We start from the raw sequence: 112,792 nt of genomic DNA on the forward strand, positions 1-112,792 counted from the left end.
CGGACCAGGGCCATGGCGGCCTGCTCGAACAGCAGGGTGAAGTCGCTCCCGGGACGCGCCCAGGGCACCTCGACACGTTTGATGCCATGTTCGGGACACTTGGCGCGGGGCACCCGAGCATTCAGGTAACAGTGATGCTGAAAGAAGTTCAGATGGCGCCAGGTCCTGGTGGTGAAGTCATGCGCAGGACAGGCCTTGCCGCACTCAGGGCAGGGGTAAAGACTACCTCGCTCGGCTTCGACATGGAGGTCCAGACGGTGAGGTGACACGGCAGTATCCAGGTGCTGATCCTTGAGAGTCCAAGGTGCTTCAAGGCCCAGGCCAAGGGTCAGAATCTGCGTACTGTTCATGTCCTGCCTCCTGTCCATGTGGAGGTCATATCCTGGCCCAGTTCAAGGGACGAATTCCACACCCAACGACGAAGAGCCATTCATCAAAGGAAGCTCTGCTTCTATCCTGCTATGACGACAGGTGGCATTCTCTGGCTCTAGGGGCTATTGACGTTTCACATGGGTAGCCAGAGGAACCCACATGCCATGGCCACCATGCTCTCGTAATTCCTCTTGAGCTTGTCATAGCGGAACGCCACTGCGCGGTAGTGTTTCAGCCGCGCAAAGGCGTTCTCGACCAGATGCCGATAGCGATACAACCCTTTATTCAGGTCGGCATTGCCCTTGATCGAGTTACGTTTCCTCGGGATCACCGGCCGGGCTCCCTGATCCTCGATCTGCTCACGGATGCGTTCGCTGTCATAGCCCTTGTCAGCCACAATTGCCTCGCCAGAGGGCAACTGGGCTATCAGGCAGGGGGCTTCGGTACTGTCATTGACGTTGCCTCCCGTCAGCCTGAAGGCGACAGGTAAGCCATGGGCATCAACGGCCAGATGAATCTTGCTCGTGTGGCCCGCGCGGCTTCTGCCAATGGCTTCAGGCTGACTGCTGGCAGCGCCGGCACTGTGCTGGTGAGCCTTGACGTAGGTCCCATCGATAAACATCCACTCGAAATCGGGCTCCTCGACCAGGGCGTTGAATAGCCTGAGCAGTTTGCCTGCCGCCGACCAGGCATTGAAGCGCTTGTAGACCGAGTTCCAATGTCCAAAGGTGCGAGGCAGGTCCCGCCATGGGCAGCCCACACGCATCCGATAAAGGATGCCCTCCACCGTCATTCGTAGATCGGGCTTGCGGTAGATGGCCTGCTGAACCAGAATTTTCTCCAGCTTCGACCAGAGCTCGTCACTGAGCATCAATCGGGGCATTGCAGACTCGCAGAGTGTCGGTGTGGGAACCTCAATTCTGCGGGTCTGCTCTTATTCAGCAACGCCTCTCTCGTGAAACGTCAACAGCCCCTAGGCGACGCTGATCAGCTCGTACTTCTTCAGCAGCTGATCGCGGGTCTCGCTGCGCGTCGGGTCAAGCGGGATGCAGTCTACCGGGCATACCTGCTGGCACTGGGGCTCGTCGAAGTGACCGACGCATTCGGTGCACAGGTTGGGGTCGATGACATAGATCTCTTCGCCGGCCGAGATGGCGTCGTTGGGGCACTCGGGTTCGCAGACGTCGCAGTTGATGCATTCGTCGGTGATCATCAGGGCCATGGTTCATGTCCTCGCTGGGTAAAGAGGGATCCTCACTGGCCTGGATTTTGCGCGCTAAAGCTCCGTCCGACGGAGCCCGGGTCGCAATGGAAGTGTTCGCGCAGCGCAGCGGCGACGCGGGGATGCACGAGTCCGCTGATGTCGCCTCCCAGGCGTGCGATCTCTCGCACTATGGTGGCAGAAATGTAGGAATTTTCGACCGCCGGGGTCAGAAACAGGCTTTCGACATGGGGCGCCTGGGCGCGGTTCATGTTGGCCAGTTGCAATTCGTACTCGAAGTCGGAGACGGCGCGTAGCCCGCGCAGCACGATGCGCGCCCCCTGCTGGTCGAGCAGTTCGGTGAGCAGGCCGCTGAAGCCGACGACATTCACGTTGTCGAGTTCGTCGACCACGTCGCGGGCCAGCGCCACGCGGGTGTCGAGATCCAGCGCCGGGCGCTTGCCGGGGCTCGCCGCCACGGCGATTACCACCTTGTCGAAGATCCGCGCGGCGCGCTCGATCAGATCGAAGTGACCGTTGGTGATGGGGTCGAAGGTGCCGGGGTAGATAACGATGTTCATGGGCGGTCCTGTTCGAAGCGGGCGCGAAGTCACTCGTCGTCGAGGCGCCCGTAGGGGTTGTCCACGGTCAGCGAGACCGGCCGGGCATAGCCCGGAATACGGATGCCGTCGGCCTCGACCGTGAGCTCGGGGCCCTCCAGCACGCCCTCGCCGAAACGATAGATGACCGAGAACTCGCCGGTATCGGCACGCCGGTCGTAGGCTGCGCTGGCGGCGAGAACCGCTTCGCGGCGCTGCTTCCAGGCGTCGACCGCGGCCTGGCCGTGACGCTGCGCCAGCAGCCGCTCGGTGACCGCCGGCGACAGTACCAGGCCGGTGGCGTTGTTGCCGCCGAAGCCCTTGGCATTGATGAAGGCGGCATCGGCCTGGAAGGCCAGCGGCTCGCGGAACAGCCGCAACCGCTCGGCGTGCACGTCGTCGGCGATCGCCTCGAGGGTGGGAATGCCCGGTACCAGGCCATGAGCGAAGCTGCCCAGCGCACTGGTCAGCTGATCGCCCGCGGCGCTGCCCTGGGAGTGACCGACGAACGCCTTGAGCCCGGCCACCGGCCACTCCTCGATGCCGTTGGCGCGGGCCACGGCGTCGAGCACGTGGGATTCGGTGGTGCGATTCTTGGGCGTGCTGGTGGCGTGGGCGTGGACGAAGCTTCTTTCGCGTACCGCGCGTTCGCCGAGGATCTCGCGAGCCAGGCTCACCGCCTTGCCCAGGGTGATGTAATTGCCGATGCCCGGCGCCGAGATCGAGCGCTTCCAGCCGTCGGCGTTGACGAACACCCCCGGCGCCGAGCCGAGGATCTGGGCGCCGGTCTCGAGCGCCAGGCGGTCGTCCATCAGCAGCACGAACTGGCTGGCCTCGGCGATGGTGAAACCGCAGTTGCGGGCGAACGGCCGGCAGGCGCGCTGATAGTCGCTGTCGGTGAGCAGGCTCAGCGCATCGAGCGCCTTGAGGCTGTCGTCGTCGGCCAGCGCGCCCATGCTGCGAAAGCCCTCGACGATCTCGGGGGTGATCGGCGCATCGCTGGTGCCGACCATCACCACCCGGCGCGCACCGCTGCGGATGTCCTCGATGCCCAGTCGCAGGTTGTACAGGAAGCTCGCGCAGGCGCCCTGAATCGCCCCGGTGGCGCCGACGCTGCCCAGTACGTAGGCATTGAGAAAATCCGCCGGCATCTGGCCGTAACCCAGCGGCATCTGCTTGGAGGTGGCACGGTTGCCGGAGACGAAGCTCTTGAGCAGCCCGCCCCAGCCGGGTTCGTCGAGCTGGCCGATGGAATTGCCGGCGTAGACGGCGACCTGGTCGGGGTCGAGGCGATCGTGCAGCGCCTGCCAGTCCAGGCCGCTCTGGCCCAGGCAATCGCTGGCGCCGAACACCGCCATCGACAGCCCGCGCGGGTGATGCACGCTGCGATACAGCCGGCCGGGCTCGAAACCGTATGGCAGCCGGCCGGCGGCGCGCACCTGCGCCTGGCGGCGCTCCGGCAGCAGCACGTCGAGCACCCCGGCCGGGACGCTGACCTCGACCTGGCGACCGTCGATGTCGCGGACCTGCCAGGTCTCGGGCAACGGGTCGGGCAACTGACGGCGACGCACCTGGAAGGTCAGCGGTCGCTCTAAGTGCATCTGCGTCGGGCGATTGGCGGGGATGCCGTCGGCGTTGAAGGCGGCGTCCTCGTTGCGGCGGATCAGGGTATGATCGAGTACCCGCTGGCGCACCTGGCTGACCAGCTCGCCGGCGGCGATCGACTCACCGTGGATGTCCTGCCAGCCGCCGTCCGGCTGACGGCTGATCAGCTGCATCATGGCGGCCAGGCCGATCAGCGTACGTTCCTGCTCCTCGACGGGCAGGGCATCGAGCACCGTGCGCCGAAACGCCTGGTGTCCGGAGGTCCTGCCGGCGGCATTGACACCGCCCATGCCGACAATCACCGGTAACTGTGACAAGCCGCGTCCCTCGTTGTGCTGTGAGTCTACGAGTCCTGTTGCTGTCTGGCCTCGCGCAGCGCAGGAGCGATGGCGGGCCGGCAGAACGGCGGGGCATCTGGGTGCCCTGATGTTCGAGTCTGGGGCGCGATGATAGCACCTGCCTCGCAGCCCCGTCATGCTGGCCGGGCCAAGTGATGGGACACTTCGCGGGTCGATGCCGCGCCCGCGATCAAACGCATGTTTGAAAACAGCTGCATTCCGGCTTACGCTAAAACGGCTGTTTGAGTCAGACGAGTTGAAGTGGGTATTGGCGCGCCCGAGGGTGCGCCGTTTTTTGCTAGACTAGCCGCTCTTCGATTCGTTCCGCCGAGCGCGCCAATCCTGACATGCATGCTTCTTCCCGTTCCGTTACCAGCAACCAGTCCGCTCCCCACGACGACCTGGCGCGGCGCGTCACGCGTGCGCTGAACCACCCGCTGCGCAAGCCGGTCGCCGAGCACACCCGCCGGGCCTTTGCCGAGGCCCGGCGCTGGCTGGCGGACCAGTCGCGCCCGCTGGTGCTCGACGCCGGTTGCGGAGTGGGGCTGTCGACCCGCCAGCTGGCCGCTCGCCACCCCGAACATGCGGTGATCGGTATCGACCGCAGCGCCGACCGGCTGGGGCGCGATCACGGCCCGCTGCCCGCCAACGCGTTGCTGGTACGCGCCGATCTGGTGGATTTCTGGCGCCTGGCGCTGGCTGCCGACTGGCAGCCGACACACCACTATTTGCTGTATCCCAATCCCTATCCCAAGGCGTCGCACCTCAAGCTGCGCTGGCACGGCCATCCGGTGTTTCCGGCGCTGCTCGCGCTGGGCGGGCGGCTCGAGGTGCGCTCCAACTGGCGGCTGTATCTCGACGAGTTCGCCCTGGCTACGCATCAGGCCAGCGGTCAGCGGCCCACGGTCGTCGAGCACGATTCGCAGGGCGCCTTCCTGACCCCCTTCGAGCGCAAGTACGTCGCCAGCGGTCAGACGGTGTGGCGGCTCACCGTCACGTTGCCCCATGCTCCCGCGCTGATGCCCGCCGTCGCGGAGGACTAGCGGCACAGTCGCGCGCTGAGTTCGCGCTCCAGCCAGCGGGCGATCGGCCCCTGCCCGGCGGCGCGGCGGCGCACCAGTTCCACGCCGACGCTGGCCGGCTCGGGCAGCTCGCTGATCATTAAGCGGCTGACCAGCGAGCGGTACATCGGATAGGTGGCGATGTGTTCGGGCACCAGCGCCCAGCCGATGCCCTGGCTGACCAGCTCGGCGATCGCGTAGTAGCTGTTGAGCTGCCAGACCCGTGGCGACAGCCGCGCTGGATGCTGGCCGCCCAGCGGAGTGCCGCCCAGCGGCGAGGCGACCACCAGTTGGCGATGGCGGCTGAGCGTCGACAGGCGCACCTCGCGCTCGCCGGCCAGCGGGTGATCGGCGGCGACGATCGCGGTCTGCGAGAGGCGCGCGATCTGGCGCACGCTGAGCGCTTCGGGCAGCGTCGGCTGGCTGAACAGCACGCCCAGGTCGGCGGTGCCGTCGGCAACCCAACTGGGGATGTCGTCCTGCGCGCCGTTGAGCAGCGACAGCTCCAGCGCCGGCCAGCGCTCGGCGAGCACCGTCAGCGTATCCATCAACGGCGGATAGGGCAGCGCCTCGTCGACGGCCAGGGTCAGCCGCGATTCCTCGCCGCTCGCCAGGGCATTGGCGCGGGCCGCGAGCTGGTCGCACTGGCGCAGGATCTCGCGCGCTTCGAGCACCACCGCCTCGCCCTCGGCAGTGAGCACCGGCGTGCGGCGTCGCCGGTCGAACAGCGTCAGGCCAAGATCGAGTTCGAGATGAGCGATCGCCGTGCTGACCGCCGACTGGGCCTTGCCCAGGCGGCGTGCGGCGGCCGAGAACGAGCCTGAGTCGGCCGCCGCCAGCAGGCAGCCGAGCTGGTCGAGATTCCATTGCATGATCTATCTGTTTTCCTGATAGGTATTAACTCGAATCCATCAAGATACTACCTAGAATGCGGGTCGACCATGACATGTTCGAGAGGATGGCGATGCGTAGCTGGAGAGAGCGCGTGTTGCATACCACGCTGTTCGAGGCCGGCGGGCTGGTGCTGGTCACGCCGCTGGCGAGCTGGCTGACCGGTCACGGGATCGGCCGGCTGGGCCTGCTGACCGTGTCTCTGGCGACCTTCGCCATGCTCTGGAATCTGCTCTGGAACCGGCTGTTCGATCGTTGGGTGCCGACCCGTCGGCGCAACCTGGTCCAGCGCGTCGCCCAGGCGCTGGGCTTCGAACTTGGCCTGCTGGTAATGACCCTGCCCGTGGTCGCCTGGTGGCTGGGCATCGGCCTGATCGAGGCGTTCTGGCTCGATCTTGGGTTCATGCTGTTCTTCCTGGGCTACGCATTGATCTTCAACAGCGCCTTCGATGGCATCGTGCAGCGCCGCTTGGCAAGGAGGAACAACTGATGGCCTACGTGTATCTGTGTCTGGCGATCGTCGCCGAAGTGCTGGGTACCAGCGCGCTCAAGGCCTCGCAGGAGTTCTCCCGGCTGTGGCCGAGCGTCGGGGTGGTGATCGGCTACGGGCTGGCGTTCTACTGGCTGACGCTGGTGCTGCGTACCTTGCCGGTGGGCATCGCCTACGCCGTGTGGGCGGGGCTGGGCATCGTGCTGGTGACGCTGATCGGCGTGGTATGGTTCGGCGAGAAGCTCGACTGGCCGGCGGTGGCGGGCCTGGCGATGATCATCGCCGGCGTGACGGTGATCCAGCTGTTCTCGAGCGTCTCGGCACACTGATCCATGCCTGACACTCTTCGGCTAGCCTCGGCGGCCTGCTAGGCTAGGGCGCTTTCGCCAACCGAGGGTCTCCCATGCTTCGCCCGCTCGCCGCCGTGCTGCTGTCGCTGACCTTGCTGGGTACCGCCTCGCCCGGCCTGGCCGCCGGCTTCGATTATGTCGCCCGACTCGCCGATAGCGGCTTTCGCATCAGCGCCAAGGCGCAACTGCTTGACAGCGGCGCGGTGCTCGGCGAAATCGACCCGCAGCGTCAGCTTTCGCCGGCCTCGGTGTCCAAGCTGTACATCGCTGCCGCCGCGCTGGATCGCTGGGGGCCGCAGTACCGCTTCACCACGCGGCTGGTATCGACCGGCGAGCTCGATGCACAAGGCGTCCTGAAGGGCGATCTGGTCTTCGAGGGCGGCGGCGACCCGGCGCTGACCTCAGAAGATCTGTGGCGGCTGATTCAGCGCCTGCGCCTGCAGGGCGTGAGCGCGGTCGACGGCCAGCTGGTGATCAGCCAGTGGCGCTTCGGTCCGGTGAAATGCCGGAGCACCGATCGCTGCCAGACCCGGACGCGCACCGATAACGCCTACAGCGCGCTGCTGTCCTCGGCGGCGGTGAATTACGCCAACTGGTGTCTCGATGTGCTGCCCGGTGGCCGTCCGGGCGATGAAGCACGCATCCTGAGCTGCGATACCGTCGAGCCCACCACCCGCATCGACAATAACGTCGCCACCGTGGCCCGCGGTGGCGACACCCGGCTGGCCGCCGAGCGAATTACCGACGCGCGTGGCGACGTGCTGGCGATCCGCGGGCAGATCGCCCTGAAAAGCTACCCGCGGGCGGTCTATCTCGCCAGTTCCGACCCCGCCCGGCAGACCGCCCAGACGCTGCTGGCGATGCTCGAGCGGGCCGGCGTAACGGTCAGCGGCGGCAGTGCGACCAGTCACACCCGGCCGCCCGACAATGCTCGGCAGCTGGCCGCGGTGGACGGCAAGCCACTGCAGGAGCTGCTGACGCGCACGCTCAATTATTCCAACAACTTCATGGCCGATACCCTGAGCCTGGACCTGGCCGATACCGCGCGGGCGAGCCTGGCCGAGGGTGGCGAGGCGATCGAGTCGTTTGTCGACGGCGTGCCCGGTCATGGGCCGATAAACCTGCTCAGCGGCAGCGGCCTGACCACCGAGAATCGCACCTCGGCCCAGGGCGTCAATGCCCTGCTCGAGGCGATGTATCAGCGCCCGGCGCTGTTCCCGACCTTCGTCGCCGGGCTACAGCTGCCGGAAAACGGCCCGATGCGCTTCATTCGCCGCGGCGATCCGCTGTTCCAGAGCCGGGTGATGCTCAAAACCGGGACGCTCAATCAGCCCTACTCGGTACGCTCGATCGGTGGGTACTTTCGCACTCTGGAGGGACGCTGGGGATCGTTCAGCGTACTGGTCAACGGCACCGCGCAGACGCCGTACCTGTCCTGGTCGCAGGTCCTCGATCCGCTCTCCAAGGACCTGGCGGCGATGATCCGCGCCTACTGAGCGTGCGCATGCGGCGATGTCAGCCGGCGAGTGACGTAGAATGAGGGCATGCTGTACTACCGCGCCGTCACCACGACCAAGGAAGCCCCATGACGCAGATGCACTGGGAGCGACTGCTCGATCCGCAGCGTCTCAACGACAAGCCGCGCGCCGCGCGCGGCGAGATCGGCCGCAGCCCGTTCCACAAGGATCACGATCGGATCGTCTTCGCCGGCTCGTTCCGGCGCCTCGGGCGCAAGACCCAGGTGCATCCGTTGACCGACAACGATCATATCCACACCCGCCTGACCCATTCGCTGGAGGTCGGCTGCGTGGGCCGCAGCCTGGGCATGATCGTCGGCGAGAAACTCTCCCACCGGCTGCCGGAGTGGATCACCCCGGCCGACCTGGGAGTGATCGTCCAGGCCGCCTGCCTGGGGCACGACATCGGCAACCCGCCGTTCGGTCATGCCGGCGAGTACGCCATCCGCGACTGGTTCAAGCGCGCCGGGAGCGACGGCAGCGGCCTGCTCGAGGGGCTATCGGAGACCCAGCGCGAAGACCTTTTGACCTACGAGGGCAACGCCCAGGGCTTTCGCATCGTCACCCAGGTCGAATACAACCAGTTCCGCGGCGGCATGCGCCTGACCGCGGCGACGCTGGGCACCATGCTCAAGTATCCCTGGACGGTCGAGCACGGCGGCCGCGCCGGCAAGTTCGGCGCCTATCAGTCGGAAAAGGCCCAGCTCGCCGAGGTGGCCGAGTGCCTGGGACTCAAGCAGCGCGATGACTGGGCCTGGTGCCGGCATCCCTTGGCCTACCTGGTCGAAGCCGCCGACGACATCTGCTATGCGCTGCTCGATCTCGAGGATGGCCTGGAGATGGGCATCCTGCGCTTCGACGAAGTCGCCGGCGTGCTGACCCAGATTGCCGGTGGCGAGCCGGCCGAGTATCCCGCGATGCGTGCCGCCGGCGTCTCCCAGCGGCGTTGCATCGCCGCGCTGCGCGGCGCGGCGATGGAGCGCGCGGTCAACGATGTCGGCGAGGTGTTCGTGCAGCACGAGGCCGCACTGCTCAGCGGCGCGCTGCAGGACGACCTGCTCGAACTCTGCCATCCGGATCTGGGCTGGGGGGTCACCTCGGCCAAGCAGCTGGCCCGGGAGCGGATCTTTCAGAACGAGCGCAAGGCCAAGCTCGAGATCGGCGCCTACACCACGCTGGGCATTCTGCTCGAGGCGTTCATCGGCGCCGCCCACGAACTTCATCATCATGGCAGCTCGACCTTCAAGCATCAGCGCGTGCTGGCCTTGATCGGCGAGAACACGCCCAGGCCCAGCTGGACGCTCTATGACAGCTATCGTCGGATGCTCGATTTCATCGGCGGCATGACCGACCACTACGCCGTGGATCTGGCCCAGGAGATGGGCGGACGTCTGAAGGGTGACTGATTCTCCAGGAGCCTGCCGGATTTGGCGCTGACCTGCTGCGACAAAGCCATTGAATTATTTGCTAAGTGCCAAGGGCGCCCCACACCAATCGGAATACGAATTTGGAAACATGAACCGACTCATCTCTTTCGTCGAATCCAATCTTGTATGGTTTGTCATTGCCGTAGCCGGGTTGGGATTGACAGTTCCGGAAACCGGGAAATTCCTTGAACCTTCCATCGGGCCATTACTTGCGTTGCTGATGCTTATTATCAGCCTGACCTTCGACGCGCATGACGTGCGAATAGTCCTTCGTAAACCGTCACGACAGTTTTTGGCACTGGGCCTGGTCTATGGACCTATGTCGATTGCCGGATGGCTGACGGGCCGCCTGTTCTTTGGAAGCGGTCCGTTGGCCGCAGGCCAAACCTTGCTTGGCACACTGCCAACGGATGTCTCCTCTCCTCTTCTGGTGCTGATGGCGCGGGGCAATGTTGCCCTGGCCGCCGTTTTCAACGCAGTCAACACGGCGTTGTCTCCGTTCATCGTTCCTTTCCTGTTTCTATGGCTGACAGGCATACAATTGGAAGTTCCCCTTGGCTCGATTATCCTTGAACTGGTGTTGATCGTTCTCGTTCCTACCGTCCTGGGTGTGAGCTTGCGTACAGGGTTCCCATGTTTCTTTGCTCGGCATGATTCGGCTTATGCGGGGCTTGGATCAATTATATATCTACTGATACTGCTCGCTGTGGTAGGCCCGAACGCAAAAACCATCATTGGTTATGGTTGGTACGCTCTTGTGATTGCCGGGGCGGCCTTGTGCCTCAACCTGACCGGTTACTTGGTAGGGATGGTCTCGCGACTGCTAACCACTGATCGCAAAGAGGTGATCACCTATCTCTTTACCGTGAGTAAAAAGGAGTTCAGCATTGCTGCCGCTTTTGTGGCTGCATCCGGCCTGCCATCGGAAATAGCGATTCCAGCGGCTTTTTTTGCAGTGATTCAGATGATCACCTCACCCATTGCGGCCAAGATTCTTGCACGAGGCTAGACATGATGTTTTGACCTGCCCGTCCTCAACGATCGTGGGTTAGTGTTGGGGACGGACATCCATCAACAGCAGAGCCACATTGAGGAGGGTCTCGTGCTCCAGGTGCTGACTCATCGTATCTACCGCCATCTGTTTCTGGCTCAGGTTACCGCCCTCGTCGGCACTGGCCTGACGACCGTCGCCCTGGCGCTGCTTGCCCACGACCTGGCAGGCGGGCAGGCAGGGATCGTGCTGGGTACGGCCCTGGCGATCAAGATGGTGGCCTATGTGGGGATCGCGCCAGTGGCCGGGGCTTACGCCTCGCGTCTGCCTCGTCGCGTCCTGCTGGTCGCTCTGGATCTGCTACGCGCGTCTGTGGTTTTCGCGCTGCCCTTCGTCACCGAAGTGTGGCAGATCTATGTGCTGATTTTTCTGCTCAATGCCGCCTCGGCGGGGTTTACGCCAGCCTTTCAGGCGACGATTCCAGACATCCTTGAGGACGAGGGGCAGTACACCCGGGCGTTGTCGTTGTCGCGTCTCGCCTATGATCTCGAGAATCTGCTCAGTCCCATGGCCGCCGCGGCGTTGCTGGTGGTGATGAGTTTCGATGTGCTGTTCCTGCTCAATGGCCTGGCCTTCCTGGTCTCGGCCGGCCTGGTCGTCTCGGTAGTGCTACCTTCATCTCAGACCGTGGACGAGGCGACGAGTGTCTGGCGCCGGATCTCCCACGGCATGGGTATCTATCTGAAAACACCGCGGCTGCGTGGGCTGCTAGCCCTGAACATGGTGGTCTCGGCCGCCGGGTCAATGCAGATCGTCAACACCGTGGTCTACGTCCGCTCTGCCCTGGGCATGGGCGAGCAGGCCGTAGCCATGGCCTTCGCGGCGGTCGGAGGCGGCTCGATGCTGGTGGCCCTGCTGCTGCCGAAAATCATGGACCATGCGCGCGAACGCCTGCTCATGCTTGCGGGCGGCGTCCTGATGACGCTAAGCCTCTTTATGGGGCTGCTGGCCCCGGGGTTCGTGGGGCTGCTGGGGCTGTGGTTCTTGCTGGGCGTCGGCGCCTCGCTGGTCATGACGCCCACCGGGCGCTTACTCAAACAATCGTGCCAGCCTGAGGACCGTCCGGCGCTATTTGCCGCCCAGTTCTCGCTATCGCACGGCTGTTGGCTGCTGGCCTATCCGCTGGCCGGCTGGTTCGGGGCGCAGGCGGGGCTGATCGAGACCTTCGCCCTGCTGGGGACGATCGCGCTGGTATCGACGGTGCTGGCGTCCCGCGTCTGGCCGTCACGGGATCCGGTGGCTCTCGAGCATGATCACGCGCCTGTCGAGCACACCCACCGGCATTACCATGACGAGCACCACCAGCATGAACATGAGGGCTGGGAGGGGCCGGAACCCCACCGTCACCCCCATCTTCACCCGCAAGGTCGGCATCGTCATGTCTTCGTAATCGATCGTCATCATCTGGCGTGGCCTAGATAATGAGCGATAGCGCGTTTCGGAACCGTATACACGGCGGCCATGAGAAAACGCCGCATGACCGCAATGCCAGATAACATCTATACCTACCTACCTACCTACCTACCTACCTACCTACCTACCTACCTGACTGTCAGATGCTTGGATACCAATCCAGCGATGGAGAAGCGCACTTGCAGTTCGCCGCGCCTGAACCTGGATGCAGTTGGTCCTCGAGGTCGAGGCCTCTATTTTTCCACCGCCATGGATCTGGTCGCGACGGTCAATGCCAGCGCCCTGCAGTTGGTTTGTGGTGGGCGCGTCGGATCAACGCCCGGGCCACGTCGCCGTGCACAGCATCGCCGAACGCGCCGAGCCGCGCCTCGGCGAGCAGTTGTGCCAGCCCCTCGCCACTGACTACCAGCACATCGTTCGGGGCCTGATCGCTGTCGATCTGCCAGCCGGGCAGCACCAGCACCCCGCGCACCGGCACGTTCAAGCCGCACTCTCGAGCCAGCCAATGGCGCATCCAGCCGGCGGCTTGGCGGGTCTTGCGCAGCGGTTCGCGCTCGCTCCAGCCAGGAAAGCGCAGGCGCTGGCCTTCCACAGCCACCTGGTCCTGGGGGCGGCCGGCGGCGTCCAGCGGATGCGTCCTCGCGCGGGTCTCGACCACGAACACGCCGTAGGGCGTCAGCGCCACATGGTCGATGGTGAAGGTGTCGCTGGGGATGTCGTGGAAGACGAAAAACGGATGGCTCTCGGGGCGGATCAACCGCTCTAACTCCTGACCCACCGCCAGCTCACAGGCCAGCCCCAGCTTAAGCCGGCGAATGCGCTGGAAGTCGCGCATCAGCAAGAAGCAGAACAGTAGCACCAACGCTGAGCAGAGCAGCCCGTAGAGCGCCCATTCGAACCAGATCTGCTTGTCGGCGAAGAGCATGCGGCCCATGCCGTAGGTCAACGGGGCGAGGATCACGATCGGCCCCAGTGCGCCGTTCAAGAACAGGCTGGTGAAGGCGCGATCGAGGCGATCGCGCAGCGCCTGGCCCGGTTCGCGCAGTGGATGGGCGTCGAACGGCGAGTGGACACGAGCGTCGTGCAGGTTGCGCAGCGCCATCACGATACCCGCAGTGGCGCCGAGCGGCGTCAGGAAAATCAGTGGTAACAGGTATTCCAGCCAGGCCATCTCATGTTCATCCTTGCCGCGAGGGTGTGCACGAAGCGCTCATTCTAGCCAAGCGGCCCGTCGCTCACCATGCGCCAACCGGCGCGATTCAAGCCGAACGGGTGATCGGCGTGTAGGCGACCACCCGGTTGCGACCCTGGGTCTTGGCGCTGTAGAGCGCCTGGTCGGCGTGGCACAGCCAGTCATGGTAGTCGTTCATGGCGTCGGTCGCTTCGGCCAGTCCGATACTCAGCGTGCAGGGCAGCAGAGTCTCGCCCTGGACCTCGCGACGCGCAAAGCGTTCGCGCAGCGCGTCGAGCTGCGCCAGGGCCTGGTCGATGGGCGTGTCGGGGAGCAGCACGCCGAACTCTTCGCCGCCGTAACGGCCGACCAGCGCCTGGTCGCCCAGTGTCTCGCGCAGGAAGGCCGCGGCGCGTCGCAGGGTCTGGTCGCCCATGGCATGGCCGAAGGTGTCGTTGATCTGCTTGAAATGGTCGAGGGCGATGAGCGCCAGGGTGATCGGGGGACATTCTGCGGTGAAGTGGCGCTCGGCCAGGACTTCCCAGTGGCGGCGATTATACAGCCCGGTGAGGCCGTCGGTTCGGCTGAACCGGGTCAGCAGGCGTTTCTGCTCGACCAGCGCCTTGGCCTGGCGGTAGACGATCTGGCCGATCGTCAGCGGGTAGATAATCAGCAGCGGCAGACTGGCGAACAACGAAAGCGGCGAAGGCACCAGCGTGAAGGCCGGCACGTCGAGCGCCAGCCAGCCGACGGTCGCACCGGCCCCCAGCGCGATCAGCCCGCGCGCGAGCATGCGCAGCCCGCCGACGGCGATATTGTTGAAGCACAACAGCGTGGCGAAAACCGCGCCGGGGAGTACGCTGAAGCCCATCGCCGCGATCCAGACGCCGCCGAGCAGGGTGTCCAGTAGCAGCAGGCGACGTTCGTGGGTGTGCGGTTCGCGGCTGCGTGCGGTCCACCAGCGAGCGATGTGCGGCCAGGCCAGGCCGTTGATCGCCAGCAGCGTCCACAGCGGCCAGCCGGCGGCGGTTTCGTAAAGTGTTGCGGCGACACACAGCGACCCCAGCCCCAGGCCGATGATGCGAGGCAGGTAGGCGCGCCGGGAGAGGGCGAGGCGCGGATCGCGGCGGAGTGTGGCGGCGGCGGCAGACATGCGGCGTTACGGTCCTGATGCTGGCCACCCGGGCCGGGTGTGTGAGACGTTTTACCTTGGCGCAAAACCCGACTGGCGACTAGTGGAAAGTTTCATGACGACGATCAACGATATTCGCCCGACGCCCGGGCCCGGGCCCGCATCGGGTGGGCCGGGCAGCGCCGCGGCGCAGGCCGCGTTCCAGGCCTTGCAGGCGTTCGCCGAGCGCTATCCGCGGCTGATGGTACTGACCGGCGCCGGGGTGAGTACCGACTGCGGCATTCCCGATTACCGCGATGCGATGGGCGCCTGGAAGCGTTCGCCGCCGGTCCGGCACCAGGCGTTCATGGCCAGCGCGGCGACCCGTCAGCGCTACTGGGCGCGCAGCCTGATCGGCTTTCGCGCCATCGAGGTCGCTCGCCCGGGCCCGGCGCATCGCGCTCTGGCGCGGCTCGAGGCGCTCGGCCACGTCACCGCGCTGGTCACCCAGAATGTCGATGGGCTGCACCAGCGCGCCGGCTCGCGGCGGGTCATCGACCTGCACGGGCGCGCCGAGATCGTGCGCTGCATGGGCTGCGGCGCCAGCCGCATGCGTCATGCGCTGCATCGCGAGCTGGCCGAGCGTAATCCCGACTGGCTCAAGCTCGACGCAGCGGCCGGCCCGGATGGCGACGCCGATCTCGACGGCCTGGACTTCTCGCGCTTTGAAATCCTCGACTGCACGCGCTGCGGCGAAGGCATCTGGAAGCCTGACGTGGTGTTCTTCGGCGACAACGTGCCGCGCACCCGGGTCGATGCCGCCTTCGCGGCGCTGGCCGAGGCCGATGCGCTGCTGGTCGCCGGTTCGTCGCTGATGGTCTACTCGGGGTTTCGCTTCGCTCGCCAGGCGGCACGCGACGGCAAGCCGATCGCCTGCATCAATCGTGGCCACACCCGTGGCGACCTGCTCTACTCCCTCAAGCTTGACGCGGCGACGGGCGAGACGCTGACGGCACTGGCCGAGGCGCTCGGCTGAGACGACGTCGCGATGCTAAAACGTCTTCCTGTACACGCTGTGATCGGCTATTCGACCGATGCAAGAAAGCCCAGCATCGCCCAGCCCGAGCTTTGCGTGGACGCACGCGCATTTCAGCGTGTCGGCGGCGCCATGAACTCCGGGCCCACCGGGTCGCTGACGTGTTTGGCGAGGAGCCGATCGATCTCGGCCAGGTCGTCGGCGTTGAGCTTCCAGCCGTCGATGGCATCGAGCGGCTCCATCTGGTCGGGACGTCGGCCACCCCACAGCGCGATGCCGTTGGCATGGCCGTCGAGCAGCCAGCGCACGGCAAGTTCCAGCACGTGCTTGCCGTGGCGCTCCCGGGCGAAACGCTCGAGGGCATCCACCGCGGCCAGGTACTGAGCGTATCGCGGCTCCTGGAACTTGGGGTCGTTATTGCGCAGGTCGTCGCCGTTGAACTGAGTGTCGCGGCGCATCTTGCCGCTGAGCAGGCCGCGGCACAGCGCACCGTAGGTCAGCATGGTCAGCCCCTCGCGCTCGGCGTAAGGGATTATGTCGTGTTCGGCGTCGCGCTCGAACAGATTGAGCGGCGGCTGCACGCTGTGCAGCGGGGCGACTCCGCTGAAGGCCCGGCACTGCTCGACGGTGAAGTTGCTGACACCGATGGCGCGGATCTTGCCGTCTCGGTAGAGCCGCTGCATGGCGCTGGCGGTTTCCTCCATCGGCACCTGGGGGTCGGGCCAGTGGATCTGGTACAGATCGATCGTCTCGGTGCCCAGCCGACGCAGCGAATCCTCGACTTCCCGCTCGAGGCGCGGCGCGGTGGCGTTGCGCACCAGTCCCTCGATGCCTTCGCCCCATTCGAGGCCGGCCTTGCTGGCGATCACCAGCTCGTCGCGCTGGCCATATTCGGCGAGTGCCTTGCCGACGACTTCCTCGGAGTGACCGTAGCCGTAGGCCGGGGCGGTGTCGATCAGATTGATGCCGCGATCCAGCGCGGCGTGAATGGTACGGATCGCCTGGGCGTCGTCACTGCCGCCCCACATCTTGCCGCCGATCGCCCAGGTGCCCAGGCCGATGCGCGAGGCGGACAGGCCGGTATCGCCGATCTTGAGGGTTTCCATGGGAACGCTCCCTGTTGTGGTGAGTGGATGGCCCTTAGGCTGGCCGGTTAGCGTCGGCTTGGCAAGTCGCCGGCGCGTGTCGGATTCAGGGCCGGCTGGCGGCGACCGGTTCGACGGGCACCTCGACCGGGCCAGTCGCGGCGTTGCCGGTGAGAACCGCGACCGGTTCGGGCGAGGCGTAGAGCAGCCGGCCGTCGGCGCGGATCTCGGCGCGCAGCCGGTAATCGCCACCGGCGCCGACGGCGTTGGCGTCATAGCGCAGTATCACGGGAATCGGCCCGCGGCCCAGGCGCGTGTAATTGCCAGTGGCGATCACTCCGCCGCTCGCCGAGCCTTCACGCAGGGTGACGCTGAGCTCGGCGTTGCGCGGCAGTTCGAGCGGGGCATCGGCGACGACGCGCGCCTCGAGATTGGCGAGGCGCGGGGTCAGCGCACAGCCGCCGAGAGCGAGCAGGACAAGCAGCGCCAAGGCCAGTCGCAGTGGTCGTGGCAGGCCGGGGTGGCGGGTCATAACGGCTCCTGATGCAGTGGGGAATGACATGAAGGGGCGCCGGCAGCGCTAACCCGCGCTCAGCCGCCGGCCAACTTGACCGTGTAGCCCCGGGATTCGAGCTCGGCCTTGAGTAGCTGGCGATGATCGCCCTGAATCTCGATGACGCCCGCCTTGATTGCGCCGCCGGTGCCGCAGCGCTTCTTGAGCGTCTTGGCCAGCGCCTTGAGCTCGTCATGGGCGAGCGGCACGCCGTGTACCGTGGTCACGCCCTTGCCCTTGCGGCCGCTGGTCTCGCGGCGGATGCGCACCACCCCGTCGAGGGCGGCGATGCGTTCGGCCTCGGCCTCGTCGGCGCACTGGCAGTCGGCAAGCGGTTGGCGGCAGGCGGGGCAGGTCTCGCCATGTTCGGTCGAATAGACGAGCCCTCGCAGCTGATCCTGAAGGGAGGCCATCAAGCGGCTCCTGTCGAATGGCACATGGAGACGATGATAGCGCAGCACGCCGCCGGCGACGATGGCCGGCGCGGAGCGTTCGCTGCCGCCTTCGAACGGCGTCAGCGGGCGGCGGCGACCGGCATGACGCGGCTGACGGTCTCGGCGAGGCGGGCGAGGATGACGGGCAGTTGGCCCATGTCGGTCATCGAGATCGCCCCTTGGGGGGTTCGTTCCTCCTCGGCGAAGCGATTGATGTGCACCACGCGCATGCCGGCGGCGAGCCCGGCGGCGACCCCTACCGCGGCGTCATCGATCACCACGCACTGCTCGGGCATGAAGCCCATGCTGCGGGCGGCGTGCAGGAACAATCCCGGGTCGGGCTTCCAGCATTGCAGCGTGTAGCCGCTATACAGGCGCTCGTCGAAATAGCGGCGCAGGCCGGTGCTGTCCAGTGCGTTGCGGATCTTGTGCTCGGGGCCGTTCGAGGCCACGCAGCGGGGAAGGTCGGACAGCGCATCGAGGGTTTCGCGAACGCGCGGGATGGGTTGAAGCTCGCGGACCATGCGCAGGGCCATGGTCTTGCGCATCTCGGCCTCGGCGGCGCTGCGCACCGTGGCGTCGAGCGCGCCATGGCGGCGCTCCAGCTCGGCGACGATGGTCATGAAGCGCACACCGCGGAACTCCTCCATGTATTGTCGTGCGGCAAAGGGCAGGCCGACGCGATTCAGCGTATCGGCCATCACTTCCGCCAGTAGCGGTTCGCTGTCTACCAGGGTGCCATCGCAATCGAAAAGCAGACAGAGGGAGTGGGGCATGGGTCGTGTCTCTTGCGGCTAGCCTCGCTGTAGCGGGCTCATACTCTTGGTTATCGGCAAGGCCGGCACACGGTTGAGGGTGAATGGCCTTCGTTTCAAGAACACTGTTTCCGAACAGTGTAGTGCAATATAACAAAACATGACAAAGCCATTTTCGACTGAGATGGGCCAGGCGGGGCAGCCCGGACGGCGCCGGCCGCAATCAGCCCTGGCGCCGCTCCCAGGCGGCTTCGTTGACCAGGCTGATCGGTCGCTCGCCATTGAGCGCGAGGGTGATGTTGTCGACTGCGCGTTGAGCCATGGCGGTGCGTGTCTCATGGGTCGCCGAGCCGATGTGCGGCAGCGCCACGACGTTGGCCATGTGCGGCAGCGGCGAATCGCCGGGCAGCGGTTCGCGCTCGAAGACGTCGAGCCCGGCGGCGCGGATCTCGCCGGTCTCGAGCGCGGCGATCAGCGCCGCCTCGTCGACCACCTTGCCGCGGGCGATGTTGATGAAGATCGCGCTCGAGCGCATGCGCGCGAACTGTTCGGCGCCGAACAGGTGAGTGGTCTCGGCGGTCAGCGGCACGCTGACGCAGACGAAATCGGCGCTCTCGAGCAACTCATCGAACTCACAGCGCCGGGCGCCGAGCTCGGCTTCCAACGCGGGCTTGGGCGAGGCATGGGTGTAGAGCACGTTCATGCCGAAGCCCAGCGCACCGCGCCGCGCCACGGCGGCGCCGATGCGCCCCAGACCGACCATGCCCAGCGTCTTGCCGTGCACGTCGGTGCCGTAGAGCGATGCGCCGATGCTTTCCTGCCAGTCGCCGCGCTTGATGAAGTCGGCCAGCTCGACGACCCGCCGCGCGGTGGCCATGATCAGCGAAAAGCCGGTGTCGGCGGTGGTTTCGGTGAGCACGTCCGGTGTATTGCAGAGCAGGATGTCGCGGCGGGTCAGTTCGTCGACCGGATAGTTGTCGTAACCCACCGAGATGCTGGCGATCGCCTCGAGGTGCGGGGCGCCATCGAGCAGCTCGGGGGTGATCCCGAGGCTGGCGCCGACCAGCCCGTGGGCTTCGCCGAGGGCCTCGCGAAACGCCGGGTCGTCCGCCGACTCGAGATCGGGGAAATAGTCGACGTGAAAGCGTTCGCTGAGCTGTTCGAGGTGCCGATCGGTGAGCCGCCGGAAGGCGACGATACGCTTTTTCATGGGTGACTCCGGATATCGCTTGTCGTGGTGGGCGGTGAGCGTCGTTCAGTTCAGGTCGGGCAGTTCGCTTTCCAGCGCTTGTAAGCGCTCGCGGTGAGGCAGGCCCTCCATGTCGCCGAGTACTTGCACCGCCTCGGCGCCGATCAGGTTGCCGCGGCGCAGCGCGGCGCGCGGCGACAGGCCGTCGAGCAGCGCGCTGACCACGCCCACCGCGAAGCCGTCGCCGGCGCCGACGGTATCGATGACCCTGGCCACCTTGAAGCCTTCCACGGTGAAGCTTTCCGCGTGGCTGCGATAGTAGCTGCCCTCGGGGCCGAGCTTGATGATCACGGCCTTGGCGCCCCGCTCGAGATAGAAGCCGGCGATGTCGTGGGCGGATTCCAGGCCGGTCAGCCGGCGGCCCTCGGCAAGCCCGGGCAGCACCCAGTCGGCGCTCGCGGCCAGCGCATTGAGGGTATCGCGCATCTGTTCTTCGCTGGACCACAGGCTGGGCCGCAAGTTGGGATCGAAGGAGATGCTGGCGCCGGCCTTGCGGGCCTGTTCGAACATGTGTTCGGCCAGCGCCCGTGCCGAGCTCGACAGCGCCGGAGGAATGCCGGTGGCGTGCAGGTGGCGAACCGCCGCGAAGTCCACCGCGTCGGCGTCGGCGGGGCTCAGGTGGCTGGCGGCGCTGCCGCGGCGCACGTATTCGACGTGGGGGTCGGAGCCGTCCTCGCTGCGGGCCTTGAAGACCAGGCCGGTGGAATGCTCGGGATCGCGGCGCAGATGGCGGCAATCGAGCCCTTCGTGTTCCAGCGTGCGCCGGATGTAATGACCGAAGCTGTCGTCGCCCACCCGGCTCAGCCAGCCGACGTGGAAGCCCAGCCGGGCCAGGCCGATGGCGACGTTGGTGTCGGCGCCGGCGATGCCGCGGGCGAAGTGCTCCACGTCGGCCAGTTCGCCGGGAGTCTCGGCGACGAACAGCGTCATCGCCTCGCCGAAGGTGAGGATCTCGGGGTTGTCTGCGTGGCTCATGGCGTACTCCTGCGGTTGATGGCACTGTTCGAAGCCGGGCTAGGCGGGCCAGCTCGTCGTGGCTCACGCTGGCAAGATCGTCGCCTTCCACGGGTTATTCGGTGGCGCGAGGCACGTCTGCGGGAAGGCCGCCATTAGCGCGCCATTCGTGGCAGTCCACGGCATTGGTCACGGCGGCACGGGGGCAGCCATTATGCCAGGCGCTGTCCTTGCAGTGCACATGGCGCAGCGTCAGGCGCTCGCGCTGGGTTAGACATTCGTCGCGCTCCGGAGCCCGCCCGATCGGCAGGAGGCGCGTCATACGGCGGTTTGCGGCATGCAGCTGGGGAGGGCGCCGCCGGCGTCGGTTTGACGCCTTTGCGAATAATTGCTTAGTTTCTCAGGGTATGCCTGTTCCGATTGTGGCCGGTGTGTAACACGTCGCGTCGGCCGGTCAGGCCGAAGGCTTGCGCCGTTATCCCTCGTGAACGGCACCTCTCCCCGCTGTCAGCCATCAAGGACCAGTCATGAACGCAATCTGGATCGCCGTTTTCGGCGTCGTGTGTTTCGTGATGGGCTTTCGGTTCTATTCGAAGTTCATCGCCGAACGCATCTATCGCCTGGACCCCGACTTTCAGACGCCCGCGCATACCTATCGCGACGGCGTCGACTACGTGCCCACCAACAAGTGGATCCTGTGGGGCCACCACTTCACCTCGGTCGCCGGTGCCGCGCCCATCGTCGGCCCCGCCATCGCCATCTACTGGGGCTGGCTGCCGGCGATCCTCTGGGTCGTGCTGGGTACGCTCTTCGCCGCCGGCGTGCATGACTTCGGCGCCATCGTGCTGTCGAATCGCCACAAGGGGCACTCCATCGGAACGCTGGCCAACCGGCTCATCGGGCAACGCGCCAAGCTGCTGTTCTTGTTCATTATTATGGTCCTGGTGCTGATGATCAACGCGGTCTTCGCGTGGGTCATCGCCAAGCTGTTCATTGTCTTCCCGTCGAGCGTGCTCTCGGTGTTCATCCAGATCCCGCTGGCGGTGTGGATCGGCTATCGCGTCTACCGACATTCGGGGTCGATGCTGCTGCCGTCGGTGGTGGCGCTGGTGGTCATGTACGGCACGGCGCTGCTGGCCAGCGTGATCCCTGCCCTGCAGATCGATCTGGTGAGCTGGTTCGGCGGGGCGGACGCCCCGGTCGTCGGCGGCTTCGACGGCACCTCGATGGCCTTTCTGGTGTGGATCATGGTGCTGATGATCTATGTCTACGTCGCTTCCACCCTGCCGGTCTGGAAGCTGCTGCAGCCGCGTGATTACATCAACTCCCACCAGCTCGTCGTCGGCCTGGCGCTGCTCTACCTGGGCCTGCTGTTCGGGGCCCCGGCGATGACCGCGCCGGCAGTCAACGGCGAGGCCGACATCAGCTGGTATCCGCTGCTGTTCATCACCATCGCCTGCGGGGCGATATCCGGCTTCCACGGCCTCGTCGGTTCGGGGACCACCTCCAAGCAGCTCGACAAGGAGACCGACGCCCGGCTGATCGGTTACGGCGGCGCGCTCGGCGAGGGCATGCTGGCCATGGTGGCGATCATTGCCGTGGGCACGCTGTTCGCCAGCAGCGCCGACTTCACTGCCACCTATTCCAGCTTCACGGCGGCCGGCTCCAGCGGCCTGGGCTCGTTCGTCAAAGGTGCCGGCCAGCTGGCGGCCAACCTGGGCATTCCACCGCAGATGGGCTCGACGCTGGTAGCGGTGATCGTGGTCAGCTTCGCGGCTACCACCCTGGACACCTCGGTGCGCCTGATGCGCTACATCATCGCCGAGCTGAGTACCGAGTATGGTATGCCGGTGCTGGCCCACAAGCACGTGGCAACCACCATCGCCGTGGTGTCCAGCGCGGCCCTGGTGATCTTGCCGGAAGGTCCCAACGGCTTCGGCTCCGGCGGCTATCTGTTGTGGCCGCTGTTCGGTACCAGCAACCAGCTGCTGGCAGGCATCACGCTGATGCTGGTGTCAGTATGGCTCAAGCGCCAGGGGCGGCCGGTGATCTTTACCCTGGTGCCGATGTTGTTCCTGCTGGTCATGACCCTGTGGGCCATGGGGCAGCAGGTGATCTTCACCTGGTCCGGCTTGGGGGACGCCCCGCGCAACCTGCTGCTGTTCAGCTTCGGCAGCCTGATCCTGGTCTTTGCGCTATGGATCCTGCTGGAGGCCTCACGCAGCTTTCGTCAGGGGGCCGGGGTGCGCCTGGATGCGTTGAGCGATGAGCCGCGCTGATCGTGACGACAACGCGCCCGCCGGCTGGCGGGCGCGGATTGGCCGGGTCATCCAGGGCTACGATGCGGTGCTGAGTCTGCCGCATCGCCAGGAGATCGCTCGCGAGCTGCAGGATGAAGAGGACCTGTTCATGTTGCTGTGCTTCTGCGACATGATGGGCATCCCCAACCCCGTCAGCGACATGACCCTCGAACTCTATCCCTACATGCTCGAGCGTTTCCACGAGTGGCACCGGCGCCAGGGCATTCCGCGCTCGCCGCTGGACAGCTTCCGCTGCTGCTAGCCGTTCTGTCATCCGACGAGGAGTCCGACATGGCCAGGAGCCTGTTCTTTGGCGGCAAGGGCGGCGTCGGCAAGACCAGCTGCGCCACCGCCTATGCGCTCAACTGCGCGGCGGCGGGACAGAAGACCCTGCTGGTGTCCACCGATCCCGCCCACAACCTGGCCGACCTGTTCGGCCGAGCGCCGGGAGCTACGCCGACACGCATGCGCCCCGATCTCGACGTGGTCGAGCTCGATCCCGATCGCGAGACGCAGCGCTATCTCGATCAGGTCAAGGACACGATCCGGCCGCTGGTCAGTGGCGAGCGCAGCACCACGGTATTCCGCCAGCTGGAGCTGGCGCGTCACGCGCCGGGTACCGAGGAGGCAGCGCTGTTCGACGCCCTGGTCGGGCTGCTGCTCGAGACCGGCCGCGACTACGATCGGCTGATCTTCGACACCGCCCCCGGCGGTCACACCGTGCGCCTGCTGGCACTGCCCGAGATCATGGGCGCCTGGGTCGACGGCCTGATGCAGCGGCGTCGCAAGGTACGCAGCGACTACAAGGCATGGCTGGGCGACGGCGAGGTGGTCGACGACCCCATCCAGGAGGCGCTGATGCGCCGCCGCGGCCGCCTGGCCGCCGCCCGCGAGCACTTGACCTGCGCCGCGTATTCGGCGGTGGTGCTGGTCGCCAACCCCGAACGCCTGCCGACCCTGGAGACGGCCCGCACCCGCGAGCTGCTCGAGTCCCACGGTCTGCACGTCGGGGCGTTGGTGATCAACAAGTGCCTGCCGGAAGACGTCGACAGCACCTGGCTGATCAACTGGCGCGACGAGCAGCGCCCATGGCGCGAGCAGCTCGCTGCCACCTTCGCCGACCGGCCGGTGCGCGAGATCGGCCATCAGCCGCACGCCCCGGCGTCCAGCGATGACCTGCAGCCCTTGAGCGATGCCCTGCAGGGGCTGACTCCCTGGCAAGACCACGACTGAGCGAATGATTGCCCGATTGCACCGAGGCCTCGCCATTTGGCGGGGCCTCGGTATTTCCGGAGAAGTTGCCGTCACGGCGCATCGGGGCTTCCGTCTATGAGTCGGCGACGAACACTGTACGCACGTTGAGGAATTCGCCGAAGCCGTATTCGCTCTGCTCGCGCCCGTAGCCGCTGCCCTTGACGCCGCCGAACGGCAATTCGGCGAATGGCGTGGTCGGGCGGTTGACGAAGCTCATGCCCACGTCCAGACGCCGCGCGACCTGCTCGGCGCGCTTGACGTCCTGGCCGACCACGGTGCCGCCCAGCCCGTAGGGACTGTTGTTGGCCAGCTCGATGGCGTGTTCGGTGTCGTCGGCGATGACCACCGAGGCCACCGGGCCGAACAGTTCCTCGTCGAAGGCCGGGTTGCCGGGCGCGACGTTGGTCAGCACGGTGGGGGCGTACCAGGCGCCGGGCTTGTCGAGGATCTCGCCGCCGGTCTCGAGCTGCGCGCCCTTCTGCACGGCCCGCTTGACCTGATCGTGCAGGTCGTCGCGCAGGTCCTTGCGCGACATCGGGCCGATGTTGGTGCTTTCGTCCATCGGGTCGCCGATGCGCAGCTTCTGCACCTGATCGACGAGGCGCTCGGTGAAGCGCTCGACCAGCGGTTCGACCACGATCAGCCGCTTGGAGGCCGCGCAACTCTGGCCGGTGTTGTCGAAACGCCCGTCGATGGCGATCTCGACCGCCTTGTCGATATCGGCGTCGTCGAGCACGATCAGCGGATCGATACCGCCGAGCTCCAGGACGCTGGGCTTGGCCAGCTCCCCGGCGGTGGCAGCTACCGACTTGCCGGCTTCCTCGCTGCCGGTCAGCGTCACCCCGCAGACGATCGGGTCGCGCATGATCTCGGCGATCTCGCTCGAGGACACCGGCAGCCAGGTAAAGGTACCCTCCTCGAAGCCGGCGTCATGGAACAGCTGGGTGATCAGTTTGGCGCTGCCCGGCACGTTGGACGCGTGCTTGAGCAGGCAGGCGTTGCCGCCGGCCAGGTTGGGCGCGGCAAAGCGCACGACTTGATAGAGCGGGTAGTTCCACGGCATCACGCCGAGCACCGCGCCCATCGGGTCGCGGACCACCTCGGCCTTCTGGGCGCCGGCCACCTGCTTGGGCTTGGGCGCCATGTAATCTTCGGCATTGTCGGCGTAGAAGCGCACGATGGCCGCCGAGATCCGGGTCTCGGCGATCACGTCGCCGAATTTCTTGCCCATCTCGTGGCAGATCACTTCGGCGATGTCGGCCTGGCGCTTGTCGATCAGGTCGGCCACGGCATGCAGCTTCCTGGCTCGCGCGGCGACCGGCAGCTTGCGCAGCTCGGCGAAGCCGTGGCGGGCAGCGTCCAGCTTGGCCCTGATCTCCGGCTCGCTGAGCATCTCGTGCTCGCCGATCACCTTGTCATTGGCGGGGTTCACGGCAGTCAGCGTCTTGCGGCTCATCGTCTCCTCCTTGGCGTTGACGGCTGGGGCATGCGTCCTTTCCTTCATTCGCAAGCTCACAGTGTAGACAGTGATGCCAAGGGCTTGCCCCTTCAAGGGCGCGATGAAGCTCCATTTCGATTATCGTATGCCGCTGCACAAGGAGCCCGCTCGATGGCCGCCCGCTTCGATTTCGTTCACAGTAACGGGCTGCGGCCCGACGACGAAGGCCGGATAGAGGAGGAGTTCGTGAAGCTGTTAGCTGATCCAAAACGCATGCGGTGGCTCGCCTGCTCGGCGCTGGTGCTGATCATGGCCCTCGCCTCGGGGTTGGTATCGGCCAACCCCGAGGCGGATTGCGATCGTCGCATCAGGCCGGGCGAGGATCTGCAGAATGCCCTCGACGGCTTGCCACGCAACGACCAGCAACAGACGGTGTGCCTGGATGCGGGCATTTATCGCCTCAATGAGATGGTGGTAATAGAGCGCGACAACCTGACGCTACGCGGCCAGGCGAGCGGGGGGCAGAAGGCCACGGTGCTGCAGATGCAGGAAGGCCTTTCCAGCCCGGTGCTGGTGCTGGGGGACGCCTATAATCGCGAGCCGCAGAGCCCCATCCGCCAGGTCACGGTGGAAAACCTGGCGCTTCGCGGCGACGCGAGTACGCAGCGCGAGTTCAAGCCGGCGCTCCCTTACCTGAGCAACAGCGGCCTGGTCGTCAGGCGCGGTGAAGGCATCGTGCTGCGCAACCTGGATATTCGCCAATGTCGAAGCGCCTGTCTGCTGACCGAGTATCACAGCCGGGACGTGCTGATCGAGAACAACACCATGAGCCAGGCCAAGTGGGATGGCTTGTCGCTCAACCGGGCCGGACCGACACGCGTCGTCGGCAACGTCATCGAGGACAACGTGGCGGCGGGCATCACCGTCGAGTACCTGCAGGGCAGCGAGATCGTCGACAACGTCATCGCCGGTAACGGCTCGCATGGCCTGTACCTGGCCGATGCTGAAAACAATCGTTTCAGCAACAACCTGATCAAGAATAATCAGCTGGCTGGGGTCTTTCTGACCTGCTCGATCCGTGACCGTGATCCAGTGTTGTGCTGGGAAGACAGCTTTAGCCGCAATAATGTGTTCAGCAACAATCGCTTCGAGAACAATCGCTACGGCTTCCGCATCGCGGTGGACAAGGCCGCCAACTGCCAGGAGCGCGGCGGACCGCCGACCAACGTCTCGCGGGGTGATGTCTTTGTCGACAGTCCCAACAAGGAGCCCGCCTGGGAAGAATACGGCCGTTGCATCGCCTATGACGGCAGCCGGACCCTGGAGCCATCGAGTCCGCAGAGTTCGGACTAAGCGTCAGCCATTCAATCGCGCGGGGTTGGGTCTAAAGCGCCGCCAGGCGGCGCGAATTGGCCGTGCTGCGGCGATGGTAGGGTTCCAGGGTGCGTTGGCCGGTTTCCCACCAGGGCGCATAGCTGCCAGTGTACAGCCCGAGCAACGATTGCTGCAGTTGTGCGGCGACCTCGATGCCGGCATCGAGCTTCTCGGTGACCATGCGCTGGTTCTCGTCAAGCATGGCCGGGCTGGTGGGCGCTCGCGTGCACCAGAGATTGTTGCGCAAGGCGATCGTCGACAGCGACGAGGCCCAGAGTTCGTAGGTCATCAGGCTGACCGACCAGATGCCGCTGAGGGCCGTCGGCGAGAAAGGCATCAGCGGATCGAGAGCACAGGTTTGACGCATGGGCGAACACCGTGGTGGGCTTGGCTAATGGATTTATCGGCAACAGGGCCGAAAGTCTTCAGTGCATGCTACAGGGATACCGGCTGTCATGCTGTGTTGCAATATCGGCATTCGCAACCGTCTAAGCTACGCTGAGTGCGTAATGCTTCGCCGTCCCCGACGGCACGACGATTCAGGGAAGAACCAGAAGGAGACGCCAATGAAAGATGAAACGCTTTGGTCGCTGCTCAGCACCGGTGCGGCCATCGCCGCTGGCGTGGCGGCCAGGAACGGCGCGCGCAAGTCCTATGAACGCAAGATCGGCAAGCCACCGCTCGACCCCTACGAGCGTGATGTGAAGTGGCGCCATGCGCTGCTGTGGGGCGCAGGCACCGGCATGATCGTCGGCGTGTCGCGAATCATTGGTCGACGAGCCGGCAGCGAGGCGGTGCGGCGCGTCCAGCGTCGCCGCCAGCGCCGCCAGCGGCTGCTCGATTACGGCCCCCGCCCGCTGGGGTAGCATCGGCCTCGTATTCATCCGGCGCCAGCGGGGTGAGCACTGCGGGCACCCCGGGTAGCGTGATCAGCGTACCCAGCGCCATCGCCAGCCCGCCCAGCAGACCGAAGGTCGCCGCATCGCCGGTTTCGCCCAGTGGCAGCGCATCGAGCAGCCAATGTGCGATACGCGCGCCGAGTCCGCTCTCATGCGCCAGCGCGCCGAGGCTGGCGATCATCGAGGCCAGGCTGGCCGGGGTGCGGCGCAGCCCGGGCAGGTAGACGGCAAACGACAGGCCGACGCCGAGCACCCCGAGCAGCAGGAAGCCGACGAGATCGGTGGAGTGCAGCGCGGCAATTACCTGGTCATGGTCCACGAGCAGCGCAAGCACCACCACGAACGTGCTGAAGGCGATGGCCAGCGTGGCGGGTACGGCGCCACGAGCGGCGGCATTCTGAAAGGACAGGATGAACAGCGCATACGACAGCGCCGAGGCGATCCCCGCCGCCACGCCGATCGCCGTTATGCCCGATGCGCCACCATTGAGAAGGCCGGTGAGCAGGGCGACGCCCCACAGGGCGGCGGCCGCGATGATCCACGGTATGCCCGTCACGGACTCCTCCTTGAGTCGTGCCCCGCGAGGGACAAGGTCACTGAGCCTGGCATTATGGTCGAGCCTGGCCGGCAGGACCAAGCGCGTGGCGGATGGCTGCACGTGGCCGCGTGGCTGGGGTAGGCTGTGCTGCCATTTCGACCGAGCGGTAATGGCATTTCGCCCGGTAGCGCTCAGTTCACGCGGGGCGTCAGTTCGCCGGTCGCGTAGCGCTGGGCCATCGCCTCCAGGCCGAGCGGCTTGATGCGGCTGGCGTTGCCGGCGCTGCCGAAAGCCTCGAAACGCGCGATGCACAGCTCGCGCATGGCGCTGACGGTTTCCTTGAGAAACTGGCGCGGGTCGAACTCGGCCGGGTTATGGGCCAGAAAGCGCCGCACCGCGCCGGTCGAGGCCAGGCGCAGATCGGTGTCGATATTGACCTTGCGCACGCCGTGCCGGATGCCTTCGACGATCTCCTCGACCGGCACGCCGTAGGTCTCGGGGATCCTGCCGCCGTACTCGTTGATGATCTCCAGCCACTCCTGGGGTACCGACGAGGAGCCGTGCATCACCAGGTGGGTGTTGGGAATGCGCTCGTGGATGTGGCGGATGCGCGCGATGGACAGCGTGTCGCCGGTCGGCGGGCGGCTGAACTTGTAGGCGCCGTGGCTGGTGCCGATGGCGATCGCCAGGGCATCGACATGGGTCGCGGCGACGAAGGCGGCGGCCTCCTCGGGGTCGGTGAGCAGCTGCTCGTGGGACAGCGTGCCCGCGGCGCCGATGCCGTCCTCCTCGCCGGCCTGGCCGGTTTCCAGCGAGCCCAGGCAGCCCAGTTCGCCCTCGACGGAAACCCCGCAGGCGTGCGCCATCTCGACGCTGCGCCGGGTGACCTCGACGTTGTAGGCGTAGTTGGCCGGGGTCTTGCCGTCGGCCTCGAGCGAGCCGTCCATCATCACCGACGAGAAGCCCAGCTGGATCGAACGCTGGCAGACCGCGGGGCTGGTGCCATGGTCCTGATGCATGACCACCGGAATGTGCGGGAACTCCTCGATCGCGGCCAGGATCAGGTGGCGCAGGAAGGGTGCGCCGGCGTATTGGCGGGCGCCGGCGGAGGCCTGGACGATCACCGGCGAATCGGTGGCATCGGCAGCTTCCATGATGGCGCGCATCTGTTCCAGATTGTTGGCGTTGAACGCGGGAACGCCGTAGCCATGGTCGGCGGCGTGGTCGAGGAGTTGGCGCAGGCTGATCAGGGCCATGGGTGTGCGTTTTCCTGATGGTCGTAAGTGAGGCGTTTAATAAGTGGGGCGGCTAAAGCGCCGCCCCGGGTTGGTGGTGCTGGTTTTTAGCTTACCTGGCGGCGGCTTGCCTGGCCCCGTCCTGCAGGGCGATCACCGCCGGCAGTTGCTTGCCCTCGACGTACTCGAGGAAGGCGCCGCCGCCGGTGGAGATATACGAGACTTTATCCTCGATGGCGTACTTGTCGATCGCCGCGAGGGTGTCGCCGCCACCGGCGATCGAGAAGCCGTTGCTCGCGGCGATCGCCTTGGACAACGCCTCGGTGCCCTTGCCGAACTGATCGATCTCGAACACCCCGACCGGGCCGTTCCAGAGGATGGTGCCGGCGTCCTTGAGCAGCGCGGCGAAGCGCGACGCGGTCTCGGGGCCGATGTCGAGGATCATCTCGTCGTCGCCGACCTGATCGACCGGACGCACCACCGCCTCGGCCGATTCGGAGAACTCGGTGGCCACCACCACGTCCGTAGGCAGCGGGATCTCGACCTTGGCCATCAACGCCTTGGCCTGGTCGACCAGGTCGGCCTCGTGCAGCGACTTGCCGACGTTGTGGCCCGCCGCGGCGATGAAGGTGTTGGCGATACCGCCACCGACGATCAATTGATCGCACTTCTCGGACAGTGCCGTGAGCACCTCGAGCTTGGTCGAGACCTTGGAGCCGCCGACGATTGCCACCATCGGCCGCGCCGGTTTGGCCAAGGCCTTTTCCAGCGCCTCGAGTTCCTTGGCAAGCAGCGGCCCGGCGCAGGCGTCGGCGGCGAAGCGCGCCACGCCGTGGGTCGAGGCCTGGGCGCGGTGGGCGGTGCCGAAGGCATCCATGACGTAGATGTCGCAGAGCGTGGCGTAGGCCCGGGCCAGCGCCTCGTCGTCGCTTTTCTCGCCGCGGTTGTAGCGCACGTTCTCGAGCAGCACGACCTCGCCGTCGGCGACTTCGACCGGTGTATCGAGGTAGTCGTCGACCAGCCGTACCGGCTGGCCGAGCAGCGTGCCGAGATGAGTGGCCACCGGGGCCAGCGAGAATTCGTCGGCGGGCTCGCCTTCGCTGGGACGGCCCAGGTGGCTCATCAGCAGCACCTTGGCGCCGGCGTCGCGCGCCGCCTCGATGGTCGGCAAGCAGGCGCGGATGCGGGCGTCGGAGGTGACGCGGCCCTGCTTGACCGGGACGTTGAGATCTTCGCGAATCAGCACGCGCTTTCCGGCGAGTGCCAGGTCGGTCATCTTGCGCACGTTCATGGACGGATGCTCCTGATGGTGGCTGAACCCGTTGGCTGAACCCGGATAGCCTTGTCGGGGCGGGCGGTGTCACTCGGCACGCGCATCGAGTTCGGCCAGTCGCGCGGCGACGTCGAGCATGCGGTTGGCGAAGCCCCACTCGTTGTCGAACCAGCTGAGCAGCTTGACCAGGTGGCCGCCGGCGACCCGGGTCTGAGTGGCGTCCACGATACCCGAGCGCGGGTCGTGGTTGAAGTCGACCGAGGCCAGGGGCTCTTCCGTGTAGCCGAGCCGCCCGGCCAGGCGCGCGCGGCTGGCCTCGGCGAGCAGCGCGTTGACGGTGGCCGCATCGCACGCCTGGCGCACCGAGATCGCCATGTCCATCGCCGAGACGTTGATCGTCGGCACCCGCACGTGCAGGCACTCGAAGCGGCCGGCGAGCGTCGGCATCAGCCGCTCGATGCCGCGCGCCAGGCCGGTATCGACGGGGATGATCGACTGCATCGCCGAGCGCGTCAGGCGCAGGTCGGACTTGTGATAGGCGTCGATTACCGGCTGGTCGTTCATCGCCGAGTGGATGGTGGTGGTCACGCCGTGCTCGATGCCCAGCGCTTCGTCGAGCACGGTGAGGATCGGAATCAGGCAGTTGGTGGTGCACGAGGCCGCCGAGACGATGCGCATCGCCGGCTCGAGGGCGGCTTCGTTGATGCCGCCGACCACGGTCAGGTCGACGTCGGATTCGGCGGGCTGCGAGAACAGCAGGCGCCGGGCCCCGGCGGCGAGGTGAAGCTCGGCGGTGGCGCGGTCCTTGAAACTGCCCGAGCACTCGATCACCAGGTCGATCTCCAGCTCCTGCCAGGGCAGGCGCTGCGGGTCGGGCTCACGGAGCAGGGCGATCGACCGGCCGTTGATGGTGAGCGTGTCGCCGTCGCTCGCGACCTCGCCGGGGAAACGCCCGTGGGTGGTGTCGTAGCGGGTCAGGTAGGCGACGGTCGCCAAGTCGGAAAGCTCGTTGATCGCGACTACCTCGAGCCCCGCTTCGCCCCCGAGTTCGGGGCGCTCGACCAGTGCGCGCAGCACACACTGGCCGATGCGGCCGTAACCGTTGATGGCGATGCGATGGGGCATGGAGGGCTCGGCGATGGTGGTGATCAGGAGCGCGATTCTAGCGCAAAGCGCGCGGCGCCCCAACCGGCCGGCTCTCGGGCCACGGCCACGGCCACGGTTCAGTCGATGTGCGGGTCGAGCAGCAGCCGGCCATGGATGTCGCCGTTGATCATCGCCTCGGCGCGCTCGGCGATCATCTCCATGCCGAGCTCTTCGTAATGCATGGCGTGACGCACCGCTTCGGGGAGCTCGGCGATATGCTGCCAGGCCTCGCGGCGCCGGGCCAGAGGTTGCATCGCGCTGTCGATACCAAGCAGCGAGACGCCGCGCAGGATGAACGGCATCACCGTGGTGGGCAGTTCGCTGCCGCCGGCCAGGCCCACCGCGGCGACCAGTCCGTGGTACTCCATCTGTGCCAGCACGTTGGCCAAGACGTTGTCGCCGACGGTGTCGATGGCGCCGGCCCAGCGGCTCTTCTCCAGCGGTCGCGGTTCGCCTTCGAACTCGTGGCGTCCCAGCACTTCGCTCGCACCCAGCTCCTTGAGCCACGCCTCCTGGTTGGGCTTGCCGGTGACCGCATGCACTTCATAGCCGTAGTGGGCGAGCATCTTCACCGCCCAACTGCCCACGCCGCCGGTGGCGCCGGTGACCACCACCCGGGCACCGCGCGCCAGGCCGGCTTCCTGCAGGCGCATCACGCTGAGCATGGCGCTGAGTCCGGCGGTACCGAACAGCATCGCCTCGCGGGTAGAGAGCGCCTCGGGGCAGGCCACCAGCCACTCCTCGTCGACCCGCATGGTCTCGGCGAAGCCGCCCCAGTAGCGTTCGCCGACGCCCCAGCCGGTAAGGATCACCTTGTCGCCCCGGGCGAAGCGCCCGCCCTCGCAACTGCGCACCGTGCCGGCGAAGTCGATGCCCGGCACGAACGGGTAGTCGCGGACGATCTTGCCCTTGCCGGTCACCGCCAGCGCGTCCTTGTAGTTGAGATCGGAAAAGTCGATGTCGACGGTCACGGCGCGCTCGGGCAGGCGCTCCTCGTCGATCGTTTCGACCCGGGCGCGCGGGTCTTCATCCTTGAGCATCAGCACGCGGGGCATGGTCATCTCCTGATGTTGGGCATTTCGCGACCATCCCAGACTAGCCGGCCTGGCGGGGTCCGGCAACGCCGGCCCGAGCGCGGATGCTTGCCAGTGCGGGGGCCTTTGCTACCATCGACGGATTGCCGGCATGCCGCCCGGAGCAGCATGCCGGAAGTCTCGACAGGCCCGGCAAGTGGGTGCCCAAGGCGCGCAACAGGAGCGAAATGGCAGCATGAAACCACGCGAAACCGGCTGGCGGCACTTGGTGCATTCGACCCGCTATTCCCTCAAGGGCTTGAAGGCGGCGTTCGCCAACGAGGCGGCCTTTCGCCAGGAGGCGGTGCTGTGCCTGTTGCTGCTGCCGCTGGCCTGGTGGGTCGGCGAGACCCCGGTCGAATGGCTGTTGCTGGTCGGTAGCTGCGTGGCGGTGCTGATCGTCGAACTGCTCAACAGCGCAGTGGAGACCGTGGTCGATCGCATCGGTCCCGAGCATCACGTGTTGTCGGGGCGCGCCAAGGACATCGGCTCCGCCGCGGTGATGCTGTCGCTGGTCATGGCCGGGCTGACCTGGGGCTTGCTGCTCTGGCAGCGTCTGCTCGGCTGATGCCGCCCGGCGCGAAGCAATGAGCGCAGCGCACGGCTGGCTTCTACAGTGACAGTGGAAGGGCTGGGTGCGTCAGCGTGTCGCGTTCAGCCGTTTGTCTGCTTGTCTGGCCGCGACGCCCCCGGTATCGTCACGGGTCTTTCCATTAGTTACGGACGTAGTCACGGACGGCGCCGCCTCCGACACCCACTATGCCGCCAGCGTCAATAACAAAATTGGCCGCGAAAAAATCTAAAGGAGCAGCACAGATGCGTTTGATCCTCTTGGGCGCCCCCGGTGCCGGCAAAGGTACGCAAGCCCAGTTCATTTGCGAGCGCTTCGGCATTCCGCAGATTTCCACCGGCGACATGCTGCGCACCGCGGTCAAGGAAGGCAGCGATCTGGGCCTCAAGGTCAAGGAGATCATGAACGGCGGCGGACTGGTGTCCGACGACATCATCATCGCCCTGGTCAAGGAGCGCATCGGCCAGCCGGACTGTGCCAACGGTTTCCTGTTCGATGGCTTTCCACGGACCATTCCCCAGGCCGACGCGATGAAGGAAGCCGGCGTCAAGCTCGATCACGTGGTCGAGATCGCGGTCGACGACGAGGAGATCGTCAAGCGCCTGGCGGGGCGCCGTGTGCATCCCGACTCGGGGCGCGTCTATCATCTCGAATACCATCCGCCCCGGGAAGAGGGCAAGGATGACGTCACCGGCGAGACGCTGATCCAGCGCGAGGACGATCGCGAGTCGACGGTGCGCAATCGGCTGTCGGTCTATCACGATCAGACCGAACCGCTAATCGCCTACTACCGCGAGTGGGCCGAGCAGGCGCCCGGCGAGGCGCCGGCCTACCACCGCATCGCCGGGATCGGCACGGTCGACGACATCAAGCGGCAGGTGATCGAAGCGCTGGAAGGCTGAGGCCCCGAGCTAGCCCGCACACACGCAGCCCGGTCCCGGTGGCCGGGCTGCGTGTATCGGGTGGCAGCCGCGCGCGGCTTTTGCCGGCTCGCCGCCGGCCGTATAATGCCCGCGCCATTCCACCAGGCGTAACTGCCATGTCGACACTGCTGGCCCTGGATGCTTCCTCGAGCGCCTGTTCATGCGCGCTGTGGCGCGACGGCGAGGTGCTCTCGCGTTTCGCGCTGACCCCCCGCGAGCACACCCGGCGCTTGATGCCGATGATCGATGAATTGCTCGCCGAGGCCGGGCTCTCCACCGCCGATCTTGATGCGCTGGCCTATGGCCACGGGCCGGGTTCGTTCACCGGCCTGCGGATCGCCGCCGGCGTCGCACAAGGCCTGGCGTTCGGCCTCGAACGGCCGCTGATCGGCGTGTCGACGCTCGAGGCGCTGGCGCTGGCCGCGCATCATCAACTGCACGTGCGCTACGTGGTGCCCGCGCTCGACGCGCGCATGAACGAGATCTATGTCGCCGCCTATCATTGCCGCGACGGTGAACTCACTGTACTGGCCGACGAGGCGGTGTTGCCCCCCGAGGGTTTCGAACTGCCCGACGAGCGCCGCGATGTCGACTGGTGTGGCGTGGGCTCCGGCTGGACGCTGTGGGAGGCGATGCCGGCCAGGGTGCAGGATGCCCTGGCCCAGCGCCTGCCCGAGCGTCAGCCCAGTGCGGAATGGATGGCGCGTCTGGCCGCCCGGGCGCAGGCGCGTGGCGAGGGCCGGGCGCCGCACGAGGCCACGCCGGTCTATCTGCGCAACGAGGTGGCCTGGAAGCGTGCCTAGACCTAATCCCCGCGTTGGGCATTCGGCGGCCGCTCGTTGAACGACGCCGGAGCCGATTCGTTTATTCTCCTCTGCGCGCCTCCCTTGCCGGCGGCGTGTCGCGGATTTCGTTGATCACAAGGACGGCTGACAATGGATTGGTTCCAGTTGGTTGCGCTTTCGCTCATCCAGGGGCTCACCGAGTTTCTGCCGATCTCCTCGTCGGCGCACCTGATTCTGCCCTCGCAGCTTCTCGGCTGGCCCGACCAGGGGCTGGCCTTCGACGTCGCCGTGCATGTCGGCACGCTGGCGGCGGTAATGATGGCCTTTCGCCGCGAGGTGGCGGGCATCATCGTCGGCTGGTTCGGCCAGTTCGCCGGTGGCGGGTCGCTGGCCTCGCGCCAGACCGATGCCAGCTGGCTGGGCTGGATGGTACTGCTGGCGACGCTGCCGGCGGTGATCGCCGGCGGGTTGTTCAACGACCTGGTCGAGACCTCGCTGCGCTCGTCGCTGGTGATCGCGCTGGCGACGCTGGGTTTCGGTCTGCTGCTGTGGTGGGCCGACGTGCGTGGCAGTCGTAACCGCGATATGGCCAGCCTGACCCTCAAGGCGGCGCTGATCGTCGGGCTGTTTCAAGCGCTGGCGCTGATCCCCGGAACCTCGCGCTCGGGCATCACCATCACTGCGGCGCTGCTGCTGGGCTTCGATCGCCAGAGTTCGGCGCGCTTCTCGTTTCTGCTGTCGATTCCGCTGATCATCGCCGCGGGCACTCTGAAGGGCCTGGAACTCGCCAAGGCCGGCACCGATACCGCACTGCACGACGTGCTGCTGGGCGCCGGTCTGTCGTTCGTTGCCGCATTGGCATGCATCAAGCTGTTCCTGGCAGCGCTGGATCGCATCGGCTTGTGGCCGTTCGCCGTTTATCGACTGGTACTCGGCGTCGTGCTGCTGGGGTTGTGGCTGGCATGACGACGAGGGTCCCGGTGGTGGTCGGCGAGCCGCTGCGCGCGCTCGCCGAGCGCCTGGGCCTTGACTGGGTGGCGAGCCCCCCGGCCGCCGGGCTGTGGCTGATCGAGACCGCCGCAGGGCTGGCGATCGCCGGCGATCCGGGCTGCTATGGCAAGCCGCTGTCGGCCGATTTCGTCGCCGGCAAGGCCGATCATCGACGGCGCTTCGGTGGCGGCCGCGGCCAGTTGGTGGCCAAGGCCTGCGGGCTGACCAGGGGAGTGACGCCGAGGGTGGTCGACGCCACCGCCGGGCTGGGTCGCGATGCCTTCGTGCTGGCCGGGCTGGGCGCCGAGGTATTGATGCTGGAGCGGGTGCCGGCGATCGCCGTGTTGCTCGAGGATGCCCTGGCGCGGGCAGGCCGTGACCCTGAAGTCGCCGAGATCGCCGCGCGCATGCGGCTATGCCGCGTCGACGCCGGCGATCCCCGGGCGCTGCTCGCGGCGGTGAGCGAGGCGCGCTTCGCGCCGCAGGTGATCCATCTCGACCCGATGTTCCCGCATCGCGACAAGTCGGCGCTGGTCAAGAAGGAGATGCGCGTGTTCCGCGAGCTCGCCGGCGACGACGACGACGCGCCGCGGTTGCTGGAGGCGGCGCTGGACGTCGCCACCCACCGGGTGGCGGTCAAGCGCCCGCGCAAGGCGCCGCCGATCGCCGGGCCGCGACCGGCCCACAGCCTCGAGGCCAGGACCAGCCGCTACGATCTCTACGTTCACCGTTCGCTGCGTGGCTGAGCGGGCCCCGCGGCCTCCGGCGAGACGGCGCTGAGCAGCTGTGGATCGGCCACCTCGTGCTGCCGGGCGAGTTGCAGCAGACGCTGACGCAGGGCCGGGTCGAACAGGCTGCGGCTGCGTGCCAGCGCTTCCTGAAGCAGGCTGTCGAAGGCCCGCCTGGCGTTGTCCTGGCATAGCCAGCCTTCGCTTTCCAGGGTGTCCAGCAAGCCGCTGAACAACCGCCGATCGAAGAATTCGGGGGCATTGAGCCCCGAGAGCAGCGTCAATCGCTCGGCGAGCTGGCGGCGAAGCGCGGCGCGTAACGGGTCCAGCAGCGGGTTCAGCAAAGCCATCCGGGTGCCGATGCAGAGAATGTTCAGGCATTATAGCGACATGACCCGGCCGAATGTCGGCGACATTGAGCGTCGACGACGGCGTGAACGACAGGGAACGGGGGGCAGGCAATGCGCGGGGTTTGGCGAGACGGCAACCGGTTCGCGTTGCTGCCGGAAAGCGCATGCTTTCTGCCGGCGATGACCGAGGCGATCGCGGCGGCACGGCATTCGATCATTCTCGAGCTCTACCTGATGGAGTCGGGCCGCCTGGCCAACCAACTGATCGATGCGTTGATCGCTGCGGCGGCGCGCGGCGTGCCGGTGCTGGCGCTGCTCGACGGCTATGGGGCGATGGGGCTGCAGGCCGAGGATCGCCGACGCCTGGCCGATGGCGGCGTGGCGCTGCGCTTCTTCAATCCGCTGGCCTGGCGCCGGCTGGCCAAGAATCTGACCCGCGATCACCGCAAGTTGCTGGTGATCGATGGCCGCATCGCCTTCACCGGCGGCTTCGGGGCCAGCGACACCTTTCTCGATGCCTGGTTCGAAGTCGCGGTGCGCATCGAGGGGCCGGTGGTGGCCGACTGGATGCGGCTCTTCTCGCGGTTGTGGGATTCGTCGCTGACCCGCGGCGCGGGCGACCCGGGGCTGATCAAGGGCCTGCAGCTGGCGATCGCCCCGCTCGAGGACTATCAGGGCATGTGTGGCCGGGTGGTCTGGGGCCAGGGCTATCGTTATCAGGCGATCCGCCTGTCGCTGCACCAGCAGATCGCCAACGCCCAGCGCCGGATCTGGTTCTGCACGCCCTATTTCGTGCCCACGCTGAGCCTGCGTCGGCGGCTGGCGCGGGCGGCCAGGCGCGGCGTCGACGTGCGTCTGCTGCTGCCCGGCGAGTCCCACGATCACCCGGGGATCCGCTATGCCGGCCAGCGCTTCTACCGGCGCCTGCTGCGTGCCGGGGTGCGTATCTACGAGTATCAGCCGCGCTTCATTCACGCCAAGTTCTCGCTGGCCGACGATTGGGCGACGATCGGCTCCTGCAATTTCGACCACTGGAGCTTGCAGTGGAACCTGGAGGCCAACCAGGAGATCCACGATGCGCGCTTTGCCAAGGAAGTGGCGGTGCTGTTCGAGAAGAACTTCACGCAGAGCCGCGAGATCCTGCCCGAACAGTGGGCACGGCGGCCGCTCGGCCAACGCCTGCGCGAATGGCTCTTCGGCACGCTGGATGCCTGGGTGACGCGTCTCAAATAGAGCCTTGCGGGCTGCGGGCTGCGGGCCGATCATTCTGCTCGTCGCTCGTCGCTCGTCGCTCGTCGCTCGTCGCTCGTCGCTCGTCGCTCGTCGCTCGTCGCTCGTCGCTCGTCGCTCGTCGCTCGTCGCTCGTCGCTCGTCGCTTAGCGGCGGCGCTTGTCGCCATGCCCGGCGGGCTTCTTCTTGCGCGGCGCCGGCTTGGGTTTCTCCGGCGGCACACGATAATGCAGATACAAATCGAGCACCAGTTCGGGAAGCTGGACGACCAGCCGCTCGGCCTCGCGCGGCTCGGCGATGAACTCGGCCATGTCGGGCTCGTCGTCGAACAGCCCCGACAGCGCCATGAACGGCAACAGCAGGGTCGCCGCGGCTTCCTCGTCATCCTCGAACCAGGCCGCCTCGTCGAGAAACACACCCTCCATGAAGCCGGCGCACCAGTCACCGATCGGGGTTTCCTCGGCGGCGACGCCGCCGAGTGTCAGCTCGAACGGCAGTTCGGGCAACAGGCCCTGTTCCAAGGCGGCGATGGCGTTGCCGCGCAGGCGTTCGAGCAGACCCAGAATCGTCTCGCGCTCGGCGGCGTCGGCGAATGCCGGCTCGCCGTGGAAGAGTTCGCTGATCCAGGTCGCCGCCGGCACCTCGCGGGGTGCGACGGCCAGCGCGACCAGCAAGCCATGGGCACCGATGATGTCCAGCGCGTCTTCGCCGGCACGCTCGGAGTCGAGGAAATCGTCGAGCAGGTCCAGCGCTTGGTCGTCGAGCAGCGGTTGCGGCGGGGGCGTTTCTGACATCGGCTGAATTCCTCAAGAACGAAGGCTGGGCGCGCTTGCCGCGCGCCGCGTTCGCCGGCATTCTAGCATCCCTATGCAAGTACCGACGCTCCCCGCTCCCGATGCCGACTGGCTGGCCGCGCTCGATCGCGACGCCCTGCACGGCGCGGCGCATGAACGCGCCGCCGAAGCGTGGCGACTGGCCTGCGAAGTGCATCCGCAATTGCCGCGTCCGGCGGCCTGGTTCGATCTGCGTGGCAAGGGCGCTGGCCAGGCACATTTCGGCCGTGGCGGGCTGCGCTTCAATCCGCAGCTGCTCGCCGAGAACCGCCTGGCGTTCTTCACCGAGGTGATCCCCCACGAAATGGCCCACTGGCTGGTCCATCATCTCGCTGAAGGTCCGCAGGCGCGCCCCCATGGCCGCGAATGGCGGCACGTGATGCGCGCGCTCTATGGCCTCGAGCCGCGGGCGACGCACGTCTTCGACACGCGCACGGCGAGCCCGGCGCCGTATCGCTACCGCTGCGCCTGCCGCGATCACTTCTTCAGCCGCCGTCGTCATGCCAGCGCCCGCGCCGGGCGGGACTACTTTTGCCGCAAGTGCCGCAACGCGCTGGTCTACAAGGATTGTACGGTGCTCCGGGGTTAAAATAAACGTTTGATATAAAAGCTAAATTTGCTTCTACCAATGTCTAATTGGGGGGCTTGCCCCCGCTGGGTATAAGCTGTCTACAATTTCATCATCGGCTTGGCCATACAATGCTGGCCGACTCGCCGAGCGCGAGGCCACCACTTCCAGGGACAGAGGCGCGACATGACCGAGCAGCAGAAAGTCCATCCAGTCAGTGAGGAGTTTGCCGCCAACGCATGGGCCGACAAGGAGAAATACCTGTCGATGTACCAGCAGTCGGTCGACGACCCGCAAGGCTTCTGGGCCGAGCAGGCCAAGCGCCTCGACTGGTCCAAGGCGCCGACCCAGATCAAGCACGCCACCTTCGATGCCGACAACGTGGACATCCGTTGGTTCGAGGATGGCGAACTCAACGCCTGCTACAACTGCCTGGACCGCCACCTCGAGCGGCGCGGCGACCAGCCGGCGATCATCTGGGAAGGTGACGACCCCAGCGATTCCAAGACCTACAGTTTTCGCGAACTGCACGCGCGCACCAGTCAGCTGGCCAATGCGCTGAAGTCGATGGGCGTCGGCAAGGGCGATACCGTCACCCTGTACATGCCGATGGTGCCCGAGGCGAGCATGGCGATGCTCGCCTGCGCGCGCATCGGCGCGATCCATTCGGTGGTGTTCGGCGGCTTCTCGCCGGACGCGCTGGCCCAGCGAGTGGTCGACGCGCAATCCAAGGTGGTGATTACCGCCGACGAGTCGATTCGTGGCGGCAAGCATGTCCCGCTCAAGGAAAACGTCGACGCCGCGCTGACCCGCGAGGGTACCGATGTGGTCGACAAGGTGCTGGTGGTCAAGCGCAGCGGTGGCGAGATCGACTGGCACGAGGGTCGCGACGTGTGGTTCCACGAGCGCGTCGATGAGCAGTCCAGCGACTGCCCGGCGGAGCCGATGAACGCCGAGGATCCGCTGTTCATCCTCTACACCTCGGGCTCCACCGGCCAGCCCAAGGGGCTCAAGCACACCACCGGCGGCTACCTGCTGCATGCCGCGTTGACCCATCAGTACGTGTTCGATTACCAGGAAGGCGAAGTCTACTGGTGCGCTGCCGATGTCGGCTGGATCACCGGCCACAGCTATATCGTCTACGGTCCGCTGGCCAACGGCGCGACCACGCTGATGTTCGAGGGCGTGCCCAGCTACCCGACGCCGGGGCGCATCGGCGAGGTGATCGACAAGCACCACGTCTCGATTCTGTATACCTCGCCCACCGCGATCCGCGCGCTGATGGCTCACGGCGACACGGTGATGGACTCCAGCACGCGCAACAGCCTGCGCCTGCTGGGATCGGTGGGCGAGCCGATCAATCCCGAGGCCTGGGAGTGGTTCCATCGGGTGATCGGCAACTCTAAGTGCCCGATCGTCGATACCTGGTGGCAGACCGAGACCGGCGGCATCATGATCGCGCCGCTGCCCGGCGCCGTCGATCTCAAGCCGGGCTCGGCGACGCGGCCGTTCTTCGGCGTGCTGCCGGCGCTGGTCGACAACGAGGGCAACATCCTCGAGGGCGCCAGCAACGGCAATCTGGTGATTCTCGACTCCTGGCCGGGACAGGCGCGCTCGATCTGGCAGAACCACGAGCGCTTCGTGCAGACCTATTTCTCGGCCTACCCGGGCAAGTATTTCACCGGCGACGGCTGCCGCCGCGACGAGGACGGCTATTACTGGATCACCGGGCGTGTCGACGACGTGATCAACGTCTCGGGGCATCGCATGGGCACCGCCGAGATCGAATCCTCGTTGGTCGCCCATCAGGCGGTGGCCGAGGCCGCGGTGGTCGGCTACCCCCATGATATCAAGGGCCAGGGCATTTACATCTACGTCACCCTGGGCGACGAGTACGAGCCCAGCGACGAGCTCAAGAAGGAACTGACCCAGTGGGTGCGCAAGGACATCGGTCCGATCGCCTCGCCGGACGTGATCCAATGGGCGCCGAGCCTGCCGAAGACCCGCTCGGGCAAGATCATGCGCCGCATTCTGCGCAAAATCGCCGCCAACGAGACCGATGGCCTGGGCGATACCAGTACCCTGGCCGATCCCAGCGTGGTCCAGGATCTGATCGAGAATCGCGCCAACCGCTAAGCCTCGTTCAGCCAGTGCCGTCGGCCACCCGGAGTCGCCAGCGCCTCAACGGATGAATGTCGAAACGGATGGAGCACGCCAGTTCATCGACGGTTTTTGGCCTCTCTCGCCGGTCTTCAAGGGCCGGCTTTTTCATGGCCGATCGCATGCGTTGACAGCGGGCTTCGCGAGGCTTGGGAATCGGCGCAGGCATGGGGTAACATGCCAGGCACCCTAGGCGACAGGCCCGGCCGCGAAGTGCCCGACGCGACGGCTCGCTGCAGGAGGATCCGGAGGAGACTCAATGGCTTTTGCCCAGAAATTTATCGTCGCCGATGATCACCCGCTGTTTCGAGCGGCGTTGACGCAGGCGCTGCGACAGGTCGCGCCGCAGGCCGAGATCGTCGAATCCGACACCATGGATGCGACGACCGAGGTGGTGACGCGACACCCCGATGCCGACCTGATTCTGCTCGACCTGCACATGCCGGGCGCGCATGGCTTCTCGGGGCTGATCCAGTTGCGTGGACAGACCCCGGAGATCCCGGTCGCGGTGATCTCGGGCAGCGACGAGCCGCACGTGGTGCGCCGGGCGATCGATTACGGCGCCTCGGGGTTCATTCCCAAGTCGTCGTCGTTGAGCGAGATCGCCGCGGCGGTCAGCGAGATTCTCGGCGGCGAGATCTGGCTGCCCGAATCGCTGGCCGATGTGCTCGGTGAGGCCGACGAAGAGGACACCCGCTTCGCCGAAGCGATCGCCTCGCTGACCCCCCAGCAGTTTCGCGTGCTCAACATGCTCACCGAAGGGCTGCTCAACAAGCAGATCGCCTACGAGCTCAGCGTCTCGGAAGCGACCATCAAGGCGCATGTCACGGCGATTCTGCGCAAGCTCGGCGTGCATTCGCGCACCCAGGCGGTGATCGCCGCGCAGAAGCTCGAGGTCGAACCGCCCAAGGTCGAATCCTGAGTCCGCGAGTGGCCTGAGCGGTGCGCTAAAAGCCTCCTGAAAACGTAAGAAGCCGCCCTGCAGTCATGCGGGGCGGCTTCTTACATTGTGCGTCACCGATTTGTCCGGCGCAGCGACTGGTAATCAGCGTTGGCGTTCGAGGAATTCGCGCATCGCGGCCACCGTCTCCTCGCTGCAGTGATGCTCGATGCCTTCGGAGTCGGCGCGGGCGACGTCCTCGGGGACGCCCAGCGCGCATAGTGTGTCGAGCACCACGCGATGGCGCTGGGCGACGCGTTCGGCCAGCCCCTCGCCCTGGGCGGTGAGAAAGATGCCGCGATAGGGGCGGGCGATGGCCAGGCCGTCGCGCTTGAGCTTGGCGACCACCTTGGATACCGCGGCTGCGCTGACCCCGAAGCACTCGGCGAGATCGCTGGCGCGCGCCTCGCCGAGTTTGGCATGCAGGTGGGCGATTTCCTCCACGTAGTCCTCGACCAGTTCAGTCTGATGGTCCTGCCGCACGCGCTTGAAATATTCATGTTTTGGCAGTGAGTTCATTCGCAACCTGGTTCGGTTAACCCGCGAGAGTGAAAAACAGCACGTAGGCGTTGAGGCCAATGATCAGTGTACAGATGACGCCTCCGATCAGGGTCACGGCCTTGTGGTTGACCAGATTGCCCATGACCTTGCGATTGGCCGTAAAGCATAACAGAGGCACCAGCGCGAAGGGGATGCCGAAACTGAGAATTACCTGACTGGCGACCAGCGCCTTCTGTTCGGAGACGCCGAGCATGATTACCACCAGCGCCGGCAGCATGGTGATCAGGCGCCGTAACCAGATCGGGATCGTGAAGTTGACGAATCCCTGCATGATTACCTGGCCCGACAGGGTGCCGACGATCGACGAGGACAGACCGGCCAGCAGCAACGCCGCACCGAAGATATGGCTGGCGGTGGCCTGCCCCATCATCGGCGCGAGCAGCTTGTAGCTGTCGCTGATGGTGGCGATGTCGACACGCCCCTGAGCGTGGAATACCGCGGCGGCCATCGCCAGCATGCTCAGGTTGACCAGTCCGGCGATCGCCATGCCGATGATCACGTCGAGACGATAGTACTTCATCAGCCGCCGGCGCTGACTGTCGTCGGTGACCCGGATGCGGTCCTGCGACAGCGCCGAATGCAGGTAGATGACATGCGGCATGATGGTCGCGCCGAGTATCCCTGCCGCCAGATAGAGCGAATAGCCGTCCGGAAAGCCGGGAATCAGCAAGCCCTTGAGCAGCGGCTCGACGGCCGGTCGACTGAGCAGCATTTCAAGCAGGAAACCCGCGGCGATGGCGAGAATCATCGAGCCGATGAGGATTTCCATCAGTCGGAAGCCGTAGCGATGCAGGTGCAGGGCCAGGTAGGTGATCGCTCCGGTCAGCAGCGCGCCCTCCATCAATGACAGGCCGAACAGCAGATTGAAAGCCAGCGCCGCGCCGAGGAACTCGGCGAGGTCGGTGGCGATGGCCACGACTTCCGCCTGGACCCAGTAGAACCACACCAGCGGCCGTGGGTAGCGCTCGCGGATGACCTGCGGCAGGTTGCGGCCGGTAGCCAGCCCCAGGCGCGCCGACAGCGTCTGGATCAGCATTGCCATCAGGTTGGCGGTCAGCACGACCCACAGCAGGGCGTAGCCATAGCGCGAACCGGCTTCGATATTGGTGGCGAAGTTGCCGGGGTCGATGTAGGCCACGGCGGCGATCAGCGCGGGGCCGAAGAACGCCGTCCAGCCCCAGCGACGGCGCTTGCCGCGCAGCGCGAAGGCCGCCTTGTCGCGGATCGCATTGTCGGAGATCGATTGCAGCATCATGCGAGCTCTCAGTGACTGACATCCATGATGGATCAACCGCAGTTAACAACTGATCTCAAGGTTAATTTGTAGTCTGCGCATTGTCCAATAGTCCTGCAAAAGAGAGCCGATTGGTAGCGCCTATTGGCTTGGGCTGGTAGTCGCTGGGCTGCGGCTAGTGCTCCTGGCGCGTGGCACGACTGGCCTGCAGGGTTCGCGTCAGGAGCGCGCGCAGCGCGGCGGGGCGCACCGGTTTCAGCAGCAGCTGATAGCCGCCGCGCTTGATCTGCTCGGCGACTTCCTCGGTACGATCGGCGGTGATCACGATCCCCGGTACCGGCCCGCGACAGCGCTCGAGCAACGTCTCGAGGGCCATCAAGCCGGTGACCTCGTTGTCGAGATGATAGTCGGCGAGGATCGCGTCGGGATCGCCGTCGATGTGGCGCAGTACCGATTTGGCGCCACCGATCGAGGTGGCGGTGAACACCTCGCACCCCCAGCCGGTCAGCATCGCCTTCATGCCTTCGAGGATCAGCGTTTCGTTGTCGATGCACAGGATACGCGCGCCCTTGAGCTTGTTGCTGGTACGGCTATTGGAGGGCTCTTCGCTGGCCCTGGCCACCTGCTGGGCGCTGACTGTCGGTACGTCGACGGAGAACACCGTGCCCACGCCCTCCCAGGAGCGAACCTTGAGCGGATGATCGAGCACGCGGCTCATGCGATCGGCGATCGACAGCCCCAGACCCAGGCCCTTTTCGCTCTCCTTGTGACGCGAGGCCTGATCGAGACGCCGGAATTCCTGGAAGATCTCGGCCTGCTTGGATTCGGGGATCCCCGGGCCGGTGTCCCAGACCTGGATCGACAGCCGCCCGGCGCGGTGCCGGCAGCCCAGCAGCACGCGGCCGTGCTGAGTGTAGCGCAGCGCGTTGGAGAGAAAGTTCTGCACGATGCGCCGCAGCATCTGGGCGTCGCTGTCGATCCATCGGGCGGTGGGGACGACGACCAGGTCGAGGCCGCGTTCGTCGGCCATCACTTCGAATTCGGCACGCAGCGGGCGGAAGATGTCGGCCAGTGCGAAGTGGCTGCGGCGCGGTGTCAGGGCACCGGCGTCGAGCTTGGAAATATCGAGCAGGGTGCTGAGCAGCTCCTCGGCGGTCTGCAGTGAATTGTCGATATGCCCGAGGGTTCGCGAGTGATCGCTGGACAGTTGTTCCTGCGACAGCGCCGAAGTGAACAGTCGTGCGGCGTTGAGCGGTTGCAGCAGGTCGTGGCTGGCGGCGGCCAGAAAGCGGGTCTTCGAGGTGTTGGCGTCCTCGGCGACTTGCTTGGCCTGGCGCAGCGCCTGCTCGGCTTCGGCGCGGACGTGGTTTTCCTGGCGCAGCGCGGCGTTGGCCTCCGACAGCGCCTGGGTGCGCTCGCGCACGCGCTCCTCGAGGTTCTCGTTGGTCTCCTTGAGGGCGATCTCGGCCAGCCGGCGCTCGGTGATGTCCTGATAGAGCGCGAAGAAGCCGAGTATTCCGCCGCTGTCGCCGAAGTGCGGCGTATAGGTGACCAGCAGGTAGCGGGTGCCGCCATCGTCGTCCAGCGAGACCTCGAAGCTGACCCGCTCGCCGTCCAGCGCACGGTGCATCCATGGCATGCGCTCGCGAGCCACGGCGGGAGAGATCACATTGTCGACGCGCTCGCCGATCACCGCGTTGCGATCGACCTTGAAGACCTGCTCATAGGCGCGGTTGGTGAAGAGGTAACGGCATTCCTTGTCGAAGTAGGCGATCAACGCCGGTACGTTGTCGGTGTAGATGCGGATGTTGTTCTCGGAGCGGATCAGCGCTTCCTCGGTGCGCTTCTGCTGGGTGATGTCCTGATAGGTATAGACGAAACCGCCGCCGGGCATCGGGTTACCTTGCACCTCGAGCACGCTACCGTCCTGGCGATAGCGCACGTAGCGGTGCGGATGGCCCTGGCGGATGTTGTCCATCAGCAGTTCGACGTGCTCCTCGGGGTCGCCGGGGCCGTATTCGCCATTCAGGGCGTTGTAGCGCAGCACTTTGTCGAACGGTGCGCCGACCCGGATCAGGTGGTCGGGAAAGCGGAACAGTTCCAGGTAGCGCTGGTTCCACACCACCAGGCGCAGGTTCTGGTCGACCACGCTGATGCCCTGGTTGATGTTCTCGATGGTCGCCTGCAGCAGCGCGCGGTTGAATTCGAGAACCTGCGAGGCCTCGTCGACGATCGAAATGACGTCCGAGATGCCGATGCCGCGGCCCTGCAGCGCTGAATTGACGACGATGCGCGCCGAGGAGGCGCCGAGCACCGAGGCCAGGAAGCGCTCGGTGAACTGGATCACGTCGATCGAGGCGCGGGTATTGTGATCCAGGGTCTGGCCATTGCGCAGCGCGTAGTCGTCGAAGGCGCGCTCGACCTGGCCGGCGCCCAGGAAACGCTCGCACAGCACCTTGAGATCGCCCACCGTGGTGGCGCCGGTCCAGGGCCGGTTGATCGAGGTCTGGCGGGTCTCGACGCTGTCGACGAACAGCGAGGCCTGAATGCGTTCGACCACCCGCTGCGGCGTGACCTGCGAGACGAAGATATAGCAGAACAGGTTGAGCCCCAGCGACAGCATCACCCCATGGGTGAAGGGACTGCCGATATTCAGTGAGAACAGCCGGTCGGGGGCCAGCCACTCGATACCCAGCGGACCGTTGGCGAGCCAGCCGCCGGGCACCACGCCGGCATTGATCAGTGCCGGCAGCAGCAGGGTGTAGGCCCAGATCGCGAAGCCCACGTTCATCCCGGCGATCACCCCGAGGCGGTTGCCGCGCTTCCAGTAGAGTCCGCCGAGCAGCGCCGGGGCGAACTGCGCCGCGGCGGCAAACGACAGCATCCCGGTCGAGGCCAGCGAGCTGAACTCGGCGATCAACTGATAGAACACGTAGGCCAGCGCCAGGATCACCACGATGGTCACGCGCCGCGCCCGCAGCACCAGACGGCCGTAGTCGCGGGCCTTGGTGTCGAACCAGCGCAGCCGGAACAGCAGCGGAATGACGATCTCGTTGGAGACCATGATCGACACCGCGACGGTGGCGACGATGACCATGCCGGTGGCCGCCGAAAAGCCGCCGATGAAGGTGGAAAGCGTCAATAACGGGTTGTCGAAGGCGATAGGCAATGCCAGCACGAAGGTATCGGGCTCGACGCTGCCGTCGGGGAACAGCGTCAGCCCGGCGGCGGCCAGCGGCAGCACGAAGATGCCGAAGGCCACCAGGTAGAGGGGAAACAGCCAGCGTGCGCGTGCGGCGTCGTCGCTGTGGGTGTTCTCGACCACGGTGACGTGGAACTGGCGCGGCAGGCAGAAGATCGCCAGCATGGCGAGCAGGGTCTGGGCCCAGAAGCTCTGGCCGAAATCCTGTTCGGTGAGCTGGCGCTGGAGCTGCAGAAAATCGTCGGCGCGGGTCAGCATATCGCCCATGCCGTCGAACACCCCCCAGGTGACATAGGCACCCAGCGCCATGAAGGCGCTCAGCTTGACTATCGACTCGAAGGCGATGGCCTGGATCAGGCCCTCGTGATGTTCGGTGGCGTCGGTATGCCGGGTGCCGAACAGAATCGCGAACAGCGCCATGACTGCGGCGACGTAGAAGGCGGTATCGGCGAATAGCGGCGTGCGGGTCATGTCCGTCGAAGCGGTCAACACCGTGAAGGCGGCGGACACGGCCTTCAACTGCAAGGCGATGTAGGGCAAGGTGCCGACCAGCGCCACCAGACTGGCGAAGGCCGCCAGTGACTGGGTCTTGCCATAGCGCGAGGCGATGAAGTCGGCGATCGAGGTGACGTTCTGTCGTTTGGCGACGCGAATCATCTTGGCCAGCACTGGCCAGAACAGCAGGAAGGTCAGCAATGGGCCGATGAAGATGCTGGCGAACGACCAGCCCGACGTGGCGGCCTGGCCGACGGCGCCGTAGTAGGTCCAGGAGGTGAAATAGATGGCCAGCGCCAGGCTGTAGATGACCGGTCGTCGGTTGGCCGGGCCGTGCCGACGTGCATGGCGATCGCCACGCCAGGCGATGAGAAACAGGATGGCGATGTAGCACAGCGAGACGGCGATCAGCAGCCAGCCTGGAAACATGAACTCTCTCCCTTGACCAGCGGCCATTCTAAGACAACACCGAGGATGAAGGCAGTCGCGATCCTGGACCCCGTGACGATCCCGTGGCGTGCCTGGCGGCAAGCCGCCAGACGCGTATCAAGCGTGGCGCGTCACTCCGAACACACCGCTTCGAGCAGCGGGTCGCTGCGTTCGAGTTGTCGCAAGCGCTCGACATCGGGCTGGCGATTGTCGGCGTTGAGCGGCACCATCTCCCGCGTCGCGCAATTCAGCAGATAGGTCTGATACGTCAGCAGGTCGCGATATTGTCGTTCGAAGCGGTAGAGGATGAATTCGACCAAGCGTTCCCCGTTGGCTTGCGAAGCCACCCTGTCGTTCCGGTCGACCACGCTGAAGGCGGTGGTCAGCGGATAGAGGTAGGTCCAGGGACGCCACAGCATCTGGCTCTTTTCGGTCGACACCACCTGTGCCGATTCGGGCAACTGCTGGCGCTTGTAACCGTACCAGGCATATTCGTAGTTGATCTGGTAGGCCAGTATGCCCAGCCCCGCGCACACCGGTACGATCCAGCGCGGCAGACGTTTACCGCTGAGCTGGCGCAACAACAGCGCCACGCCTGCGGCGCCCAGGCCGGCAAAGGCTGCCGCGACCAAATGCCATATCATAGTGAGTCCTTGCTCAAAGAATCGGGCTTCCCAGTGGGAAGCCCGATTCGGCTGGAGCCAGCGAGCTGACTCGCCAGGGTTGCATTATCGCCTAGTGATCGACCGCAGTGCCAGCCCCCTTGGGATAGCGCACGCTCTCCACCAGAGCCTGGATTTCCTTCGGTGGCTCCTCGGTGGCATTGGCGACCAGGAAGGCCACGGCGAAGTTGATGATGGCCCCTACCGCGCCGATGGACAGCGGGGAGATGCCCAGCACCCAGTTGGCGGCGGTATCCGGCAGGTTGTTGGTGCCCGGGATGAAGAACCAGCCCTTGTAGATGAAGATGTATACCAGGGTGAAGGTCAGCCCCGACAACATGCCGGCGATGGCGCCCTTGTTGTTCATCCGCGTGGAGAAGATCCCCATCATCAATGCCGGGAACAGCGAGGCGGCGGCGATGCCGAAGGCCAGTGCAACCACCTGGGCGGCGAACCCGGGTGGGTTGGCACCGAGGTAGGTGGCGACGACGATGGCCACCGACATCGAAATCCGCGCGGCCTGCAATTCGCCTTTCTCGGTGATTCGGGGATTGATCGCGCCCTTGATCAGGTCGTGACTGATCGCCGAGGAGATCGCCAGCAGCAGACCGGCCGCGGTGGACAGCGCGGCAGCCAGGCCGCCCGCGGCGATCAGACCAACCACCCAGCCGGGCAGGTTGGCGATTTCCGGGTTGGCCAGTACCAGGATATCGTTGCTGACCTGCAGTTCGTTGCCCTGCCAGCCGCGTCCGGAGAAGTCGGCCGAGCCGTTGTACATTTGGATGTTGCCGTCGTTGTTCTTGTCCTCGAAGGTGATCAGCCCGGTTTCTTCCCAGGTTCGAATCCAGTCGGGGCGATCGGCGTAGGCGATGGGGTTGGCGGCGGCGTCCTCGTAGTTCTCGACCTGGCCCGCCATGTCAGGGTAGATGGTGGTGATCAGGTTCAGGCGTGCCATCGAAGCCACGGCGGGCGCGGTGAGGTAGAGCAGGCCGATGAACACCAACGCCCAGCCGGCGGACCAACGTGCGTCGGCCACCTTGGGTACGGTGAAGAAGCGCATGATGACATGGGGCAGGCCCGCGGTACCGATCATCAGCGACAGCGTGAACAGCACCATGTTCAGCTTGTTGTCGACCATCGCCGTGTATTCGTTGAAGCCCAGCGCGGTGACCACTTCGTTGAGCTTGGCCAGCAGCGGCTCGCCGGAGGCGCTATTGTCGGAGAACAGGCCCAGCGCCGGTATCGGGTTGTCGGTCAGTTCCAGCGAGATGAACACCGCCGGAATGGTATAGGCGACGATCAGCACGATGTACTGAGCCACCTGGGTATAGGTGATCCCCTTCATGCCGCCCAGCACCGAATAAAAGAACACCACCACGGCGGCGATGATCAGGCCGGTGGTCGCATCGACTTCCAGAAAGCGCGAGAAGGCAACGCCAGCGCCGGCCATCTGACCGATGACGTAGGTGACCGAGGCCACGATCAGGCAGACCACCGCGACCATGCGTGCCGTCTTGCTGTAGAAGCGGTCGCCGATGAACTCGGGCACCGTGAACTTGCCGAACTTGCGCAGGTAGGGTGCCAGCAGCATGGCCAGCAGCACGTAGCCGCCCGTCCAGCCCATCAGGAAGGTCGAGTTGGCGTAGCCACCAGCGGCGATGAGGCCCGCCATCGAGATGAACGAGGCGGCGGACATCCAGTCGGCGCCGATCGCCATGCCGTTGGTGATGGGGTGGACCCCGCCGCCGGCAACGTAGAAATCCTTGGTCGTGCCGGCCTTGGCCCATATCGCGATACCGATATACAGCGCGAAGGAGGCGCCCACGAACAGGACATTGATCGCAAATTGACTCATGCCGACTTACTCCTCGAGGCCGAATTGCTTATCCAGCCGATTCATCTTCCAGGCATAGAAGAAGATCAAGCCGATGAAAGTCAGGATGGATCCCTGTTGCGCGAACCAGAAACCCAGGTCGGTACCGCCGACGGGGATGCCGGCGAGCAAGGGGCGTAGCAGGATGGCGAAGCCATAGGACACCAGCGCCCAGACGATCAGGCATCCGGTTATCAGGCGAAGGTTCGCCTTCCAGTAGGCAGCAGCGTTGGATTTGTCATCTGCCATATTATTGCTCTCCGTGTATTTAAGCGGGTAAGTGGCACTGAGGTCATGCTGGCCCGGCAGGGCAATCGCTCGTCTACAACAACGCTCATCGCTAACTCTCTGTATGCGACGAATGTCGCGTTGGGGGATGTTCTAGCCGGCTGACTCTCTTCGGTCGGCTCTTTTTATAGCGACTGTAGCGACTGAAGTCATCCTCCCTTCACGTCATGGCCCGTTGTCGAGGCGTATTATCGACGTGGGATTGCCCTGAGTGACTCAACAGCAATATTGGGCAACAAAAACAAAAAGTAAAATCCTCTACCTTAGTATTATGAGAAAAAGTTCATTAAGCTAATACTGTTTAAATTCAGTACTTTATTGCCATATTTTTACGATTGTTGCTGGTGCGATCCGGCGTTTATAGGACGATGGTCTAGGCAAGGGTTCATGGGACAATGGTCTAGGTCTGAGTGTGTAGATCGATAGTCTATCTTTTGTCGGGAAGCGGCGCGTTGTTATGCTGACTCGAGAAGTATGATTGCATGCAGTCATGCCGAGGCGCGAAACAATACGCATGCTGAATGGCTTCGATAATGTGCATATCAAGGGATGATTGTGCAAAGCATCATGGGTGTTGGACTTTCGCCTAATGTTGAACGCATGACGTCTTCATCAAGGATGACCCCACGTGATTGAAATGATTCGGCACTACGAGCAGACCGTTGCTGGGCATTGCGGCGCAACCTTCGAGGCTCCGGGTCTTGCTGCCGCCATCCGCCCGAATCACTGGCCCCCGGGTGAACGTCGGTTGTGCGGGGTCGCTATGACTATGAAGAGTGCAGCCTGATGGTCGATATCGACCTGTCACAACCGCCTTTCTCTCTGCTCGACGATGCCGGGCGTGCACGTGTGCTCAATGGCGTCGACCTGGCTTATTTCGATAGCGACGAGATCATTCTCGAGGTCGGCCAGCCCGGCGAGTTCGTGTATGTCATTCACAAGGGCGAGATCGCCGAGTTCGACCCACTCGCGCCAGGCGCTCAGGCGCGTATCGGTCATTACACCGCCGGCGACCTGTTCGGTGCCATCAGCATCCTCAACGGCACCAGCCGTTACCGCTTCAAGGTGGAACAGGAAAGCCTCTGCTATGTGATGCCCAAGGCGCTATTCGAGCGCCTGTGCGACGATTACCCGACCTTCGCCGAGTTCTTCCGCCGCGGGCTGGCGCAGAAGGCCCGCATGCTGGCCGAGCGCCGTGTCGAGAGCGGCGTGAACATGGCGAGTTTCATGCTCGCGCGGATCAGTGAATGCATGCGCGAGCCGCTGATCGTGACGGCGGCCACCAGCATTGCCAAGGCGGTCGGTCGGCTCAACGAGAGCCATGCCGATAGCCTGCTGGTCGGCAGTGACGGCCGCTTCGGCGTGGTGACCAAGACCGATATGCTCAATGCGCTGGTGATGGAAGGCGCGGCGCAGGATCGTCCGGTGGCCGGCATCGCCCATTTCGAGCTGGTGGCCGCCGGCCCCGATCAGTATCTGTTCGAGGCGCTGGTGAAGATGACTCGCCATGAGGTATCCAGGGTCGTGGTGGTGGAGCGGGACAGCCCGATCGGGGTGGTCGAGTTGACCGATGTGCTCAGCTATTTCTCCAGCCGCTCCTACGTGGTCAGCCTCGAACTCGAGCAGGCCGACGATATCGAGGCCCTGGCCCGCGCCAGTGCGCGGCTGCCGGGGCTGGTTCAGGCCTTGATGGCGCAAGGGGTCAAGCTCCGGTTCGCCATGGATCTGCTGGCAGCGCTCAATGGCCGCATCATCAACAAGGCCTTCCAGTTTCTCATCGAACCGCGCTGCCGGGCCCAGAGCTGTCTGCTGGTGATGGGCAGCGAGGGGCGTGGCGAACAGATCCTCAAGACCGATCAGGACAATGCGCTGATCGTCGCCGACGACAGCGACTGGCCGGATTGCGCCGACGCCATGCAGCGCTTCACCGAAACGCTCTATCGGCTGGGCTATCCGCCGTGTCCGGGCAATATCATGGTCTCGAACCCGGTCTGGGTGGACAGCGAGAGTGGCTGGCGCAGGACGATCACGCGCTGGGCCGAGCGGCGTGACGGCGCGGCGCTGATGAATCTCGCGATCATGCTCGACGCGCATGGCGTGGCCGGCGACATCCGCTTGCTGGAACGTCTGCGCGAGCATCTCTTCGCCAGCTGTTCGCACGATGAGCTGCTGTTGTCTTACCTTGCCCGGGCCGCGCTGCATTTTGCCGCACCATTGACCCTGTTCGGTACGCTCAAGAAGCCCCGGCACGGCATCGACATCAAGAAGGGTGGGATCTTCCCGATCGTGCACGGCGTGCGCACCCTGGCACTGGAATGCCGCATCACCGCGACCTCGACCCTGGGCCGGCTGGAGGCACTCGCCGATCAGGGGCGGCTGGAAGCGGACTTTTCCGCTGATCTCGGCGAGGCGCTGGCGCTGTTCATCGAGCTGCGCCTCAAGCAGCAACTGGCCCAGCTCAACGGTCGGCAGAACAGCGACGAACCCAACCTGGTCGTGGTCCAGACCCTGTCGTCGCTGGAGCGCGACCTGCTGCGCGAGGCGCTGCATATCGTCAAGGATTTCCAGCAACGCCTGACCCACCGTTTCCATCTCGAATACTGACGAGGGCTGCAATGATACGTTCGCTACGGCGTGTGGCCGACCGCCGCCGTCAAGCCGATGGCCGCTATGGTTGGTTGTTCAATCCCTACACCGGCGAGGAGCTGGTGGCCATCGATTGCGAAACCACCGGTCTTGACACCAAGACCGCCGAACTGGTCTCGATCGCCGCGGTGCGCATCAAGGGCGAGCGGGTGCTGACCAGCGATTCGCTGGACCTGCGTCTCCAGCCACCGGCCAGCCTGAGCGGCGACTCGATCAAGATCCATCGCCTGCGCGGAGTCGATCTGAACGATGGCGAGGCGCTCTATGATGCGTTGGAGACATTCCTCGATTTCGTCGGCAATCGTCCGCTGCTGGGCTGGTGCATCGATTACGACCTGGCGGTGATCAACCGTCACCTGCGGCCGCTGTTCGGCTTCGACCTGCCCAACGTGTGCCTCGACATGGCCCAGGTCTACCTGCGCGAGATGCGCCGGACGCGACCGCACCTGGAACCGACGGTGGATTTCGAGACGCTCGCCAGGGCACTCAACGTGCCGGTGATGGGGCGACATACCGCGCTTGGCGATGCCGTGACCACGGCGCTGATGTTCGTTCGCCTGAAGAAGGGCGCGCTGGAGGCGGGTTAGGCGGTAACGGCATCGCAAGTCGCCGGGCACGGTGATAGCATAGACGCGCCTTCATATCCCCGCGTGTCGTTCGACCCATGCAAGCATCTACCGGTACCCAGAAACGCGAGTTCAACAAGCTCCAGAAGCGCCTGCGTCGCCAGGTCGGCAACGCGATCATCGACTATGCGATGATCCAGGACGGCGACACGGTGATGGTCTGCCTGTCCGGGGGCAAGGACTCCTACACCCTGCTCGAGATGCTGCGCAACCTGCAGCGCAACGCGCCGATCGACTTCGATCTGGTGGCGGTCAATCTCGACCAGAAACAGCCCGGCTTCCCGGAGCATGTGCTGCCCGAGTACCTGAACGGCATCGGCGTCGACTATCATATTCTCGAGCGCGACACCTATTCGGTGGTCAAGGAGAAAACGCCCGAGGGCAAGACTACCTGTGCGCTGTGCTCGCGGCTGCGGCGCGGTTCGCTGTACGGCTACGCCGAGGAGATCGGCGCGACCAAGGTGGCGCTGGGTCACCATCGCGAGGATATCCTCGAGACGCTGTTCCTCAACATGTTCTATGGCGGTTCGCTCAAGTCGATGCCGCCCAAGCTGCTCTCCGACGACGGCAAGAACATCGTCATCCGCCCGCTGGCCTACTGCCGCGAGGCGGACATCGCCGAGTTCGCGCGGCTGATGGCGTTTCCGATCATTCCCTGCAACCTGTGCGGCTCGCAGCCCAACCTGCAGCGCCAGGTGATCAAGGAGATGCTTGCCGACTGGGAGCGCAGGCACCCCGGACGGCTGGAGACGATGTTCAAGGCGGTCACCAACGTCGCGCCCTCGCAGCTCGCCGACCGCGAGCTGTTCGACTTCGAAGGGCTCGAGGACAAGCAGCGGCGCATGAACGAGGGGCGCATCGCGGCCTTCGACCTGCTGGCGCGCGAAGCCTGAATCCGCGCCTCGCCAGCCACCTCGCACTCATGACAATGGCCCGCCGCGGATGGTCTTCTCGATACCGCCCATGATGGTCGTGCCGTCCTCGACGGCGAGCGCGGCATACCAGGCCCGGGTGGCCGCAGGATTCGCGCCATGGGTGGTCTCGGCGCGCTTGCGGGCGCGAGCGACGATTTCGCCGACCCGCGCGACCCGTGCCGCGTCGTAGGCCTTGAGTGCGGCAGCAATGTCGCCCTCGGCATTTTCCAGCACCCGGGCCAGCACCCAACCGTCCTCCATGGCCTGGCAGCCGCCCTGGCCCAGGTCGGGGGCCATGCCATGCGCGGCGTCGCCGATGATCGCCGTGCGCTGACCGACCAGCCGGTCCAGCGGCTCGATATCGTGGATCTCGACGCGGGCCATCTGCGCCGGCTCGAAGCGCTCGATCAACCGCTGTACCGGAGCCGCCCAGCCGGCGAAATGTTCACGCAATTCGTCGCGGTAGCGCGCCGGGTCGCTGGCGGTGCCGGCTGGCAGCGGCACGTCGAAGAAGCAGTAGAACTCGGGGTTGGCGGCGTCGCCGCTCATCGGCATCAGCGACACCCGCTGATGCTCGCCGACGTACTGCACCCAGTGATCGAGCGGCGCCAGGTCGGCGCTGGCCGGCACGCGCACGTTCCAGTTGACGTAACCGCAGTAACGCCGTGCCACGCGATGGCCGAGCACTTTCTCGCGCAGCCGCGAATGGGTGCCGTCGGCGATCACCAGCAGATCGGCGGTTTGTCGGCTGCCATCGTCGAAATGCGCGGTGACGCCCTCGGCGTCGCTGTCGAAATCGCTGCATGTCACTCCCAGGCGCACATTGCGCTCGCCCACCGCCTCGAGCAGCAGGCGCTGCAGCTCGGCGCGGGCAATTGGACAGGCGCGCTGGCCGACCGCCTGGTAAAGGGGCGCGAGGCTGAATTCGCTGAGCGTCTCGCCATCCCTGGTGGCGTAGCGCATATGCCGCATGTCGCCGCTGACGCGTTCGACGGCCTCGCCGAGGCCCAGCCGCTTGAGTACCTTGACGCCGTTGGACCACACCGAGATCGCCGCACCCACCGGCCGTAGCTCGCTGACCCGGTCGACCACGCTGACCCGATGGCCGGCCTGTTGCAGCGCCAGCGCGGCGGTCAGTCCGCCCATGCCGGCGCCGATGACGAGGAGGTTCAAAGCGGCCATGATGCGTTCCGTGGTTGTCGATGAGGTGACCGGGTCCGAATTGCGGCTTGACCGATCGTTCAGGTTTCATGCTAAGCGATCTCTCGAGGCGTCTGCAAAGCGCCTGGCATGTCGTGTCGCGGCTCGCAGACAGTCATGTCGATCTTCCGATTGGAGGAATCTGCGTACCATGGACACCCCAGCGGCAGAATAAAGCGATTACCGGGAGGAATATGACTATTTACCGGCAGCGGGGCTATCGGCGGGTTGCGCCGCAGATGCTCAGCGAGGCCTTGGCGTCAGCGGATGATGCGCTGCTGTATATCGACGGCCTGGGGCCGCTGGAAAAACTCGGCGAGGCGCGCCATGGGCGCCTGCTGCTGGCGCATGGGGCGGGCGCCGGGCAGGATGCCGCGTTCATGCGCCAGCTGCGCCAGGCCCTGGCGGACGAAGGCGTGCAGACCCTGGCATTGGAGTTCGCCTACATGCAGCGCATGCGCGAGGAGCAGCGTCGCCGGCCGCCACCGCGTGCCGAGCGGTTGGTCGAGGAGCTGCGCCGTTGGCGCGAGGCGCTCGATGTCGCGGGGCTGGCGCCGGCCTGGCTGGGCGGCAAGTCGCTGGGCGGGCGGGTCGCCAGTCTGCTCGCCGCCGAGGACGGCGCGCCCGGGCTGATCCTGTGCAGCTATCCCTTTCATCCGCCGGGCAAGCCCGAGCGCACGCGGCTGGCGCACTGGCCGACGTTGCGCTGTCCGACGCTGGTCCTGCAGGGCACGCGCGACCCATTCGGTAGCCAGGAGGAGGTCGCCGGTTATACACTGCCGAGCGGCGCCGAGGTGCATTTTCTCGCCGACGGCGAGCATGACTGGCGGCCGCGCCGCGCCACCGGGCGCAGTCAGCAATCGCTGATCGACGAGGCCGCGGCGGTCGCCGCCCGCTGGATGGCCAAGACGCGGTGAGACGTGCTTCAAGCACCGGGACGCTGTCGAAAAGGCGTTGACATTCCGACGTTGCCCGGTAGAATGCAGCGCCACGTGACCGGGTGGTTAGCTCAGTTGGGAGAGCACCAGCCTTACAAGCTGGGGGTCACTGGTTCGAACCCAGTACCACCCACCAAATCACGTTGCGAAGACATGCGGACCGGTAGTTCAGTCGGTTAGAATGCCGGCCTGTCACGCCGGAGGTCGCGGGTTCGAGTCCCGTCCGGTCCGCCATTCTTCGTGCCGATTTCGCCTGGCGATTTCGGATTGACCAGGCAGCTGCGTGTTGACGGCGGTGACAGCCCGATGCGTTGAAAATGGACCGGTAGTTCAGTCGGTTAGAATGCCGGCCTGTCACGCCGGAGGTCGCGGGTTCGAGTCCCGTCCGGTCCGCCATGTCTGTCGAGATTCTGCTACAGGTTCTCTACTAGTAGATTCTCTAGTAGCCCCGCTAACTTGTGTAGCGCATTCGATGGGTGATTAGCTCAGTTGGTTAGAGCACCAGCTTCACATGCTGGGGGTCACTGGTTCGAGTCCAGTATCACCCACCACGCGGATATAATGCGGACCGGTAGTTCAGTCGGTTAGAATGCCGGCCTGTCACGCCGGAGGTCGCGGGTTCGAGTCCCGTCCGGTCCGCCATTTCCCTCCCTGCACCATTCGCCGCCTCGCATTGCCGGGCAGGCCCCACGCGTCCAGCCTGTCTTCCGTCTTCCGTCTTCCGTCTTCCGTCTTCCGTCTTCCGTCTTCCGTCTTTGGCCTTGGTCGCGATTGTTTCCATGCGGCGATTCGCTACACTGTTCATACAGTTGTTTGAATCTTGCCGAGGAACCTCCGTGACCGCTTATCCGCACCTGTTCCAGCCGTTGCAGCTGGGCTCGATCACCTTGCCGAATCGCGTCCTGATGGGCTCCATGCACACCAATCTCGAGGAAGCGCCGGACGGGTTTGCGCGGCTGGCGGCGTTCTATGCCGAGCGCACGCGCGCCGGCGTGGGGCTGATCGTTACCGGCGGGATCGCACCCAACGCCGAAGGGGCGGTGTTTCACGGCGCGGCCAAGCTGACCAGCACCGCAGAAGCCGATCGGCACCGTGTCGTCACCACGGCGGTTCACGAGGCGGGCGGGCGCATCTGCCTGCAGATCCTGCACGCTGGACGCTACGCCTATTCCCCCGATCTGGTGGCGCCTTCGGCGATTCAGGCGCCGATCAACCCTTACCCGCCGCGCGCGCTCGATGGCGACGAAATCGAGCGGACGATCGCCGATTACGTCGAGTGCGCGCGGCTGGCCGGCGAGGCCGGCTACGACGGCGTCGAAGTGATGGGCTCCGAGGGCTATCTGATCAACCAGTTCGTCTGCGCGCGCACCAATCGGCGCGACGATGAATGGGGCGGGCCGTTCGAGAACCGCATGCGCTTTGCAGTGGCGATCGTCGAGCGCATCCGCGAGGCGCTGGGCGAGGCGTTTCTGATCATCTTCCGGCTGTCGATGATCGACCTGGTCGAGGAGGGCAGCACCTGGCAGGAGGTGGTCGCGCTGGGGCGCGCCGTCGAGGCCGCCGGGGCGGGCCTGATCAATACCGGCATCGGCTGGCACGAGGCGCGGGTGCCGACCATCGTCACCAGCGTGCCGCGGGCAGTGTTCAGCGAACTGACCCGGCGCATGAAGGCCGAGCTCAAGGTGCCGTTGATCACCACCAACCGCATCAACATGCCCGAGATCGCCGAGCGGGTGCTGGCCGACGGCCACGCCGACATGGTCTCGATGGCCCGCCCGTTCCTTGCCGATCCGCAGTGGGTGAGCAAGGCGCGCGCCGGCGACAGCGCGGCGATCAATACCTGCATCGCCTGCAACCAGGCGTGCCTGGACCATACCTTCCAGGGCAGGCTGACTTCGTGCCTGGTCAATCCGCGCGCCTGTCACGAGACCGAGCTGACGATCGCGCCGGCCGATACGCCCAAGTCGGTGGCGGTGGTTGGTGCCGGGCCGGCGGGGCTGGCCAGCGCAGTGACCGCGGCCCAGCGCGGCCACCGGGTGGTGCTGTTCGAGCGCCAGGCCGACATCGGCGGCCAGTTCAACTTCGCCCGCCTGATTCCCGGCAAGGAGGAGTTCGCCGAGACGCTGCGCTACTACCGCGAGATGCTCGAACGTCATGGCGTCGATGTGCGTCTCGGAACCGCCGCGGATATCGAATCGCTGCGCGGCTTCGACGCGGTGATCCTGGCCAGCGGGGTGCGTCCGCGCGCGCTCGAGCTGCCCGGCAGCGATCATCCCAGCGTCATCGACTACCCGACGGCGATCCGTCATCCCGAGCGGGTCGGGCGGCGGGTGGCGATCGTCGGCGCCGGCGGCATCGGCTTCGACGTCGCCGAGCTGTTGAGTCATGCGGGGCATCCGGCGCTCGACCCCGCCGCCTGGTGCGCCGAATGGGGGGTCGACCTGACGGTCGACGGGCCCGGCGGTCTCAAGCCGTCGGCGGCGGTGGCGTCGCCGCGCCAGATCCATCTGCTGCAGCGCAAGACCTCGAAGCCGGGCAAGGGGCTGGGCACCACCACCGGCTGGGTGCATCGCGCCGCGTTGCGCCATCGCGGGGTGGAAAGCTGGGCGGGCTGCGAGTATCTGGGTATCGACGACGCCGGGCTGACGCTGCGCGTCGACGGCGAGCGGCGGCGCCTGGCGGTCGACAGCATCGTGATCTGCGCCGGTCAGGAGTCGGTGATCGAACTGCTCGAGCCACTGCGCGCCGCCGGGGTGGCGGTGCAGGTGATCGGCGGTGCCGAGAAGGCCGCCGAGCTGGATGCCAAGCGGGCCATCGATCAGGGCACCCGGGTGGCCGCGGCGCTCTAGCGCGGCGGCTCGCGTGCAGCGCGCACAGTGGTAGACTCATGTAGCGTGTTACCCACGCGACGCCGGGCCGCGATGGCACCCAGTCGTGGCTTGCAACCATAACAGCCCTCAAAGGAAGCCGACATGCCCGCCGATTGCTCTCCACGCTTCGTGGCCAGCGACAATACCTCTGGCATCTGCCCTGAGGCGCTGGAGTACCTGCTCAAGGCCAACGCCTGCGATGATCTCGCCTACGGCAACGACAGCTGGACCCAGCGTGCCGCGGATCGCTTTCGCAGCTTCTTCGACTATGACTGCGAGGTGTTCTTCGTCTTCAACGGCACCGCCGCCAACTCGCTGTCGCTGGCGGCCATGGGCCAGAGCTATCACAGCGTGATCTGCCATGAGCTGGCACATATCGAGACCGATGAGTGCGGCGGTCCGGAATTCTTTTCCAACGGCTCCAAGCTGCTGACCGCCAGCGGCGCTGACGGCAAGCTCACTCCCCAAGGCATCGAGCGGCTGGTCACCAAGCGTAGCGACATCCACTATCCCAAGCCGCGGGTGGTCTCGATCACCCAGGCCACCGAGGTGGGAACGGTCTATACCCGCGAGGAACTGCTCGGTATCCGGGCGATGGCCGACAAGTACGATCTGCGGCTGCACATGGACGGCGCGCGCTTCGCCAATGCCTGTGCCTCGCTCGCGGCCTCGCCGGCCGAACTGACCTGGCAGGCCGGGGTCGACGTGCTGTGCTTCTCGGGGACCAAGAACGGCTTGCCGATGGGCGAGGCGGTGGTCTTCTTCAACCGCGAGCTGGCCGAGGATTTTGACTATCGCTGCAAGCAGGCCGGTCAGCTGGCCTCCAAGATGCGGTTTATCGCCGCACCCTGGCTGGGGCTGATCGAGACCGGCGCATGGCTGGACAACGCCAGTCATGCCAATGCCATGGCCGGCTACCTGGCAGACGGGCTGGCGGCGCTGCCCGGCACCGAGCTGATGTTCCCGGCCCAGGCCAACAGCGTGTTCGTCAAGCTGCCGCCGGCGGTGCTGGCCCGGTTGCGCGAACTCGGCTGGACCTTCTATACCTTCATAGGCGCTGGCGGCGCTCGCTTCGTGTGCGCCTGGAATACCACCACAGAGCTGCTCGATGACTTGTTGAGCGATATTCGTCTAGCGCTGGAGGCGAGCCATTCCAATGTCGGTTGAGCAGTTTTCGGCATCGTCATCGAACCAAATGGGCCGCCCGGAGCTCTTAGAAAAAAGCGGGGCGCCATGCGGTTGCGTTGAAAGACCTCATGCCAGGCTCTCCCTTGCAAGCGCTTTAATCCGTCTACGCTGATTGATACGCCAGCCCGGTAGTCGTTGTCTGTCCTCAGCGGCCGGGTGTCGCGATCCAAGGAGGCCTCAATGAGCATCTTTGATCATGTCCAGAGCCGTTACGAGCAGGTTCGCCAGGAAGAGATGAGTCTGCAGGAATACCTGGAACTGTGCCGCAAGGACCCTGGCGTCTATGCCAGTGCCTCGGAGCGCATGTTGCAGGCCATCGGCGAACCCCAGGTCATCGATACGTCGAAGGATTCTCGCCTGTCGCGTATCTTCACCAACAAGGTCATTCGGCGTTATCCCGCCTTTTCGGAGTTCTACGGCATGGAAGAGGCGATCGAGCAGATCGTCGCCTACTTCCGGCATGCCGCCCAGGGCCTCGAGGAGCGCAAGCAGATCCTTTATCTGCTGGGCCCGGTCGGCGGCGGCAAGTCGTCGCTGGCCGAGCGGCTCAAGCTGCTCATGGAGCGCATTCCGTTCTATGCCATCAAGGGCTCGCCGGTGTTCGAGTCGCCGCTGGGGCTGTTCTCGCCGGAGGAGGACGGCGAGCTGCTCGAGAAGGAATACAACATTCCCCAGCGCTATCTGAAGAGCGTGATGTCGCCGTGGGCGGCCAAGCGGCTCAAGGAATATGGCGGCGACATCTCGCAGTTCCGGGTGGTGCGTCTGTACCCCTCGCGACTCAATCAGATCGCCGTGTCCAAGACCGAGCCCGGCGACGAGAACAACCAGGATATCTCCTCGCTGGTCGGCAAGGTCGATATCCGTCAGCTCGAGCTGTATTCCCAGGACGACCCCGACGCCTACAGCTTCTCCGGCGGGTTGTGCAAGGCCAACCAGGGGATCATGGAATTCGTCGAGATGTTCAAGGCGCCGATCAAGGTGCTGCATCCGTTGCTGACCGCCACTCAGGAGGGCAACTACAACCCCACCGAAGGCATGGGCGCGATTCCCTTCGACGGCGTGGTGCTCGCCCACTCCAACGAGAGCGAATGGCAGACGTTCCGCAACAACCGCAACAACGAGGCGTTCCTCGATCGCGTCTACATCGTCAAGGTGCCGTATTGCCTGCGCGTCTCCGAGGAGATCAACATCTACAAGAAGCTGCTCGAGCATTCGTCGCTGTCCGAGGCGCCCTGCGCGCCGGACACCCTGCGGCTGCTGGCGCAGTTCTCGATTCTCTCGCGGCTCAAGGAGCCGGAAAACTCGAGCATCTATTCGAAGATGCGCGTCTACGACGGCGAGAACCTCAAGGATACCGACCCCAAGGCCAAGTCGATCCAGGAGTATCGCGACAGCGCGGGTGTCGAGGAAGGCATGGACGGGCTGTCGACGCGCTTCGCCTTCAAGATCCTGTCCAAGGTCTTCAACTTCGATTCCCACGAGATCGCCGCCAACCCGGTGCACCTGCTGTACGTCCTCGAGCAGCGCCTCGAGCATGAACAGCTGCCCAAGGAAGCCCATGAGCGCTACCTGCGCTTCATCAAGGAGTACCTGGCGCCGCGCTATGTCGACTTCATCGGCAAGGAGATCCAGACCGCCTATCTCGAGTCCTACAGCGAGTACGGTCAGAACATCTTCGATCGCTACGTCACCTACGCCGACTTCTGGATCCAGGACCAGGAATATCGCGATCCCGAGACCGGTGAGCTGTTCAACCGCCAGGCGCTCAACGAGGAGCTCGAGAAGATCGAGAAGCCGGCGGGCATCTCCAACCCCAAGGACTTCCGCCACGAGGTGGTCAACTTCGTGCTGCGCGCGCGCGCCCAGAACAACGGCATGAACCCCAGTTGGCAGTCCTACGAGAAGCTCAAGGGGGTCATCGAGCAGAAGATGTTCGCCAACACCGAGGAGTTGCTGCCGGTGATCTCCTTCAACGCCAAGGCCTCGGCGGCCGATCAGCGCAAGCACGAGGATTTCGTCGCCCGAATGGTCGATCGGGGGTATACCGAGAAGCAGGTGCGCTTGCTGTCCGAATGGTATCTGCGCGTGCGCAAGTCGCACTGACGGTTGGTACTGACGATGGTTGCCCAGGCGACGGTGAAGGCGGGGCGTTGGTGCCCCGCGTTTCGCGTCGCAACCCGCACGGGAGGCACGCATGAGCTATTTCATCGATCGACGTCCCAACGCCCGGCACAAGAGCGAGGTCAATCGACAGCGCTTTCTGGACCGCTACCGAACGCACATCAAGCGCTCGGTGGAGGAGGCCGTCAACCGCCGCTCGATCACCGACATGGAGCGCGGCGAGAAGGTCTCGATTCCCGCCCGCGACATCTCCGAGCCGGTCTTCCAGCACGGGCCCGGCGGCCGCCGTAACGTGGTCAGCCCGGGCAACAAGGAGTTCGTCGAGGGCGACCGCCTCAAGCGCCCCAGCGGCGGCGGTGGGGGTGGCGGCAGCGGCGAAGGCGGGGCGTCCAATCAGGGCGAGGGCATGGATGAGTTCGCCTTCTCGCTGAGTCGCGAGGAGTTCCTCGATTTCGTCTTCGACGGCCTGGAGTTGCCGCACCTCGAGCGCAAGCAGCTCAAGGATCTCGAGGAGGTGCGCCCGGTACGGGCCGGACTGACCCGCGAGGGGGTGCCGGCGCGCATCAACATCGTGCGCTCGATGCGCGAGGCACAGGCCCGGCGCATCGCCATGCGCGCCCCGCTGCGGCGTGCGCTGCGCGCAGCCGAACAAGCGCTCGCAACCGAGGAGCGCAAGGACCCGGTGTTGCGCAACCCGGCGCGCATCCAGGAGCTCAAGGCGGAGATCGAACGCCTCGAGCAGCGCATCGAGGCGGTGCCGTTCATCGATACCTTCGATCTGCGCTACAACAACCTGATCGACCAGCCGCAACCCTCCAACAAGGCGGTGATGTTCTGCGTGATGGACGTCTCGGGATCGATGACCCAGGCCCACAAGGACATCGCCAAGCGCTTCTTCCTGTTGCTCTATCTGTTCCTGGAGCGCAACTACGAGAAAGTCGAGCTGGTCTTCGTGCGCCACCATACCGCCGCCAAGGAGGTCGACGAGGAGGAGTTCTTCTACTCGCGCGAGACCGGCGGCACCATCGTGTCCAGTGCCCTGACGCTGGTCGACGAGATCATTCGCGCGCGCTATCCGGCAAACCAGTGGAACCTGTACGTGGCCCAGGCCTCGGACGGCGACAACTGGGACGACGATTCCACCACCTGCCGTCAGTTGCTGGTCAAGTCGCTGATGCCGCGACTGCAGTATTTCACTTACGTGGAGATCACCCCGCACGCCCATCAGGCGCTCTGGGAGGAATACGAGAGCGTCCAGGCCAGTTTTCCGGAGCGTTTCGCCATGCGTCAGATCGTCGAGGGCGGCGACATCTACCCGGTTTTCCGCGAACTCTTCCGGCGCCGCGCCACGCAGTGAGCTTTGGCCCATCAGCAGCATGGGCACAGGAGGCCGTATGACCCGACGCGAACCCATCGCCACCGGCTCGGATTGGGACTTCGAAACGTTGACCGCCTACGAGCGGGAGATCGCCCGTCTGGCCGATGAGTACCGGCTCGACACCTATCCCAACCAGATCGAGATCATCACCTCGGAACAGATGATGGACGCCTACGCCAGCGTGGGCATGCCGATCGGTTACCACCACTGGTCGTTCGGCAAGCAGTTCCTGTCGGTGGAGCAGGCCTACCGGCGCGGGCAGATGGGGCTGGCCTACGAGCTGGTGATCAATTCCGATCCCTGCATCGCCTACCTGATGGAGGAGAACACGCTGATGATGCAGGTGCTGGTCATGGCGCACGCCTGCTATGGCCACAACTCGTTCTTCAAGGGCAATTACCTGTTCCGTACCTGGACCGATGCCTCGGCGATCGTCGACTACCTGGTGTTTGCCCGCAAGTACGTCGCCGAATGTGAGGAGCGTCACGGCGTGGCCGCCGTCGAGCAGTTGCTCGACGCTTGCCACGCGTTGCAGAATCATGGCGTCGATCGTTACAAGCGGCCCTCGCCGATCTCTCCCGAGGAGGAGGCGCGGCGCCAGGTGGAGCGTGCCGAATACCTGCAGTCGCAGGTCAACCTGCTGTGGCGAACGATCCCCGACAACTCCGCCGACAGCGGCCCGCACAGTGACGACGAGGATCCGCTCGGCCTGCACCAGTACGGCCGCTACCCGGCCGAGCCGCAGGAGAACCTGCTCTACTTCATCGAGAAGAACGCGCCGTTGCTGGAGCCCTGGCAGCGTGAGCTGGTGCGCATCGTGCGCAAGCTGGCGCAGTATTTCTATCCCCAGCGCCAGACCCAGGTGATGAACGAGGGTTGGGCGACGTTCTGGCATTACACCATCATGAACCGGCTTTACGACGAGGGGCTGGTCGACGAGGGATTGGTCCTCGAGTTCCTGCAGTCGCACACCGCGGTGGTCAGCCAGCAGGGCTTCGATAGCCCCTATTTCAACGGCATCAATCCCTATGCGCTGGGCTTTGCGATGTTCAGCGACATCAAGCGCATCTGCGAGGAGCCCACCGCCGAGGATCGCGAGTGGTTTCCCGACATGGCCGGCAGCGACTGGCTGGAGACGCTGCACTTCGCGATGCGCAACTTCAAGGATGAATCGTTCATCCAGCAGTTCCTGTCGCCCAGGGTGATTCGCGATCTCAAGCTGTTCTCGCTGGTCGACGACGATCAGGACGAGATGCTGACCATCGCGGCGATCCATGATGACCGCGGCTATCGGCGGGTGCGCGAGGCGCTGTCGACCCAGTACGCGCTCTCGGTGCGCGAGCCCAATATCCAGGTCTGGCAGGCCGACATTCGCGGCGACCGCTCACTGACCCTGCACCACGTGCAGGATCGGCGCCGGCCGCTGGCCAAGAGCGTCTATCCGGTGTTGCGCTACCTGCACCAGCTATGGGGATTCCCGGTCAAGCTGCACTCCATCGAGGACGACGACGTCGTGCGCCGCTATCAATGGCCGTTACCCGCCGATCTTGAGGAGCGCGCGTAGCCGGCGTCAGGCGCGGGTCCACGACTGGCACCAGCCGCCCGGCGCCACGCTGTAGCCAGGGAACAATCGGCAACCCTGGTTGGCTTTGGTGTAGAACATGCAATTGTCGCAGCGCTCGCCCGGCGAATAGGCCGGCTGATCGCTGGCCTGGCTGGCCTGGGTGACGTAGTTGAGCGCCTTGGCCTGGGGGAGGCTCGGGTCGAGCGGCGGTAGTTGCTGGGCGAGCGCCTTGTGGGACAGCACGCCGGCGCCGAAGGGCAGTGCAGCGAGGCCGAGCAGGCTGTGGCGTATGAAATCGCGGCGGCTGTGATGGGCCATGGAATCTCCTGGATTCGAGCGGGACGATTGCAGGACCGGCTCGCTGGAAGTGCTGGATCGCGGTGTCGGTCCGCGTTGGAGGGGCGTTTTTTGCCTCTGATGTGCCGCTGTCAAGCTTAATTGAAAACTGGCGAGTATAATGGATGGATTCATCCTAGCCGATCCCGTCCCGCTGCGATGAGTCGTGCGGCAATCGGCCGCATCAGGTCAAGGAGACGTCATGCGTTTCACCACATTCGAAAGCCCGGTCGGGATGCTCACCCTGGCGGGCGACGAGGCCGGCTTGCGCCATCTGTATTTTGCCGTGGATGGTTCGGGCGACGCGTCGCCGGGCGACGCTGTCACTGCCGGTTGGCAGCGTGACGACGAGGGGCTGAGTCAGGCACGCGACGAAGTGCTGGCCTACCTGGCCGGGCGGCGGCGCAGCTTCAACATGGATATTGCGCCCGAGGGCAGCCAGGCGCAGCGCGAAGTGTGGGCGGCGCTGATGCGCATCCCCTATGGCACTACGCGCACCTATGGCGAACTGGCCCAGCGATTGGGCGAAGAACGTGCGGTGATTACCGTAAGCAGCGCGATCGCCGCCAACCCGCTTCCCATCCTGGTGCCCTGCCACCGGGTCGTCGCCGCCAACCGGCTGGGCAGCTACCCTGGCGGCGAGGCGCTCAAGCGCAAGTTGCTCGCCATGGAGGCGGACGAGTCAACAGGTGTCATCTCTGCCTCCTGAGCGACACGGCTGGTATACTTCTGCGCAACCGTGAGCCGTCGGCTCGCGCCGGTAGCGAGGAGAGACCGATGCAAAACGCCGTGATCCTGATCAATGCCGAGAAAGGCCGCATCAACAGCGTCGCCGAGCGCTTGGCCGAACTCACCGGTATCAGCGAAGTGTATTCGACCTGTGGCCGTTACGACCTGGTCGCCATTGCCCGTACGCCCGATTTCGAGAGTCTCGCCACGCTGGTTACCGAGCGTCTGAACCAGGTCGAGGGCATTCGCGAGACCGAGACGCTCAACGCCATGCAGGTGCACTCGCGGCACGATCTCGAAACCATGTTCAGCGTAGGTTTCTGATGGCCGCCGGGCGACTGCCTCCCGTGGCGAGCGGGCGATGATCGGCGCGCTGCCTTTCATGCGCCGCCAGGTGCGCAACCTGGGCGTCGCGCTGGCCTTCGTGGTGGTCGCCAGCGGGCTGTGGTACTGGCAGGAGCGCGACGTGCGCGAGCGGCTGGTGTGGATGGGCATACCCGACTGGTCGCTCGACAATCCGCTGGCGGTGAACCGCGTGCTGCGCAACGACGGCGTGCTGGTCGGCTGGTCGGACCTGCGCGTCAACCCGTTATGGGTCAGCTACCAGCTGAGCGCGGTGGACGATGCGCGAATCGGCGAGCGGCCCGATTTTCGCCGCGATTGGCGAACCCTGTGGCCGATCACCGCCGGCAACTATTCCGGCAGCGGCTACGATCGCGGACACATGGCGCCCAATTACGCGATCGCGGTCAGTTATGGGCGCGAGGCTCAGCGCCAGACCTTCCTGATGTCGAACATCTCGCCGCAGCGTCCCGGCCTCAACCGGCGGCTCTGGCAACGCCTCGAGGAAGTGGTGATCGATCGTTTCGCGGCGCGCTTCGGCACCTTGCAGGTGATCACCGGGCCGATCTTCGCGGAAGGCATCGGCGGCGTGTTCAACCGGGTGGGGCTCGTCGAGGTGCCCGAGGCGTTCTACAAGATCGTCGTGGTGCCGAGCAGCGAACCGCGGGCGCTGGCCTTCGTCATGCCGCAGGATGTCGCCGGCAACGAGCCGCTCGATCGCTACCTGGTGAGCATCGACGAAGTCGAGGCGCGTACCGGGCTGGATTTCTTCCCGCAGTTGCCGGGGCCGATCGAACATCGTCTGGAATCGTCGGTGAAAACCGCCGGCTGGCAGTTGTCGCAGGTGGCGCGTCTGCCGTCGCGTTACTGAAGCGGTGAGTGCGAGTCAGCGATGCGTGCCCGAGCGTCATTCACGGGCGATAACCATTGCGCAAGAGCAGCGCAGCGCGAGAGGGGAGTGATCGGCTCATGATACGGATGGTGCCCAGGAGAGGACTTGAACCTCCACGTCCGTAAGGACACTAGCACCTGAAGCTAGCGCGTCTACCAATTCCGCCACCTGGGCGTATCATGCCGGCCTGTATTCGCGTGGTGCCCAGGAGAGGACTTGAACCTCCACGTCCGTAAGGACACTAGCACCTGAAGCTAGCGCGTCTACCAATTCCGCCACCTGGGCGAATACATGGCCATCGATCGGGGTGTTGCAACTGTCTATCAAGGGCTGTCTATCAAGGGCTGTCTATCAAGGGTTTCACCCAACAGGGGACTTTCACCCCGACATTGTCTCGACAAGCAAGACTTCGTCATTCTGGTGCCCAGGAGAGGACTTGAACCTCCACATCCGTAAGGATACTAGCACCTGAAGCTAGCGCGTCTACCAATTCCGCCACCTGGGCAAGTGGCCACGAATCATACCGATTTCATGCCCGAATGCAAGAGGCAAACGGCGGATTTGCAAGGCGGCGTAGCGGCAATGGTTGGGTCGCATCCCGCGCGGCGCTATACTGCGCGCATGACATTATATCCACTCGTCCTTTCGCGTTTGCCACGCTTGCCGCGCTCGCTGCCGCCCGAACCATTCAATTCAAGGAAGCTCCACGCATGAATCACTGGACGTTAAGCGACGATCCTCAAGCGGCGCGGGAGGCCGACAAGTACGACAAGCCGGTCCCCAGCCGCGAATACCTGCTTGCCCGACTCGAGGAGTACGGCAAGCCGATCACCGACGAAAGCATGAGCCGCATGCTGGGCCTCGAGGACGACAACCAGCAGGAGGCGGTGCGCCGGCGGCTGGCCGCCATGGAGCGCGACGGTCAGATCCTGCGCAATCGTCGCGGCGCCTATGCGCTGATCGACAAGCTCGACCTGATCAAGGGCAAGGTGCTCGGCCACCGCGACGGCATCGGTTTCTTGCTCCGCGACGACGGCAAGAAGCCCGATCTGGTGATCCCCCCGCGCCAGATGCGCCGGGTCTTCCATGGCGATCATGTGCTGGTGCGGGTCAGCGGTCGCGACCGCCGCGGCCGTGACGAGGCCACCATCGTCGAGGTGCTGGCGCGCAACACCCAGACGCTGGTCGGCGTCTATCGCGCGCGCTCCAATGAATTCGGCGTGCTGATCCCCGAGAACACCCGCATCGCCCAGGAGGTGATCGTCCCCAACAGCGCCACCGGCGGCGCCCAGGACGGCCAGGTGGTGTCGGTACGCATCACCCAGCAGCCCGAAACGCGCGTCCAGCCGGTCGGCGAAGTCGTCGAGGTGCTCGGCGAACGCATGGACCCGGGGATGGAGATCGATATCGCCATCCGCAGCTACGAGATCCCGTCCGAGTTCCCGCCCGACGTCCAGGACGAGATCGCCAGCATGTCCGCCGAGGTCGCCGAGGCCGACAAGCAGCACCGCATCGATCTGCGCGACGTGCCGCTGGTCACCATCGACGACGAGTCCGCCAAGGATTTCGACGATGCGGTGTGCGCCTGGAAGACCAAGTCGGGCAGCTGGAAGCTGCTGGTGGCGATCGCCGATGTCTCGCATTACGTGCGTCCCGGCAGCGCGCTTGACCAGGAGGCGATCTCGCGGGGCAACTCGGTGTATTTTCCCGGGCAGGTGGTGCCGATGCTGCCCGAACTGCTGTCCAACGGCCTGTGCTCGCTGAACCCCGACGTCGATCGGCTGGCGCTGGTCTGCGAGATGAACATCTCGCAGAGCGGGGCGATCAGTCGCTATCGCTTCTACGAAGGGGTGTTCCGCTCTCATGCGCGGCTGACCTACAACAAGGTCGCGGCGATCCTCGATGGCGACGATGCCGAGGCCGATACGCTGCGCGAGCAGTACAGCGCGCTGGTGCCGTCGCTGAACAACCTGCATACGCTCTACATGCTGCTGCGCGAGGCGCGGGTCGAGCGCGGCGCGATCGATTTCGAGACCACCGAGACAGCGATCCTGTTCAACGACGAGCGCAAGATCGAGGCGATCGTGCCGCGTTCGCGCAACGACGCCCACAAGATCATCGAGGAGTGCATGCTGGCCGCCAACGTCGCCACGGCGCGCTTTCTCGACAAGCACGACCTGCCGGCGCTGTATCGCATCCACGAGAAGCCCTCGCCGGAGCGTCTCGACAAGCTGCGGTTGTTTCTCAACGAACTGGGGCTGTCGCTGGGCGGCGGCGACGACCCCAGCCCCCAGGACTATCGCGATCTGGCCGAGGCGATCAAGGGCCGTCCCGATGCCGACGTCATCCAGACGGTGATGCTGCGCTCGATGAGTCGCGCGGTGTATTCGCCGCAGAATGACGGTCACTTCGGTCTGGCCTACCCGGCCTACGCGCATTTCACCTCGCCGATCCGACGCTACCCGGACCTGTTGGTGCACCGCGCCATCCGCTCGGTGATCCGTGGTCCGCGCCAGACCAACACCGTGCTGCGCGCCGAAGGCGCGCCGGTCGAGCCGCCGAGCAAGTGGGCGCCGTACACCTTCGAGCAGATGCTCGAGCTCGGCGAGCACTGCTCGATGACCGAGCGGCGTGCCGACGACGCCACCCGCGACGTCACCGACTGGCTCAAGTGCGAGTTCATGTCCGACAAGATCGGCGAGGTATTCGACGGCACCATCGCCTCGGTGACCCAGTTCGGCATCTTCGTGCGCCTCGACGCGGTGTATGTCGAGGGGCTGGTGCATGTCACCTCGCTGCCCTCTGATTACTATCACTACGAGGCGGAAAAGCATCGCCTCAAGGGCGAGCGCAGCGGCATGGCCTACCGGCTCGGCGATGGCGTCACCGTGCAGGTGGCACGGGTCGATCTCGACGAGCGCAAGATCGATTTCGAGCTGGTCGACGACAAGCCGCGCCGCCAGCGCCCGCCGCGCAAGCCCGGGGCGGACTCCGCAGCCGGCCAGAGCGACAAGCCCGCCCGCAAGAAATCGCGGCGGCGCAAGCCGCGCCCCGGCAAGCAGGAGCGCGGCGGCGGCTCCGGCGGCAATGACGGCAAGCCCTCCGGGGAGCGTTCATGAGTCGCAGTGGTGGGCCACGCAACAAGCCCGCTCGCTCGCGTCACGCGCAGCAAAGTCACGCGCAGCAAAGTCACGCGCAGCAAAAAGGCGCTGGGCGTGGCGGCGGCGCCCTGCCCACGCCCCCCGCGGGGCTGGACAGCGTATTCGGCGTGCACGCCGTGGCCGCGTTGATCGAGCGCGGCGAGGCGCCCCGCGAACTGTGGTTCCAGGCCGGCGCCGCCGAACAGCGCTTGACCGATCTGCTCGCCGCCGCCCGGCAACTCGGGACGCGCCTGGTCGAGCAGCCGCGCGAAGTGCTCGACGGCCTCGCCCAGGGTGGCAGCCATCAGGGCGTGATCGCCTTCTGCCCGCCACTGGCGGCGCACAGCGAAGAGGAGTTGTGGCACCGCCTGGGCGGCTGGCCCCACGCCGAACCGCCCCTGCTGTTGATTCTCGACGGCGTCACCGACGTGCACAACTTCGGCGCCTGCCTGCGCAGCGCCGACGCCGCCGGTGCGCATGGCATCGTCGTCGCCAAGGACAAGGCCGCGCCGCTCAACGCCACGGTACGCAAGGTCGCCTGCGGGGCCGCCGAGGCCGTGCCGGTGTATCGCGTCACCAACCTGGCGCGCGCCATGGCGAAGCTCAAGGAGTCGGGGGTGTGGATCACCGGCACCGCCGGCGAGGCCGAATCCAGCCTCTACGACATCGACCTGACCGGGCCCTGCGCGCTGGTCATGGGCGCCGAAGGCAAGGGTCTGCGGCGGCTGACCCGCGAAGCCTGCGACGGCCTGGTCACGCTGCCCATGGCGGGCAGTGTATCGAGCCTCAACGTCTCGGTGGCCACCGGCATCTGCCTTTACGAAGCGATCCGCCAGCGCCGGCGGGCATCGACCAGGGCCGTCGCCGATGAACTAATGAGGGCGCCGGGGACAAGCTGAAGTGGAGGTCCGGCGCCATGGATGGCGTCGGTAGCGTACAGGGAGGTATTTACAGCGCCTCCACGCAAGCTGTCGACGGGTCAGCCCCGCGTGTAAACGCGATTTGCGATAGCCTTGGGGCATCGGCCGGCTGCAGCCGGTGGCAGTTGCATGCGGCGTGTACCATCACTACAATAACGCGGTTCTTGAAACACCCTCACCCGTTTAATCACTGACTCCTTGCTTCCTCATGGCCAGCAGCAGCGTCTGCCGCCACTGGGAAGCTGTCAAACCGTAAGGAGATACCATGCGTCATTACGAAATCGTGTTCATGGTCCATCCGGACCAGAGCGAGCAGGTTCCGGCCATGGTCGAGCGCTACACCAGCCTCGTCACCGAGAATGGCGGTACCGTGCATCGTCTCGAGGATTGGGGCCGCCGTCACCTGGCCTACCCGATCAACAAGATCCACAAGGCTCACTACGTGCTGATGAATATCGAATGCCGCGGCGAGACGCTCGACGAGATCGAGAACGTCTTCCGCTTCAACGATGCCATCATCCGTAGCCTGGTTGTGCGCTGCAAGGAAGCCGTCACGGAAGCCTCGCCGATGATGAAGTCGGCCGAGGACAAGGGTCGACGTCGCGAAGAGAAATCCGACAGGCCCCGTGCCGAGCGTTCCGAAACCGCCGAAGAAGCCAACTGATTCGCCCATCCAGGAGGAGTTGATCCATGGCACGCTTTTTCCGTCGCCGCAAGTTTTGCCGCTTCACTGCCGAAGGCGTGAAGTACATCGATTACAAAGATATCGATACCCTCAAGGCTTACATCACCGAGACCGGCAAGATCGTCCCCAGCCGTATCACCGGCACGCGGGCACGCTATCAGCGCCAGCTGTCCACGGCGATCAAGCGCGCGCGCTACCTGGCGCTGCTGCCGTACACCGACAGCCACCAGTAAGCGATAGCAAGTGATGTTGCCCCTGGCCCGCTGGGTAATGCGTGGCACGCCGCACGCCGCCGGTGCCGCGGTGCTTGCCGCACTGGTGCCTTGGCTGTTCTGGTTCAGCGCCGCCGTTGCCGCGCTGGTGACGCTGCGCCGCGGCCTGGCGCCGGCTCTGCCGGTGATCGTCGCCGCCGCGCTGCCCACCGGTTGGTGGTGGGTGCAGGGCGACACCATTCCGTTGGCCAGCCTGTTGCTGGTGACGCTGATGGCCGTCGTGCTGCGTGCGCGGATGCGCTGGAGCGAGGCGCTGATCGCCGGCACGCTGGTGGCCGCCGCGCTGGTTCAGTTCGGGGTCTTCCTGCCGCCGGGCGGGGCCGGCCCGTTGCTCGAGCAGTTGCGTCAGAGCTCGACCGAGATTGGCGGTATGCTCGACCAGTTGAGCGCACAGGGCGTGGCCACCGAGCAGCTTGCGATCCTGCTGATCGGCGGCATTACCGGGTTGATCGTGACGCTGGCCGCGATAGCCTGTCTGGCGCTGGCGCGCAGCTGGCAGGCGGGGTTGTACAACCCCGGCGGCTTTCGCGCCGAGTTCCACGCCCTGCGGCTGCAGGGCCGCGAGCTGGCACTGCTGATCGCCTTGACGGTGATCGGTGCATTGCTCGCGGTGCCGGCGTTGCCGATGCTCGGCTGGGTACCGCTGCTGGTCAGCGGCGTGGCGCTGGTGCACGGCCTGGTGGGTCTCAAGGGGATGAACGGGTTATGGCTGGTGGCGTTCTACGTATTGCTGCTGACCACCTGGCCCATGATTCTGATTGTGCTGCTGTTGGGTTGTCTGGATACGTTCGCGGATTTCCGCGCGCGCCTGGCCCGCAGCCAATGACAAGAGGTTAACGAGATGGAAGTCATTCTGCTCGACAATATCGGTAAGCTGGGTGCTCTGGGTGACAAGGTCACCGTCAAGCCCGGCTACGGTCGCAACTACCTGGTGCCCTACGGCCTGGCCGTGCCGGCTACCAAGGACAACGTCGAAGCCTTCGAAGCGCAGCGTGCGGAACTGGAAGCCCAGGCCGTCGAGCGCAAGCAGGAAGCCGAAGCGCGTGCCGAACAGCTCAACGACATCGAACTGTCGCTGGTCGCCAAGGCCGGCGACGAAGGCAAGCTGTTCGGTTCGATCGGTCCGCGCGACCTGGCCGATGCCCTGGCCCAGGCCGGCATCGATGTCGCCAAGAGCGAAGTGCGCATGCCCGAAGGGCCGCTGCGTGCCACCGGCGAGTACGACATCCAGCTGCATCTGCATGCGGAAGTCGACGCCACCGTGCGTATCGTGATCGTCGCCGAGTAACACGCGGCCCAAGGTCGCTCGCCGGACCTTGTAATCGAGCGCGGCAGCTTCGGCTGCCGCGCTTTTATTTTATCGGCATCCTGCAAGCGATCCCGGGCATGTCAGGTCCTGCGATTGCTAGGTAGAATGGCCTCGCGGGCGTTGACCCGCCGCGCTCCCTTTACTGCTGGAAGCCTCGTCCATGAGTGACGCCCTGGAACTCGATCAGGAAACCGCCGCCCTCAAGGTGCCGCCGCATTCGCTGGAAGCCGAGCAGTCGGTGCTCGGCGGGCTGATGCTCGACAATTCGGCCTGGGACACCGTGTCCGAGCTGCTGGTCGCCGACGATTTCTACCGCTACGAACACCGCCTGGTGTTCAATGCCATGATCCCGCTTGCCGAGGGCGGTCACCCGCTCGACGTGGTGACGCTCTCCGAAGCGCTGGAGTCCCGCGATCAGCTCGATACCGTGGGCGGCCTGGGCTATCTCGCCGACCTGGCGCGCAACACCCCGTCGGCCAGCAACATCCGCGCCTATGCCAACATCGTTCGCGAGCGGGCCACCCTGCGTAAGCTGATCCAGGCCGCCAATCAGATCGCCGAAAGCTCGTTCGCGCCGCAGGGCCGGCCATCCGACGAGCTGGTCAACGAAGCCGAGCGACTGGTTTTCCAGATCAGCGAATCGCGGCCCAAGATGGGCGGCCCGATCGGCATGAGCGAACTGCTCTCCAAGGCGGTCGATCGCATCGACGAGCTGTTCAACATGCAGGGCCGGATGACCGGATTATCGTCGGGCTTTCGCGATCTTGACGACATGACCTCGGGCTTTCAGCCATCGGATCTGGTAATCGTGGCCGGGCGCCCGTCGATGGGCAAGACCACCTTCGCGATGAACATCGTCGAACATGCGGTGATCTCCAGCGACAAGCCGGTGATGGTGTTTTCGATGGAGATGCCCGCCGAATCGCTGATGTTGCGCATGTTGTCGTCGCTGGGGCGTATCGACCAGACCCGCGTGCGCACTGGCCAGCTCGAGGACGAGGACTGGCCGCGGCTGACCTCGGCGGTCAACCTGCTCAAGGACAAGAAGCTGTTCATCGACGATACCGCGGCGCTGTCGCCCAACGAGATGCGCTCGCGGATCCGGCGCGTGGTTCGCGAGCACGGCAACCTGGGCATGATCATGATCGACTATCTGCAGTTGATGCAGATCCCCGGGTTTTCCGAGAACCGGACCGGCGAGATCTCGGAGATCTCGCGCTCGCTCAAGGGGCTGGCCAAGGAGTTCGACTGTCCGGTGGTGGCGTTGTCGCAGCTCAACCGCTCGCTGGAGCAGCGCCCCAACAAGCGTCCGGTGATGTCGGACCTGCGTGAATCGGGGGCCATCGAGCAGGACGCCGACGTGATCACCTTCGTCTACCGCGATGAGGTCTACAATCAGGACAATCCCGACAACAAGGGGTTGGCCGAGGTGATCATCGGCAAGCAGCGTAACGGGCCGATCGGCACCGTGCATCTGGCCTTCATCGGCAAGTACACGCGCTTCGAGGATCTGGCGCCCGATAGCTACGGCCAGCACTTTGGCGAATGATGCCGGCCAGCACGGTTGAGCCGCGCGTCGCGAGTCGTATAATGCCGGCCCCGTGGCAGTGGGCGGTCAGGCAGTAACGGTTTCCATCCAATAGAGTCGACAAGGAGATACGCATGGCGGGCGGATTTCGTCGCGGCAACCGCAATCGGACCCCGAAACTTGAAGCGCGTGGAACGCTCGAGAGCGTATCGCGCGAAGGGCCGTTCAAGGAGTGGTTGGGCATGCCGGACCTCTACCGCTACGCGCTGGTGGTCGATGGCGTGACCTACAGCTACCAGACCGAGGACGCCGAATTGCCGGTCGGCGAGGGCGATTGCGTGGTATTCCGCTACAAGGAAACCAAGGCCGGCAACTGGGTGGACCGCAATTCGCTGGGGATCGCCATCGACCCCGCGACCTTTCAGCGCGACTGAGCGGTGGCCCGGTGGGGCGACGCTTCGGCACTGGTTCGCGTTGCCGGCCCCGGGCTGATCAGGCGACCCTCGTGACTGGCGTCCTCAGTGGCGCTGAATTGCCCTTTCGATCGACGGTCTGACCGATCGATCAACTCATCTTTCCTCTTTCCGGCCAGGCGCTCGATAGCTCTTCGCAACGCGACAGGACGCCTCAGGTGAAACGCCGCTGTCATCTGTGCCGGGTAGCGTGGCAGGACGCCAACGCCCGTGCGTGCATTACTATAAAAGGAGGGAGCCATGGACCTTCATGTGCTCAAGCAGTACGTCCACAATCATGCCAATTTCGAAGTGCGCGTCATCAGCCACGCCGGCAGCCGTTGTTATCAGGTTGAAATCGAGGACATCGAAGGTGATCGGCACCTGCTGACTCAACGCGGCAAGCCGATGATGTTCCGTGCCCTGGACGACATCTACCTGGAGCTCAAGCGGGCGGGGATTCACCGCGCCTATCTGGTGCATTACGTCGCCCACGACGAGATGATCGGGCGTCAAGCGCACTATCAGGAGCCGCTGGCGTCACGCATGCCGTTGGTCTTTTAGATGGAGCGCCAATTACCGGCCTGGTCTCAGCGCAGCGGGGGCAGCCAACGCCCCAGCGCAAAGCGATGCCGGGCCACTGCCAGGTAGAGCCGGTCGAGCAATGGCCTGATTCCCGGCAGGTGAGATAGCCAGACCAACCGTCGATAGCCGAGCAGCGCGAGCATCGCACGTACCGCGTCCATCCCCGCGAACCATTTCCCCGCGCCATCCTGGGCAAACATTCGGCCCAGCAATTCCTCGCAGTCACGTTCCCAGGCGCTCGCGGAAAAGTCCCTGGCGCGTATGTCCACGCAGCGCACACGCTGACGATGGGGATGCCGCTGGATCCAGGCGACCTGACGCTGACAGATCGGACAATCGCCGTCATAGAGCAGCATCAGTGGCGCGCGGACATGCGCTGGCGAATGGCGTAGCGTCATCGTTGGTCGGTCCCAATTCATGCAGTGGATACACTTTCCTTACTTGGCAGCATAGCCTCATCAGTGACAATGGCGGGCATAGCGCTGTCTCCAACTGATGTTTGTACAAGCCTTTACAAATACCGCCGATAGCTTGAGTTAATTCCCGTGGCGGCCGGCGGGATTGATACACTCACGGGATCGCAAAGCAAGGAGACCCATCATGCCCAATGCCCGTTTCGGTGTATTACTGGCCAATCTCGGCACTCCGGCTGCACCGACCTCCGAGGCGGTGCGGCGCTACCTGGGAGAGTTCCTGTGGGATGAACGGGTAATCGACGTCTCGCGGCCGCTATGGTGGCTGATCTTGCACGGGGTGATCCTGCGCATCCGGCCGCGCAAGGTCGCCAAGGGCTACGCGGCGATCTGGGGCGAGGACGGTTCGCCGTTGCTGGCGATCGGCCGGCGCCAGCAACGTGCCCTGGCCGAGCGTCTCGCCGAGCAGTTCGGCGAGACGCTTCCGGTCGAGCTGGCCATGACCTACGGCCAGCCGAGCATGGAGACGGCCGGCAAGGCGCTGCGCGATGCCGGGGCGGAGCGCATCCTGGTGCTGCCGCTGTACCCGCAGTTTTCGCGCTCGACGACCGCGGCCGTGTTCGACCGGCTGGCGCGCGCGCTCAAGCCCTGTCCGCATCTGCCCGAGTTGCGCTTCGTCCGCGATTATCACGACCATCCGGCGTACATCGGCGCATTGGCGGCGAGCGTGCGCGAGCACTGGCGCAGGCACGATGGCGAGCGCGGGCGGCTGATGATGTCCTATCACGGCATCCCCAAACGCTATGCCGAGGCCGGCGATCCCTACCCGCAGCACTGCCAGGCCACCAGCCGCTTGCTGGCCGCCGAGCTGGGGCTCGGCGAGGACGAGTGGCTGATGAGCTATCAATCGCGCTTCGGTCGCGAGGAGTGGCTCAAACCGTATACCGACATGACGCTCAAGGCCTGGGGCCAGGAGGGCGTCGAGCATGTCGATATCATCAGCCCGGCGTTTTCTGCGGACTGCCTGGAAACGCTCGAGGAGCTCGAGGTGGAAAACCGCGACAACTTCGCCGCGGCCGGCGGCAAGACCTATCGCTACATCGCGGCGCTCAACGATCGTCGCGATCACATCGACCTGCTGGCGCAACTCGTCGAGCAGCATAGCCGCGGCTGGTAATTCGCCGCGTTGCGCGGTCTTCAAGGCTGGCGACTTGCGCGCTCGCCCTCGTCGTCTTCGCCTTGTTCCTTGAGCTCGGGAATATCGTCCCGGGTGGGCTCGAAGCGGGGGAGCTTCTGATGCAGGGCGCTCTTGGCCAGCAGATGCGCCGACACCGGGGCGGTAATGAACAGAAAAACGGTGATCAGCAATTCCTGATAGCTCAGGCCTTCCTTGACCAGACTGAAATAGCCCATCGAAGCGATCAGCACGCAGCCCACGCCCAGCGTGGTGGTCTTGGTCGGGCCGTGCAGGCGCATGTAGAAATCGCGCAGGTGGGTCAGGCCCAGCGCGCCGATAAACGCAAAGACCCCGCCGGCCACCATGAAGAAGGCGATCACGCCTTCCATCGCGGTATGGAAACCGATCATCTCGCTGCCCTCCTTATTCGATGATGTCGCCGCGTAGCAGGTACTTGCAAACCGCCACGGTGCTGATGAAGCCGAGCATGGCGATCAGCAAGGCCGCCTCGAAATAGATCTTGTCGTTGAGCCAGATGCCGAACAGCACGATCAGCGCGATGGAGTTCACGTACAGGGTGTCCAGCGCCAGGATACGGTCGGGCAGGTCAGGGCCGATCGCCGCGCGATACAGCGTCAGCAGCGTCGCTGCGGTGAACAGCGCCAGGCTGATCCAGAGTGCGATGTCTAGCATTCGAAGATCTCCTTGAGCGGGCGCTCGTAGCGATGGTGGATCCTGTCGATGGTGGCTTGCACATCCTCGGCATTGAGTGCGTGGACCACCAACGTGCGCCGGTCGAGACGCAGGTGGGCCGAGACCGTCCCCGGGGTCAGGGTGATCGTGCTGGCGAGGATGGTGATCGTGAAGGCCTCCTCGAGTTCCAGCGGATACTCGATGAACACCGGGCTCATGCGGCTGCGCGGGTTGAGAATCAGCTTGGAGACCTCGTAGTTGGCGACGATGATGTCGCCGAGCACGCGCAGCACGTAGCGCAGCAACAGCCACGGCCGCTTGACGGTTGGCTGGCTCTCCCAGAAGGGCCGGGTAATCAGCGGAATGACCAGCGCCAGGAAACCGCCGAGCAGCAGCTGACCGACCGACACGCTCTGTTGCAGCATCAGCCACATGGCGAGCAACAGTACCGAGAGCAGCGGCATCGGCAACCAGGGTCGTACCGGAATCATGGCTCGTCTCCTGTGGCATCGCTGGGCGCTTCACGTTCGATGATCGAGCGAATGTACGCCTCCTGATCGGCGAGCTGATCGGCCGTGGCGCTGGTGAAGTCGGTCAGCGGTCCGGCGAAGATCACCAGCAGGGGCGAGGCGCCGAGCAGCAGCAGAAGGCCCGCCGTACGCATCGCCCCGACGCGGCGCTGGCCGCGTTCGCTGTCCTTGTCGCGCTCATGCTCCTTGTCGCGTTCGCCGCTCTCGTGGCGCTCGCGGCGGCGCTCGCCTCCCGAGGTCCGCCAGAACAGCGTCGAGCCGGTGCGCGACAGGGCGACGATCGCCGCCAGACTGCTGATCAGCAGGACCGGCCACAGCCATACCAGTTGGCTGGCCGTGGCGGCCTTCAGGACCAGCGCCTTGCCGACCGCGCCGGAAAAGGGCGGAATCCCGGCCACCGTCAGCGCGCCGATGAAGAACAGCGTGCCCAGCAATGCGGTTTGATTGACGGCCCGGCCGCGGACGATGCGTGCGCCGGCCTTGCCGCGCTGATGGGCGATGATGTCGACCAGCAGGAACAGCCCGCCGGTCACCAGCGTGGTATGCACCATGTAATAGAGCAGCGCGGCGTTGGCATCGATGCTGTTCATGCCGATTCCGGCGAGCAGAGTGCCCACCGAGATGATGATCAGATAGGCGACCTGGGTACGCAGATCCCGTGACGAGAGCACGCCCACCCCGCCCAGCGCCAGGGTCGCCAGTGACAGCCACCAGACCCAGGGCTGGGCCAGGTAGGCCAGCGCCCCGGCCTGGGCGCCGAAGATCAGCGTGAAGACGCGCAGGATGGCGTAGATGCCGACCTTGGTGAGAATCGCGAACAGCGCAGCGACCGGGGCCGCGGCCGCGGCATAGGCGCGCGGCAACCAGAAGTACAGCGGCAGGATTGCCGACTTCAGGCCGAATACCACCAGCAACAGCATGGCGCCGGCCTTGGCAAGCACCAGACGGCTGCTGTCGAGCCCTGGCACTTTCGCCGCCATGTCGGCCATGTTGAGCGTGCCGATGGTGCCGTAGAGCACCCCCAGGCCGATCAGGAACAGCGCAGAGCCGGCCAGGTTGAGCACCACGTAATGGAATCCCGAGTGAATGCGCGCCTTGCCGCCGCCGTGCATCAGCAGCGAATAGGAGGCGATCAGCAGCACCTCGAAGAACACGAACAGATTGAACAGGTCACCGGTCAGGAAGGCACCGTTGATGCCCATCAGTTGCAACTGGAACAGCCCATGAAAATTCGAGCCTTGCTCGTCGTTGCCTGCGCTGGCATAAAGCAGGCTGCCGAGTGCGAGTAAGGCGGTCAGCGTGACCATCAGTGCCGACAGCCGGTCGGCGACCAGGATGATGCCGAACGGTGGCTGCCAGTCGCCCAGCGCATAATAGCGAATCGTGCCGTCGGCGCTCTGGACCAGCAGCAGCGCGCACACCGCCAGCAGCAGTGCCGTGGCGACCAGGCTGACGACACGCCGCGGCGTCGCTGGTCCTTCACGGTTGAGCAGCAGCCCCAGCCCGGCGACCAGCGGCAGAAGAATGGGCAGCGCGATCAGGTGATCCATCAACTGCTCTCCTCCCGCGGCTCGTCGAGGCGATTGCCGTTGACGTGGTCGCTGCCCAGATCACTCCGGGCACGTATCGCCAGGATCACCGAGAAGGCGGTCATGGCGAAGCCGATGACGATCGCCGTGAGCACCAGGGCCTGGGGCAGCGGGTCGGCGTAGTCGCCGCCCTGGCCTTTGATCAAGGCCGCGCCGCCGGTGGTCAGCCCGCCCATCGAGAACAGGAACAGGTTGACGGCATAGGAGAGCAGCGTCAGGCCCACCACCACCGGGAAGGTCCGGCCGCGCAGCGCCAGGAACAGCCCGCAGGCGGCGAGCACGCCGGTAGTCATCGAGAACAGCGCTTCCATCAGGCCTTCTCCTTGTCTTTTTGCTTGCTGGGGCGGTGCGTGGTGGTCAGCTTGCCGAGGTTGGCGAGAATCATCAGCGTGGCGCCGACCACGGTGAGATACACCCCCAGGTCGAACAGTGTCGTGGTGACCAGCTTGATCTTGCCGATCAACGGCAGGTAGAACGTGCCGATCGCCGACGTCAAGAAGGGATAGCCTAACGCCAGGCTGCCCAGGCCGGTCAGCGTCGCCAGGCCGACCCCGGCGACGGCGATCGGCTGGTACTGAAACGACATGCGCCGCTGACACCAGTCGACGCCATGGGCGATGTACAGGAGGATCAACGCCACCGCCGTGACCAGGCCGGCGATGAAACCGCCGCCCGGTGCGTTGTGACCGCGCAGAAAGATGAATGCCGACACCAGCAGGGCCAGCGGCAGGATGGTCTGCGACACGCTGATCAGAATCAGCGGATGACGGTCGCGGGACCATGGCCGGCCCTCGGCGTCACTCGATGGCATGAATAGTCGCAGCCGGTTGAGCAGCTTGTAGATGCCCACCGCGGCGATGCACAGCACGGTGATCTCGCCGAGGGTATCGAAGCCGCGGAAGTCGACCAGAATCACGTTGACCACGTTATACCCGCCGCCACCCGGCACGCTGTTGGCGATGAAGAACTGCGAGATCGATTCCAGCGGCCGGGTCAGCACCGCAAAGTTGAGGCTGGCGACGGTCCCGCCGAACGCCGTGGCCAGCAATACGTCGCGCAGGATCCGCGCAGCGCCGGACTCCTTGGGGGTTCGCTGGGGCAGGAAGAACAGCGCCAGCATCAGCAGGATCATGGTCACCACCTCCACCGCCAGCTGAGTCAGCGCCACATCGGGTGCCGAGAAGCGGGCGAAGGCCAGTGAGGTCATCAGCCCGACGATCGACAGCATCAGCAGCGAGATCAGCCGCCGCCGGTGCAGGATCGCCGTGGCCAGGCCGGCGAATATCGCCATGCCGGCGCCGACGATGACCACCCCGTCGAGCGGTTGCAGCGGTAGCGGGCCGCGCAGCTCGGTGGCGTCGAGCAGGGTGCCGCCGACCAGGCCCAGGATGGTGATCACCAGCCACAGCATGTAGCGCTGCAGCGAGCCGTTTTCCAACGTGTCGATCACGCGCTGGGTGGTGTGTACCAGGCTCTGGACCGAGGCCTCGAACAGCAGTCGTGCGTCGCGGGCACGAAACTGGCGCTGAAAGGCGAATAGATACTTGCGCTGCCAGTACAGCGCGGCGCCGCCGATCAGCGCGATGGCACTCATCAGCAGCGGTAGGCTGAAACCTTGCCAGACCACCAGATGCAGTTCGGGCGTGTCGCCGACCAGCGCGGCGTTGCCCGCCGCGGTGAGCAGCGCCGTGGTGGTCAACGCCGGCAGGGTGCCGATCAGCAGGCTCAGCGCGGCAAGCAGCAGCCCCGGAGCGATCATCAGCCTGGGCGGTGCATGGGGTGTCTTGGGCAACTCGGGCATGGGCCCCTGAAAGAATACGTTGTTGACCAGGCGTATCGTGTAGGCCACCGACAACAGGCTGCCCAGCGTCGCCAGTACCGGAATCAACCATGACAGCCCGCCCAGCAGTTGAGTGTCGAGGGACTCCTTGAGCAGCATCTCCTTGGGCAGAAAGCCGCTGAAGTAGGGTACCCCGGCCAGCGACGCCCCGGCGACGACCGCCACTACCGCGACCAGCGGCATCGTCCGCCACAGTCCCTGAAGCTTGCGGATATCGCGGGTTCCGGTTTCGTGATCGACGATCCCGGCGGTCATGAACAGCGCCGCCTTGAAGAGAGCATGACTGAGAATCTGAAAGAGCGCGGCGACCGTCGCTATCTGATTGTTGAGTCCCAGCAGCAGGGTGATCAGCCCCAGCTGACTGATTGTCGAGTTGGCCAGCACGCCCTTGAGATCGTACTTGAGCAGCGCAAAATAGCCCCCGTAGAGCATCGTCGCCAGGCCGGTCAGGCCGACCAGGTAGAGCCACTCGGGGCTGCCGGCCAGCGCCGGGTGCATGCGTGCCAGCAGGAACACGCCGGCTTTGACCATGGTCGCCGAATGCAGGAATGCCGACACCGGCGTCGGCGCAGCCATTGCGTGAGGCAGCCAGAACTGGAAGGGAAACTGGGCCGACTTGGTGAATGCGCCGAGCAGTACCAGCAGCAATGCCGGCAGATAGCGCGGGTCGGCCTGAATCATGTCGCGGCTGTCGAGCACCACCTGCAGGTCGTAGCTGCCGACGATGCGGCCCAGCAGCAGCAAACCGGCGAGCAGCGCCAAGCCTCCGGCCCCGGTCACGGTGAGCGCCATGCGGGCGCCCTTGCGGGCCTCGCTCTGGTGATACCAGTAGCCGATCAGCAGGAACGACGACAGACTGGTGAGTTCCCAGAAGAACCACAGCAGCAACAGATTGTCGGCCATGACGATGCCCAGCATCGCCGCCATGAACAGCAGCAGGAAGGCGTAAAAGCGCGGTGCGTTGTCGCTGGCCAGCAGATAGTAACGGGCGTAGACGATGATCAGCAGGCCGATCCCCAGGATCAGCAGCACGAACAGCAAAGAAAGGCCGTCCAGGCGCAGGGCGAGGCTCAGGTCCAGCGCCGGAATCCAGCGGTAGGCCTGACGGAACACCTCGCCATCGAGTACCGCGCCGGCATAATAGAGCGCGACCGCCAGTGCTATGAGCACTGGCGCGGCTGCCACGGCGGCGCAGGCGCCACGGCGCTCGTTGGAACTCATGATGGGCAGCAGGCCGCCCACCAGTGGCAGCAGCACAATCAATAACAGCGGCATGAACGACTCGCTCTCGTCGTTGGCGTTCTGGCGGATCCGGCGCGCGGCGCGCGGTTGCGATAGGTCACAGTTCAGCCGTTGCGGAAACGACCATCAAGCGAAATCGAAAGGCGGGTCGGTAAGAAACGGGCGGCGTACGGCTCGGGGCGCCAGCATCCAGGCAGGAGTGCGGTCGACCGGACGCGCGGTGGTCAGAGTATCGGCACCGGTATGGCGAGGCGCGCGTGGGGTTGCGCGCGGGGGGTGGCCCGTCATGGTGTCTTCCTCCCTTCGTGGCTTCCCGGCATCCAAGAGCATTGGTCTTCGAAGTAAGCTAGTTTGCTGTTTTTATTGAGATAAAATGCCGGTTGGCTGGCGCCTTCGCGGCGTCAGTCTTCGACTCTACCACGCCCCCCGACGCCAATCTAGCGTAACCGGCGTGGCCGCGCCCCGCGAAAATCGCCGGGGCCAGCGCTAGTCGCGCAGCCTCACCTGCGAGAAGATAGGCGCGCGCGTCCTGTACCGTCCTCCGTTCATTTGCCTGGCAAGGAAGTTTCATGATTCGTCGCCTCCCGGTTCCATTGCTGCTGACACTGCTGATGCCCCTGGCCGGCTGCCAGGTCAGCGCCAGTACCACCGACATAGTCGGCCGCGATGCCACTCTCGCCCCCGAGGCCAGCCAGACCACGGCGGCGAGCGCCGCCGAGCAAACCGATACCGCCGCGCCCGCGGTACGTCAGGACTTCGTCGCCTGGGTCGCCGACTTCCGTCGTCAGGCCCTGACCGAGGGCATCAACGCGGTGACGCTGGCGGCGGCGTTCGATGACGTCCGCTACCTGCCGCGTGTCATCGAGCTCGACCGCGCCCAGCCGGAATTCACCCGCCAGGTCTGGGACTATCTCGATACCGCGATTTCCCCCGCCCGGATCCAGCAGGGCCGCGCGCAATTCGCCGAGTATCGCGCGCCGATCCAGGCCGCCAGTCGGCGCTACGGCGTGCCGGCCGAGATCCTGGTGGCGATCTGGGGCATCGAGAGCAACTACGGCAGCAACTTCGGCAGCTTCTCGACCATCGACGCGCTGGCCACGCTGGGTTACGACGGTCGCCGCCCCGACTTCGCCCGCAGCGAGTTGCTCGCGGCGTTGCGCATCCTGCAGCGCGGCGACATCGACCGCGAGCACATGCGCGGCTCCTGGGCCGGGGCCATGGGCCACACTCAGTTTCTGCCGTCGAGCTTCGAGAAATATGCCCGCGACGCCGACGGCGACGGCCGACGCGACATCTGGGGCAGCATCGCCGACGTCATGGCATCGACCGCCAGTTACCTGACCGACGCCGGCTGGCGAAAGGGCGAGCCGTGGGGCGCGGAGGTCCGCCTGCCCGATAACTTCGACTACGCCCAGACCGAACTGGACGTGCGCCGCTCGAGCCAGGCATGGCTGGCGCAGGGGGTGCGTGGCGTGCGCGGCACGCAGTTGCCAGCGCTTGATCAAGCCTCGATCATCGCCCCGGCCGGCGCCCGCGGGCCAGCCTTCCTGGTGGGGCACAACTTCCGGACGATCATGCGCTACAACGCCTCGACCAGTTATGCGCTGGCGGTCGCGCTGCTCTCCGAGCGGCTGGCCGGCGAACCGGGGCTGGTCGGCGACTGGCCGCGCCAGCAGCCGGCGCTGTCGCGCAGCCAGGTCAAGCGTCTTCAGCAGTTGCTCAACGCGCGCGGCTTCGAGGTCGGCTCTGCGGATGGGGTGATCGGACCGAATACCCGGCGCGGGCTGCGTGAATACCAGCGCAGCCTGGGACAGACGCCGGACGGCTTCGCCACCGTAGGGATGCTCGAGCGACTCGAAGCCGACTGAGCGAGGCCGGATTAGCCGAGCCGTGCCAGCAGGGCGGTGACCGCGGTCTCGACGCGCAGGATGCGTTCGCCGAGATGGATGCCCTGGCAGCCCGCGGCGAGCAGGCACTCCACCTCGTAGGCAATGAAGCCGCCTTCGGGGCCGACCAGCAGCACGCTGGGCCGGTGGATGCCGCGCGGGCAGGCCTCGTCCATGCCAGGGTGGGCGAGCAGGCCCTGCTTGCCGGCCAGCAGCCCGGGCAGCCGGTCCTCGACGAACGGCTTGAAGCGGGGCTCGCAACTGAGCGTCGGCAGCACGGTGTCGCGGGCCTGCTCGAGGCCCAGCACCAGGTGGTCGTGGATCTTCGCCGGCGCCAGCTCGGGCGACTGCCAGTAGCTCTTCTCGACGCGCCGGGTGTGCAGCAGGGTGATCTGCTTGACCCCCAGCGCGGTGACGTGCTCCAGCGTTCGGGCCAGCATGCGTGGACGCGGCAGGGCCAGCACCAGGTGCACCGGCAGCGGCGGCGGCGGCGGCCGGTCGAGGACGAGCTCGCTGAACAGCGCCGCCTGCGTATCCAGCGTCGCCAGCCGCGCCGTGCCCCAGCGGCCATCGCGCACCCCCACCGTCAGGCGATCGCCAGGGGTGGCGCGATGCACTTCGCGCAGATGGCGCAGACGGCGCGGGTCGCTGACGCGCGCCAGGCCGCCGGTAGTCAGGTCGGCGGGGTCGAGCAGGATCAGGTTCATGAGCGCTCCGAAGACGCGGGCGGCCATGATAGCCGAGACCGCGGCGGCTGACAGGGGTTTGCAAGCCATGGTTTGCAAGCTATGGGTTGCAAGAAAAGGGGTGCGGTGCACAATGCATCGATGCCGATTAACGATGAGGAGCAGCGCCGTGCGCGTGATACGTAAGTATGCCAATCGCCGACTCTACGACACCCAGCAGAGTCGTTACGTGACGCTCGAAGATCTGCGGCGCCTGATTCTCGACGACGAGCCGTTCCGTGTCGAGGATGCCAAGAGCGGCGAGGACCTGACGCGGACCATCCTGCTGTCGATCATCATCGAGCAGGAACAGGCCGACGGTGACGCCGAGGTGTTCTCCAACGACCTGCTGACCCAGATGATCCGCATCTACGCCATGTCGCAGCCGCTGCCGCTGGCGCGTTACCTGGAGCAGGGCACCCAACTGATGCTCGAGCAGCAGAAGCACTTCAAGGATCAGTGGCAGCAGGCCATGCGCCACACGCCGATGGAGTTGATGCGCGAGATGGCCGAAGAGAACATGCGCTTCTGGCAGCAGACGATGAACCGCACGCAGCACACGCGCGACGACGAGGACAAGGACGACTGAGCCCGTCGCGGCCGGGCAGCGCGCCACGCTTTCTGACATAATGCCGCGGATCGATTCCCCACTCGCGAGCAAGGTTAGTCAATGAAGGTTCTGATCATCGGCGGCGGTGGCCGCGAGCACGCGCTGGCCTGGAAAGCCGCTCAGTCGCCCTACGTGGATTGCGTCTATGTCGCCCCCGGCAACGCCGGCACGGCGCGCGAATCCAAGCTGACCAACGTGGCGATCGCCGCCGACGACCTGGCCGAGCTCGAAGCCTTCGCCCGCGCGCAGGCCATCGGGCTGACCATCGTCGGTCCCGAGGCGCCGCTGGTCGCCGGGGTGGTCGATCGCTTCCGCACCGCCGGCCTGACAATCTTCGGGCCGACCCAGGCGGCGGCCCAGCTCGAGGGCTCCAAGGCGTTCACCAAGGACTTCCTGGCCCGCCACGCGATCCCCAGCGCCGAGTACGCGACCTTCACCGCCGTCGAGCCGGCGCTGGCCTACCTGGCCGAGCGCGGCGCGCCGATCGTCATCAAGGCCGACGGACTGGCGGCCGGCAAGGGCGTGATCGTGGCCATGAGCGACGCCGAGGCCGAAGCGGCGATCCGCGACATGCTCGAGGTCAACGCCTTCGGCGACGCCGGCGCCCGGGTGGTGATCGAGGAGTTCCTTGACGGCGAGGAGGCCAGCTTCATCGTCATGGTCGACGGCGAACACGTCTTGCCGATGGCCACCAGCCAGGACCACAAGCGCGCCGGCGATGGCGATACCGGTCCCAACACCGGCGGCATGGGCGCCTACTCGCCGGCGCCGGTGGTCACCGAGACGGTCTACCGGCGGGTCATCGACGAGGTGATCCTGCCCACGGTGCGCGGCATGGCCGCCGAGGGCCATCCCTACTCAGGCTTTTTGTACGCCGGGTTGATGATCGATGCTCAGGGCGCGCCCAAGGTGATCGAATACAACTGTCGCTTCGGCGATCCCGAGACCCAGCCGATCCTGATGCGTCTCAAGAGCGATCTGGTCAAGCTGTGCCTGGCCGGTGCCGAGGGGCGGCTGGATGGCGAGACCTGCGAGTGGGACGCGCGCGCCGCAGTGGGTGTGGTGATGGCCGCCGGCGGCTATCCGGGCAGCTACCGCAAGGGCGATGCGATCGACGGGCTGGACGCCGCCGAGGCCGTCGGCTGCAAGGTCTTCCATGCCGGCACGGCGGAAGACGACCAAGGTCGGATCGTCACCAGCGGCGGGCGCGTGCTATGCGTAACCGCCCTGGGCGAGCGGGTCTCGCGGGCTCGCGATCGTGCCTACGATGGAGTCGCCGCGATCCACTGGGACGAAGCCCTCTATCGTCGCGACATCGCCTATCGGGCGGTGGCCCGGGAATCCTGACGCCTGGCGCGCGCGTCCACTGACAGGGAGTTGACCATGCAACGCCTCGAGCTCGAGTTTTTGCAAGCCCAGTGCCTGCATCGGTACGCCCTGGCCGCCGCTTCGCGCGTGGGAGCCCACTGAGATGTCCCGCGAGTATCCGATCGTCGCGGTGACCGGCTCGTCGGCCGCCGGCACCACCACCGTGCGACGTACCTTCGAGCGCATGTTCACCCGCGAGGACGTCCATGCCGCCTTCGTCGATGGCGACGCCTTTCATCGCTACACCAAGGAAGAGCTGACGCGGATCTTCCGCGAGGAGCCCGAGCGCACCGACGAGCTCTCGCACTTCGCGGTGGGCGCCAACCTGCTCGATCGGCTCGGAGCGCTGTTCCAGGAGTACGGTGAGCAGGGCACCGGCACCTACCGCCATTACATCCATGCCGAAGACAAGCGCATGATCGAGGCCGGCTACAAGGTCGGCACCTTCACCGAGTGGCAGGACCTGCCGTGCGGTACCGACCTGCTGTTCTACGAGGGGCTGCACGGCGGCCTGGTCACCGGCGACTGCGATATCGCCCGGCATGTCGACCTGCTGGTCGGCGTGGCCCCGACCATGAACCTCGAGTGGATTCAGAAGATCGATCGTGACACCAAGCTGCGTGGTTATACTCAGGAGGCGGTGATCGACACCATCCTGGGGCGCATGCACGACTACGTGCGCTACATCCAGCCGCAATTCTCGCGCACCCACATCAATTTCCAGCGCGTGCCCACGGTGGATACCTCCAACCCGTTCGAGATCCAGGATATCCCCACCGACGCTGAATCGTTCGTGGTGATCCGTTTCCGCGATCCGTCGACGGTGGATTTCCCTTATTTGCTGGCGATGATTCAGGATGCCTTCATGAGCCGTCCGCACACCCTGGTGGTGCCCGGCGCGCGGCTGTCGCTGGCGATGGAGCTGATCCTCGGCCCGCTGGTGCGTCACCTGCTGGCCCAGCGACGCTTTCGTTGACGCCGGTTTAACCCCCCCCCCGCCGGGAGAACGATGATACGACGTGGCAAGGTGACCATCACCGATATCGCCAAACATGTGGGCATGACCAACATGACGGTATCGCGTGCGCTAAATAAGCCGGACAAGGTCAAGCCGGAAACTCGCGAACGAATCCTCGCGGCAGCAAGCCAGTTGGGCTATGTGCCGAATGCCTTCGCCAGCCATCTGCGCAGTCGTAAGAACCGCTTGGTCGGGCTGGTTACCGCCAGCGTCGATAACCCTTTCTACAGTGAGGTCATCAAGGCGATTTCGCGCAGTGCCGCGCAGCACGATTATACGATCATGCTGATCGACACCGACGGTTCGGCCGAACTCGAGGCGGTGGCGATCGAGACCCTGCTCAGCTATCAGGTCGCTGGCATCATCCTTTCACCGGTCTCCGATGATGCGGGGTATCGGCCCGCTTATCTCGAGCGGCTGCGAGCGGCTCACCTGCCGATGGTGATGATCGACCGGATCCTGGATGTCGGCGACTTTAGTCGCGTGGTGCTGGACAACCACCATGCCGGGCGACTACTCGGTGAGTGGCTGGTTCGCCAGGAGGTCGGACAGGTGCTGGCGCTTACGGGGCCGAGTGGCTCTCGGATCACGCAGGATCGTATGGCTGGCCTGGTGGCGGCTTATGAGGCGGCGGGCAAGACGTTGTCGCTGGAACAGCGCCCCGGCGATTACACGTTGCAGCCAGGCTATCGTGATATGTCCGCTTACTTGGCTCGGGAGCCCCCCCCCGAGGCGGTCTTCGGCTTCAACCAGTTGATTACCTTGGGGGCCATGCGCGCCCTGCATGACGCTCAGATAGACTGGGACGCCGTCAAGGTGGTAGGGGTCGATCGCCTGCCCTATGCCGATATCTTCGATGTATCTGTACCCTGTGCTGCCCATGACACTTATCGGGCGGGGCACGAGGCGATTCAATTGCTCTTCGAGCGGATCAACGACTCCACGTCTCCCGTGCGCGAAGTCGTGATCGCTGCCGATCTTGTTTGACATCCTGATCGGCTGAACGGCATCGACACCGCACGAACAGTGATCAGCGTGCGGTGTAGCCGCCGTCGATCGGCAGGCAGGTACCGCTGATCATCGAAGCGGCCGAACTCAGCAGAAAGGCCACCGGCTGCGCGACCTCGCGGGGGGCGGCAAAGCGTCCCAGCGGGATCGCCGCCAGCATGGGGTCGCGTTTGGCGGGCTCTGACCAGGCGCGCGCGGCCATCGGGGTTAGGGTCACGGTGGGATTGACGCTGTTGACGCGAATGCCCTGTGGCCCCAGTTCGAGACACAGGACGCGCGTCATTGCGTCCATCGCCGCCTTCGAGGCGCAATAGCCGAGATGATTCTCCAACGCGACCATGGCCGCCTGGCTGGAGACGTTGACGATGCTGCCCTGGCGTCCGGCCGCCAGCATGTTGTTGGCGGCCTCGCGAGCCACGATCGTAGCGGCACGCAAGTTGGTTGCCATCATCGCGTCGAGGTCCGCGGCGTGCAGCCGGGTGGCGGGATCGAGAATCGAGATGCCTGCGCAGTTGACCAGACCGTCAAGAGCCGGGAGGTCGGCGAAAGCCGCTGTAATCGCGTACTCGTCGGTGATGTCCAGGGCCACGGTACGGGCGCCCAGTTCGTGTTCGAGGGCCTTGAGACGCTCCTGGTTACGGCCGAATAGCACTAGATCGGCGCCGCACTCGCGCAACAGTCGGGCGATTTCCAGGCCGATGCCGCTGGTCGCCCCGGTCACCAGGAAGTGCTTCCCCCGAAGTTCGAAATCCATGATCTGTCCTTCAATGGGCTGTCATCGCACCGGCGTCACTGAGCCGGTGCATGATGGGCTTGAGAGTGGGGTAGAGTTGGCAATAGAGCGCGAAGAGTTCGTCGTAGCGGGCTGCCGCTTGTGGATCGGGTGTGGCCCGCTCATCGAGGTTGCCATGACGGTTGGTAGCTGAGATGTCGAGCAGATCGACGGCTTGGCCGGCCAGCAGGCCGGCGCCCAGGGCCGCTTCCACGTCCTCGCGGTAGGTATAGACGGGCAGTTGGGTTACGTCGGCGATGATCTGCATCCAGAGGTTTGAACGGGTGGCGCCGCCGACCACGACCAGGTAGGGGTCGAGCACTTCCCCCTGTTGGCTGCCGGCTTCCATGTTATGACGCAGGGCGAAGGTCACGCCTTCGAGTACGGCGCGATACAGGTGAGGGCGTCGGTGATAAAGGCTCAAACCGATGAAGCAGGCACTGGCCCGGGCGTCCCATACCGGACTGCGTTCGCCCATCAGGTAGGGCAGAAACAGCAAGCCATCGGCGCCCGGGGGAAGCTCTCGGGCGGGCGGCTCGAGCCGATCGTAGACGCTGCCATGCTCCCCGGCCGCGGCCCTGTCCTCGCCGCACAGAGTATCGACGAACCAACTGACCGAAGCCCCGGCGGTCAGCGCGCCGCCAAAGGTATATAGATCCCGGTCTCCATTCAGTACATGCGGCATGCTTATCAGCCCCTGGTCGGCATCGACGTGCTGGTTGATCACCCCCCAGCACATACTGGTGCCGATCATGGCAACGTGATTGCCGGGCCGGGTCGCCCCCGCCGCCAACGTGGCCATCGCCGCATCGACCCCGCCGGCGATCACCGGAATGCCGGCGGGCAGGCCTAGTTCGTCGGCCAGCGCGGGCAGCAGGCCGCCAACGGTCGCACCAGAGTCGACCAGTCGGGAAGGCATCTTGTCCTGCTCGAGTCCCAGGGCCTCGAGCATTTCCGTCGACCAGTCGCGTGCCGCGAGGTCGTAGACGCCGCCGATGTTACCGGCCGAACTGTGGTCGATGGCGATCTCGCCACTCAGGCGATAGTTGATGTAGCTGTTGGGTGGCAGCAGATAGCGGGTGCGTTTCCAGATTTCCGGGCGCTCGGCCTTAAGCCACATCATCTTGGTGAAGCCGTAGTAGCTGTCCACGCCATTGCCGGTGACGCTTCCCAGTCGAGTCAGGTCGATGTGCTCCTTCACCCACTGGACCTGGGCCTCCGCACGGCGATCCATCCAGATCAGGCAGGGGTGAACGGGCTGGATCTCGGCGTCGACCGGGATTCCCGAGCCGCCATAGAGGCTGCTGACACACAGTCCCTTGACGCCTCGGGGATCGACCTCGGAGGCTTCCAGGCAGGCCCTGATGCAGTTGAGTACGGCCTCCCACCATACGTTCGGCCACTGCTCGGCCCAGAGTGGACGTGGGGTGTCGACCCGGTAGCCCTGGCCATGCTCGGCCAGGATCCGGCCTTGGCGATCGATTACCACTGCCTTGGTGCTTTGGGTGCCGATGTCGATCCCGATAACGGTTTCCATGCAGATACCCCTTGCGCTTGAGGGTGGCCTTGAGCTGGCTGGTGGTCAGGTCGTGCGCTTGCGGCTTATGTAGATTGCCAGCAGGATGATCAGGCCTTTGACAACGTTCTGGAGGTAGGGAGAGACGCCCATCAGATTGAGACCGTTGTTGAGCACGCCGAGCAGCAAGGCCCCGACCAGGGTGCCGAGTATCATGCCTCGCCCACCGGTGATGGCGGCCCCACCCAGTACCACGGCGGCGATGGCATCGAGCTCGAAGCCGACCCCGGCATTGGGCTGGCCGCTCATCAGACGAGAGGTGATGACCAGTCCAGCGATGGCCGCGGTAGTGCCGCTCAGGGTGTAGACCAGCAGCTTGTAGCGCGAGACGCGAATGCCGGACAGCCGGGTGGCTTCTTCGTTACCGCCGATGGCGTACAGGTAGCGTCCGGTGGCGGTATGGCTGAGCAGTACATATCCGAGCGCGTAGACGGCGAACATGATCAGGATGGGCATTTCGATACCGGCCAGGGTACCGCGGCCGAAGAAGGCGAATTCCGAGGGTAACCCGGAAATCGGGTAGCCGCCGGTGTAGATCAGCCCGAGCCCGCGGGCGATGCCCATGGTGGCCAGGGTGACGATGATCGGCGGCATACCGGCGAAGGCAATGAAGAGACCGTTGAAGGCCCCGAAGGCGGCACCGACCAGCAGCCCCAGAATGATCGCCAGCGAGGGCGGGACACTGGCGACCATCAATCCGGCCATGACCGTTCCCGACAGGGCCATCACCGGTCCTACCGAGAGGTCGATGCCCCCGGTCAGGATGGCCAGGCTCATTCCCACCGCGATGATCGCAATGATCGACACTTGTCGCACCAGGTTGATCTGATTGCCCAAAGTAAGGAAATTGTCATTGATCAATGCCATGGCGACGAAGACTGTGACGAGGCCGATCAGCGGATAGAAAATCGGGGTGCGGCGCCAGCGAGCCAGTCGCATGTTGAGTGACTGACGGGCTGTGCCGGGAGTTGAGGCGAGCTGGCTCATTGGCTGAGTCCCCCCGTGGCATGGTGCATAATTGTTTGTGAGTTGAGATCGCCACCCTTGAGTTCGGCAGCGATCCGCCCGTGGTGGAAGACAGCGGCGCGATCACACAGGCCGAGCACTTCGAGGAGTTCCGAGGAGATCAGGATGATCGCCACGCCTTTGGCGGTGAGTTCCTTCATCAGCGCGTAGATTTCCGCCTTTGCACCGACGTCGATGCCGCGGGTTGGCTCATCGAAGATCAGCACTTTGCACCGATGACCTAGCCAGCGGGCGATGACCACCTTTTGCTGGTTGCCGCCACTGAGTTCGCCAACCGGGGTCTCGGGACCGGGCGCTTTGACGCGCACCGATGCCATCAACTTTGCGGCGGTACGCGACTCCTCGTTGCGCCTAATAAACGGCAGGGCGGCCTGGAATTGCGTCAAATTGTTCAACGAGATGTTGTCGCGACACGAGAACGGAAGGATCAGCCCCTGGGTCTTGCGGCTTTCCGGCAACAACCCGATCCCCTGCTCCAAGGCGGTGGCGGGGTGGCGGAGCCTGACTGGCTTACCCTCCATGCTGACCTTGGCGTTCACGGGGCGCGTCGCGCCGATCAGCCCCATGGCCAGCTCCGTGCGGCCGGAGCCCACCAAACCCGCAAAGCCGAGGATCTCGCCTCGGTGGAGCTTCAGCGAGTGCTCAGGACCATTGGCGTGGAGGCGTAAGGCCTGTATATCCAGTACCACATTGCGGTAATCAGCATCGCAACGATGCGCAGGGAAGATGTTCTCGACGCGGCGGCCGACCATTTTCTCGATCAGATCGTCGCGAGTAGTCGCGGTGATGTCACAATTGTCGACCTTCTCGCCATCGCGCATTACGGTGACGCGATCGCAGATAGTGAAGATCTCCTCCATGTGGTGGGAGATGAATACCATGCCGACCTGCTGGTCGCGCAATTCGCGCATGATGGTGAACAGGTGGTCGGCTTCGCTGGGCGTCAGAGTCGCGGTCGGTTCGTCTAGAACCAGGATGCGGGCATCCAGCGAAAGGGCCTTGGCGATCTCGATGAACTGCTGGTCGGCGACGCTCAGTTCGGCGATGGAACAGTCCAGGGGAATCGAGATCTTGAGGCGGTCGAACAGACGTTGTGCCTCGCGGATCATGCCGGGCTTATCGCGTAGCCCGAGCCGGTTGCGTCGCTCGTGTCCAAGGAAGATATTATCCACGGCATCCAAGTCGGGGATCAGGCTGAATTCCTGGAAGATGATGCCGATTCCGGCATCGAGGGCATCCTGATAGCCGTGGAAGTTGCATGCTTTGCCATCGATTACGATGTCCCCCTCGTCCTGGCGGTAGATGCCGCAAAGGATCTTCATCAGGGTCGACTTGCCGGCCCCGTTCTCGCCGAGCAGGGCATGTACCTCTCCAGCGTGGACATCGAAAGACACATCCTGCAGAGCTTTCACCCCGGGAAACGACTTCGAGATATGCCTTAGGGAAAGTAATGGAGTCATGGGGATACTCGCGTGTGCCGCTCCGGGCGGCACACGTTGTCAGCGTCTACGGTAGGGTTACCAGCTGAAGTCGGCGGCCTTTTCGCGGTCGATCAGCTTCACGTCAATTGGGATTTCCGCAGGAACGTTGCTGGCGCCCCAGTATTTGGCCAGACCGAGACCGAGCCCCAGGCGTACCATATCGCGGGGGTACTGAGCCGAGGTGGCTATGAACGGTGAATTGGCCTCCTGGATCTTGCTAATAGCCTCGGGATGACCGTCTACACTGACTAGCTTTATGTCTTTACCGCTGGCTTCTATGGCAACCAAGGCGCCGAGTGAGCCGATGTCATTGACGCTAAAAATGCCGTCCAGATCCGGGTTCGCTTGGATGATATTCTCGGTCACTGTCATGGCCTGGGCGCGCTCCTGGCGTCCGTTCTGCTTGTCGACGATCTCGATGCCGGAATATTCGCCGAGCGCGGCGGTGCAGCCATCGATGCGCTGCAAGATCGGTACGACAGGAATACCGTCCAACAAGGCCACTTGGCCTTCCCCATCGAGTTTCTGAGCCAGGTAATCGCATGACTTGTAGCCGGCGTCGTAGTTCTTGGAGCCCACGAAGCCATCTACTGGCCCTTTGGCCTGGGCATCGATTGCTATGGTGGTGACGCCGGCTTCCTTGGCGGCCAATACTGCCGTCTCGACGCCGACAGAATCAGCTGGGTTGAGCAGCAGGATGTCGACACCCCGTTGGATCATGTCTTCGACATCGCTGACCTGCTTGGCGACGTCATGGCGGGCATCGGTGATGATAACTTCGGCCCCTATGCTTTCAGCAGCACTCTCGAGCGCTTTCTGCATGGTCACAAAATACTGATTGTTGAGTTCTTGAAAGGACATACCGATTGTCAGAGTATCCTCATCTGCCACCACAGTGCCCGTAGCCAGCATGCTTACGCAGGCGGTGGCGAGGGCTGTCTTGCGGGCGTGTACTGTCAACTCGGGGATTTTCATGTTTGGCTCCAGATTTGTTCTTGTCACATTTGGGATAGGTAATTGTAGATACTGCCAAAATGTTAACGTCAACATTTTGAAGGCTAGTAAGCCCCAAGAAGCGAGTCAATGGCCCTGCGACCAATGTCTAGTCATCTTGTGAGCCCAATTGGTAGAAATCGATGGAGCTGCTGCCGGGTGTGCTATCTACATGTCGAAATTGCTTGGCAGGACCACCATGTCACGAATAGTTACGTTGCGAGGGCGGGTCAGCATATACAGGATGGCATCTGCTACCTCGGCCGGTTCGATGATGCTGCCCGACTCCTTGGCCTTTCGCAGGTTGTCCTCGGGCCAGTCGGCCAGCAGGGCGCTGTTGACGGGGCCGGGCGAGACCGAGGCGACACGGATGCCATGCCTGAGGACTTGGCGGCGCACGGTCTGGACGAAGCTGGTCATGGCCCACTTTGAGGAGGCGTAGACCGGCTCCCAGGGGACGGGAAAATGCCCGGCTACAGAGCTCGTTACCATGATGTCGCCAGTGCCACGCTCGATCATGTGTGGCAGGACATTATGGACGTTCTTCATCACTACACTGACGTTAAGGCTCACCATTCGGTCGATCGAGTCTGGGTCGGCATCGATCAAGTCGCCACCGATGTAGCTGCCGGCATTGGCGTGGAAGATGTCGAGCTGACCCGCCTTCTCCAGGACACGTGACAGCAGCGTCGCGCAGTCCTGCGGGTCGAGCAGGTCGATAACCAGCGGCATTGCGGCCTCGCCGAGTTCCTTGCAGGCCGACTCAAGGGTGGACTCGTCGCGATCGATAAGCACCACACGGGCGCCCGAGGAAATCATTGCTTTTACGCTGGCTAGCCCGATGCCCGATGCCGCTCCGGTTACGGCTGCCACCTTGCCAGTCAAATCATTCGCCATTTAGTTCTCTCCCTATTTGGCTCGCCGCCCCGTAGCCGAGACAGTTCGCTTTCTTACCGGTCAGAGCCGTCATTCGGCGCTGCAGGCCGGGCCAGATTCGTCTTTATACTATTAACTAACGAACTATTTCATGCTGACGCTATAAGTAATGTTAACGTCAACATTTATAGATGTTAGGCAACACCCTCAAGGAGGGCAATATCGATTCGACCAATGTCTAGCGCCGTTGGGTGCTGAATTAGCGATGATCTCGAAGGGTGTCGCAGCCTGACAATATTAGCGGGAAGGGTTACCCTCAGAACCAGCCAAGGTTCCTTCCTTTGTTGCCAGCCTTATGAGAGCCAATCATGAATTGCCTGTTCTGCAAGATGATCAAGCGCGAGATCGAGCCCGACGTGGTCTACGAGGACGACCACGTGCTGGCCTTCAACGACATCAACCCGCAGGCGCCACGCCATGTGTTGATCGTGCCCAAGAAGCACATCGCCACCTTGAACGCCATCGAGGAGGGCGATCTGGCCCTGGTCGGCCGGCTGCAGTACACCGCCGCCAAGCTGGCCCGCGAGTTCGGCTTCGCCGACGATGGCTATCGCGTGGTGATGAACTGCAATGAAGATGGCGGCCAGTCGGTCTATCATATACACATGCACCTGCTGGGCGGCCGCCGCTTTACCTGGCCGGCTGGGTAGCCGGCGATCGGCGCACGAGTCGCGATCTTCAGAGCGCGCGTCTCCAACGGGGCATACCGGGCCGTTCACGACCGTGCGTCGCGTGCGGCCCGTCTCGTCATGACGCCGATTGATGCCACGCCGCCCTCATGTTTCCCTCATGTTGCCTTATCGATCGAGGAAACCGCCATGCTTCGCAAGCTGACACGCCGCGATCAGCTGATCCACCAGTTCGATACCGTGCTGCGCACCCTGGTGCCGCATGCCGCCCAACCCTCGCGGCCGTCGCCCGCCGGTGCTACCCGTGACGAGTCGCTGGATGAGTTCGAGCGCCGCCACGCCGCCGGGCTGATGCGCATCAACCATACTGGCGAGGTATGCGCCCAAGCGCTCTATCAGGGCCAGGGGCTGACCGCCAAGCTGGCCGACACCCGTGCGCAGATGGAGCAGGCCGCGCAGGAGGAGATCGATCACCTGGCCTGGTGCGATGCGCGACTGGTCGAGCTCGACGGACGAACGAGCTATCTCAACCCGCTGTTCTACGCCGCCTCGTTCGGCATGGGCGCGCTGGCCGGCGCGGTCGGCGATCGGCTCAGCCTGGGCTTCGTCAATGCCACCGAGGAGCAGGTCGGCAAGCATCTCGACGCGCACCTCGAGCAGTTGCCGCGCGGCGACAGGCGCTCCCGCGAGGTGCTCGAGCAGATGCGCGAGGACGAGGCCCACCATGCGCGCTGGGCGCTCGAAGCCGGCGGCACGCGGTTCCCGGCGCCGGTCAAGTGGGGCATGTCGTGGATGTCGAAGGTAATGACCCGCAGCGTCTATCGATTCTGAGCGGCCAGCGATGAGCAAAGCGATTCACACCCGCTTGCTGGGCCATCGCCGAGGGACTCAGTCCCGCACTTCACGAGGCCATGGCGCGTGGCGGCCCGGTCGCATTGCAGGCCGATGCCGGATCGCCACTCGCCGAGCGGCTGTGCCGCTCGGTGGCCACTCAGTCACCGCCGGCTCAATAGTGGGCGACGACGGCGCTTGCGACCGCCCAACAGGGCGCCGGCGAGCAGCAGCGCGGCGCCCGCGGCGAAACCGATCTCGCCACGGTGGGTACTCGCCCATAGCTGGGCGCTTTGTGAGTGGGCCTCGGCGTTGAAACGCCCCCGGGCGCCCCGGTCGCCGGCGACCGGCTGCCACAGGTTGTCGGCGCGACTCGAATCTTCCGGCTCGCCGGTCTGCTGGCCGTCGACGGCGTTATGCGCCAGGTAACGGTCCATCAGTCCCGGCGCGAGCTTGTTGCCCCAGATGGTCAGCAGCGAGGAGACGCCGACGTAGAGCTGGCGCCGGCGATGGTGGGCTGCCCAGTAGATCGCGCGTGCGCCAACCTCGGGCTGGTAGACCGGGGCGACCGGCCGTGCGCGCTTGGGCAGATGGCTGCGGCACCAGTCGAACTGCGGCGTATTCAGCCCCGGCATCTCGACGAGCGTGACATGCACGCGGCTGCCCTCGTTGAGCAATTCGCAGCGCAGCCCTTCGGTATAGCCCTTGATGGCATGCTTGGCGCCGCAATAGGCGGTCTGCAGCGGAATCGGCCGGTAGGCGAGCGCCGAGCCGACCTGCACGATGGTCCCGCGGTCGCGGGCTCGCATGCGCTTGAGCGCCGCCAGGGTGCCGTTGACATTGCCCAGGTAAGTGACCTCGGTGACCCGCTTGAACTCCTCGGCGCTCATCGCGTGCAGCGGCGCGAACACCGTGGTCATGGCGCCGTTGATCCAGATGTCGATGGGGCCGAGCTCGGCCTCGATGCACTCGGCGGCGGCCTCGACCTGCCGGGCGTCGGCGACGTCGGCGCTGACCACCACCGTGCGGGCGCCCAGCGCCTCGACCTCGCTGCGTACCGCCTCGAGGCGATGGCCGTCGCGCCCGATCAACCCGAGATGAGCGCCGTGGCGAGCGAATTCCCGCGCCGTGGCGCGGCCCAGGCCGGCGCCGGCGCCGGTGATCACGACGATTTCCTGGTACCTGTGGTGTGCGTTCATTTCACGTCCCTGTGTACGCCATACTGGGTTTCGTTACCCTGGATCTCAGCGACGGCGGCTCAGTTTCCATAGCGCCAGCCCGGCCGCCGCCACGCTGCCGGCGATCAGCGCGGCACGCTGGTTGGCATGCCGCCGGGCCTGTCGGCGGCGACGAACGATCTCGCCCTCCGCCAGGCCGGTATGTGCCTCCGGCGCCTGATCGAGCGCCATGCGCAGCACCTCGGCGATGTGCAGCGCCTGGCGCGGCGTGGTCTGGGCGATCTGCTCGCGGCAACTGAAGCCGTTGGTGATGATCAGGGTGTCCCGGTCGGCCTCGCGGACCTTCGGCAGCAGTACCCGTTCGCCGGCCCCGATCGAGACGTCGTACTTGGCTTTTTCGAAGCCGAACGAGCCGGACATCCCGCAGCAGCCGGAGTCGGCGATCTGATAGTCGAGTCCCATCCGTTCCATCAGGGTCTGCTCGGCGGACAGGCCGATGACCGCCCTGTGGTGACAATGACCATGCACCAGCGCCTTGCGGTTCAGCTTCGGCGGCCGATAGTCGGCGCGCTCGATCAAAAATTCGCTGAACATCATGCTGTTGTCGCGCAGCCGCTTGGCGCGGGCATCATCCGGGAACAGGTTGGTCAGTTCGTCGCGGAACACCGAGATGCAGGACGGCTCCAGCCCGATGATGGGCATGTCCTCGGCAATGGCCGCGTGCAGCGTGGACATCACCTGTTGCAGATACGCCTTGGCGTTATCGAGCATGCCGAAATCGTACAGCGGCCGCCCGCAGCACAGTCCCTCGGGGGGAATCACTACCCGGTAGCCCGCTGCTTCAAGCACCTCGGTGGCGGCCTGCGCGGTATCCGGATAGAAGTGGTTGCAGAACGTATCTGCCCAGAGCATGACGGGGGTGGCCTGGTCGTTGACGACGGGACGCTTGGCGAACCAGGCCTTGAATGTCTGCGGTGCGTAAATCGGCGCCTTGCGTTGCCGCGGCATGGACACCACCTGCTTGGTCACGTTGCGCAGCCCCGGCGCCTGAGTGATGAAGTTGGTGACTGCCGGGATCCGCGAGGCCAGCCGCGACCAGCGGTCGATGAAGCCGAAGGCATAGTGTAACAGTGGCCGCCGATGCGCCCCGGGGGCGAAATAGTGCGACAGGAATTCCGCCTTGTAAGTGGCCATGTCGACGTTCACCGGGCAGTCGTTCTTGCAGCCCTTGCAGGCCAGACACAGCTCCAGCGATTCATGGACCTCTTGCGACTGCCAGCCGTCGGTGATTATCTCGCCGTTCATCATCTCGAACAGCAGCCGGGCGCGACCGCGGGTGGTGTGCTTCTCCTCGCGGGTGACCATGTAGCTGGGGCACATGGTGCCGCTGTCGCTGCGGCACTTGCCGACCCCCACGCAGCGGAATGCTACCCGCGCGAAACTGCGCTTGTCGTCAGGATACTTGAAGGTCGTCTCGACCTGGTGCGGTGCATAGTTGACCAGACGCAGGTTCTCGTCGAGCCGGTAGGGGTCGATGACCTTTCCGGGATTCATCTTCCAGTCCGGATCCCAGATGCGCTTGAATTCGCGGAACGCCGCGATCAGCTCCGGGCCGTACATGCGCTCCAGCAGTTCGCCACGCGCCTGGCCATCGCCATGCTCGCCCGACAGCGAGCCGCCATAGGAGACCACCAGGTCGGCCGCCTCCTGGGCGAAGCGTCGGTACTTCTCGACGCCCGCCTGCGACTGCAGCTCGAAGTTGATGCGCGAGTGGATGCATCCCTGGCCGAAGTGGCCATACATCGAGCCGACGTAATCGTACTTCTTGTACAGCTCCTTGAGATCGCGCACATAGTCGCCGACCTGGTCGGGCGGTACGGCGGAATCTTCCCAGCCGGGCCAGTGCGGCTGCTGCTCGGGCGGCGGGAAGGCGGTCGCCCCCAGCCCCGCCTTGCGCACCTGCCAGAAGCTGGCGGCCTTGGCCTTGTCATCGATGGTTTCGTAATCGACGATCTTGCTGCTGGCGTGCTTCAGCTTGTCGATCATGCGCCGTGCCTGGGCGCCGGTGTCGTCCGAATTCTCGCCGCCGAACTCGACCAGCAGGAAGGCGTCGCCCCTGGGCAGTTCGCCCAGGGTTTGCTCGTTCATGTGTTCGGTGGCTTCGTTATCGAACAGCCGCTTGTCGATGGCTTCCAGGGCGATCGGCCTGGACTCGAGGATCGTCGGCACGTGATCGCCGGCTTCCTCGACGTTGTCGAACCCGACCACCATCAGCGTGCGGTGCGGTGCATTATCGGTCAGTTTGAGTGTGGCGTGCAGCACCGTCATGCAAGTGCCTTCGGTCCCGCACAAGGCGCTGGCGAGGTTGAAGCCACGTTCCGGCAGCAGGTCGTCCAGGTTGTAGCCCGAGACGCGCCGCGGCATGTGCGCGATCTGCGGGTAGCGCTGGCGGATCTGCTCGATGTACCTGTCGCGCAGGTTCTTCAACCTGAGGAAGATGTCGCCCTGGCGGCCGCCGGCGGCGATGATCTCGTCGATCTCCTGCTCGCTGTAGCCATCCTTGAGCGTCATGCGCACGCCATCGTAGGTGAGGATGTCCAGCGCATGCACATTGTCGCAGGTGCGTGGGCCGTGGCCATAGCATTGGGCCTGGACGGAGTGAACGCCGCAGGAGTTGTTGCCGATATTGCCGCCGATGGTGCACCACTCATGTGTCGACGGGTCGGGGGGGAAGACCAGGTTGTACTTGCCCAGCGCCTGGTTGACCTTGTCGTTGATTGCCCCGGGTTGCACGGTGACACGCTTGCTCTCGGTGTCGATGTCGACGATCCGGTCAAGGTACTTGGAGTGATCCATGACCACCGCATGGTTGACCGTCTCCCCCGACAGGCTGGTACCCGCCCCACGGGACAGGATCGGCACGCCATGGGCATGACAGATGCGATGGATGGCGATGATGTCGTCCACCGTTCTGGGAATCGTCACGCCGATCGGCGGCTGGCGATAGTTGGAGGCGTCGTTGGCATACAATGCCCGACTGCCAGCGTCGAAGCTCACCTCGCCCTCGATGGCATCGGCCAGTTCACGGGCCAGCTCACGGTACGCGTGCGTCTCGCCCCGGGTCGCCGCGGGAGCGGTTTTCATTATCAGATCGTTCATCGCCAGTTCCTTGCTCGGTAGGCACCTTGTAGGCCGACACCCGAAGCGCTTCGATCGGAATAGCTGTTTCCATCATCGAAATACCCCGGTTGTCAGTGCTTGCGCGTCTTGGGAATGAACTCCCGGGCGAACTGACGGAACGAGGCCTTGACGGTGCCCAGTGCCTCCGGGTCTCCGTGCATCAGCGCCGACATGTAGGCCTTGGCCTGCTCGCGCTTGATGTGTGGCGGAATCGGTGGAATGTTGGGGTCGGTCTTGACCTCCAGCACCACAGGGCGATCGGCATTCAGGGCGCGGTCCCAGGCACCCGCCAAGGCTTCGGATTCGGTGACCTTGATGCCTTTCAGACCGATCAGCTCGGCATAGTCGGCATAAGGAAAGTCAGGAATGTTCTGTGACGCCTCGTATTTCGGATCGCCTTCCTGAACACGCATCTCCCAGGTCACCTGGTTAAGATCCTGGTTATTGAGCACCATGACGATCAGTCGCGGATCGGACCAGCGCTGCCAGTACTTGGCGATGGTCACCAGTTCGGCATTGCCGTTCATCTGCATCGCGCCGTCACCGACCATGGCGATCACTGTGCGTTGTGGATGGGCGAACTTGGCGGCGATCGCATAGGGCACGCCATTGCCCATGGTCGCCAGGCCGCCCGAAAGCGAGGCCATCATGCCGCGGCGCAACTTCAGATCGCGCGCGTACCAGTTGGCCGCCGAGCCGGAGTCGCTGGTCAGGATGCAGTTGTCGGGCAGCTTGGGCGACAGCTCCCAGAACACGCGCTGCGGATTGACCGGATCGGCATCGGCCATGGCGCGCTCCTCGAGCACCTCCCACCACTGGGCGACGCTCTTCTCGATGTGCTCGCGCCAGGAGCGATCGGTCTTCTGTTCAAGGTGCGGTAGCAGTGCCTGCAGCGTGGTTGCGCTGTCGCCGACCAGATTGACTTCCATGGGGTAGCGCATGCTCAGCATGCGACCGTCGATGTCGATCTGCACGCCGCGCGCCTGGCCTTCTTCGGGCAGGAACTCGGAGTACGGGAAACCGGAACCGATCATCAGCAGCGTGTCGCAGTTCGACATCAGCTCCCAGCTCGGGTTGGTGCCGAGCAGGCCAATCGAGCCGGTAACGAATGGCAAGTCGTCCGGCAGCGCCGCACGCCCCAGCAATGCCTTGGCCACCCCGGCGCCGAGCGTTTCCGCTACCTGGATCACCTCATCGGTCGCATGCAGCGCCCCGGCGCCAACCAGTATCGCGACACGTCTACCTTCGTTGAGCACGGCCGCTGCCCGCTTGAGATCGTCTTCGTGCGGGGCGACACGCGGCCGGGCATAGCCAATGCCGGAGTGCACGCTGCCGTGCGAACGCGGTGGCTTCTCGACAGCCGGCTGAGACTGCAGGTCGCTGGGGATGATCACCGCCGTCACGGTGCGCTCGGAAAGCGCGATACGGATGGCCCGATCGATCAAATGACGAACCTGGGCCGGACTGGTGGCCATGTGGACGTACTCGTTGGCCACGTCCTTGTACAGCGAGACCAGATCCACTTCCTGCTGATAGTCACCGCCCAGGGCATTTCGCCCTTGCTGGCCGACGATGGCGACCACCGGCTGGTGATCCTTCTTGGCATCGTAAAGGCCGTTCAACAGGTGAATGGCCCCAGGACCGGAGGTGGCCGTGCAAACTCCCACCTCACCGGTGAACTTGGCATGGGCGCAGGCCATGAAGGCGGCCATTTCCTCATGGCGGGTCTGAATGAATTCAAACTGGTCGCCGGCACGATTGAACGCTCCCATGATGCCGTTACTGCCGTCGCCGGGATAGCCGTATATGCGCCGGACGTTCCATTGAGACAAGCGTTTCAGCAGAAAATCACTGACCGTCTCATTGCTCATGTCGAAATGCCTCCATGCACGTTCATTACATGAACCAGGCCGAGCGATGATCGTTAATCATCGGTCTGGTCGATCTTGTCTATTCAAGCTAGAAGCTAGTTAAAACGATTGGCAGGGTTCAAGAAATGAAAAAAATTCATTAATAACAAAAGTTAATAAAAAGATTGGCGCGCCCCGCTACGTAGGCCCAGCGCAGATGGCAGTGCTATGCTGATGGCTGTGGTTCCCGCACTGCCTCGGTATATGCCGAGTTGAGTGCGGGGCCTAATGATTAGGGCGGCGTCTATGCCCTAAGAAGCCGTTTGCTGGAGAGCGTTGAAGAGTTATCCGAGTAATAATAGCGAACGTGCATGAAGACAATTGTGTTCGAAGGAGTTTTTGCATGGAAGCCGCAGCCAAACGGATCGAAGATTACGGCTTCATCGGCAATATGCGCACCGCCGCCTTGATCGATCGCGACGCCGCCATCGAGTGGTTGTGCATGCCGCGCTTCGACTCCGATGCCTGCTGCGCCGCCCTGCTCGGTGAACGGAGCAATGGCTACTGGCAGATCGCTCCCCGGGGACAGGTGATCTCGCGCTCCCGGCGCTATCGTGGCGAGACGCTGGTTCTGGAAACGCTGTTCGAAACCGACTCGGGATGCGCGGCGGTCATCGACTTCATGCCGTTGAGCCGTGAGGGTGAGGCGAGAGTCGAACTGATGCGGATAGTCGAGGGCCGCGAGGGCCGCGTGGACATGGAGTGCAACGCGCTGTTTCGCTTCGATTACGGCGATGTCACCCCGCTGCTGAGGGAAGACCGCCATGGCGTTTCGGCCATTGCCGGCGCCGATGCGCTGCGGCTATGCTCGCCGGCGTCGATGCGCTGCGACGAAGACACCGTGCATGCCACCTTCAATGTCGCGGCCGGCGAACGCGTGCCCTTCACGCTGACTTGGCATGCCTCTTTTCAGCCGGCCCCCGAACCGCGCGATGCACTTCTGCTACTCGGCGAGGTCGAGCGCTGGTGGTCCGAGTGGAGTGGCCGCTGCGAAGTCGACGAGGCCTTCCGCGAACCGGTGGTGCGCTCGCTGATCACCCTCAAGGCGCTCACCGACGACCAGACCGGCGGAATGGTCGCTGCGGCGAGCTGTTCGCTGCCGGAAAGCATCGACGGGGAACTCAACTGGGATTATCGCTATGCATGGCTGCGCGATTCCACCTTCACGCTCTATGCGTTGCTGACCTGCGGCTATCGGGACGAGGCCTGCGCCTGGCGGCAATGGCTGCTGCGGGTGGCGGCCGGCGAGCCCGGCAAGCTGCAGCCGATCTACGGTATCGCCGGTGAGCGCCGCGTCGACGAGCGCACGCTCGATTGGCTCGCCGGCTTCAATGGCTGCCGTCCGGTCAGGATCGGCAATGGCGCCTATCGTCAGCTCCAGCTCGACATGCATGGCGAAGTCATGGACGGCCTGCACGTCAGCCGCATGGAGGGTGTCGAGCCCGACGCCGATCTCTGGCGCGTCCAGTACCGGTTGGCCAAGTACGTCGAAGCGCACTGGCAGCAGCCCGGGGCGGGACTGTGGGAGTTGCGTGGCCCCCAGCGACACTATACCCACTCCAAGGTCATGTCCTGGGTGGCCATCGATCGGGCCATCAAGGGGGTCGAGAACTTCGGTCTCGAGGGCGAGCTCGAGCCATGGAAGCGCTTGCGCCAGCGAATCCACGACGACGTGTGCACGCATGGCTTCAACCGCGCCCGCAACAGCTTCGTCCAGCATTACGACAGCGATGAGCTCGATGCCTCGCTGCTGTTGATGCCATTGGTGGGCTTCCTGCCGGCCAGCGATCCACGCATCGAGGCCACGGTCGAAGCGATTCAGCGCGAGTTGATGCATGACGGTTTCATCTACCGCTTCGTCAGCGACGCCAAGCGTCACGACCTGACGGAGGGCGAAGGCGCCTTTCTGGTCTGCTGTTTCTGGCTGGTCGACGTGTTGCTGCTGCAACAGCGGCGCGACGAGGCGCGCGCGCTGTTCGACAAGCTGCTGAGCGTGCGCAACGACCTGGGGCTGCTATCCGAGGAGTACCACCCCGTCCAACGCTGCCTGCTGGGTAACTTTCCCCAGGCGTTCTCCCACGTGGGGTTGGTCAATAGCGCGCACAATTTCAGTGATGCGTCCCGCGGGCACAAGCCGCCGCCGGCCCGTGCGCGTCAGTCGAACTGACGATGCCGGCCCGGCGGCCGTTGCCAGCCGTTCAGGCCTCGACGATCTCGTAGGAGTGGGTCATTGCGACGCCGCCCTGGGCGAGCATGATCGAGGCGCTGCAGTATTTTTCCGCCGATAGCTCGATGGCGCGCTGGACCTGCTTTTCCTTGAGTCCGCTGCCGCTCACCGTGAAGTGCACGTGGATCCTGGTGAACACGCTGGGCACGCCGTCGGCGCGCTCGGCCTCGACGGCCGCGATGCAGTCGCTGACCGGCGCACGCGACTTCTCGAGAATTTCCAGCACGTCGAACGAGGTGCAGGCGCCGAGCCCCATCAGCAGCATTTCCATGGGGCGCGGGCCGGTGTTGCGGCCGCCGTGATCCGGCGGGCCATCGATGACCACGCTGTGCCCGCTGCCGGCTTCGGCGACGAACTGGCGACCGTCGGTCCACTTGACGCTGGCTTTCATGATGGGCAAATCCTTGCTGACGGATGGTTGTGAATAGGTGTGAATCGGCGTGGCAATAATAAAGTGCAACGCACAGCATAGCAGCTTGCCGGCGCGGGCTCAGCGCATTGCGTCGGGCTGGCGCAGCCAGGCATCCAGCCCGGCCAGGCGCGCCGGGGTGCCGACATCGACCCAGTGACCATGATGATGGCAGCCCGCGACACGCCCGGCATCCATGGCCTCGCGCAGCAGCGGGGCGAGCTTGAAGGCGCCGGGAGGCCGGCCGGCGACCAGCGCCGGGTCGATCAAGGCGATGCCGGCATAGGTCAGGCGCGGCTCGCCGGTTGCGTGCACGCGGCCGGCGGCGTCGAGGTGGAAGTCGCCGGCGGCGCGATGCGCGGGGTTGTCGATGAGGACCAGGCGCGCCAGGTCGTCGCCCAGCGGCGCCAGCCAGGCGCTTGCCAGCGCGCACCAGACGTCGCCGTTGACCAGCAGGAAGGGCGCTTCGCCGAGCAGCGCCAGCGCCTGGCGGATGCCGCCGCCGGTTTCCAGCGGCTCGGCCTCGTGGCTGAAGCGGATCGTCAGGCCGTAATCGCGACCGTCGCCCAACGCCTCGACGAGCTGCGTGGCGCGGTAGCTGACGTTGATCACCGCCTCGTCGATGCCCAGCGCCGCAAGGCGCTCGAGATGATGGCCGATCAGCGGCTTGCCGGCGACCTCGAGCAGCGGCTTGGGACACTGATCGGTCAGCGGGCGCATGCGCGTGCCTCGCCCGGCGGCGAGGATCATCGCCTTCATGGCGCGACTCCTCGTGCCTGCAACCCCCGGCGTGCCAGCTCACGGTGCAGCGCCGGAGCGAAATCGCTGTCCAGCCAGGCGCTCAATTCGCCGAAGGCCGGCCAGGGGGCCAGGCTGTCGCGCAGGTGGGCGAGAAACAGCGGCAGGCGTTGGAGATAGCCCGGCTTGGCGTCGCGCAGGGTCAACCGGCAGAAGATCCCCAGCACCTTGAGCGAGCGTTGCGCCGCCATCAGATCGGCGTGATAGCGGAACGTCGTGATACCGATGGTATCCGCTAGACGCCCGTCTTTGATCGCCTCGCGGCGGAATGCCTCGATGAACGCGGCATAGTCGACCTCGGCGAAGCGCCGGTAGCGTCCGCGCAGCAGCGAAACCAGGTCGTAGCTGAGCGGCCCGTCGACGGCATCCTGGAAATCGATCAGCCACAATTGGCCGGCGTGGCGCATCAGGTTCATGGCGTCGAAGTCGCGATGCACGGCGACCCGTGGCTGGCTCAGTGCGCTCTCGATCAGCCGGGCGCGGGCGCTCGGCCAGCAGGGCGGCGGGGCGATGCCCAGCAGCCGCGCGAGGCACCAGTCGGGGTAAAGGTCGAGCTCGCGGCCAAGCAGCGCGGCGGCGTAGGTCGGCAGCCCCGTGCGCGGCGCGCGGCGTTGCAGCGTGGCCAGCAGTGCCAGCGCTTCGCGATAGGCGTCGTCGTCGCCCGCATCGTTGGCCAGGCCATCGTCGGTCAGGCATAAATGCAGCGGGGTATCGCCGAGATCCTCGAGCTCGAGAAAGCCGCTGTCGAAATCGGCGTGATGCAGTGCGGGCACCGGCAGGCCGGCCTCGCGCCAGGCCTTGGCGACGGCCACGAACGGCCGGCTGTCCTCCTTGTCGGGTGGCGCGTCCATGACGATCCGCGTGGGCGCGTCGCCCAGCCACAGCCGGTAATAGCGCCGGAAGCTGGCATCGCCGGCGGCCAGTTCGATTCGCAGCCGTTCGCCATCCGCGGCATGGCGTGCGCCGGCCCAGCGGCGCAGGGCGGCGAGGCGGTCGGTTTGTCGCGCGTCGGCCATGCGGCCTCCTTGGTTGACGGGGTCGGTTCGCCGCCGCATGCTGATCTCCTTCCAGCCTCTCGTCATCGAACCGGGCTTGCCGATCTGGCGCCCTGGTGTCGAAGGAGGACGTGCGGCACCGGGGCTGTATAATACCGATTCCAACCGCCAAGGACAGAGGACCCATGGGCAAGCGATTGTTGTGGACTGCCCTCGCCGGACTGGCCGCCAGCGGCGCTCACGCGGCCCCGCCGCAGACGCTGCCGGCCTCGCAGCTCGACTGGCAGCCGTGGGGCGATGATGCTCCGTCCGGTGCCGTGTGCCGGGGGCGCTATGTGATGCCCGAGTATCGCCTGGCGCCCGGCGACACGCCGCGCGAGGTGCGTTCGGCGTCCGACCAGGCCGAGTACGGCGCTCAGGGCGCCACCATCCTGCGCGGGGAGGTGCTGCTGCGCCGCGGCAGCAGTCAGCTCGAGGCGTCCCGGGTGCGCGTCAACGCGGCCCGCGACACGGCTTTCGCCGATGGCCCGCTGACCTTGCGCGACCAGGGCCTGCTGGTGCGCGGCGGCGGCGGCCAGCTGTCGCTCGACAGTGACGCCGCCCAGATCGACGATGCCCATTACGTCCTTCACAATCAGCGCCTGCGTGGCGACGCCATTGCCCTGGCGCGTCTCGAGGATGGCCGCTATCGGCTGCGCGAAGCCAGTTTCACCGCCTGCGCGCCCGGCAGCCAGCTATGGCGGGTGGTCGGCAACGATGTGGTCATCGACCGCGAGGCCGGCTATGGCACCGCCAAGAATGCCCGGCTCGAGGTCGGTCGGGTGCCGGTGTTCTACTGGCCGTGGCTACGCTTTCCCATCGACGACCGTCGTCAGTCGGGCTTTCTGTGGCCGATCCTCGGCGTGTCCGGCGACGGGCTCGACTACGCCCAGCCGTATTACTTCAACCTGGCGCCGAACTACGATGCCACGCTGACGCCGCGCTGGCTGAGCAATCACGGCCTACTGCTGGGCGGCGAGTTTCGCTATCTACTCGGCGAGGATCAGGGCCAGATCGAGGGCGCCTACCTGAGCAGCGATCGCGGCGGCGAGAGCGCCAACCC

104 protein-coding genes and 8 tRNA genes (1 of these 112 cut by a window edge) are annotated in these 112,792 nt (G+C 65.1%); 58 read left to right on the plus strand and 54 right to left on the minus strand.

Features of this window, described 5'->3' with window-relative positions; all coding sequences use genetic code 11:
- The 5 genes from K7I12_RS05500 to K7I12_RS05520 all read right to left on the minus strand — a co-directional run.
- Positions 1–350: transposase family protein (locus tag K7I12_RS05500; RefSeq protein ID WP_231663380.1), on the minus strand; the 350-nt coding region annotated here is incomplete at its 3' end.
- 155 nt (positions 351–505) lie between these two features.
- Complete coding sequence (locus tag K7I12_RS05505) at positions 506–1,255, minus strand: IS5 family transposase (protein ID WP_231663381.1); 750 nt, start codon at positions 1,253–1,255, stop codon at positions 506–508.
- Between the two features lie 90 nt (positions 1,256–1,345).
- Positions 1,346–1,594: a YfhL family 4Fe-4S dicluster ferredoxin gene (locus K7I12_RS05510; protein WP_231663384.1), complete on the minus strand. Its 249-nt coding sequence runs from the start codon at positions 1,592–1,594 to the stop codon at positions 1,346–1,348.
- 32 nt (positions 1,595–1,626) lie between these two features.
- Positions 1,627–2,154, minus strand: a complete 528-nt coding sequence (gene coaD, locus K7I12_RS05515; RefSeq protein ID WP_051907306.1) for a pantetheine-phosphate adenylyltransferase — start codon at positions 2,152–2,154, stop codon at positions 1,627–1,629.
- A 29-nt stretch (positions 2,155–2,183) separates the two neighbouring features.
- Complete coding sequence (locus K7I12_RS05520) at positions 2,184–4,067, minus strand: beta-ketoacyl synthase (protein WP_031382297.1); 1,884 nt, start codon at positions 4,065–4,067, stop codon at positions 2,184–2,186.
- Between the two features lie 395 nt (positions 4,068–4,462).
- Between K7I12_RS05520 and trmB the strand changes: the two genes are divergently transcribed.
- Positions 4,463–5,158, plus strand: a complete 696-nt coding sequence (trmB, locus tag K7I12_RS05525) for a tRNA (guanine(46)-N(7))-methyltransferase TrmB (RefSeq protein ID WP_031382298.1) — start codon at positions 4,463–4,465, stop codon at positions 5,156–5,158.
- On the opposite strand, the gene K7I12_RS05530 is transcribed toward trmB, so the two are convergent.
- Positions 5,155–6,048, minus strand: a complete 894-nt coding sequence (locus K7I12_RS05530; protein WP_031382299.1) for a LysR family transcriptional regulator — start codon at positions 6,046–6,048, stop codon at positions 5,155–5,157. The genes trmB and K7I12_RS05530 overlap by 4 nt on opposite strands.
- A gap of 92 nt (positions 6,049–6,140) precedes the next feature.
- Here K7I12_RS05530 and K7I12_RS05535 point away from each other — a divergent pair, with 92 nt between their 5' ends.
- The 6 genes from K7I12_RS05535 to K7I12_RS05560 all read left to right on the plus strand — a co-directional run bounded on the left by K7I12_RS05535 (position 6,141) and on the right by K7I12_RS05560 (position 12,324).
- Positions 6,141–6,557 (plus strand): PACE efflux transporter, encoded by a 417-nt coding sequence (locus K7I12_RS05535; RefSeq protein ID WP_051907576.1) that lies wholly within the window; start codon positions 6,141–6,143, stop codon positions 6,555–6,557.
- On the plus strand, positions 6,554–6,886 hold the full coding sequence (locus K7I12_RS05540; protein WP_201448216.1) for a DMT family transporter: 333 nt from the start codon (positions 6,554–6,556) through the stop codon (positions 6,884–6,886). Before K7I12_RS05535 ends, K7I12_RS05540 begins: the two co-directional genes overlap by 4 nt.
- A 74-nt stretch (positions 6,887–6,960) precedes the next feature.
- Entirely contained in the window at positions 6,961–8,403 is a 1,443-nt protein-coding gene (dacB, locus tag K7I12_RS05545) for a D-alanyl-D-alanine carboxypeptidase/D-alanyl-D-alanine endopeptidase (RefSeq protein ID WP_031382302.1), read from the plus strand.
- A gap of 89 nt (positions 8,404–8,492) precedes the next feature.
- Positions 8,493–9,830, plus strand: a complete 1,338-nt coding sequence (locus K7I12_RS05550; RefSeq protein ID WP_031382303.1) for a deoxyguanosinetriphosphate triphosphohydrolase — start codon at positions 8,493–8,495, stop codon at positions 9,828–9,830.
- Positions 9,831–9,939: 109 nt separating this feature from the next.
- Positions 9,940–10,860: a bile acid:sodium symporter family protein gene (locus tag K7I12_RS05555; RefSeq protein ID WP_031382304.1), complete on the plus strand. Its 921-nt coding sequence runs from the start codon at positions 9,940–9,942 to the stop codon at positions 10,858–10,860.
- Between the two features lie 93 nt (positions 10,861–10,953).
- Positions 10,954–12,324 (plus strand): MFS transporter, encoded by a 1,371-nt coding sequence (locus tag K7I12_RS05560; RefSeq protein ID WP_231663386.1) that lies wholly within the window; start codon positions 10,954–10,956, stop codon positions 12,322–12,324.
- A 259-nt stretch (positions 12,325–12,583) separates the two neighbouring features.
- Here K7I12_RS05560 and K7I12_RS05565 read toward each other — a convergent pair whose 3' ends face one another.
- On the minus strand, positions 12,584–13,486 hold the full coding sequence (locus K7I12_RS05565) for a nuclease-related domain-containing protein (protein WP_031382306.1): 903 nt from the start codon (positions 13,484–13,486) through the stop codon (positions 12,584–12,586).
- Positions 13,487–13,574: 88 nt separating this feature from the next.
- On the minus strand, positions 13,575–14,639 hold the full coding sequence (locus tag K7I12_RS05570) for a diguanylate cyclase (protein ID WP_035575044.1): 1,065 nt from the start codon (positions 14,637–14,639) through the stop codon (positions 13,575–13,577).
- A gap of 94 nt (positions 14,640–14,733) precedes the next feature.
- On the opposite strand from K7I12_RS05570, the gene K7I12_RS05575 reads away from it, so the two are divergent.
- Positions 14,734–15,633 carry an NAD-dependent protein deacetylase gene (locus tag K7I12_RS05575; protein ID WP_035575046.1) on the plus strand — a complete coding sequence of 300 codons (900 nt, stop codon included), beginning with the start codon at positions 14,734–14,736 and terminating at the stop codon, positions 15,631–15,633.
- 113 nt (positions 15,634–15,746) lie between these two features.
- Here K7I12_RS05575 and K7I12_RS05580 read toward each other — a convergent pair whose 3' ends face one another.
- The 6 genes from K7I12_RS05580 to K7I12_RS05605 form a co-directional block, all read right to left on the minus strand.
- Positions 15,747–16,739 carry an aldo/keto reductase gene (locus K7I12_RS05580; protein WP_031382309.1) on the minus strand — a complete coding sequence of 331 codons (993 nt, stop codon included), beginning with the start codon at positions 16,737–16,739 and terminating at the stop codon, positions 15,747–15,749.
- An 85-nt stretch (positions 16,740–16,824) separates the two neighbouring features.
- On the minus strand, positions 16,825–17,250 hold the full coding sequence (locus K7I12_RS05585; RefSeq protein WP_031382310.1) for a YbaY family lipoprotein: 426 nt from the start codon (positions 17,248–17,250) through the stop codon (positions 16,825–16,827).
- Between the two features lie 59 nt (positions 17,251–17,309).
- Positions 17,310–17,684: a translation initiation factor Sui1 gene (locus K7I12_RS05590; protein ID WP_031382311.1), complete on the minus strand. Its 375-nt coding sequence runs from the start codon at positions 17,682–17,684 to the stop codon at positions 17,310–17,312.
- Between the two features lie 101 nt (positions 17,685–17,785).
- On the minus strand, positions 17,786–18,481 hold the full coding sequence (locus K7I12_RS05595) for an HAD-IA family hydrolase (RefSeq protein WP_231663388.1): 696 nt from the start codon (positions 18,479–18,481) through the stop codon (positions 17,786–17,788).
- A 202-nt stretch (positions 18,482–18,683) separates the two neighbouring features.
- Positions 18,684–19,670: a 2-hydroxyacid dehydrogenase gene (locus K7I12_RS05600; RefSeq protein WP_031382313.1), complete on the minus strand. Its 987-nt coding sequence runs from the start codon at positions 19,668–19,670 to the stop codon at positions 18,684–18,686.
- A gap of 45 nt (positions 19,671–19,715) precedes the next feature.
- Complete coding sequence (locus tag K7I12_RS05605; protein WP_031382314.1) at positions 19,716–20,684, minus strand: sugar kinase; 969 nt, start codon at positions 20,682–20,684, stop codon at positions 19,716–19,718.
- A 506-nt stretch (positions 20,685–21,190) separates the two neighbouring features.
- Between K7I12_RS05605 and K7I12_RS05610 the strand changes: the two genes are divergently transcribed.
- From K7I12_RS05610 to K7I12_RS05620, 3 genes are read left to right on the plus strand one after another with little or no spacing between them, the layout of a single operon-like run.
- Positions 21,191–22,942, plus strand: coding sequence for a carbon starvation CstA family protein (locus K7I12_RS05610; protein WP_031382315.1), 1,752 nt, complete (start codon positions 21,191–21,193; stop codon positions 22,940–22,942).
- Positions 22,929–23,225: a cory-CC-star protein gene (locus tag K7I12_RS05615; protein ID WP_051907307.1), complete on the plus strand. Its 297-nt coding sequence runs from the start codon at positions 22,929–22,931 to the stop codon at positions 23,223–23,225. The genes K7I12_RS05610 and K7I12_RS05615 overlap by 14 nt, the downstream gene beginning before the upstream one ends.
- Positions 23,226–23,254: 29 nt before the next feature.
- Entirely contained in the window at positions 23,255–24,196 is a 942-nt protein-coding gene (locus K7I12_RS05620) for an ArsA family ATPase (protein WP_051907308.1), read from the plus strand.
- Positions 24,197–24,290: 94 nt separating this feature from the next.
- Here K7I12_RS05620 and K7I12_RS05625 read toward each other — a convergent pair whose 3' ends face one another.
- Positions 24,291–25,673: an NAD-dependent succinate-semialdehyde dehydrogenase gene (locus K7I12_RS05625; RefSeq protein WP_231663390.1), complete on the minus strand. Its 1,383-nt coding sequence runs from the start codon at positions 25,671–25,673 to the stop codon at positions 24,291–24,293.
- Positions 25,674–25,826: 153 nt separating this feature from the next.
- On the opposite strand from K7I12_RS05625, the gene K7I12_RS05630 reads away from it, so the two are divergent.
- Positions 25,827–27,008, plus strand: coding sequence for a right-handed parallel beta-helix repeat-containing protein (locus K7I12_RS05630; RefSeq protein ID WP_051907309.1), 1,182 nt, complete (start codon positions 25,827–25,829; stop codon positions 27,006–27,008).
- Between the two features lie 31 nt (positions 27,009–27,039).
- Here K7I12_RS05630 and K7I12_RS05635 read toward each other — a convergent pair whose 3' ends face one another.
- A complete protein-coding gene (locus K7I12_RS05635; RefSeq protein ID WP_231663392.1) occupies positions 27,040–27,396 on the minus strand; it encodes a hypothetical protein in 357 nt (118 codons plus the stop codon).
- Between the two features lie 199 nt (positions 27,397–27,595).
- Between K7I12_RS05635 and K7I12_RS05640 the strand changes: the two genes are divergently transcribed.
- Positions 27,596–27,895: a DUF4235 domain-containing protein gene (locus K7I12_RS05640; RefSeq protein ID WP_031382321.1), complete on the plus strand. Its 300-nt coding sequence runs from the start codon at positions 27,596–27,598 to the stop codon at positions 27,893–27,895.
- Here the strand turns inward: K7I12_RS05640 and K7I12_RS05645 are convergent.
- The 5 genes from K7I12_RS05645 to K7I12_RS05665 all read right to left on the minus strand — a co-directional run bounded on the left by K7I12_RS05645 (position 27,795) and on the right by K7I12_RS05665 (position 33,175).
- Complete coding sequence (locus K7I12_RS05645; RefSeq protein ID WP_051907310.1) at positions 27,795–28,484, minus strand: hypothetical protein; 690 nt, start codon at positions 28,482–28,484, stop codon at positions 27,795–27,797. The genes K7I12_RS05640 and K7I12_RS05645 overlap by 101 nt on opposite strands.
- Positions 28,485–28,657: 173 nt before the next feature.
- Complete coding sequence (gene fba / locus K7I12_RS05650; protein ID WP_031382323.1) at positions 28,658–29,722, minus strand: class II fructose-bisphosphate aldolase; 1,065 nt, start codon at positions 29,720–29,722, stop codon at positions 28,658–28,660.
- Positions 29,723–29,813: 91 nt separating this feature from the next.
- Positions 29,814–30,992 (minus strand): phosphoglycerate kinase, encoded by a 1,179-nt coding sequence (locus K7I12_RS05655; RefSeq protein WP_031382324.1) that lies wholly within the window; start codon positions 30,990–30,992, stop codon positions 29,814–29,816.
- Between the two features lie 69 nt (positions 30,993–31,061).
- Complete coding sequence (locus K7I12_RS05660) at positions 31,062–32,099, minus strand: type I glyceraldehyde-3-phosphate dehydrogenase (protein ID WP_031382325.1); 1,038 nt, start codon at positions 32,097–32,099, stop codon at positions 31,062–31,064.
- 98 nt (positions 32,100–32,197) lie between these two features.
- Complete coding sequence (locus K7I12_RS05665; RefSeq protein WP_031382326.1) at positions 32,198–33,175, minus strand: MDR family oxidoreductase; 978 nt, start codon at positions 33,173–33,175, stop codon at positions 32,198–32,200.
- Between the two features lie 214 nt (positions 33,176–33,389).
- On the opposite strand from K7I12_RS05665, the gene K7I12_RS05670 reads away from it, so the two are divergent.
- The 5 genes from K7I12_RS05670 (at position 33,390) to K7I12_RS05690 (ending at position 37,208) form a co-directional block, all read left to right on the plus strand.
- Positions 33,390–33,761 (plus strand): diacylglycerol kinase, encoded by a 372-nt coding sequence (locus tag K7I12_RS05670; protein WP_031382327.1) that lies wholly within the window; start codon positions 33,390–33,392, stop codon positions 33,759–33,761.
- Between the two features lie 248 nt (positions 33,762–34,009).
- Entirely contained in the window at positions 34,010–34,666 is a 657-nt protein-coding gene (gene adk, locus K7I12_RS05675) for an adenylate kinase (RefSeq protein ID WP_031382328.1), read from the plus strand.
- 137 nt (positions 34,667–34,803) lie between these two features.
- Positions 34,804–35,490 (plus strand): tRNA (adenosine(37)-N6)-threonylcarbamoyltransferase complex dimerization subunit type 1 TsaB, encoded by a 687-nt coding sequence (gene tsaB / locus K7I12_RS05680; RefSeq protein WP_031385294.1) that lies wholly within the window; start codon positions 34,804–34,806, stop codon positions 35,488–35,490.
- A 132-nt stretch (positions 35,491–35,622) separates the two neighbouring features.
- On the plus strand, positions 35,623–36,438 hold the full coding sequence (locus tag K7I12_RS05685) for an undecaprenyl-diphosphate phosphatase (RefSeq protein WP_031382329.1): 816 nt from the start codon (positions 35,623–35,625) through the stop codon (positions 36,436–36,438).
- A complete protein-coding gene (locus K7I12_RS05690) occupies positions 36,435–37,208 on the plus strand; it encodes a class I SAM-dependent methyltransferase (protein WP_031382330.1) in 774 nt (257 codons plus the stop codon). The genes K7I12_RS05685 and K7I12_RS05690 overlap by 4 nt, the downstream gene beginning before the upstream one ends.
- On the opposite strand, the gene K7I12_RS05695 is transcribed toward K7I12_RS05690, so the two are convergent.
- Positions 37,187–37,540, minus strand: a complete 354-nt coding sequence (locus K7I12_RS05695; protein WP_031382331.1) for a hypothetical protein — start codon at positions 37,538–37,540, stop codon at positions 37,187–37,189. The genes K7I12_RS05690 and K7I12_RS05695 overlap by 22 nt on opposite strands.
- Positions 37,541–37,651: 111 nt before the next feature.
- Between K7I12_RS05695 and K7I12_RS05700 the strand changes: the two genes are divergently transcribed.
- Positions 37,652–38,773, plus strand: a complete 1,122-nt coding sequence (locus tag K7I12_RS05700; RefSeq protein ID WP_031382332.1) for a phospholipase D-like domain-containing protein — start codon at positions 37,652–37,654, stop codon at positions 38,771–38,773.
- Positions 38,774–38,916: 143 nt separating this feature from the next.
- Here K7I12_RS05700 and K7I12_RS05705 read toward each other — a convergent pair whose 3' ends face one another.
- Positions 38,917–39,564, minus strand: a complete 648-nt coding sequence (locus K7I12_RS05705; protein ID WP_031382333.1) for a YecA/YgfB family protein — start codon at positions 39,562–39,564, stop codon at positions 38,917–38,919.
- Positions 39,565–39,637: 73 nt separating this feature from the next.
- Between K7I12_RS05705 and K7I12_RS05710 the strand changes: the two genes are divergently transcribed.
- The 3 genes from K7I12_RS05710 (at position 39,638) to K7I12_RS05720 (ending at position 43,253) form a co-directional block, all read left to right on the plus strand.
- Positions 39,638–40,192, plus strand: a complete 555-nt coding sequence (locus K7I12_RS05710; protein ID WP_031382334.1) for a SprT family zinc-dependent metalloprotease — start codon at positions 39,638–39,640, stop codon at positions 40,190–40,192.
- Between the two features lie 165 nt (positions 40,193–40,357).
- Complete coding sequence (acs, locus tag K7I12_RS05715) at positions 40,358–42,307, plus strand: acetate--CoA ligase (RefSeq protein ID WP_031382335.1); 1,950 nt, start codon at positions 40,358–40,360, stop codon at positions 42,305–42,307.
- Between the two features lie 283 nt (positions 42,308–42,590).
- Positions 42,591–43,253, plus strand: coding sequence for a response regulator (locus K7I12_RS05720; RefSeq protein WP_031382336.1), 663 nt, complete (start codon positions 42,591–42,593; stop codon positions 43,251–43,253).
- Positions 43,254–43,376: 123 nt separating this feature from the next.
- Here K7I12_RS05720 and mntR read toward each other — a convergent pair whose 3' ends face one another.
- From mntR to K7I12_RS05750, 6 genes are all read right to left on the minus strand, one after another.
- Positions 43,377–43,790, minus strand: coding sequence for a manganese-binding transcriptional regulator MntR (gene mntR, locus K7I12_RS05725; protein ID WP_031382337.1), 414 nt, complete (start codon positions 43,788–43,790; stop codon positions 43,377–43,379).
- A gap of 16 nt (positions 43,791–43,806) precedes the next feature.
- A complete protein-coding gene (locus K7I12_RS05730) occupies positions 43,807–45,087 on the minus strand; it encodes an Nramp family divalent metal transporter (RefSeq protein WP_231663394.1) in 1,281 nt (426 codons plus the stop codon).
- A 154-nt stretch (positions 45,088–45,241) separates the two neighbouring features.
- The gene (locus K7I12_RS05735) at positions 45,242–49,192 is read right to left on the minus strand and encodes a hybrid sensor histidine kinase/response regulator (RefSeq protein ID WP_231663396.1); all 3,951 of its coding nucleotides are present in this window, start codon (positions 49,190–49,192) and stop codon (positions 45,242–45,244) included.
- A 131-nt stretch (positions 49,193–49,323) separates the two neighbouring features.
- Positions 49,324–49,836, minus strand: coding sequence for a hypothetical protein (locus K7I12_RS05740; protein ID WP_231663398.1), 513 nt, complete (start codon positions 49,834–49,836; stop codon positions 49,324–49,326).
- Between the two features lie 91 nt (positions 49,837–49,927).
- On the minus strand, positions 49,928–51,709 hold the full coding sequence (locus tag K7I12_RS05745; protein WP_231663400.1) for a sodium:solute symporter family protein: 1,782 nt from the start codon (positions 51,707–51,709) through the stop codon (positions 49,928–49,930).
- A 6-nt stretch (positions 51,710–51,715) separates the two neighbouring features.
- Positions 51,716–51,976 (minus strand): DUF4212 domain-containing protein, encoded by a 261-nt coding sequence (locus K7I12_RS05750; RefSeq protein WP_031382342.1) that lies wholly within the window; start codon positions 51,974–51,976, stop codon positions 51,716–51,718.
- Between the two features lie 825 nt (positions 51,977–52,801).
- Here K7I12_RS05750 and K7I12_RS05755 point away from each other — a divergent pair.
- From K7I12_RS05755 to ttcA, 3 genes are all read left to right on the plus strand, one after another.
- The gene (locus K7I12_RS05755; RefSeq protein WP_231663402.1) at positions 52,802–54,619 is read left to right on the plus strand and encodes a DUF294 nucleotidyltransferase-like domain-containing protein; all 1,818 of its coding nucleotides are present in this window, start codon (positions 52,802–52,804) and stop codon (positions 54,617–54,619) included.
- An 11-nt stretch (positions 54,620–54,630) separates the two neighbouring features.
- The gene (locus K7I12_RS05760; protein WP_231663405.1) at positions 54,631–55,248 is read left to right on the plus strand and encodes a 3'-5' exonuclease; all 618 of its coding nucleotides are present in this window, start codon (positions 54,631–54,633) and stop codon (positions 55,246–55,248) included.
- Positions 55,249–55,325: 77 nt separating this feature from the next.
- Complete coding sequence (gene ttcA, locus K7I12_RS05765) at positions 55,326–56,180, plus strand: tRNA 2-thiocytidine(32) synthetase TtcA (RefSeq protein ID WP_231663407.1); 855 nt, start codon at positions 55,326–55,328, stop codon at positions 56,178–56,180.
- 27 nt (positions 56,181–56,207) lie between these two features.
- Here ttcA and hpxO read toward each other — a convergent pair whose 3' ends face one another.
- Positions 56,208–57,383, minus strand: a complete 1,176-nt coding sequence (gene hpxO / locus K7I12_RS05770) for an FAD-dependent urate hydroxylase HpxO (RefSeq protein WP_231663410.1) — start codon at positions 57,381–57,383, stop codon at positions 56,208–56,210.
- 212 nt (positions 57,384–57,595) lie between these two features.
- Between hpxO and K7I12_RS05775 the strand changes: the two genes are divergently transcribed.
- The 11 genes from K7I12_RS05775 to K7I12_RS05825 all read left to right on the plus strand — a co-directional run bounded on the left by K7I12_RS05775 (position 57,596) and on the right by K7I12_RS05825 (position 67,460).
- Positions 57,596–58,318 (plus strand): alpha/beta family hydrolase, encoded by a 723-nt coding sequence (locus tag K7I12_RS05775; RefSeq protein WP_031382347.1) that lies wholly within the window; start codon positions 57,596–57,598, stop codon positions 58,316–58,318.
- An 81-nt stretch (positions 58,319–58,399) separates the two neighbouring features.
- Positions 58,400–58,475 (plus strand) — tRNA-Val (locus tag K7I12_RS05780).
- 21 nt (positions 58,476–58,496) lie between these two features.
- Positions 58,497–58,573 (plus strand) — tRNA-Asp (locus K7I12_RS05785).
- Between the two features lie 85 nt (positions 58,574–58,658).
- Positions 58,659–58,735, plus strand: a tRNA-Asp gene (locus K7I12_RS05790).
- Positions 58,736–58,813: 78 nt separating this feature from the next.
- A tRNA-Val gene (locus K7I12_RS05795) sits at positions 58,814–58,890 on the plus strand.
- Positions 58,891–58,904: 14 nt separating this feature from the next.
- Positions 58,905–58,981: transfer RNA gene (locus K7I12_RS05800), tRNA-Asp, on the plus strand.
- A gap of 137 nt (positions 58,982–59,118) precedes the next feature.
- A complete protein-coding gene (locus K7I12_RS05805) occupies positions 59,119–61,188 on the plus strand; it encodes an FAD-dependent oxidoreductase (RefSeq protein WP_084173255.1) in 2,070 nt (689 codons plus the stop codon).
- Between the two features lie 123 nt (positions 61,189–61,311).
- The gene (locus tag K7I12_RS05810) at positions 61,312–62,376 is read left to right on the plus strand and encodes a threonine aldolase family protein (RefSeq protein WP_031382349.1); all 1,065 of its coding nucleotides are present in this window, start codon (positions 61,312–61,314) and stop codon (positions 62,374–62,376) included.
- A 201-nt stretch (positions 62,377–62,577) separates the two neighbouring features.
- The gene (locus K7I12_RS05815; RefSeq protein WP_031382350.1) at positions 62,578–64,500 is read left to right on the plus strand and encodes a PrkA family serine protein kinase; all 1,923 of its coding nucleotides are present in this window, start codon (positions 62,578–62,580) and stop codon (positions 64,498–64,500) included.
- Positions 64,501–64,591: 91 nt separating this feature from the next.
- Positions 64,592–65,875, plus strand: a complete 1,284-nt coding sequence (locus K7I12_RS05820) for a YeaH/YhbH family protein (RefSeq protein WP_231663412.1) — start codon at positions 64,592–64,594, stop codon at positions 65,873–65,875.
- Positions 65,876–65,912: 37 nt separating this feature from the next.
- Positions 65,913–67,460, plus strand: a complete 1,548-nt coding sequence (locus K7I12_RS05825) for a SpoVR family protein (RefSeq protein WP_031382352.1) — start codon at positions 65,913–65,915, stop codon at positions 67,458–67,460.
- 6 nt (positions 67,461–67,466) lie between these two features.
- Here K7I12_RS05825 and K7I12_RS05830 read toward each other — a convergent pair whose 3' ends face one another.
- On the minus strand, positions 67,467–67,778 hold the full coding sequence (locus K7I12_RS05830; protein ID WP_031382353.1) for a high-potential iron-sulfur protein: 312 nt from the start codon (positions 67,776–67,778) through the stop codon (positions 67,467–67,469).
- A gap of 220 nt (positions 67,779–67,998) precedes the next feature.
- Here K7I12_RS05830 and K7I12_RS05835 point away from each other — a divergent pair, with 220 nt between their 5' ends.
- The 3 genes from K7I12_RS05835 (at position 67,999) to K7I12_RS05845 (ending at position 69,738) form a co-directional block, all read left to right on the plus strand.
- A complete protein-coding gene (locus K7I12_RS05835; protein WP_231663414.1) occupies positions 67,999–68,505 on the plus strand; it encodes a methylated-DNA--[protein]-cysteine S-methyltransferase in 507 nt (168 codons plus the stop codon).
- A 68-nt stretch (positions 68,506–68,573) separates the two neighbouring features.
- A complete protein-coding gene (locus tag K7I12_RS05840) occupies positions 68,574–68,849 on the plus strand; it encodes an Lrp/AsnC family transcriptional regulator (RefSeq protein ID WP_031382355.1) in 276 nt (91 codons plus the stop codon).
- Between the two features lie 37 nt (positions 68,850–68,886).
- The gene (locus tag K7I12_RS05845; RefSeq protein ID WP_031382356.1) at positions 68,887–69,738 is read left to right on the plus strand and encodes a DNA/RNA non-specific endonuclease; all 852 of its coding nucleotides are present in this window, start codon (positions 68,887–68,889) and stop codon (positions 69,736–69,738) included.
- Positions 69,739–69,846: 108 nt separating this feature from the next.
- Here K7I12_RS05845 and K7I12_RS05850 read toward each other — a convergent pair.
- The 3 genes from K7I12_RS05850 to K7I12_RS05860 all read right to left on the minus strand — a co-directional run bounded on the left by K7I12_RS05850 (position 69,847) and on the right by K7I12_RS05860 (position 70,264).
- A tRNA-Leu gene (locus tag K7I12_RS05850) sits at positions 69,847–69,933 on the minus strand.
- Positions 69,934–69,957: 24 nt separating this feature from the next.
- Positions 69,958–70,044: transfer RNA gene (locus tag K7I12_RS05855), tRNA-Leu, on the minus strand.
- Positions 70,045–70,177: 133 nt separating this feature from the next.
- Positions 70,178–70,264: transfer RNA gene (locus K7I12_RS05860), tRNA-Leu, on the minus strand.
- A 205-nt stretch (positions 70,265–70,469) separates the two neighbouring features.
- Between K7I12_RS05860 and rnr the strand changes: the two genes are divergently transcribed.
- The 9 genes from rnr to K7I12_RS05905 all read left to right on the plus strand — a co-directional run bounded on the left by rnr (position 70,470) and on the right by K7I12_RS05905 (position 78,629).
- A complete protein-coding gene (gene rnr / locus K7I12_RS05865) occupies positions 70,470–72,878 on the plus strand; it encodes a ribonuclease R (RefSeq protein WP_035575053.1) in 2,409 nt (802 codons plus the stop codon).
- Positions 72,875–73,798, plus strand: coding sequence for a 23S rRNA (guanosine(2251)-2'-O)-methyltransferase RlmB (gene rlmB, locus K7I12_RS05870; protein WP_269438574.1), 924 nt, complete (start codon positions 72,875–72,877; stop codon positions 73,796–73,798). Before rnr ends, rlmB begins: the two co-directional genes overlap by 4 nt.
- Before the next feature lie 286 nt (positions 73,799–74,084).
- A complete protein-coding gene (gene rpsF / locus K7I12_RS05875; protein ID WP_031382359.1) occupies positions 74,085–74,483 on the plus strand; it encodes a 30S ribosomal protein S6 in 399 nt (132 codons plus the stop codon).
- A gap of 26 nt (positions 74,484–74,509) precedes the next feature.
- Positions 74,510–74,737 carry a 30S ribosomal protein S18 gene (gene rpsR / locus K7I12_RS05880; RefSeq protein ID WP_031382360.1) on the plus strand — a complete coding sequence of 76 codons (228 nt, stop codon included), beginning with the start codon at positions 74,510–74,512 and terminating at the stop codon, positions 74,735–74,737.
- Positions 74,738–74,750: 13 nt separating this feature from the next.
- Entirely contained in the window at positions 74,751–75,602 is an 852-nt protein-coding gene (locus tag K7I12_RS05885) for a hypothetical protein (protein WP_031382361.1), read from the plus strand.
- A 15-nt stretch (positions 75,603–75,617) separates the two neighbouring features.
- Positions 75,618–76,064, plus strand: a complete 447-nt coding sequence (rplI, locus tag K7I12_RS05890) for a 50S ribosomal protein L9 (RefSeq protein ID WP_031382362.1) — start codon at positions 75,618–75,620, stop codon at positions 76,062–76,064.
- Between the two features lie 181 nt (positions 76,065–76,245).
- Positions 76,246–77,634: a replicative DNA helicase gene (gene dnaB, locus K7I12_RS05895; RefSeq protein WP_031382363.1), complete on the plus strand. Its 1,389-nt coding sequence runs from the start codon at positions 76,246–76,248 to the stop codon at positions 77,632–77,634.
- 113 nt (positions 77,635–77,747) lie between these two features.
- Positions 77,748–78,047, plus strand: a complete 300-nt coding sequence (locus K7I12_RS05900; RefSeq protein WP_031382364.1) for a hypothetical protein — start codon at positions 77,748–77,750, stop codon at positions 78,045–78,047.
- 279 nt (positions 78,048–78,326) lie between these two features.
- The gene (locus tag K7I12_RS05905; RefSeq protein ID WP_031382365.1) at positions 78,327–78,629 is read left to right on the plus strand and encodes a DUF6482 family protein; all 303 of its coding nucleotides are present in this window, start codon (positions 78,327–78,329) and stop codon (positions 78,627–78,629) included.
- A 26-nt stretch (positions 78,630–78,655) separates the two neighbouring features.
- Here K7I12_RS05905 and K7I12_RS05910 read toward each other — a convergent pair whose 3' ends face one another.
- Positions 78,656–79,048: a thiol-disulfide oxidoreductase DCC family protein gene (locus K7I12_RS05910; RefSeq protein ID WP_031382366.1), complete on the minus strand. Its 393-nt coding sequence runs from the start codon at positions 79,046–79,048 to the stop codon at positions 78,656–78,658.
- Between the two features lie 202 nt (positions 79,049–79,250).
- On the opposite strand from K7I12_RS05910, the gene hemH reads away from it, so the two are divergent.
- Positions 79,251–80,240, plus strand: a complete 990-nt coding sequence (hemH, locus tag K7I12_RS05915; RefSeq protein WP_031382367.1) for a ferrochelatase — start codon at positions 79,251–79,253, stop codon at positions 80,238–80,240.
- Between the two features lie 20 nt (positions 80,241–80,260).
- Here the strand turns inward: hemH and K7I12_RS05920 are convergent, their stop codons facing one another.
- The 6 genes from K7I12_RS05920 to K7I12_RS05945 are packed head-to-tail and all read right to left on the minus strand — an operon-like array spanning position 80,261 to position 86,167.
- On the minus strand, positions 80,261–80,650 hold the full coding sequence (locus K7I12_RS05920; protein ID WP_031382368.1) for a Na+/H+ antiporter subunit G: 390 nt from the start codon (positions 80,648–80,650) through the stop codon (positions 80,261–80,263).
- 13 nt (positions 80,651–80,663) lie between these two features.
- Positions 80,664–80,933 (minus strand): K+/H+ antiporter subunit F, encoded by a 270-nt coding sequence (locus K7I12_RS05925; protein WP_031382369.1) that lies wholly within the window; start codon positions 80,931–80,933, stop codon positions 80,664–80,666.
- The gene (locus K7I12_RS05930; RefSeq protein WP_031382370.1) at positions 80,927–81,424 is read right to left on the minus strand and encodes a Na+/H+ antiporter subunit E; all 498 of its coding nucleotides are present in this window, start codon (positions 81,422–81,424) and stop codon (positions 80,927–80,929) included. Before K7I12_RS05930 ends, K7I12_RS05925 begins: the two co-directional genes overlap by 7 nt.
- The gene (locus K7I12_RS05935; RefSeq protein WP_031382371.1) at positions 81,421–83,016 is read right to left on the minus strand and encodes a monovalent cation/H+ antiporter subunit D; all 1,596 of its coding nucleotides are present in this window, start codon (positions 83,014–83,016) and stop codon (positions 81,421–81,423) included. The genes K7I12_RS05930 and K7I12_RS05935 overlap by 4 nt, the downstream gene beginning before the upstream one ends.
- Entirely contained in the window at positions 83,013–83,363 is a 351-nt protein-coding gene (locus K7I12_RS05940; RefSeq protein WP_031382372.1) for a Na+/H+ antiporter subunit C, read from the minus strand. Before K7I12_RS05940 ends, K7I12_RS05935 begins: the two co-directional genes overlap by 4 nt.
- Complete coding sequence (locus K7I12_RS05945) at positions 83,363–86,167, minus strand: monovalent cation/H+ antiporter subunit A (protein ID WP_031382373.1); 2,805 nt, start codon at positions 86,165–86,167, stop codon at positions 83,363–83,365. The genes K7I12_RS05940 and K7I12_RS05945 overlap by 1 nt, the downstream gene beginning before the upstream one ends.
- A gap of 536 nt (positions 86,168–86,703) precedes the next feature.
- Here K7I12_RS05945 and K7I12_RS05950 point away from each other — a divergent pair.
- A complete protein-coding gene (locus K7I12_RS05950) occupies positions 86,704–88,002 on the plus strand; it encodes a lytic murein transglycosylase (protein WP_231663416.1) in 1,299 nt (432 codons plus the stop codon).
- A gap of 11 nt (positions 88,003–88,013) precedes the next feature.
- On the opposite strand, the gene K7I12_RS05955 is transcribed toward K7I12_RS05950, so the two are convergent.
- A complete protein-coding gene (locus K7I12_RS05955; RefSeq protein ID WP_031382375.1) occupies positions 88,014–88,727 on the minus strand; it encodes a 16S rRNA (uracil(1498)-N(3))-methyltransferase in 714 nt (237 codons plus the stop codon).
- A gap of 148 nt (positions 88,728–88,875) precedes the next feature.
- Between K7I12_RS05955 and phaR the strand changes: the two genes are divergently transcribed.
- The 4 genes from phaR to K7I12_RS05975 all read left to right on the plus strand — a co-directional run bounded on the left by phaR (position 88,876) and on the right by K7I12_RS05975 (position 92,728).
- Positions 88,876–89,334 carry a polyhydroxyalkanoate synthesis repressor PhaR gene (phaR, locus tag K7I12_RS05960; RefSeq protein ID WP_031382376.1) on the plus strand — a complete coding sequence of 153 codons (459 nt, stop codon included), beginning with the start codon at positions 88,876–88,878 and terminating at the stop codon, positions 89,332–89,334.
- An 81-nt stretch (positions 89,335–89,415) separates the two neighbouring features.
- Complete coding sequence (gene purD / locus K7I12_RS05965) at positions 89,416–90,702, plus strand: phosphoribosylamine--glycine ligase (protein WP_031382377.1); 1,287 nt, start codon at positions 89,416–89,418, stop codon at positions 90,700–90,702.
- A gap of 124 nt (positions 90,703–90,826) precedes the next feature.
- Positions 90,827–91,699 (plus strand): phosphoribulokinase, encoded by an 873-nt coding sequence (locus K7I12_RS05970; protein WP_031382378.1) that lies wholly within the window; start codon positions 90,827–90,829, stop codon positions 91,697–91,699.
- Between the two features lie 51 nt (positions 91,700–91,750).
- Positions 91,751–92,728, plus strand: coding sequence for a LacI family DNA-binding transcriptional regulator (locus K7I12_RS05975; RefSeq protein ID WP_231663418.1), 978 nt, complete (start codon positions 91,751–91,753; stop codon positions 92,726–92,728).
- A 43-nt stretch (positions 92,729–92,771) separates the two neighbouring features.
- Here the strand turns inward: K7I12_RS05975 and K7I12_RS05980 are convergent, their stop codons facing one another.
- The 6 genes from K7I12_RS05980 to K7I12_RS06005 form a co-directional block, all read right to left on the minus strand.
- On the minus strand, positions 92,772–93,503 hold the full coding sequence (locus K7I12_RS05980) for an SDR family oxidoreductase (RefSeq protein WP_031382380.1): 732 nt from the start codon (positions 93,501–93,503) through the stop codon (positions 92,772–92,774).
- Positions 93,504–93,513: 10 nt separating this feature from the next.
- On the minus strand, positions 93,514–95,058 hold the full coding sequence (locus K7I12_RS05985; RefSeq protein ID WP_031382381.1) for an FGGY-family carbohydrate kinase: 1,545 nt from the start codon (positions 95,056–95,058) through the stop codon (positions 93,514–93,516).
- A 45-nt stretch (positions 95,059–95,103) separates the two neighbouring features.
- Positions 95,104–96,084 (minus strand): ABC transporter permease, encoded by a 981-nt coding sequence (locus K7I12_RS05990; protein WP_231663420.1) that lies wholly within the window; start codon positions 96,082–96,084, stop codon positions 95,104–95,106.
- Positions 96,081–97,583, minus strand: a complete 1,503-nt coding sequence (locus K7I12_RS05995) for a sugar ABC transporter ATP-binding protein (RefSeq protein WP_231663422.1) — start codon at positions 97,581–97,583, stop codon at positions 96,081–96,083. The genes K7I12_RS05990 and K7I12_RS05995 overlap by 4 nt, the downstream gene beginning before the upstream one ends.
- Before the next feature lie 57 nt (positions 97,584–97,640).
- Positions 97,641–98,579 carry an ABC transporter substrate-binding protein gene (locus K7I12_RS06000; protein ID WP_031382384.1) on the minus strand — a complete coding sequence of 313 codons (939 nt, stop codon included), beginning with the start codon at positions 98,577–98,579 and terminating at the stop codon, positions 97,641–97,643.
- A gap of 186 nt (positions 98,580–98,765) precedes the next feature.
- Positions 98,766–99,494, minus strand: a complete 729-nt coding sequence (locus K7I12_RS06005; protein WP_031382385.1) for an SDR family oxidoreductase — start codon at positions 99,492–99,494, stop codon at positions 98,766–98,768.
- Positions 99,495–99,841: 347 nt separating this feature from the next.
- Here K7I12_RS06005 and K7I12_RS06010 point away from each other — a divergent pair, with 347 nt between their 5' ends.
- Together K7I12_RS06010 and coq7 are read left to right on the plus strand one after the other, a co-directional pair.
- Positions 99,842–100,183, plus strand: coding sequence for a histidine triad nucleotide-binding protein (locus K7I12_RS06010; protein ID WP_031382386.1), 342 nt, complete (start codon positions 99,842–99,844; stop codon positions 100,181–100,183).
- A gap of 168 nt (positions 100,184–100,351) precedes the next feature.
- Positions 100,352–100,993, plus strand: coding sequence for a 2-polyprenyl-3-methyl-6-methoxy-1,4-benzoquinone monooxygenase (gene coq7, locus K7I12_RS06015; RefSeq protein ID WP_031382387.1), 642 nt, complete (start codon positions 100,352–100,354; stop codon positions 100,991–100,993).
- Between the two features lie 164 nt (positions 100,994–101,157).
- Here coq7 and K7I12_RS06020 read toward each other — a convergent pair whose 3' ends face one another.
- The 3 genes from K7I12_RS06020 to K7I12_RS06030 form a co-directional block, all read right to left on the minus strand.
- Positions 101,158–102,192, minus strand: a complete 1,035-nt coding sequence (locus K7I12_RS06020; RefSeq protein WP_031382388.1) for an SDR family oxidoreductase — start codon at positions 102,190–102,192, stop codon at positions 101,158–101,160.
- A 45-nt stretch (positions 102,193–102,237) separates the two neighbouring features.
- A complete protein-coding gene (locus tag K7I12_RS06025) occupies positions 102,238–105,330 on the minus strand; it encodes an FAD-binding and (Fe-S)-binding domain-containing protein (RefSeq protein WP_231663424.1) in 3,093 nt (1,030 codons plus the stop codon).
- Positions 105,331–105,422: 92 nt separating this feature from the next.
- Positions 105,423–107,222, minus strand: coding sequence for a thiamine pyrophosphate-requiring protein (locus tag K7I12_RS06030; protein ID WP_231663426.1), 1,800 nt, complete (start codon positions 107,220–107,222; stop codon positions 105,423–105,425).
- A gap of 346 nt (positions 107,223–107,568) precedes the next feature.
- On the opposite strand from K7I12_RS06030, the gene K7I12_RS06035 reads away from it, so the two are divergent.
- A complete protein-coding gene (locus K7I12_RS06035) occupies positions 107,569–109,428 on the plus strand; it encodes a glycoside hydrolase family 15 protein (protein ID WP_331460577.1) in 1,860 nt (619 codons plus the stop codon).
- A 31-nt stretch (positions 109,429–109,459) separates the two neighbouring features.
- Here the strand turns inward: K7I12_RS06035 and K7I12_RS06040 are convergent, their stop codons facing one another.
- From K7I12_RS06040 to K7I12_RS06050, 3 genes are all read right to left on the minus strand, one after another.
- Positions 109,460–109,879, minus strand: a complete 420-nt coding sequence (locus K7I12_RS06040) for an OsmC family protein (RefSeq protein WP_031382392.1) — start codon at positions 109,877–109,879, stop codon at positions 109,460–109,462.
- 99 nt (positions 109,880–109,978) lie between these two features.
- Positions 109,979–110,656, minus strand: coding sequence for an N-acetylmuramate alpha-1-phosphate uridylyltransferase MurU (gene murU / locus K7I12_RS06045; protein ID WP_231663431.1), 678 nt, complete (start codon positions 110,654–110,656; stop codon positions 109,979–109,981).
- A complete protein-coding gene (locus K7I12_RS06050; protein ID WP_231663434.1) occupies positions 110,653–111,711 on the minus strand; it encodes an aminoglycoside phosphotransferase family protein in 1,059 nt (352 codons plus the stop codon). The genes murU and K7I12_RS06050 overlap by 4 nt, the downstream gene beginning before the upstream one ends.
- A gap of 164 nt (positions 111,712–111,875) precedes the next feature.
- Here K7I12_RS06050 and K7I12_RS06055 point away from each other — a divergent pair, with 164 nt between their 5' ends.
- Positions 111,876–112,792 carry the start of an LPS-assembly protein LptD gene (locus tag K7I12_RS06055; protein ID WP_231663436.1) on the plus strand. Its footprint extends 1,516 nt past the window's final position, so the window shows 917 of its 2,433 coding nt (coding positions 1–917); it begins with the start codon at positions 111,876–111,878; its stop codon lies off the right edge, out of view.

The sequence above is a fragment of the Halomonas sp. IOP_31 genome (assembly GCF_021151495.1).
Lineage (GTDB): Bacteria > Pseudomonadota > Gammaproteobacteria > Pseudomonadales > Halomonadaceae > Modicisalibacter > Modicisalibacter zincidurans.

Coding starts and splice junctions, on each gene's coding strand:
- K7I12_RS05505 (WP_231663381.1), bottom strand. CDS start 1,255: ATGCCCCGATTGATGCTCAGTGACGAGCTCTGGTCGAAGCTGGAGAAA.
- K7I12_RS05510 (WP_231663384.1), bottom strand. CDS start 1,594: ATGGCCCTGATGATCACCGACGAATGCATCAACTGCGACGTCTGCGAA.
- coaD (WP_051907306.1), bottom strand. CDS start 2,154: ATGAACATCGTTATCTACCCCGGCACCTTCGACCCCATCACCAACGGT.
- K7I12_RS05520 (WP_031382297.1), bottom strand. CDS start 4,067: ATGGGCGGTGTCAATGCCGCCGGCAGGACCTCCGGACACCAGGCGTTT.
- trmB (WP_031382298.1), top strand. CDS start 4,463: ATGCATGCTTCTTCCCGTTCCGTTACCAGCAACCAGTCCGCTCCCCAC.
- K7I12_RS05530 (WP_031382299.1), bottom strand. CDS start 6,048: ATGCAATGGAATCTCGACCAGCTCGGCTGCCTGCTGGCGGCGGCCGAC.
- K7I12_RS05535 (WP_051907576.1), top strand. CDS start 6,141: ATGCGTAGCTGGAGAGAGCGCGTGTTGCATACCACGCTGTTCGAGGCC.
- dacB (WP_031382302.1), top strand. CDS start 6,961: ATGCTTCGCCCGCTCGCCGCCGTGCTGCTGTCGCTGACCTTGCTGGGT.
- K7I12_RS05550 (WP_031382303.1), top strand. CDS start 8,493: ATGACGCAGATGCACTGGGAGCGACTGCTCGATCCGCAGCGTCTCAAC.
- K7I12_RS05555 (WP_031382304.1), top strand. CDS start 9,940: ATGAACCGACTCATCTCTTTCGTCGAATCCAATCTTGTATGGTTTGTC.
- K7I12_RS05565 (WP_031382306.1), bottom strand. CDS start 13,486: ATGGCCTGGCTGGAATACCTGTTACCACTGATTTTCCTGACGCCGCTC.
- K7I12_RS05570 (WP_035575044.1), bottom strand. CDS start 14,639: ATGTCTGCCGCCGCCGCCACACTCCGCCGCGATCCGCGCCTCGCCCTC.
- K7I12_RS05575 (WP_035575046.1), top strand. CDS start 14,734: ATGACGACGATCAACGATATTCGCCCGACGCCCGGGCCCGGGCCCGCA.
- K7I12_RS05580 (WP_031382309.1), bottom strand. CDS start 16,739: ATGGAAACCCTCAAGATCGGCGATACCGGCCTGTCCGCCTCGCGCATC.
- K7I12_RS05585 (WP_031382310.1), bottom strand. CDS start 17,250: ATGACCCGCCACCCCGGCCTGCCACGACCACTGCGACTGGCCTTGGCG.
- K7I12_RS05590 (WP_031382311.1), bottom strand. CDS start 17,684: ATGGCCTCCCTTCAGGATCAGCTGCGAGGGCTCGTCTATTCGACCGAA.
- K7I12_RS05595 (WP_231663388.1), bottom strand. CDS start 18,481: ATGCCCCACTCCCTCTGTCTGCTTTTCGATTGCGATGGCACCCTGGTA.
- K7I12_RS05600 (WP_031382313.1), bottom strand. CDS start 19,670: ATGAAAAAGCGTATCGTCGCCTTCCGGCGGCTCACCGATCGGCACCTC.
- K7I12_RS05605 (WP_031382314.1), bottom strand. CDS start 20,684: ATGAGCCACGCAGACAACCCCGAGATCCTCACCTTCGGCGAGGCGATG.
- K7I12_RS05610 (WP_031382315.1), top strand. CDS start 21,191: ATGAACGCAATCTGGATCGCCGTTTTCGGCGTCGTGTGTTTCGTGATG.
- K7I12_RS05615 (WP_051907307.1), top strand. CDS start 22,929: ATGAGCCGCGCTGATCGTGACGACAACGCGCCCGCCGGCTGGCGGGCG.
- K7I12_RS05620 (WP_051907308.1), top strand. CDS start 23,255: ATGGCCAGGAGCCTGTTCTTTGGCGGCAAGGGCGGCGTCGGCAAGACC.
- K7I12_RS05625 (WP_231663390.1), bottom strand. CDS start 25,673: ATGAGCCGCAAGACGCTGACTGCCGTGAACCCCGCCAATGACAAGGTG.
- K7I12_RS05630 (WP_051907309.1), top strand. CDS start 25,827: ATGGCCGCCCGCTTCGATTTCGTTCACAGTAACGGGCTGCGGCCCGAC.
- K7I12_RS05635 (WP_231663392.1), bottom strand. CDS start 27,396: ATGCGTCAAACCTGTGCTCTCGATCCGCTGATGCCTTTCTCGCCGACG.
- K7I12_RS05640 (WP_031382321.1), top strand. CDS start 27,596: ATGAAAGATGAAACGCTTTGGTCGCTGCTCAGCACCGGTGCGGCCATC.
- fba (WP_031382323.1), bottom strand. CDS start 29,722: ATGGCCCTGATCAGCCTGCGCCAACTCCTCGACCACGCCGCCGACCAT.
- K7I12_RS05655 (WP_031382324.1), bottom strand. CDS start 30,992: ATGAACGTGCGCAAGATGACCGACCTGGCACTCGCCGGAAAGCGCGTG.
- K7I12_RS05660 (WP_031382325.1), bottom strand. CDS start 32,099: ATGCCCCATCGCATCGCCATCAACGGTTACGGCCGCATCGGCCAGTGT.
- K7I12_RS05665 (WP_031382326.1), bottom strand. CDS start 33,175: ATGCCCCGCGTGCTGATGCTCAAGGATGAAGACCCGCGCGCCCGGGTC.
- K7I12_RS05670 (WP_031382327.1), top strand. CDS start 33,390: ATGAAACCACGCGAAACCGGCTGGCGGCACTTGGTGCATTCGACCCGC.
- adk (WP_031382328.1), top strand. CDS start 34,010: ATGCGTTTGATCCTCTTGGGCGCCCCCGGTGCCGGCAAAGGTACGCAA.
- tsaB (WP_031385294.1), top strand. CDS start 34,804: ATGTCGACACTGCTGGCCCTGGATGCTTCCTCGAGCGCCTGTTCATGC.
- K7I12_RS05685 (WP_031382329.1), top strand. CDS start 35,623: ATGGATTGGTTCCAGTTGGTTGCGCTTTCGCTCATCCAGGGGCTCACC.
- K7I12_RS05690 (WP_031382330.1), top strand. CDS start 36,435: ATGACGACGAGGGTCCCGGTGGTGGTCGGCGAGCCGCTGCGCGCGCTC.
- K7I12_RS05695 (WP_031382331.1), bottom strand. CDS start 37,540: ATGGCTTTGCTGAACCCGCTGCTGGACCCGTTACGCGCCGCGCTTCGC.
- K7I12_RS05700 (WP_031382332.1), top strand. CDS start 37,652: ATGCGCGGGGTTTGGCGAGACGGCAACCGGTTCGCGTTGCTGCCGGAA.
- K7I12_RS05705 (WP_031382333.1), bottom strand. CDS start 39,564: ATGTCAGAAACGCCCCCGCCGCAACCGCTGCTCGACGACCAAGCGCTG.
- K7I12_RS05710 (WP_031382334.1), top strand. CDS start 39,638: ATGCAAGTACCGACGCTCCCCGCTCCCGATGCCGACTGGCTGGCCGCG.
- acs (WP_031382335.1), top strand. CDS start 40,358: ATGACCGAGCAGCAGAAAGTCCATCCAGTCAGTGAGGAGTTTGCCGCC.
- K7I12_RS05720 (WP_031382336.1), top strand. CDS start 42,591: ATGGCTTTTGCCCAGAAATTTATCGTCGCCGATGATCACCCGCTGTTT.
- mntR (WP_031382337.1), bottom strand. CDS start 43,790: ATGAACTCACTGCCAAAACATGAATATTTCAAGCGCGTGCGGCAGGAC.
- K7I12_RS05730 (WP_231663394.1), bottom strand. CDS start 45,087: ATGATGCTGCAATCGATCTCCGACAATGCGATCCGCGACAAGGCGGCC.
- K7I12_RS05735 (WP_231663396.1), bottom strand. CDS start 49,192: ATGTTTCCAGGCTGGCTGCTGATCGCCGTCTCGCTGTGCTACATCGCC.
- K7I12_RS05740 (WP_231663398.1), bottom strand. CDS start 49,836: ATGATATGGCATTTGGTCGCGGCAGCCTTTGCCGGCCTGGGCGCCGCA.
- K7I12_RS05745 (WP_231663400.1), bottom strand. CDS start 51,709: ATGAGTCAATTTGCGATCAATGTCCTGTTCGTGGGCGCCTCCTTCGCG.
- K7I12_RS05750 (WP_031382342.1), bottom strand. CDS start 51,976: ATGGCAGATGACAAATCCAACGCTGCTGCCTACTGGAAGGCGAACCTT.
- K7I12_RS05755 (WP_231663402.1), top strand. CDS start 52,802: ATGGTCGATATCGACCTGTCACAACCGCCTTTCTCTCTGCTCGACGAT.
- K7I12_RS05760 (WP_231663405.1), top strand. CDS start 54,631: ATGATACGTTCGCTACGGCGTGTGGCCGACCGCCGCCGTCAAGCCGAT.
- ttcA (WP_231663407.1), top strand. CDS start 55,326: ATGCAAGCATCTACCGGTACCCAGAAACGCGAGTTCAACAAGCTCCAG.
- hpxO (WP_231663410.1), bottom strand. CDS start 57,383: ATGGCCGCTTTGAACCTCCTCGTCATCGGCGCCGGCATGGGCGGACTG.
- K7I12_RS05775 (WP_031382347.1), top strand. CDS start 57,596: ATGACTATTTACCGGCAGCGGGGCTATCGGCGGGTTGCGCCGCAGATG.
- K7I12_RS05805 (WP_084173255.1), top strand. CDS start 59,119: ATGCGGCGATTCGCTACACTGTTCATACAGTTGTTTGAATCTTGCCGA.
- K7I12_RS05810 (WP_031382349.1), top strand. CDS start 61,312: ATGCCCGCCGATTGCTCTCCACGCTTCGTGGCCAGCGACAATACCTCT.
- K7I12_RS05815 (WP_031382350.1), top strand. CDS start 62,578: ATGAGCATCTTTGATCATGTCCAGAGCCGTTACGAGCAGGTTCGCCAG.
- K7I12_RS05820 (WP_231663412.1), top strand. CDS start 64,592: ATGAGCTATTTCATCGATCGACGTCCCAACGCCCGGCACAAGAGCGAG.
- K7I12_RS05825 (WP_031382352.1), top strand. CDS start 65,913: ATGACCCGACGCGAACCCATCGCCACCGGCTCGGATTGGGACTTCGAA.
- K7I12_RS05830 (WP_031382353.1), bottom strand. CDS start 67,778: ATGGCCCATCACAGCCGCCGCGATTTCATACGCCACAGCCTGCTCGGC.
- K7I12_RS05835 (WP_231663414.1), top strand. CDS start 67,999: ATGCGTTTCACCACATTCGAAAGCCCGGTCGGGATGCTCACCCTGGCG.
- K7I12_RS05840 (WP_031382355.1), top strand. CDS start 68,574: ATGCAAAACGCCGTGATCCTGATCAATGCCGAGAAAGGCCGCATCAAC.
- K7I12_RS05845 (WP_031382356.1), top strand. CDS start 68,887: ATGATCGGCGCGCTGCCTTTCATGCGCCGCCAGGTGCGCAACCTGGGC.
- rnr (WP_035575053.1), top strand. CDS start 70,470: ATGAATCACTGGACGTTAAGCGACGATCCTCAAGCGGCGCGGGAGGCC.
- rlmB (WP_269438574.1), top strand. CDS start 72,875: ATGAGTCGCAGTGGTGGGCCACGCAACAAGCCCGCTCGCTCGCGTCAC.
- rpsF (WP_031382359.1), top strand. CDS start 74,085: ATGCGTCATTACGAAATCGTGTTCATGGTCCATCCGGACCAGAGCGAG.
- rpsR (WP_031382360.1), top strand. CDS start 74,510: ATGGCACGCTTTTTCCGTCGCCGCAAGTTTTGCCGCTTCACTGCCGAA.
- K7I12_RS05885 (WP_031382361.1), top strand. CDS start 74,751: ATGTTGCCCCTGGCCCGCTGGGTAATGCGTGGCACGCCGCACGCCGCC.
- rplI (WP_031382362.1), top strand. CDS start 75,618: ATGGAAGTCATTCTGCTCGACAATATCGGTAAGCTGGGTGCTCTGGGT.
- dnaB (WP_031382363.1), top strand. CDS start 76,246: ATGAGTGACGCCCTGGAACTCGATCAGGAAACCGCCGCCCTCAAGGTG.
- K7I12_RS05900 (WP_031382364.1), top strand. CDS start 77,748: ATGGCGGGCGGATTTCGTCGCGGCAACCGCAATCGGACCCCGAAACTT.
- K7I12_RS05905 (WP_031382365.1), top strand. CDS start 78,327: ATGGACCTTCATGTGCTCAAGCAGTACGTCCACAATCATGCCAATTTC.
- K7I12_RS05910 (WP_031382366.1), bottom strand. CDS start 79,048: ATGACGCTACGCCATTCGCCAGCGCATGTCCGCGCGCCACTGATGCTG.
- hemH (WP_031382367.1), top strand. CDS start 79,251: ATGCCCAATGCCCGTTTCGGTGTATTACTGGCCAATCTCGGCACTCCG.
- K7I12_RS05920 (WP_031382368.1), bottom strand. CDS start 80,650: ATGATCGGTTTCCATACCGCGATGGAAGGCGTGATCGCCTTCTTCATG.
- K7I12_RS05925 (WP_031382369.1), bottom strand. CDS start 80,933: ATGCTAGACATCGCACTCTGGATCAGCCTGGCGCTGTTCACCGCAGCG.
- K7I12_RS05930 (WP_031382370.1), bottom strand. CDS start 81,424: ATGATTCCGGTACGACCCTGGTTGCCGATGCCGCTGCTCTCGGTACTG.
- K7I12_RS05940 (WP_031382372.1), bottom strand. CDS start 83,363: ATGGAAGCGCTGTTCTCGATGACTACCGGCGTGCTCGCCGCCTGCGGG.
- K7I12_RS05945 (WP_031382373.1), bottom strand. CDS start 86,167: ATGCCGCTGTTATTGATTGTGCTGCTGCCACTGGTGGGCGGCCTGCTG.
- K7I12_RS05950 (WP_231663416.1), top strand. CDS start 86,704: ATGATTCGTCGCCTCCCGGTTCCATTGCTGCTGACACTGCTGATGCCC.
- K7I12_RS05955 (WP_031382375.1), bottom strand. CDS start 88,727: ATGAACCTGATCCTGCTCGACCCCGCCGACCTGACTACCGGCGGCCTG.
- purD (WP_031382377.1), top strand. CDS start 89,416: ATGAAGGTTCTGATCATCGGCGGCGGTGGCCGCGAGCACGCGCTGGCC.
- K7I12_RS05970 (WP_031382378.1), top strand. CDS start 90,827: ATGTCCCGCGAGTATCCGATCGTCGCGGTGACCGGCTCGTCGGCCGCC.
- K7I12_RS05980 (WP_031382380.1), bottom strand. CDS start 93,503: ATGGATTTCGAACTTCGGGGGAAGCACTTCCTGGTGACCGGGGCGACC.
- K7I12_RS05985 (WP_031382381.1), bottom strand. CDS start 95,058: ATGGAAACCGTTATCGGGATCGACATCGGCACCCAAAGCACCAAGGCA.
- K7I12_RS05990 (WP_231663420.1), bottom strand. CDS start 96,084: ATGAGCCAGCTCGCCTCAACTCCCGGCACAGCCCGTCAGTCACTCAAC.
- K7I12_RS05995 (WP_231663422.1), bottom strand. CDS start 97,583: ATGACTCCATTACTTTCCCTAAGGCATATCTCGAAGTCGTTTCCCGGG.
- K7I12_RS06000 (WP_031382384.1), bottom strand. CDS start 98,579: ATGAAAATCCCCGAGTTGACAGTACACGCCCGCAAGACAGCCCTCGCC.
- K7I12_RS06005 (WP_031382385.1), bottom strand. CDS start 99,494: ATGGCGAATGATTTGACTGGCAAGGTGGCAGCCGTAACCGGAGCGGCA.
- K7I12_RS06010 (WP_031382386.1), top strand. CDS start 99,842: ATGAATTGCCTGTTCTGCAAGATGATCAAGCGCGAGATCGAGCCCGAC.
- coq7 (WP_031382387.1), top strand. CDS start 100,352: ATGCTTCGCAAGCTGACACGCCGCGATCAGCTGATCCACCAGTTCGAT.
- K7I12_RS06020 (WP_031382388.1), bottom strand. CDS start 102,192: ATGAACGCACACCACAGGTACCAGGAAATCGTCGTGATCACCGGCGCC.
- K7I12_RS06025 (WP_231663424.1), bottom strand. CDS start 105,330: ATGAACGATCTGATAATGAAAACCGCTCCCGCGGCGACCCGGGGCGAG.
- K7I12_RS06030 (WP_231663426.1), bottom strand. CDS start 107,222: ATGAGCAATGAGACGGTCAGTGATTTTCTGCTGAAACGCTTGTCTCAA.
- K7I12_RS06040 (WP_031382392.1), bottom strand. CDS start 109,879: ATGAAAGCCAGCGTCAAGTGGACCGACGGTCGCCAGTTCGTCGCCGAA.
- murU (WP_231663431.1), bottom strand. CDS start 110,656: ATGAAGGCGATGATCCTCGCCGCCGGGCGAGGCACGCGCATGCGCCCG.
- K7I12_RS06050 (WP_231663434.1), bottom strand. CDS start 111,711: ATGGCCGACGCGCGACAAACCGACCGCCTCGCCGCCCTGCGCCGCTGG.